Origin of the sequence: Nocardiopsis sinuspersici (assembly GCF_001998325.1) — a bacterium.
GTDB lineage: Bacteria > Actinomycetota > Actinomycetes > Streptosporangiales > Streptosporangiaceae > Nocardiopsis > Nocardiopsis sinuspersici.
Genome location: NZ_MCOK01000001.1, coordinates 4,122,026 through 4,236,144, shown reverse-complemented (window position 1 = coordinate 4,236,144; position 114,119 = coordinate 4,122,026). Strand labels below are relative to the sequence as shown.

Here is a 114,119-nt window from a genome sequence, read left to right as displayed (position 1 = left end):
CTCACCGGCCAGCCGCCGCGGCTCCAGCTCCACGGCCCGCGCGAACGGCTCGGTCTCGAACCCCCGCGCGCTCTCGTGCGCGTGTGCCGAGTAGGCCCGCTCCACCGGGTCGCGCAGCACCACCACCACACGCACGTCCGGCAGGTCGCGGGCGATGCGCTCGGCGGCCAGCGGGTGGAACAGGTAGTACGGGCTGGACTCGACCACCCGCACCCGGGGGCGTCCCCGGCGCGCCCGCAGCGCCACACGCGTCGGGAAGTGCGCCCGGTACCAGTCCAGGCCGTGGCGGTACCCGGTGTCGAAGAAGTGCACCCCCTTGCGCAGCGTGGGGCCGGTGACGGCCGGGTGCAGGCACAGCGACCTGAACAGCGAGGTGGTGCCCGAGCGCTGGGCCCCGCACACGAGGAAGTCGGGCAGCGCCCGGGCGGCGCTGGTCATCCCGCCCAGGCGGTCGGCGAGGGGCAGCAGGGCCCGCCGTGCCGGGACGGCCATGCGGTGGAACAGGACGGGAAGGGTGCTCCGGGGCATCGCGTGGTCCTTCTCTCGGGATCGGTCGTCAGACCCTGTGGAGGGCCTCGTGTGCCGCTCTCTCCTGGAGTCCGTCCAGCGCCGGGAGCAGCCAGTCGTCCACGGCCGCCAGGTGGCCTCCGCTCTCGTCCTGCCGGTCGTGCAGGTACCGGGTGGCCAGGTCGATCAGGTACAGCGCCATCACCGTGGACACCGTGTGCGAGCGCACCCCGGTCTCGGACATCAGCGGGTCGCGCAGCAGCCGGGAACCGCTCTCCAGCCACCGGTGCACGCCCGGGTGGACCCCTGCCTGCACGCACTCGTTGAGGTCGTAGTGCAGGGCGTCGAAGCCCGCGGGCGCGTCCATGGCGAGCCGCTCCCAGTCCCACACGAACGCGCGCCGCGCGGTGCTGGCGATGTTCCACCTGGTCAGGTCGCCGTGCCAGGCGCCGAACGGGATGTGCACGTCCGGCAGGCGGCGCAGCGCCGCGCGCAGCGGCGACGCCTCGGGCCGCGCCCCCAGCCTCAGGATCCGCTCCTCCAGCGTCCGCCGGTAGGGGCTGTCGGACAGCCTGCGCCGCCGCACCCGGGCCAGTCCGACGATCTGGGTCACGCAGCGCAGCAGTTGGCGCCGGGTGGGCCGGTCGGTCTGGTCGCCGACCGGCAGGGCCTCCTGTACCAGCAGCGGGTGGCCGTTCCACTCGCCCTCGTACAGCAGCCGGGGGACGGTCACGTCCCGCAGGCGCGAGTCGGCCAGGTGGCGCAGGGCCCGCGTCTCGGAGCGCACCAGGCGCGAGGTCAGGTCGTTGACGGCCACCTTGGCGTAGCCGATCGTCCGGCCGCCGGGTGTGAGCAGCAGGAGCACAGGCTTGCGGTTGGCCCTGGGCGGGCCCACGTGTATGGCGATGGCCAGTTCGCGGTCCAGGGCCAGCGCGAGCGCGTGCTCTATGCCGGGGCCCGCTCCCACGTACAGCCGGTCGCGCAGCAGCAGCGGGGCCAGCCCGGTGGCGAACGCCCCCGTCAGCAGCAGCGTGCGCATCCTCTCCCGGAACGAGTGCCCCTGGGCGAAGGAGGCGATGCCCCGGGTGGCCGCCGCGCGGTCGTGTGCGGGCAGGATCACACGCGGGTTCCGCGCGTTGGGCACCGGCAGGTACTGGTTGCCCCGGTCGCGGCGGACCAGGTGCCGCATACCGCGGTCGCCGGGGCCGAGCAGCCCGCCGCACGGCCACAGCACCGCGGCGAGGTCGGTCAGGTAGGTCGTCTCGCTGTTCACCAGGGCCTCCCGCGGGTGCGCGCGGTGACCCGCCGCCGGAGCGCCGGCTCCTCACCCCGCCACAGCAGGGCGGTGGCGACCAGGGTGACGGCCAGCGGGGACATCAGCGCGACGTAGAAGAACATGTACCAGAACAGCAGCAGCACGGTCAGCAGGGCGCCCTGGCCCACCGGCGAGGACGCCGACCGGTAGCGCCACACGATCCGCGCGAAGAAGGCGAGCACGAGGGCGGTGCCCACCCATCCGCTGGAGACCAGGGTCATCCACAGCTGTCCGGCGTTGCCGATGACGTGCTGGCCGCAGTCGGGGCACTCGGCGGTGGGGCCGACCGCGATCGAGTCCGAACTGCCCAGGCTCTCCCTGGTGGTGCCCCACCCCACGACCGGTGACAGCCCGGCGGCCTCCACGGCCGCCGCGTTGCTGGCGGCCCGTCCGTCGTCGCTGTGCGGGTTGTTGATCCGTGCCCGCACGACGTCGGCCAGCGGCGACGCGGCCAGGGCCAGCAGAGCGACCAGGACCGCGGCCGTGAAGGTGCCCACCAGGAGCACCCGGCCCCGGCGCAGGGCCATCGCGGCGGTGTAGGCCAGGGACAGCGCCAGCCCCGCCCACATGGCCCGGTTGAGCGAGTACACGGCGGGCACCACGGCCAGCGCGGCGGCGGCCAGCGCGCCCCAGCGCACCCAGCCCGACCCCTGGACCACCCAGCCCACCACCAGCCACACCAGCAGCAGGGAGAGCATGTACCCCCAGATGTTGGTGTACTCCCACGGCGCCTTGGGACGGGCCGTCTCGTACCCGAAGACGTCCATGATCTGCGAGGACGCCGGGTGGACGAGGGCCTGCACGTAGGCGTCGGAGGCCAGGCGGGCGGGCAGCAGGTACTCCAGCGGCGCCGTGAACTCGAACCGGGGAGCGAGCATGCCCAGGTACCCGCCCGCGATCGTGGCCAGGCACAGCACGGCCAGCGCACGCACGACCGCGAGGTCGGGGAGCTCCCGCTCGGACAGGTTGCCGACATAGAGCAGCAGGACGGTCAGCACCAGGTAGCCGGTCATCCGGAGCAGGGCGCCGCCGTACCCGCCGCTGTCGGGCACCGTGCCCGGTACCTCCAGCGGAACCAGGAGGAGGCCCAGCACGGTCCACAGCAGGAACAGGGCCCACAGCCAGAACCCCGGGGGGACCCGGAGCCCGACGGTGCGGTGGCGGCGTACCAGCTCGGCCGCCATCGGCACCGCGAACAGCCAGTACGCGAACTGGCCCATGCCCAGGGCCCACCACAGCGGGTACCCGGCGAGCAGCCAGACCAGGGGCCGTCCGGTGACGGGGGAGCGGCCGACCGCGGGCTCCCCGACGGTCGCACCCTCGGCCGCCCAGGGGGCGGCGGCCCCGGCCGAGGCCGGCCGGGAACCGCGGGCGGACACGCCTCGGGCCATCAGTTCCGGACTCCGGAGACCGCGTCGGCGGACGCGGGCTCCTCCTGCCCGGCGGCTCCGCCGGTGTCCTCGGTCCCGTCGCCGCCCCTGACCGCGTCCTCGGTCGTGCCGGTGTCCTCGTCCGGCCCGGAGGCCCCTTCGGCCCCTGCGGTTCCGAATGTCTCCTCGGCCTTCGCGAGCTCGGGTGCCTCTTCCACCCTCACGGTCAGGGAAGCCCCCTCGACCCCCGCGGTGACGGAGGTGTCCTCCTCGTCCGCGAGCTCGGAGGCCTCTTCCTCTCCTGCGGTCACGGACACTCCTTCGGCCCCTGCGGACGCGGAGGTCTCACCGGCCCCGGAGGGCTCTTCGCTCCCAGCGCTCTTCTCGGCTCCGGCGGTCCCCGCGGCCTCTCCGGCCTCTCCGGCCTCCACGGCCTCGGCGTCCCTGCCCGTCCCCACGGAACCGGGGTCCGCGGAGGCGGACCGGTCCGCGCCGGAGGGCGCGGCGACCGGGGCGGGGCCGGCCAGGGGCTGGCGCGGAAGGACGGCCGTACCCGGTACGGGCACGCCGAACCGGTCGGCGAGGGTGAGCAGCCCGGCCAGCCCGACGCGGCGCGTACGGCCCAGTTCGACCACCGGCAGCAGCGCGTCGGCCGCTCCGGCCAGGGCGTGCACGTCGGCGCGCTCGCCCGCCGGGGCGGCGGTGACCACCACGTACTCGGCGTTCGCGCGCAGCAGCCGCACGAGTTCCGGCATGGCGGTGCCCTGCACCGGCGCGTCCAGTCCCGGCGCCCCGTACCGCAGGACCCGCAGGCGGGGCACCGAACCGGGGCGCACCTCCAGCTCGGCGGGGTCCTCGCCCTCCAGCAGCGCCTCGGCCAGTCCGGGCCCCTCGGGCAGCCCCAGCAGCTCGCCGACGGTGTCGGTGCGCGGGTCCGCGCACACCAGCAGCGTCTCCGACCCCGTGCGCGCCAGGGCCGCGGCCAGGTTCACGGCGGCCGCCGCGCCCGCGCGGCCCGGGGTGGTGGCGGCGACGAGCAGGACGCGGCCGGGAGCGGACTCCTCCTCGACGCCGCCCGGAGGGCCGGACGGCTCGTAGGTGTCCCCGGCCCCTCCGGGAGGTCCGGTGGTCCCCGGCGCCGCGGGAGCGGTACCGGCGCGGAGGCGGGCGCGCACCAGGTGCGCGAACTCGTTGACCCGCTGGCCCGGCACTGAGCCGTCGTCCAGCAGTCCGGGGGAGCGGTCGCCCCGCCCCGCGCGCGCGGACAGGTCGAGCAGCACCGGGAGCGCACTGGTCCGGGCGGTGCTCTCGGCGTCGTGCAGGCGCGGGTCCAGGCGGTCGCGGACCACGGCCGCGAGCAGCCCGGCCAGCAGGCCCAGCGCGGCGCCGCCGGCCAGCCACAGGGCGGGTACCGGACCGTCGGCGTTCTCCGGGAGCCCGGCCGGGGTGATGACCCGCCCGGCCCGGACGGTCTCCCGCAGCGCGCTGAGCGGGCTGATCTCGTTGCCCAGCTCGGTGACCTCCTGCCGCAGCGCCTCGACCCGGGCGCCCGCGCCGGGGGAGGAGCCCTCCTCGGCGGCGGCCTCGGCCAGGGCCTCGTGGCGGTCCTCCCGCTCGCCGCGCAGCGCCTCCAGGCGGCTGTCGATCAGGTCCTCGACCTGGTCCCGGCGCACGGCCAGGTAGGCGTCGGCGTAGGCCTGTGCCCCCGCGCGGGCGTCCTCCGGGCTTCCGGCGGAGTAGCCGACCTCCAGCACGTTGCTGTTGGGGGGCACGCTCACGTCCACGTGCTCGCGCAGGTCGTCGGTGTCGGGCGCGGGCCCCTCCCCGGACAGCTCCTCGGCCACGACGGACGACACCTGGTCCGAGACCAGGACCTGCGCCTCGGTGTCCAGGTTGACGCCCCCGGACAGGCGTCCGGAGCGCTCGCCGGTGAACTCGGCCATCCCGCTGGGCTGGACCTGGACCGCCGTGACGGAGGTGTAGGTGGGAGGCAGAACGAACACCGCGGCGGCGGAGAGGAGCAGACCACCGACCACACCGGCGCCGACCAGCCGCCGGCGGCGACGCAGCAGTGCCGTGTACTCCCTGAGCTCCGGTCCGGACGGACCGGGGGTGTCGGTGTCCATCGAGTCCTCTCCGCGCAGACGAAGGTCACACTTTTAGTAATTGATTGCATACTAAGTGTAGTCCCTTGGGGGACGTTCGACCCTGGGGGAAACGGCCGTTTCCCCGCCTGGGAGACGACCGTGGAACCCGTGCCCCGCCCGCTTCCGCCGCTCCCCGCCCGCGGACACGCCGAAGGGGCGGCGGGAGAACTCCCACCGCCCCTCGCGTGCCTTCGGAGGCCGGGCCCGGCCGGGCCCTCAGCCGGTCAGACGAGGACCACCGTGGGCGGAAGCCCGGTGGTGGACTCCCACTCCTCGTCGCACTCCTCCTGGCTGGACACCGTGTGCGCGCGGGCCGAGCAGTCCCGGTACTGCGCCATCTGGTCCTGGTACACCACGGCCACCGCGACCAGTACCAGCGACATCACGATCCCCAGCACGCCCACGGCCACGCTCAGCAGCGCGCCCGGCGCGTCGGTCCGGTTGGCCCGTGCGGCCCGTCGCGCGCGAAAGCCCTGTACGACGCCGAACACGGACAGCACGACCCCGTACGGAGGGAGCAGCAGGCCGGCCGCGCCGAAGAACAGGCCCCACAGGCCGCCCCGTTCGACTTTGGGCGGCTGGCCGTCGGGTCGCGGCTCCGGGCTGTTGTCGGTCAAGGTTCACTCCTTCGGGGCGCCCCGGCGGGGCGCCGTGGTCCGCTTCCGCCTGCGCGGAGGGTACCCGGTGTCCATCGTCCCGGGGCCGGTGGAGGACCACCGGGGCGCCCGCCGGCGGAGGCCGCCGAGACCCCCGTCACAGGCGGGACAAACCACCACTCCCCGTGGGTAGACGTTACCTGGCCCGATAGGGTGGGAACGCGGACGGGCCGAGCACCCCGTCCGTCACTCGCCCAAGCGACGCCTTTCGGCACGGCCCGGTACGAACCCGGGGCCCGGACCGGGCGTAGGCGAGATCCGGATGCTGCGCCGTCCCCCGGCGCCCCCGGACGCGGGAGAGGTCTCCCGCACCGTTCTCTACACAATGGGAGAAGCATTGTCCGCGCGAGTGGTGGTCCTCATATCGGGCACGGGCAGCAACATGGCCGCCCTTCTGGAGGCGTCCAGGGACCCCGGATACGGGGCGGGCGTCGTCGCCGTCGGCTCCGACCGCAAGGGGACCCGCGGCATCGAACTGGCCGAGGAGGCCGGGGTGCCCACGTTCGTCGTCCCCTTCCGGGACTACACCGACCGCTCCCTGTGGAACGCGGCCATGGCCGAGCGCATCAGCGAGCACCGCCCCGACCTGGTGGTCTCAGCGGGTTTCATGCGCATCCTCGGCCCCGCCGTCATCGGCAGTCACCCCGCGGTCAACATCCACCCGGCACTGCTGCCCTCCTTCCCCGGCGCGCACGCCGTCCGTGACGCGCTCGCCCACGGTGTCCGCATCACCGGCACCACCATCCACTTCCTCGACGAGGGCGTCGACTCCGGGCCGATCATCGACCAGGTGGCGGTCCCCGTCGAGGACGACGATGACGAGTCCAGCCTCCACGAGCGCATCAAGGGCGTGGAGCGGAGGATGCTGGTCGACACGGTCGGCAGGCTCGCCCGCGAGGGCTGGACCATCGACGGCAGGCAGGTGCGGTTCGGCCGCACCGAGCAGAGCGTCGCCGACGCGACCGACACGAAGGAGAACCGGTGACCCAGCAGGCCATCAGGCGTGCGTTGATCAGCGTCTACGACAAGACCGGCCTGGAGGAGCTGGGCATCGGCCTGGCCGAGGCCGGGGTGGAGATCGTCTCCACCGGCTCCACGGCCGCGCGGCTGCGCGCCGCCGACATCCCCGTCACCCCCGTGGAGGACGTCACCGGCTTCCCCGAGATCATGGAGGGCCGGGTCAAGACCCTGCACCCCTCCGTGCACGCCGGGCTCCTCGCCGACCAGGGCAACCCCGAGCACGTCGCCAGGATCAAGGAGCTGGGCATCGCCCCCTTCGACCTGGTCGTGGTCAACCTCTACCCCTTCCGGGACACCGTCGCCTCGGGCGCCTCCGAGGCCGACTGCATCGAGAAGATCGACATCGGCGGCCCCGCCATGGTGCGCGCCTCGGCCAAGAACCACGGCAGCGTCGCGGTCGTGGTCGACCCGGGCGGCTACGACGCCGTCCTGGAGGCCGTCCGCGAAGGCGGGTTCACCCTGGAGCAGCGCAAGCGCCTGGCCGGGCTCGCCTTCCGGCACACCGCCGCCTACGACGCGGCCGTCGCCGGCTGGTTCTCGGCCCTCTACGCCCCCGACGAGGAGGCCGCCGAGTCGGGCTGGCCCGGCTTCATCGGTGTCGCCTACAGCCGCAAGGACGTGCTGCGCTACGGCGAGAACCCGCACCAGAAGGCGGCGCTGTACACCCTGGCGGACGCCCCGGAGACCGGTCTGGCCGGAGCCGAGCAGTTGCACGGCAAGGCCATGTCCTACAACAACTACGTGGACGCCGACGCCGCCCTGCGCGCCGCCCACGACTTCGACGAGCCGTGCGTGGCCATCGTCAAGCACGCCAACCCGTGCGGGATCGCGGTCGGCGCCGACAACGCCGAGGCCCACCGCAGGGCGCACGCCTGCGACCCGGTGTCGGCCTTCGGCGGGGTGATCGCCACCAACCGCCCCGTCGGCGAGGAGCTGGCCGGGCAGATCGCGGAGATCTTCACCGAGGTCGTCGTCGCCCCCGCCTTCGAGCCCGCGGCCGTGGAGGTCCTCAGCCGCAAGAAGAACATCCGCCTGCTCGTGGCCGAGGGCCCCGGTTCCGACACGTGCATGGAGGACCACCAGATCAGCGGCGGCCTGCTGGTGCAGTCGCGCGACGCCATCGACGCCCCCGGCGACGACCCCTCCGCCTGGACCCTGGCCACCGGCGAGGCCGCAGACGAGGCCACCCTGGCCGACCTGGCCTTCGCCTGGAGGGCCGTGCGCGCGGTCAAGTCCAACGCCATCCTGCTGGCCTCCGGCGGCGCCACCGTGGGCGTGGGCATGGGCCAGGTCAACCGGGTCGACTCCGCGCGCCTGGCGGTCACGCGCGCGGGGGAGAGGGTCACCGGCTCCGTGGCGGCCAGCGACGCCTTCTTCCCCTTCCCGGACGGTCTACAGATCCTCACCGACGCGGGGGTGCGCGCCGTCGTCCAGCCCGGCGGCTCGGTCCGCGACGAGGAGGTCATCGCCGCGGCCAAGGCCGCCGGGGTGACCATGTACCTCACCGGCACCCGCCACTTCTTCCACTGAGCGAGGAGCAGAGAATGAGCGCGACCGTTCTGGACGGCAAGGCCGTCGCGAAGTCCATCCGCGAGGAGCTCACCGAGCGGGTGGCGAAACTGCACGACCAGGGGATCACCCCCGGGCTGGGCACGGTGCTGGTCGGCGACGACCCGGGCAGCCACACCTACGTGCGCGGAAAGCACCGCGACTGCGCGCAGGTGGGCATCGCGAGCATCCGCCGCGACCTGCCGGCCGACGCCACACAGGAGGACGTGGAGCTGGCCGTCCGCGAGCTGAACGAGGACCCGGCCTGCACCGGCTACATCGTGCAGCTGCCGCTGCCCAAGGCCCTGGACGAGAACCGGGTGCTGGGCCTGATCGACCCCGGCAAGGACGCCGACGGCCTCCAGCCCTCCAACCTGGGCAGGCTGGTGCTGATGCAGGAGGCGCCGCTGCCGTGCACCCCGCGCGGCATCGTGGAGCTGCTCACCCGCTACGACGTGCCGCTCAAGGGCGCCGAGGTGGTCGTGGTCGGGCGCGGTGTGACCGTGGGCCGCCCCCTCGGCCTGCTGCTGACCCGCCGGTCGGAGAACGCCACCGTCACCCTGTGCCACACGGGCACCCGCGACCTCGCCGAGCACACGCGCCGCGCCGACATCATCGTCGCCGGCGCCGGTGTGCCCGGGCTGGTCACCAAGGACATGGTCAAGCCGGGCGCGGCCGTCCTGGACGTCGGTGTCTCCCGCACCGAGTCCGGACTGGTCGGCGACGTCGTGCCCGACGTGGCCGAGGTGGCCGGTCACCTGTCCCCCAACCCCGGCGGCGTGGGCCCGATGACCCGGGCGATGCTGCTGGTGAACGTGGTGGAGGCCGCCGAGCGCCAGGCCGCCGCCCGCTAGCCCCCACCGGATGATCTTGCTCCTGGTGGCACTCTCGACCGCCGACAGTGCCACTGGAGGCAAGATCATCGCGAGGAGAACCCCCTGGTTCACAGCGGCAACACCCCGGGGCGGCGGACGGTACCGGGGTCGGCACGCTGGGGCATGGCGGCCGGCACGGGAGTCCCGGCGGGGCGTGTTCGCCCCCTTGGGCGGCGGGGCCGCTCGCCCCGCGCCTCGCCCGCTAGCCGGCCTTGCGCTCCGCCCGGGCCCGCCCGGCCCGCCCGCTAGCTGGCCTTGCGGGCCGAGCCGTCCAGCGGCATCGGCCGGACCAGGCCCAGGGCCACGACCTCGTTGGCCAGCCTGGTCCTGCGGTTCTGCCCCTCGGGGATGCGGAACTTCTGGTACAGCCGCAGCAGGTGCTGCTTGACCGCAGCCTCCGTGACCACCAGGGCCTCCGCGATGTCGCGTGCGGTGGCGGGGGCGACGAAGGCCTCCTCCGACAGCGCGGGCCTGCACAGCGCGGTGAGCACGTCCAGCTCCCTGCGGGTGAGCTCGGGCGCGGCGCCGCGGCGCAGCTCGATGTCGGGGCTGATCTGTTCCCGGGGGAGCCCGCCGACCCGGCAGCGCGCGGTGCCGAAGGTCACCACGTCGTCCTCCTCCAGGACCCGGCGGGCGATGGGGCGGCCGTTCACCCGGGTCCCGTTGCGGGACAGCCCCAGGTCGACCACGTAGACGTAGGGGCCGCGGCGGACCAGTTCGGCGTGCAGTTGGGAGACGCTCGGATCGCCGAGCCGGATGTCGGCGCCCTCTCCGCGGCCGATCGTGGTGACCTCACCGGCGAGCTGGCGGATGTCCCCGGTCTCTTCGATCCGGAGGTAGGGCCCGTCCACGGTGGTTCCTCCCGGGCTGGGGTGGCGCTGCCGGTGGGGGTGCGGGCGACGGTGGTGGAGGGACGGCTGTCGGGGGGTGACGGTTCGGTCTACGCGTTGAGTGGGCTTCATGGGGGTGGTCCTCGCTCACCGGTGCACTCATCTCCAGCTTGGTTACCCGGGTGGTACGCGTTCTACGCGCTTACTCCGGAGTTAGGGGGACAAGGCCCGGGAATACGGGTCTGTGACCGAATCGGAAGCGGGAAACGGTCACCAGAGGGAACGGCTGAGGGCAGGGCCGTTTCCGTGAGCCCTGAGGCTTCGGCGACACGGATCACTACAATGGGCGGGTCTCTCCCGGGCGGGAAACGCATGCCTCCCGTACGGCGCCACCGAAGCCCTCAGGACATGAGCCTCCGGAGCGGTGTTCGGTTTCGGACAGCCCGCCTTCGGCGGGTGGCCGGTCTGTGCCATTTCCGGGAGGGACCGTGAACGAGCCGCGAGGCGGCCAAACAATTCGTAACCGAACGGGTCGGGACGCGGTGGACAAGGCGGAGCAGGCTGATTTGGCGGACGCGGACGAGGGCGTGCCGGAGGAGAGGGAGCCCGAGGAGGCGGCCCGCGACGGGCACGGGTCCGGCGGGGGCCGCGACGAGGAGGACAAGGAGCCGGGCGAGGCCGTGGAGGACACGGACACCGGAGAGCACCCGGTGCGGCCGAAGGTGCCGTACTGGCTCTCCCAGGTGCCGTACCTCCTCGTCATGTCGGCGCTCGCGGCGGGGATCGTGGTCGTCGCCGCGGCCCACTTCAAGCGCGGTCCGGCGATCATCGCGGGCGCGCTGCTGCTGGCGGCGGTCTTTCGGGCCTTCCTGCCCGATGACTGGATCGGCATGCTCGCCGTGCGCCGCCGCTGGATCGATCTGCTCACCCTGGTCACCCTCGCGGTCCTGTTGATCGTGCTGGCATGGGTGGCGCCGCAACTCTCCGCCTAGGCGTCGAATAAGCTTGACGTCGAGATATCGCGACACTGACAAGCCACCGCCTCCCCGGGGAGCACGGACCCCGGGAAGGACCAGGTGACTGCCGCGCGTGCGGACCGGCTCCGGCCACGAACCGGCCGCCGGTCTCCATCGCACGAGGCGGCAGCGAAGACTGAAGGGACAGCCACACAGCCATGGCCAAGATCAAGGTCGAGAACCCCGTAGTCGAACTCGACGGTGACGAGATGACCCGGATCATCTGGTCCTTCATCAAGGACCGCCTGATCCTCCCCTACCTCGACATCGACCTGAAGTACTACGACCTGGGCATCGAGGAGCGCGACCGCACCGACGACCAGATCACCGTCGACGCCGCCAACGCCATCAAGGAGTACGGCGTCGGCGTCAAGTGCGCCACCATCACCCCCGACGAGGCCCGGGTCGAGGAGTTCGGCCTCAAGAAGATGTGGCGCTCGCCCAACGGCACCATCCGCAACATCCTCGGCGGTGTCGTCTTCCGCGAGCCCATCATCTGCGAGAACGTGCCCCGTCTGGTCCCCGGGTGGACCAAGCCGGTCATCATCGGCCGTCACGCCCACGGTGACCAGTACAAGGCCACCGACTTCAAGGTGCCCGGCCCGGGCACGGTCACCATGACCTACACCCCGGCCGACGGCAGCGAGCCGGTCGAGTTCGAGGTCGCGAACTTCCCCGAGGAGGGAGGCGTCGCGATGGGCATGTACAACTTCCGCAAGTCCATCGAGGACTTCGCGCGTGCGAGCCTGAACTACGGCCTGGACCGCAACTACCCGGTCTACATGTCCACCAAGAACACGATCCTCAAGTCCTACGACGGCATGTTCAAGGACGTGTTCCAGGAGATCTTCGACAACGAGTTCAAGGAGCGCTTCGACGCCGCCGGCCTGACCTACGAGCACCGCCTCATCGACGACATGGTCGCCGCGGCGCTCAAGTGGGAGGGCGGCTACGTCTGGGCCTGCAAGAACTACGACGGTGACGTGCAGTCCGACACGGTCGCGCAGGGCTACGGCTCCCTGGGCCTGATGACCTCCGTCCTGCGCACCGCCGACGGCAGCACGGTCGAGGCCGAGGCCGCCCACGGCACGGTGACCCGCCACTACCGCCAGCACCAGCAGGGCAAGCCCACCTCGACCAACCCGATCGCCTCCATCTACGCGTGGACCCGCGGTCTGGAGCACCGGGGCAAGCTGGACAACACCCCGAAGGTCGTCGAGTTCGCCAACACCCTGGAGGACGTCGTCGTCAAGACCGTCGAGGGCGGTCAGATGACCAAGGACCTCGCGCTGCTGATCGGCGGCGACCAGGAGTGGCTGACCACCGAGCAGTTCCTCGCCGCCCTGGACGAGAACCTCGCCAAGCGCCTGGCCTGAACGAGGGCCCGGCCCGAGTGAGTGCCGTGACCTGATCCGGGTGGCCCTGGTCACCCTGGGCCGACGGTCCGGTGAGACGTGAGCCACGTCCGGGTGCCTCCTCGCGGAGGTGCCCGGACGTCGTCGTCTCCGGGCCCGACGGAGGCGCGATAAGCCTGGAACGCCTTGTTCGTGGGGTTCTGGGGGGTCACGACACGCGAAGTTTTCCTGGGTGTTCACCGTGTTCGGCGTACATAGGTGGTTCGGTGGTGGGAGGATGGCAGGGCCGGATGACCGGTGCGGTGCGAAGGTGCGACATAGACCACGTGGACTGGATTCGCACCTTAAGAGAACTTTGACCTATTGTGGAGACGTGCCGGTGAGAACCGGCAGGCCAGAGCGGGTTTTCGGCCCCTCTGCCACAAGGACCGACGTGCCGGCCGTGCGCCCGCTGGGGGGTAGGCGCGCACAGTACGGAACGTCACGAAGAAGGGCCCGTCGCTTCGGCGACGGGCCCTTCGCCTTTGTCCGGCCGGGCCGCCTCCTCCCCCTACTCCTGGAAGGCGCTCTCGGGGATCGGCTCCCCGGCGCGCATGGCGGTGAACATCTCCTCGGAGCGGGCCTCGTCCCAGAGCACCACCGAGCCGGCGCCCTCAAGGGTCGGGGTGCTGCCCACGGGGATCGCGGTGGTCCGGGTGCCGCCGCGCATCGCCAGGAGCATGCCGGCCAGGTGCCGCAGGTTGTCGTCCTCGTCCACCATGAACGTGTCGGTGCCCGCGAGCACCAGCGGGACGGACTGGAAGGGGTTGAACAGCGTGGAGGGCGCGCTGGCCTTCTGGACCAGCGCGGAGAAGAACTCGCGCTGGCGGGCGATGCGGTCCAGGTCGGCGCGGGGAGTGGCGCGGGTGCGCACGTAGCCCAGCGCGGTGCTGCCCTCCATCATCTGGCAGCCCGCCTCGATGTCCAGGCCCGCCTTGGGGTCGACCATGGGCTCCTCGGGGCACATCTCGACGCCGCCGACCGCGTTCACGATGTCGACGAAGCCGCCCATGCCGATCTCCACGTAGTGGTCGATGTGCACGCCCGACGCGCGCTCGAAGGTCTCCACGAGGGGGGCGGGACCGCCGCAGACCTCCTCGCCCGCCTCGTTCGTGCCGCACACGGCACCGGCGAAGGAGGCGTTGATCTTGTTCTCACCGAAGCCGGGGACGGCGAGGGGCACGTAGGAGTCGCGGGGGACGCTGACGATGGTGGGGTCGCCCTCGTCGGGGACGTAGAGCACCATGATGGTGTCGGTCCGTCGGCCCTCGGCGTCGCCGGTGGCCATCTCCCGCATCTCCTCCTCGCTCAGGCCCTGGCGGCTGTCGGAGCCGACGACCATGTAGGTCGTGCCGGGCTGCCCGTCCGGGCGCCCCTCGTAGTCCAGCAGGGCGTCCACCCGCTGTAGGCGCGAGTCCGCGTACAGGTAGAACCCGAGGGGGAGCACCAGGAGCAGCACCAGCACGGTCACCACGGTCGTGGTGGCCCGCCTGCGGCGGCGCTCCTGCCTCCTGCGCCGGATACCGCGCCCGTCGTACTCGCGCCCGGCGCCGTGGGTGCGCCGCTGGGGCCCGCGCGGCCGGGACGGGGGCACGTCCCCCGCACTGGGAAGCCGACGTGTCTCACCGACCGTCCGCTGCTCCGACTCACGCGAGCGGTAGAGCTTCTCGAACTCGTCGGGTCTGCCCGGGGCGCCGCCGCGCCGGAACACGCCCTGTCTGTCGTGTTCACCGGTGCGGCCGGTCTTCCCCCGGTTCCGTCGGTCAGCCATCGCATCGCCCATCTGTTCAACGTCGTGGATCGCCTCATCGCTGCTTCCACCCGGTGTGATCGCGAAAAGGGTAGCGAGGTTCAAGGTATGTCCCGGTCTGGACCCCTGAGGCGGCCGGAGGGATGGTCGGAGGGGACGGCCGGCGGAGGCGGGCGGCTCAGCGCAGCCGGTGGGCGCCCGCGGAGGGCACGGCGGCGCGTACCCGCGGCGGTACCCAGCCCATGGCGCCGAACTCCGTGGCGAGGGCCTCACCGATGCCGTCCACCCGCTCCTCGGCGGCCAGCGCCAGCACCGTCCCCGCCCAGCCGGACACCCGCACACCGCGGGCCCCGGCCCGCGAGGCGGTCTCCGCGGCCAGCTCCGCCTCACGTGTGGGCAGCCCGAACCGGCGCAGGGACAGGTGGGACGCGGACAGGATGGGCCCGGTCTCCCCGGCCCGCCCGGCGCGCAGCAGCCCGACCGCCGCGTTGAGCCGGTGCACCTCGGTGACCGCGTACTCCACCCTGCGGCGCAGCACGGGGTCCGGCAGCCTCCGCAGCGACCCGGGCAGGTCCTGGACCGAGCGCAGCGGTCCCAGGACCTCCTGGGCGCGCTCCAGCTCGGCCGAGCGGACCGTGCGCAGGTCGCGCCGGGGCAGGGCGCCGGTGTCCACCACCACCAGCCGCAGCCCCTCCGCGGCGAGGTCGAACGGCAGCACGGTGGTGCGCATGCTCCTCAGGTTCACGCGGACCGCGCATCCGGGCCTGGCCGCCAGGGACACGCGCTGGTCCGCGGTGGCGCCCTCCGGCGGGGGTCCGCCGTCCAGGTCGGTGAGGGCCAGCGCCACCGCGGCCTCCACGGCGGCCGTGTAGCCGAGGGAGGCGTGTTCGGGCAGGTTCGCGTCCAGGGCGACGCGGATCCCCGTGTCGGCCCCCAGGGTGCCCGTCCGGCGCGCCTCGGCCACGGCCCTCGCGACGGCCCGCGCGGCCCCCTCCCGGGGGCGCAGCGGGCCGTCGGGCGCCGCCACGTGCACGCCGGGGTCCGGTGCGGGGCCGACGGCCGCCGTCACGCCCCACGGCAGGGCGACGTACAGTCCGGCGCCTCCACCGACCGCGGTGTGCTCGCCCATGAGCGCCAGCCGCCCGGGCGCGTGCCACACCCCCGCGGGCGGTGCGCCGAACCGCGTCCGGAAGGCCCGGAGCAGTGCGTCGGCGTCCGGTTCCCGCTCGGGCCACGTACCCCGCGGACCCGCCGAACGCACACCCAACACGGCACGTAGCCGCACCCCCGCGCCACCCACCGACGCCCCCTTCCCGGCTGACTCTGCCTCCCCAAGTGTGCCCAAGCCCGGGGCGTGCCCGGGATCACCCCCCGTGTAGGGCTTTGCCCCGGTCCGGGTGGATCCCCGGACGCGCCCGGCGTGGAGGTTTCGTAGTCGGATCGCGGCACCACTAGGGCGTGTGTGGTGGGTGCCGCCCGTCGCTTGGAGGGCGCTGCGCGCGAAGTGCGACCGTTGAGGGCGGTGGGAGGGAGACGGGCGGGCGTATCCGGTGGTGGCCTCGCAAGGCCGGGGAAGGAGTGCCCCTACTGTGCTGCTTCGCGAGCTCGGCGGTGTCGCACGGCGAGGCCCTCCTGGTTCGGCTGTCGACCGATGAGAACGCGGCGAGGGTGCCGCCGGGGCGTCGCGCAGCAGGGTGAGTATCCGCCGTACATGCCCTAGGGTTGCGGTCCACCGACGAGGTCCCGCGGCCACACCGGCGTCCCGCCGGGCGGAGCACATGACAGGCAGGACGGGGGGAGATGCCTTGGCCACCGTGTCGGACCGGGCCAGGGACACGGCCCGGCGCTACCAGAACACGGCCATGGACGTGTACTGGGAACTGCGGCGGCGCAGTCCCTTCGTCGACCACCTGGTGCGCGCCTACGAGCGCTACGCCGACCGCAACGGCACCCAGCTCGCCGGCGCGGTCACCTACTTCACCTTCCTGTCCTTCTTCCCGCTGCTGGCCCTGGCCTTCGCCGCGGTCGGCTACCTCGCGGCCGTGCAGGTCGAGGTCGGCGACTACCTCCAGCGGGCACTGGCCGACGTGCTGCCCGGGCTGGCCGACCAACTGCCCGTCGAGGAGATCTCCCAGGCGCGCGTGGGCGCGAGCGTCCTCGGCGTGCTCGGCCTGTTCTACGCGGGCCTGAACGCGGTGGCGTCTTTGCGCGAGGCCCTGCACTCCATCTGGATGAAGAGCCTTCGCGAGGGTCCCAACATCCTCCTGCGCAAGGCGGTGGACCTGCTGGTCATGCTGGGCCTGGGCACGGCCCTGGTCGTCACCGTCGCCCTCACCAGCGTCGCGCAGGCCGCCACGCAGTGGCTGCTGTCGCTGGTGGGCCTGGACGGCTCCCTCCTGGCCGACCTGTCCCTGCGCGCCCTGGCCCTGGCGATCGGCGTCGGCGTCAACATGGGGATCTTCATGCTGGCGTTCTCGCTGCTGTCGGGCAGCGACCGGCCCAGGCGGCTGATGTGGCGCGGCGCCCTGCTGGGCGCGGTCGGCTTCGAGATCCTCAAGGCCGTGGCGGCGGTACTGCTGTCGGGGACGCTCGCCAACCCCGTCTACGCCTCCTTCGCCGTCCTGGTCGGTCTGCTGGTGTGGATCAACCTGGTGATGCGCCTGGTCGTGTTCAGCGCGGCGTGGTCGGCCACGTGGCTGCCGGTGCCGCCGCCCTACACCGGCTCGATCCCGCTGCCGGAGGAGAACGGCATGGACTGGACCCGGCCTGCGGCGGCCCCGCGCGCCGCGGGGCGGGAGCGGGCCGGGCGCCCGTTGGCCGGGCGCGTACTCGCCGGGTCGTTGTCCCTGCTGGGAGCGGCGGGCGCGGCCGGTGCCGTGGCGTGGGTGCTGCGCCGCCGTACCGGCGACCGCGGATGACCGGTACGGCCGGCGGCGCGTAAACAGAAATTATTTCCAGGGAATTCGCCTTATGCGTGGCGATTGCCCCGTATGTGCGTGGTGCGTGGCGGGTAGTCCTTCCCTGTCCCGGTTGGCCGGTTCTCCGGGGCGCGACGGTGCGTTGGCCACAGCGGTCGGCAAACACCCCTCGGAGGGCAGATGGGAATCGCGTTCAACTCGTCCGAGCGTGCGACGATCGGCGTGGAGTGGGAACTCCAGCTCGTCGACCAGCGCAGTCGGCACCTGAGGCAGGAGGCGCAAAAACTCCTCTCCGAACTGCCCGAACTCAGCTCGGAGGGGTCGGCGCCCCCGCTGCGCCACGAACTCATGCAGTCCCAGGTGGAGGTCGTGACCGGGATCTGCGAGACCGTCGGGGAGGCCAGGAGCGACCTGGGCGGCAGCATCGACCGGATGAGGGACGTCCTGTCCCCGTGGGGGACCACGCTGACCTGTTCCGGGACCCACCCCATGGACGGCTGGCGGGACCAGGAGTTCAGCCCCGGCAAGCGCTACGGCGAGCTGGTCGAGCAGATGCAGTGGGTGGTCCGGCGCATCCTGACCTGCGGCGTCCACGTCCACGTGGGGATACGCGACAGGGACAAGGCCATTCCGATGGTCAACGCGTTGACGAGGTACCTTCCGCACTTTCTCGCCCTGAGCGCGTCCAGTCCCTTCTGGGGCGGACAGGACACCGGGCTGGCCTCCGCGCGGTCGGTCATCTTCGGCACCCTGCCCACCGCCGGGCCGCCGCCGCACCTGCCGCACTGGGCGGCTTTCGAGGAATACCTCGAAACGCTTCTCAGGGCGGGTACCATCGCCTCTATCAAGGAAGTGTGGTGGGACATCCGGCCGCATCCTGATTTCGGCACCATCGAGATCCGGATGTTCGACGGGATTCCCACCCTGCGCGAGGTGGGAATGGCCGCCGCGCTCTCTCAGAGCCTGGTGGAGTTGTTCGATCACCAACTCGACCGCGGGTACGGCTTGCCCAGCCCGCCGTCCTGGGTGGTGAAGGACAACAAGTGGCGTGCCACCCGCTACGGACTCGACGCTCGTGTCATCACGGACTCGCACGGAACCACCGTTCCGCTGCGTGACGACCTGTACGAGCTGGTCCGCGAGCTGGGGCCGGTCGCGGCCCGCCTGGGTTGTGCCGAGGACCTTGACCTGATCTCCGAGATCCTGGACAAGGGCGCCTCCTACGAACGTCAGCGCGCGGTCATCGCCGAGGGCGGTTCCCTCGACGACGTCGTGGACATGCTCGCCGCCGAGCTCCACGGCGGTCCCACCCGCGCACAGGTCGGCGCCGGCGACGGAGCCGGTGCACGGTAGACGTGGAGAAGAGGGGACCCTCGCATGCAGGGACATGACCTGCCGGAGCAGTTGACCGCTTTCCTGGCGCGCCACGGGCGGGATCTGAGCGGCTTCCGCCGGGACCTCCACATGCACCCCGAACTCGCCTTCGCCGAGCACCGCACCACCGGACGGATAGCCGAGCGCCTACGCGACGTCGGCCTCAAACCGCAGGAGCTGCCGCAGGGCACCGGCCTGGTCTGCGACATCGGTTCCGGCACCGGCCCCGTGGTCGCCCTGCGCGCCGACATCGACGCCCTGCCCCTGACCGACGAGAAGGACGTCCCCTACCGCTCCACCGTGCCCGGGGTCGCCCACGCCTGCGGGCACGACGTGCACACCACGGTCCTGCTGGCGACGGGGATCTTCCTCGCCCAACTGGACCGGGCGGGCGCCCTGCCCGGCCGGGTCCGGCTCGTCTTCCAGCCCGCCGAGGAGCTGCCGGGCGGCGCCGTGGAGGTGGTCAACGCGGGAGCCCTGGAGGGGGTGGACCGCATCTTCGCCCTGCACTGCGACCCCCGTCTGATGGTCGGCCGGGTCGGGCTGCGCACGGGCGGCATCACCGCCGCCTGCGACCAGCTCATGGTGCGCCTGTCGGGCCCGGGGGGACACACGGCCCGTCCGCACCTGACCTCCGACCTCGTCTACGCCCTGGGCAAGGTCGTCACCGAACTGCCCGCCGCGCTGTCCCGGCGGATCGACCCCCGGGCCGGGTTCAGCCTGGTGTGGGGGCGCATCAGCGCGGGGTCGGCGCCCAACGTCATCCCCGACGACGCCGTCGCCGAGGGCACCGTGCGCTGCCTGGACGACGAGGCCTGGCACGCGGCCCCCGACATCGTCAAGGGCCTGGTGGAGTCGGTGGCCTCCGCCTACGGGGCCGAGGCCGAGGTGACCTACCGCCGGGGCGTTCCGCCCACCATCAACGAGTCGTCCAGCGTCGACATCATGCGCGAGGCGGTCACCCTGGCCCTGGGCGCGGACGCCGCGGCCTCCACCCCGCAGAGCCTGGGCGGCGAGGACTTCGCCTGGTACCTGGAGCACGTCCCCGGAGCGCTGGCCCGCCTGGGCACGCACTCCCCCGAGTGGAGCGGTCCCATGCTGGACCTGCACCGGGGCACCTTCGACGTGGACGAGCGCGCCATCGGTACGGGCACCCGCTTCATGGCCACCACCGCCCTGACGGCGCTGTGGGAGGACATCCGCCGCGACGGCCGCAGGGACGGCGAGGAGGCCCTGGCCTGAAACGGCCGGGGCACCCACCCCCCCCGAGGCGGGGGAGGCCCACGCCGCCGGCCGTGCGCGCCCCGACCGGCACCTACCGGATTTTCGGCAACTTCGCCCCGGCGCGGCGGAGCTCCTCCCGGGCTGGTGGCATCCTGAATCCATGAACCAGCCACTCACAGCCGAGCAGATCCGGCGGGCGCCGAAGGTGCTCCTACACGACCACCTCGACGGCGGGCTGCGCCCTGCCACCGTCGTGGAACTGGCCAGGGAGACCGGGTACACCGGCCTTCCCACCTACGACCCGGAGGAGTTGGGCCGGTGGTTCCGCGAGGCCTCCGACTCCGGTTCGCTGGAGCGCTACCTGGAGACGTTCGCCCACACCACCGCGGTCATGCAGACCCGTGACGCCCTCGTGCGGGTCGCCGCCGAGGCCGCCGAGGACCTGGCCGCCGACGGCGTGGTCTACGCCGAACAGCGCTACGCCCCCGAGCAGCACCTGGAGGCCGGACTCACCCTGGAGGAGGTCGTCGAGGCCGTCCAGGAGGGCCTGGAGCTGGGTGGCAAGCGTGCGGCCGACCAGGGACACAGCATCCGCACCGGGCAACTGGTCACCGCCATGCGGCACGCCGCGCGCTCGTCGGAGATCGCCGAACTGGCGGTCCGCTACCGCGACGAGGGCGTGTCCGGGTTCGACATCGCGGGCGCCGAGGCGGGCAACCCGCCCACCCGCCACCTGGACGCGTTCGAGTACCTGCGCCGCGAGAACTTCCACTTCACCATCCACGCGGGCGAGGCGTTCGGACTCCCGTCCATCTGGGAGGCCCTCCAGTGGTGCGGGTGCGACCGCCTGGGCCACGGCGTGCGCATCATCGACGACATCACCGTGCGGGAGGACGGCACGCCCCGGCTGGGCCGCCTGGCCCAGTACGTGCGCGACAAGCGGGTGCCGCTGGAGATGTGCCCCAGCTCCAACGTGCAGACCGGTGCCGCCGAGTCGATCGCCGGGCACCCCATCGGGCTCCTGCACGACCTGCGCTTCCGGATCACCGTCAACACCGACAACCGCCTACAGAGCGGCACCAGCATGTCCGAGGAGTTCGCCCGGCTCTCCGAGGCCTTCGGGTACGGCTGGGACGACCTTCAGTGGTTCACGGTCAACGCCATGAAGTCGGCCTTCCTGCCCTTCGACGAGCGCCTGGCGCTGATCAACGGGATCATCAAGCCCGGCTTCGCGCAGTTGAAGTGGGCGACGGCCTGATGGAGGGGCCCAATCCCACGACCCACTACTCCACCACCACGCGGGTGGCGGCGATCGTGTGGATCGTCATCGCGGTCCTGCTCCTGCTGGACGTGGTCCTGCGCGGCGAGGGCCGTCAGGCCTGGATCGCCGGCGCGCTGCTGGCCACGACGGTCTCCGCCACCTACCTCGTGTGGCTGCGCCCGCGTGTGGTCTCCACCGAGCGCGGGCTGAGGGTGGTCAACCCGCTGCGCGAGACGTTCGTGCCGTGGGCCGCGGTGCTCTGGGTGGACGTCACCGACGTCCTGCGGGTGCACACCCCGAACCGCGTCGTGCGCTCCTGGCCGCTGCGCGAGACCAAGCGCCAGAGGGTCCGCGACAACATGCGGCGCGACTCGGGCTACCTCGACCCGGACGCCGGCGACGAGGACCCGGCCGGGATGCGGCCGGTGAACCTGGCCGCCCGGCAACTGCGCCAGGACGCCGAGCGGTACAAGACGCGTCCGCTCAGCGGGCCGATCAGGGACGTGGACGAGGCGGGGCCCGCCGCGCTGGGGGCGGAGGACGAGCCGCAGACCATGGTGCCCCTGGAGGTGATCGTGGTCATCGCCGCGACCGCGGTGCTCCTGGTGGCGGTGTTCCTGCTGGCCTGAGCGTTTCCGCCGGCCTGAGCGCCCCCATCCCGGATCCGACCCGGCCCACCCCTGGTGCGGCCGGGTCCGCTGTTTCCGGGGACGGGGGTTGACGCGCCCCCGGACTTCTGCTTAGGTAAGGCATGCCTAAGGGAAAGGTTCCGGGTGCGGCGGACTTCGCGCGGATGGCCCTCCACCCGGATCCTCTCCCGAGGGCGACGCGCGCGGTCCAACTGAATAACGGAAGAAGCAGGAAGGTGTCCGGGTCGCGAGTCCAACGGGATCTGCGGGGATCCCGCGCGACGTGGGACACCGGGGCAAGCACTGCCTCCGGCCGGACCGCCGTCGGTGCCGTCCACCCCATGGCCTCGGGGTGTACGCTCGCCACGCCGGTACCGGGTGGCCCGGCCGGAGGCGCCCCAACACCGGACACACGGCTCGGGCGACCCCGCCTTCGAGGCGCGGGACACGCGGGAGGCCCGCGCCCGGCGAGCCCCGGACACGGGTTCAGGCCTGTTCGAGCACCCTGTTGAGCAGCTCGCCCAGTCTGCGCGCCCGCTGGGTGACGACCTCCAGGGCGCGCTCGGCCTCGAAGGGCGCGAAGACCGCGCCCACGGCGTCGTTGCTGATGATCGCCAGCCCCAGCACCTCGGCGTCCATCTCCGCGGCCGCGATGGTCTCCAGGGCGATCGACCGCCCCACCAGGTCCGCGCCCGCCTGGCGCAGCATCTTCAGCTCCGAGGGGGTCTGCATCTGCGGACCGACCGTGGACACGTACACGCCCTCGGCCAGTGACACGTCCACCTCGTGGACGACCTGCCGCAGCCTGGAGCTGTAGGCCTCCGTCAGGTCCACGAACAAGGACCCGGTCAGCGGCGACCGGGCGGTCAGGTTGATGTGGTCGCGGATCACCACGGGCTGCCCCGGGGCGAAGTCGGTGCGCAGCGACCCGGCCGACCCCGTCAGCACGGCGGTCGTCGCGCCCGCGGCCACGCCCGTGCGCACCGCGTGGGTGACCTCCATGGGGCCGTAGCCCTCGTAGAGGTGGACGCGCCCCATGAACACGGCCACCCGCTTGTCCCCCACCCACATGCTGCGGACCTTGGGGGAGTGCCCCCTGGCGGCGGGCGCGTGGAAACCGGGCAGCTCGGTCGCGTCGAACTCGATGTCGTACGAGCCCAGCGTGTCCACCGCACCCGCCCAGCCGGAGCCGAGCACCACCAGCGCGTCGAAGCTGTCGGCCCCGGCACGGGACAGCAGCTCCTGCGCGGCGCTGGACGCCAGCTCCTTCGCGTCGTCGGTCGTTCTCGGCCGCTGTTCTCGTTCCATCACACGACGGATGCTACAGCTGGGGGGCCGGAATGCTCCGGAAGCACGGGTGCGTGTGTCCCGCTTCGCGGAACTCGCGTGCGAACTCCCGGATTCAGAGGTCGGAGGGCAGGCATTCCCGGGCGAGCAGGTCCGACACGTACCAGTCGGGCGCCCCGGCCTTCTCCGCGGCCGCCGCCAGCTGGCCGAGCTGTATGGCCGAGGGCATCCCGCCCTCGTAGCCGTCCAGCACGTAGGCCCACGCCGTGACCACGCCCCTGTCGGCCGTCCGGGCGCGCACGGTCATCCTCCTGTACGCCCGCCCGTCGCCCGCCACCGCCCTCAACGGACGCCTGCGGCGCGGCTCCTCTTCCCCGTCGCCCGCCACCGCCCTGCGGCGCGGTCCTTCCTCATCGCCCGCCACCGCCCTCGACCGGCGGTCCCTGCGCGGCTCCTCCCGGACCCCCTCCCAGGAGTCCAGGAGGGGTACGTCCCACTCCATGAGGTCGTACAGCGCCACGAAGACCCGTTGGCCGGAGTCCTCGGCCAGGGTGGTCAGCGCACCCCCGGGCACCGGAAGGCCCTCCCCGAAGGTCAGGCGCCACCCCTCCAGCCAGCCCGTGGTCAACAGGGGCGAACGCGGAGCCCGCCGGGCCATCTGACCGGGGTCGAGATTCGTTCCGTACGCGGCGTAGATGGACACGGGCAACATCGTAGACCGCGCGGCCCGGGGTGCCTGCTATTTCCCCCGGTCGGCATGGCCGACAATGGGAGGAAGCGAGAAAACCAGGTGGTGCCACGCCATGCCCGCATATCGCCGGACCGGCGACGCGCGTGGCGGACCACCCGCAGAGGGAGTTGAGGCAGCGTGACGAAGGTCGTGATCATCGGTGGCGGTCCCGGAGGCTACGAGGCGGCACTGGTCGCAGCGCAGCTCGGCGCGGACGTGACGGTGGTGGAGCGCGACGGCATCGGCGGCGCCTGCGTCCTCACCGACTGCGTCCCCTCCAAGAGCCTGATCGCCACCTCCACCCGCAGCACGTACGTACGCGAGTCACCCAGCCTCGGCGTCCGCATCAACGACACCGACGACAAGGCCGCGGTCGAGGTGGACACCGACCTGATGAACTCCCGGATCAAGCGCCTGGCCCAGGCGCAGTCCGAGGACACCCGCGCCCGCCTGGTCAAGGAGGGGGTGCAGGTGGTCAGCGGAGAGGCCCGCCTGGTCGACCCGCACATCGTCGCCGTCGGCGACCAGCGCCTGCGCGCCGACGTCATCCTCATCGCCACGGGTGCCCACCCCCGTGAGCTGCCCACCGCCAAGCCCGACGGCGAGCGCATCCTCACCTGGCGCCACCTCTACGACATGGAGGAACTGCCGGAGAAGCTGATCGTGGTCGGCTCCGGCGTCACCGGCGCCGAGTTCGCCAGCGCCTACCAGTCCCTCGGCTCCGAGGTCACCCTCGTCTCCTCCCGCGAGCGCGTCATGCCCACCCAGGACGCCGACGCCGCCGAGGTGCTGGAGCAGGTCTTCATGCGCCGCGGCATGACCGTCCTCAGCCAGACCCGCGCCGAGTCGGTGGTGCGCACCGAGAACGGCGTGCTCGTCACCCTCTCCGACGGCCGCACCGTGGAGGGCACCCACTGCCTGATGACGGTCGGCATGATCCCCAACACCGAGGGCCTGGGGCTGGAGGAGGCCGGCGTCCGGCTGGGCCGCGGCGGTTTCGTCGAGGTCGACCGTGTCTCGCGCACCACCGTCTCGGGCGTGTACGCCGCCGGTGACTGCACCGGGGTCAACATGCTCGCCTCCGTGGCCGCCATGCAGGGCCGCATCGCCATGTGGCACGCGCTCGGCGAGGCGGTGGCCCCGCTCAAGCTGTCCACCGTGGCCTCCACCGTGTTCACCCACCCCGAGCTGGCCTCCGTGGGCGCCAGTGAGGACGACGTGCGCAGCGGCCGGATCGACGGCCGGTCGGTCACCCTGCCGCTGAACACCAACCCGCGCGCCAAGATGGACGAGCTCAAGGACGGCTTCGTCAAGCTGATCTGCCGCCAGCACACCGGCATCGTGCTGGGCGGCGTCATCGTCGGTCCGCGCGCCAGCGAGCTCATCCTGGGCGTGTCCATCGCCGTCCAGCAGCGCCTGACCGTGGACGACATCGCGCACACCTTCTCGGTCTACCCGTCGCTGTCGGGCAGCGTCACCGAGGCCGCCCGCTCCCTGATGCTGGCCTCCCCCGAGTAGGGGCGTCCCCTCCCTCCGCCACGGGTTCGCCGCGCGTCCGCCACGGTCGCCGCGGCGGCCCGCGGCGGCCCGGGGCGACCTGCGGCTTTACCCGGCTTTGACCCCGACCGAGTACTGTCTTCATGTGATCTGTCCCAAGTGTCAAAGCACCATGCGTACATTCGACCGACAGGGCGTCCACATCGACCGGTGTGACGGCTGTCAGGGCATCTTCCTGGACCGCGGTGAGCTGGAGCGCGTCGTGGCCGCCGAGCAGCGGCACTACGGCGTCGCGCCGCCCCCGCCCCCGGACCCGCAGGTCCGGTCGCACCCCCATCCCCACCCCCAGGCCCCGCACCAGCCCGCCGCCTACCCCCGCGGCGGATACCCGGACTCCCCGGGCGGCTACCGGGACTCGCCGCGCGGATACAGCGGCTACCGGGACTCGCCCGGCCCCTACCGCGGCCGCCGCAAGAAGAGCTTCCTGGAGGGGCTCTTCGACTGACCCGAACGGTCGAGCGCCCTCCACGAACCGACCAAGGAAATCCGTGCACCCGCTGATCTGCAACCACTGCGGGGAGCTGGACGAGACCCCCGACACCGCTGCGGGGGTCTCCGTGCTGCGCTGTGCCTCCTGCCGGCGCACCCGGCCGTTCCTGCGCCTGCCCCTGTACTGCGTGTCGGGCCCCAGCGGTACCGGCAAGTCCACCATCGCCGGAATGCTGCTGGACGAGCTCCGGGACCGCTTCGTCGTCCTCGAACAGGACCTGCTGTGGGTCGGCGGGCTCCGCGACCCGTCCGACCACCACCGCCTGTTCCGCTCCACCTGGCTGCGCACCGCCGCCATGGTCCAGCAGAACGGGCGCCCGGTCGTGCTGTGCGGGACCGTGGTGCCGCCGGAGTTCGAGCCCCTGCCCGAGCGCGCCCTGTTCAGCGATGTCCACTACCTCGCACTGACCTGCGAGCCCGAGGCGCTGGCCGCACGCCTGCGGGCACGTCCCGCCTGGCGTGAGTGGGACGAGGAACGGATCCGGGAGAACCTGGAGTACGCCGACTGGGTGCGGACCGAGGCCGAGCGCATGCGCCCCCCGGTCACCCTGGTCGACACCACCCGCGCCGAGCCCGCGGACACGGCCGGGTCCGTGTGCCGGTGGATCGAGGACCTGCACGCGGGGGCGGCCGTCGCCTCCTGAGGCGGCGGACGGGCCCGTGCGGAGGCGCGGGCGCACCCCGGCGCCGTGTCCGCGGGCTCAGCCGTGTCCGTGGCGGCCGTGTCCACGACGAGGGGCCCCGAGCTGCTGCCCGGGGCCCCTCGTCGTGCGTGGCGGGGTCAGAAGTCGAAGCCGCCGAAGTCCCCGCCGCCGAAGTCGCCTCCGAAGTCGCCGCCTCCGCCGACGTCACCCCCGGCACCGACGTCCCCGGCGCCCATTCCCATGCCCATCATCGACCCCATCATGGAGCCCATCATCATGCCGGTGAACATGCCCGCCATCATGTTCATGCCGAAGTAGCCGCTGGCGTAGGGCGAGTAGGCCGGACCGGCGTCGTAGTACGGGCGCCGTTCGCCGCCCACCTCCACCAGGCGGACGTCGGGCTGCCCGCCGGTGCGTACCGCCTGGGCGCAGGCCGCGCAGGCGGTGACCTCGCGGGGCGCGCCGCCGGGCGGGGCCCAGGTGACGTCCTCCACGGACGGGCCGTGCTGCGGGTTGAAGAAGCAGGGGCCGCGCCGCTCGGGCACCGGGTCGCCGTTCATGCGGGCCCGGGTCGCGGTCATGTAGTAGCGGCCGTCCTCCAGGGCGCTGGTGACCAGCCGGACCTGCTCGGGCTCCCTGATGGTGTCCAGCAGGGACTTGGCCTGGTCGTAGGCGTCCATGGCCTGGGTGTAGTCCTCGCGGGTGGCCTCGTCGACCTTGGACACGTCGATCTCCAGGCGGGCGACGTCCTCGCCGAGCCGGACGACGTCCTCGGTGGCCATCTGCCTGATCTCCTCAAGCTGCCTGGCCTTCTCCGCCTCGCGCTTCTTGCGGCTGCTGTGGACGAACCAGGCGCCCGCGGCGACGATCACCAGCAGCAGGCCCAGCAGCACGATGGCGGAGACGGCTCCGGCCTCCTCGGCCTCCTGGACCTCGGTCGCGGCCTCGGGGACGGCGACCAGGGTGTCGACCTGGTTGTCGCCGCCCTGCTGGAGGGCCGCGTCGCGGATGGCCTCGGTGTCCTCCACGTTCGGGGACATGACCTGGAAGACCTGGTCGCCGACGACGACCCCGTAGAGCCCGTCGCCGACCTCCTCCATGACCGGGTTCATCAGGGCGTCCATCCCGGTCTGGGAGGCGACGCTGTCGGAGGGCAGGAGTACGTAGTAGACGGGTGTGTCCGCCTCGGCGGCGGACGACTCCAGGGCGTTCTCCTCGGCCTCGGGGATCACGTCGATGCTCGGGTCGATGAAGACGCCGTCGCCCTCGAGCTCCTCGACGATGGCCTGGGACTCCGGTGGCTGGGGCTGCGTGTCGGCCGCGGCGGGCGCCGCGACGGCGCCCACCAACGCAGTCGCGAGTCCGGCGGTCAGCACTGTGGGTGTTACCAAGCGGCGCAACATAATCGTTCCTCTCGCCTCCCTCACCCCAAGGACGAACGGACACCCCCTCGCGGTTCCCGGTGTGCGCGTTCTCACGAGGGCGGAAAGCGGCGCGGCCCGCCGGAGGGGTTCCGGCGGGCCGCGGTGGAGCCGGGGGACGGGGACGTGGGGCGCGGGCCTCAGGCCTGGCCGGAGGCTCCGGCGGGAACCTTCCGCGTGTCCGCGTCCTCCTCGGCCCGCACGTCCGGGTCCTCCTCGGCCGCCTCGGTCCCGGCGTCGGCGTGGGCCTCGTCCAGCGGCACGAAGCCGGAGGCGTCGCGCGGCGCGTTGTAGCGGGCCAGGTCCATGATGCCCTCGCGCTTGGCGACGATGGTGGGGACCAGCGCCTGGCCGGCGACGTTGACCGCCGTACGTCCCATGTCCAGGATCGGGTCGACGGCCAGCAGCAGGCCCACGCCCTCCAGGGGCAGGCCCAGGGTGGACAGGGTCAGGGTCAGCATGACGGTCGCGCCGGTGGTTCCGGCGGTCGCGGCCGAGCCGATCACCGACACGAACACGATCAGCAGGTAGTCGGTGAGGCCGAGGCTGACCCCCGGGAAGAACTGGGCGATGAAGATCGCCGAGATCGCCGGGTAGATGGCGGCGCAGCCGTCCATCTTGGTGGTGGCGCCGAACGGCACGGCGAACGCGGAGTAGTAGCGCGGGACGCCCAGGTTCTGCTCGGTGACCCGCTGGGTGACGGGCATGGTGCCCATCGAGGAGCGGGACACGAAGGCCAGCTGGACCGCGGGCCACACGCCGCTGAAGTACTTCACCGGGGACAGGCCGTTGAGGCGCACGAGCACCGGGTAGACGACGAACAGCACCAGGGCCAGGCCGACGTAGATGGTCAGCGCGAACTTGCCGAGGGCGCCGATGGTGGTCCAGCCGTAGCTGTACACGGCGTTGCCCAGCAGGCCCACGGTGCCGATCGGGGCCAGGCGGATGACCCACCACAGGGCCTTGAGCACGACCTGCAGCGCGGAGTCGGTGAAGGCGATGAACGGCTCGGCGGCCTTGCCGACCTTCACCGCGGCGATGCCCAGGACGATGGCGATGACGATCAGTTGCAGCACGTTGAAGCTCAGCCCGGCGCTGAGGCTCCCGTCGTCGGCGGCGGAGACGTCCGCGCCCAGGCCCAGGAAGTTGGCGGGGACGATGCTCTCGATGAACGCCAGCCAGGAGCCGGTGCCCGAGGGCTCCCCGGCGGTGGTGGCGTCCACGGAGCTGTTGACGCCGGGCCGCAGGACCAGGCCGAGCGTGATGCCGATGGCCACGGCGATCAGGGCGGTGGCGCCGAACCACAGCAGGGTCTTCCAGGCCAGCCGCGCGGCGTTGGTGACGTTGCGCAGGTTGGCGATGGAGGAGATGACGGCGAGGACGATCAGCGGCGGCACGATCGTCCGCAGCAGGGTGACGAAGGTCGAGCCGATGGTGTCGAGGGTGACGGCGAGCCAGTTCGGCTGGTCGTCACCGACCGGGCCGATCTGGAGGGCGGCGACGCCCAAGGCGATGCCCAGGACCAGGCCGGTGAGGACCTGGGCCGCGAACGGGAAGCGAAGCGTTCTGCGCTTGCTGGAAGTGCCTGTGCTCTGTGCGGACACGGGTGGGACTCCAGAGAATGGTGAAGGCAGCCGGAAGCGCACCCGGAGTCGCGGGTGGCGACGCGGGTTCCGACTCGGGGAATGATGGTGATCACCAAGGGGATGGTGACGGGGAAGGGTGTGCGGCGCGCTGCCCGGACGGGCGCGCGTGAACCTAGCTACACGCCTGAGAGCTGCGGCGGCACAGGTCGATGTGCCACCGTCGCGTCAGTCCCCAGATGTTCGTCACAAACAAGGACAATAACGCTCGTTCCTTACCTATTCCATACGCGAACGTGGACAACTTCCTGTCCCTGAGGCCACATCGTCCACTCCACGGGCGTTGCGGTGCGTCTTCCCGGGTGAGGGTGCGGCAAGGATCACCCCGCGGCGGGTGCCAAGACCTTCCGGAAAGCCCACGCACACCACCAGGAGGACGACTACTGTGCGTCGTGTGCCGACACGGTTCCGTCAGGGGGAAGGCGCAGGGTGGAGTATTCGGAGGACGTGACATGGCCGGTTCCGCCGCCCGGGGGATTCACGTCGGGCGACTTGGACCTCATACCGGGCCTGCCCATGCACGTGGAGCTCATCGACGGAGCCCTCGTCTTCCCCGCGCCGCAGAGCCTCTTCCACTCCCGCATGCTGTCGTTGTTGAGCCCTCCCCGGTTCGACGGCCGGGGGAACGAAGGCCTCTTCTCCGCTCAGCGGATGACGGTGTGGTTGACGGAGCGTCAGCGGCCCGAACCGGACATCATGCTCGTGCGCTTCGAGGCGCTCGAAAGCCCCGACCAGACCTGGTTCCCGGCAGAGATGGTCGAACTCGTGGTGGAGGTAGTCTCGCCCGACTCGGAGATCCGCGACCGTGAGCGCAAACCCCGGCTCTACGCGGAGGCGGGCATCCCCCACTTCTGGTTGGTCGAGCGGGAGGGCCAGAGGGGCGCGGCGGTGTACGTGTACGAGCTCGACCCCGTCAACAGGAGGTACACCAACGTCAGCGTCCACCGGGAGCGGCTCAGGGTCAGTGCGCCCTGTGACCTGGACATCGACCTGACCGGCGTCCTGCACCGCTGATCGCGTATGCGTGAGGGGGAGGCACCGGTCGCCGGTACCTCCCCCTCGCCTGCGCGGCGCGGGCGCTAGGCGTCCTTGATCTCGCAGACCACCGCGCCGTTGCCCACGGTCTCGCCCACGGCGACCTTCAGGCCGGTGACCGTGCCCGCCCGGTGCGCGCTCAGCGGCTGCTCCATCTTCATGGCCTCGATGACGACCACCGTGTCGCCCTCGGCGACCGTCGCGCCCTCCTCGGCCACCAGCTTGACCACGGTCCCCTGCATCGGTGAGACCAGGGCGTCACCACTGGCCGCGGCGGCCCCGCCGCCCTTGCGCGAGGCACGCTTCCTCCTGCCGCCGCCCGCCGCCGGTGCGGCGGCCGAGGCGCCCAGGCCCGCGGGCAGCACCACGTCCACGCGCTTGCCGCCCACCTCCACGGTCACCGTCTCCCGCTCGGCCTCCCCGGCCTGGCCGGGGGTGCCCGACCAGGGCTCGATCCGGTTGTCGAACTCGGTCTCGATCCACCGGGTGTGGACCCCGAACTCCTGGCCGGGGTCGGCGGGAGCGAACGCCGGGTCCGACACGACCGCCTGGTGGAAGGGGATGACCGTGGGCATCCCGCCCACCTCGAACTCGGCCAGCGCCCGCCGGGAGCGCTGCAGGGCCTCGGTGCGGGTGCGGCCCGACACGATCAGCTTGGCGACCATGGAGTCGAAGGCCTGGGGGACGGTGAACCCGGCCTCGCAGCCGGTGTCCACGCGCACGCCCGGACCGGTGGGCAGCCTCAGCTCGGTGATGGTGCCCGGGGCGGGCATGAAGCCCCGCCCGGCGTCCTCGGCGTTGATGCGGAACTCGAAGGAGTGCCCGCGCACCTCGGGGTCGGTGTAGCCCAGCTCCTCGCCGTCGGCCACGCGCAGCATCTCGCGCACCAGGTCGATGCCGGTGACCTCCTCGCTCACCGGGTGCTCGACCTGTAGGCGGGTGTTGACCTCCAGGAAGGAGATGGTGCCGTCCACCCCGACCAGGAACTCACACGTGCCCGCGCCCACGTACCCGGCCTCGGCCAGGATGGCCTTGGAGGAGCTGTACAGCCGCTCCATCTGGTCGTCGGACAGGAACGGGGCCGGGGCCTCCTCCACGAGCTTCTGGTGGCGCCTTTGCAACGAGCAGTCGCGGGTGGAGACCACCACGACGTTGCCGTGGGCATCGGCCAGGCACTGGGTCTCCACGTGCCGCGGCCGGTCCAGGTAGCGCTCCACGAAGCACTCCCCGCGCCCGAACGCGGTGACGGCCTCGCGCACCGCGGACTCGTAGGCGTCGGAGACCTCGGCCAGGGTGTGGGCGACCTTCAGCCCGCGTCCGCCGCCGCCGAAGGCGGCCTTGATCGCGATGGGCAGGCCGTGCTCCTCGGCGAAGGCCACGACCTCCTCGGCGCTCTCGACCGGGTCGGGGGTGCCCGCGACCAGCGGGGCGCCGACCCTCTGCGCGATGTGGCGGGCCTGGACCTTGTCGCCCAGGGCGGTGATCGCCGCGGGCGGGGGGCCGATCCAGGTGAGCCCGGCGTCGATGACGGCCTGGGCGAAGTCGGCGTTCTCGGCCAGGAACCCGTACCCGGGGTGGACGGCGTCGGCGCCCGTGCGGTGGGCCACGTCCAGGAGCTTGGCGATGTCCAGGTAGGAGTCGGCCGGGGTGGTCCCGCCCAGGGCGTGGGCCTCGTCGGCGATCTTGACGTGCAGGGCGTCCAGGTCGGGCTCGGCGTAGACGGCGACGCTGGAAAGGCCGGCGTCGCGGCAGGCGCGGGCGATGCGCACGGCGATCTCGCCGCGGTTGGCGATCAGTACTTTACGCACGGTGGTCAATCCTTCTGCTGTGGCGTGGGGCGGACAGCGCGCCGGCCGCGCCGTGAGGAGTCTGGGAACGGGGAGGGCACCGGGTCATCGCGTGCTCATCCGCCAGGCGCCGGGTCCGGGCCGCAGCGGGGCGCGCAGCCCCCGCGAGCGGTCCCGCCACCCGGACGGGCGCTCCGGCTCCGGTTCCTCGGCGGCCCGGCGGGCGGCGGCACGCGCGCTGAGCACCGCGGTGAGGACCGCGATCTCCTCGGCGGTCGGCTCGCCGCGCACCACGGCCAGGTGCGACGGGTTCTTCGGCGCGCTCACAGCGGAATGTTCCCGTGCTTCTTGGGCGGCAGCTGCTTGCGCTTGTTGCGCAGCGCCCTGAGTGCCTTGGCGACCTGGACGCGGGTCTCGGAGGGCATGATGACTCCGTCCACGTACCCCCGCTCGGCGGCGGAGTAGGGGTTGAGGAGGGTGTCCTCGTACTCGCCGACGAGCCGGGTGCGCTCGGCCTCGACGTCGTCGGCCGCGGCCAGGGTGCGCCGGTGCAGGATGTTCACCGCGCCCTGGGCGCCCATGACCGCGATCTGCGCGGTGGGCCAGGCCAGGTTGACGTCGGCGCCCAGGTGCTTGGAGCCCATGACGTCGTAGGCGCCGCCGAAGGCCTTGCGGGTGATCACGGTGATCAGGGGAACCGTGGCCTCGGCGTAGGCGTACAGCAGCTTGGCGCCGCGGCGGATGATGCCGTCCCACTCCTGGTCGGTGCCGGGCAGGAAACCGGGCACGTCCACGAAGGTCAGCACCGGGACGTTGAAGGCGTCGCAGGTGCGCACGAAGCGCGCGGCCTTCTCGGAGGCGGCGATGTCCAGGCAGCCCGCGAAGCTCATGGGCTGGTTGGCCACGACACCGACGGAGCGGCCGTCCACGCGGCCGTAGCCCACCACGATGTTGGTGGCGAACTGGGAGTGGACCTCCAGGAAGTCGCCGTCGTCCAGGACGGTCTCGATGACCGTCCTCATGTCGTAGGGCTGGTTGGCCGAGTCCGGGATGAAGGTGTCCAGGGCCAGGTCGGTCTCGGTGGCCTCGTCGCCCGGGTCGTCCTCGGGCGGCAGGACCGGCGCGTCCTCCAGGTTGTTGTCGGGCAGGTGGGAGAGCAGCGTCTTCACGTACTCGATCGCGTCCTGCTCGTCGGCGCCCATGTAGTGCGCCACACCCGACCTGGTGTTGTGGGTGCGGGCACCGCCCAGCTCCTCCATGGAGACGTCCTCGCCGGTGACGGTCTTGATGACGTCGGGGCCGGTGATGAACATCTGCGAGGTCTCGTCGACCATCACGACGAAGTCGGTGAGGGCGGGGGAGTAGACGTGGCCGCCCGCGGCGGCACCCATGATCAGGGAGATCTGCGGGATGACGCCCGAGGCGTGGGTGTTGCGCTTGAAGATCTCGGCGTACAGGCCCAGCGCGACCACACCCTCCTGGATGCGCGCTCCGCCGCCCTCGTTGATGCCCACGACGGGGCACCCGTTGGTGAGGGCGTGGTCGAGGACCTTGACGATCTTCTCGCCGTAGACCTCGCCCAGCGATCCGCCGAAGACGGTGACGTCCTGGCTGAACACGGCGACGGGGCGCCCGTCGACCGTTCCGTGGCCGGTGACGACGCCGTCGCCGTAGGGGCGGTTGCTCTCCAGCCCGAAGCTGGTGGAGCGGTGCCGGGCCAGGGCGTCGAACTCCACGAACGATCCGGGATCGAGCAGCGCGTCGATCCGCTCGCGGGCGGTCATCTTGCCTTTGGCGTGCTGCTTCTCGACGGCTCGGGCCGATCCGGCGTGCACGGCCTCGTAGCGCCGTCGTCGCAGGTCGGCGAGCTTGCCCGCGGTCGTGTGGATGTCGATCTCGTCCGGGGACAGTGGTTCAGGGGCTTCGGTGGCCATAACTACGCAGGTTAACCGCGTGCCGACCGCGACCGGGAACCGAGCCCTGTGTTACTCGCCAGTAGGTCGGCACGGGCGCGGCCGGCCCCGGGGCCGGCCGCGCCCACGGGTCGAGGGGGCGCGCCCCGGGAAAACGGCGTGAGCTAATGTGCATCCTTTTCTCCGGAGCAACAATTCTTAACGCCCGGGCAAAACATCCGAAAAGTGCCCCCGCGCACCTGGAGGCGGGTGCGATCTCTGTAGGGTCGGGGCCATGACAGCGGTAAGCGCAGAACGTGACAGTGCCCGGCAGGAAGTTCCCGAACAACTCAGGAATGACGTCAAACTGCTCGGCGAGATGCTCGGAACGGTCCTCGCCGAAAGCGGCGGCGAGGACCTGCTCGCCGATGTCGAGAAGCTCAGGCGCGCGGTGATCGGCGCCCGCGACGGCTCCGTCACGGGGGAGGAGATCACCGGGATCGTCGCCGCGTGGCCGTTGGAGAGGGCCAAGCAGGTGGCCCGCGCCTTCACCGTCTACTTCCACCTGGCCAACCTGGCCGAGGAACACCAGCGCATGCGGGCCCTGCGCGAGCGCGACGACGCCGCCAACCCGCCCCGGGAGTCCCTCGCGGCGGCCGTGCGCGCCATCCGCGAGTCCGACGGCGGTGAGGAGCGCCTCGACGAGCTGGTGGCGGGGATGGAGTTCCACCCCGTGCTCACCGCGCACCCCACGGAGGCCCGCCGCCGTGCCGTCTCCACCTCCATCCTGCGCATCAGCGCCCAACTGGACGCCTGGCACGCCTCCCACGAGGGCAGCAGCGCCGCCGCCGAGGCGCACCGACGCCTGCTGGAGGAGGTCGACCTGCTCTGGCGCACCTCCCAACTGCGCTACACCAAGCTCGACCCGCTCGACGAGGTGCGCACCGCGCTGGCCGCCTTCGACGAGACGATCTTCTCCGTCATCCCGCAGGTCTACCGGAGCCTGGACACGGCCATCGACCCCGAGGGCACCGGTGCGCGCCCGCCCCGCGCCAAGCCCTTCGTCCGCTACGGAAGCTGGATCGGCGGCGACCGCGACGGCAACCCCTACGTCACCCACGACGTGACCCGCGAGGCCATGATCATCCAGTCCGAGCACGTGCTGCGCGGCCTGGAGACGGCCTGCGACAAGGTGGCCCGCACCCTGACCGCCTACTCCAACCTCACCCCCGCCAGCCCCGCGCTGCTCGACGCGATCTCCGTGGCCAAGGCCGGCCATCCCGCGCTGACGGCGGAGGTCGAGAAGCGCTCGCCCAACGAGCCGCACCGCCAGATGCTGATGCTGGCCGCCGCGCGCCTGCGCGCCACGCGCGAGCGCGACGCCGACCTGGCCTACCCCGACGCCGACACCTTCCTGGCCGACCTGCGCACCGTGCAGGAGTCCCTGGTCGCCGCCGGCGCCCTCCGCCAGGCCTACGGCGAGTTGCAGCACCTGGTCTGGCAGGCGGAGAGCTTCGGCTTCCACCTCGCCGAACTGGAGATCCGCCAGCACAGCGAGGTGCACGCCGCGGCGCTCGCCGAGCTGCGCGAGGGCAGGGCCCCCTCCGAGCGCACCGAGGAGGTCCTCGCCACCATCCGGGTCATCGCCTGGATCCAGGAGCGCTTCGGTGTGGAGGCCTGCCGCCGCTACGTCGTCAGCTTCACCCGCTCGGCCGAGGACATCGCGGCCGTGTACGAGCTGGCCTCCCACGCGCTGCCGCCCGAGCGCGTGCCCGTCCTCGACGTCATCCCGCTGTTCGAGACCGGCGCCGACCTGGACGCCTCGCCCCACGTGCTCGACGGCATGCTGAAGCTGCCCCCCGTGCAGAAGCGGCTGGAGGAGACCGGGCGCCGCGTCGAGGTCATGCTCGGCTACAGCGACTCGGCCAAGGACGTCGGCCCGGTCAGCGCCACCCTGCGCCTGTACGACGCCCAGGCCCGCCTGGCCGCGTGGGCGCGCGACCACGACGTGCGCCTGACCCTGTTCCACGGCCGCGGCGGCTCGCTCGGCCGCGGCGGCGGACCGGCCAGCCGCGCCCTCCTGGCCCAGGCGCCCGGTTCGGTCGGCGGCCGGTTCAAGGTCACCGAGCAGGGCGAGGTCATCTTCGCCCGCTACGGGCAGCCCGCGATCGCCCGACGCCACATCGAGCAGGTCGGCCACGCGGTGCTGATGGCCTCCACCGACGCCGTCCAGGAGCGCGAGCGCTCCGCCGAGCGCAGGTACCGGAGCTACGCCGACACCATCGCCGCCGCCGCCCAGGAGGCCTACCTGGAGCTGATCAACACCGAGGACTTCGCGGTGTGGTTCTCCCGGGTCAGCCCGCTGGAGGAGCTGGGCGAGCTGCGCCTGGGCTCGCGCCCCGCGCGGCGCGGAGCGGCCCGGGGACTGGGCGACCTGCGCGCGATCCCGTGGGTGTTCGCCTGGACCCAGACCCGGGTCAACCTGCCCGGCTGGTACGGGCTCGGCACGGGCCTGGCCGCGGTGAAGGACGCGGGCGTGCTCCAGGACGCCTACCGCGAGTGGCCCATGTTCTCGTCCCTGCTGGACAACGCCGAGATGAGCCTGGCCAAGACCGACCGCACCATCGCCGAGCGCTACCTGGCCCTGGGCGGACGGCCGGAGCTGACCGAGCGGGTACTCGCCGAGTACGACCGCACCCAGGAGCTGGTGCTGAGGGTGACCGGGCACAGCCGTCTGCTGGAGAACCGCGCGGTGCTCTCCCGCGCGGTCGACCTGCGCAACCCGTACGTGGACGCGCTGTCCCACCTGCAACTGCGCGCCCTCGAAGCCCTGCGGGGCGAGGAGGCCGACGCGCTGTCCGAGCAGGACCAGCAGCACCTGGAGCGGCTGCTGCTGCTCTCGGTCAACGGTGTGGCCGCCGGTCTGCAGAACACCGGCTGACCCCGTCCGCGCGAGGCGCCCCGTACCCGGAAGGGTGCGGGGCGCCGTGCGTCCGGTGCCCCGCCGGTCAGGCCGGGAAGCCGGAGGTGTCGAGCGTGGGGTCGAACGGCCCGGGGAGGTGGACCTCCTTGCCGAACGGCGGTTTCGCCATCCGGGTGTACCTGCCGATCTCCGGACCGGAGTGGCCGGACCGGAGTAGGGGGTGGACTCGCCCTTCGCCGTGTCCGGGTCCCAGCGGTCCACCAGCAGGCAACGTACGATCACCGATGTGCTGGTTTGACCCCGGCCTGCGGGCTTCTCGCGCACACGGGTTTCCGAACGGGGTTTCGGCGCTGCTGTAATGGGAGGTATGGCCAGTACGACCGACCCCTTCCCGCGTCCTCCACTCGACACCGCGGCGCTCGACGCCGCCCTCGTCCGCCCGGGCGGCATGTGGCACCGGATCGAGGTGCTCCCCGAAGCCGGTTCCACCAACACCGAGCTGGCCGGACGTGCCCGCCGGGGCGCCCCCCACGGAAGCGTGCTGGTCACCGAGCACCAGACCTCCGGGCGGGGCCGCCTCGGGCGCGGCTTCTCCACCCCGCCGCGCGCCGCCCTCACCTTCTCCCTCCTGGTCCGGCCCGGGGTGCCCACGGCGAGGCTGGGATGGCTGTCCGCGCTCATGGGCGTGGCCGCCGTCGACGCGGTGCGCCGGGTACCGGGGGTCAAGGCGGCCCTCAAGTGGCCCAACGACGTCATCATCCCAGCGGAGCTGCGGGCCGATCCGGGGCCGGCCGACGGCAAGCTCGCCGGGATCCTGTCCGAGATCGACTTCTCCTCGGGCACGGCGGACGTGGTCGTGGGGATCGGGATCAACGTCTCCCAGGACCGGGCCGAGCTGCCCGTGGACACCGCCGTCTCCCTGCGCGGTGAGGGCTTCGCCGACCTGGACCGGGACGCCCTGCTCGCCGCCGTCCTGGGCGGGTTCGAGGAGCTGTACACGGTGTGGACCGCCGCCGGCGGAGACGCCGAGGCCAGCGGCCTGGCCGCCGTCTACCAGGACATGTGCGCCACCATCGGCCGCCGCGTGCGGGTGCACCTGCCCGGCGAACGGTTCCTGGAGGGCACCGCGACCGGTGTCGACTCCGAGGCCCGGCTCCTGGTGGAGGGGCCCGAGGGGAAACGGGCCCTGAGTGTGGGCGACGTCGTGCACGTGCGTCCCGGCTCCTGACCGGCCCGTACGGGGCGGGGAACCGTCCGGGCCACGGGCGCGGGCCGCCTTCCGACGGCTCCCGGCCCTCCGGGGAAGCGGACGCGGGCGTAAGCTGGAGGGGAACCCAGTGCCGTGCCGCCGGCCGGTGACGAAGTGACTGTTCCCCGTTCCGACGGGGATGGCCCGTGAAAGAGAACGTATGTCGTCGCGTCCCGACCCGAAAGCGATCGAGTCCGCCCTGCTCGGCGGTGAGGCGATCTACACGAGGGAAGAGGCGATCGAACTCGCCGGTGCAGACGCCGAGCTGGCCGGACGGATCTGGCGCGCCCTCGGCTTTCCCAGTCAGGGCGAGGAGACGGTCATCTTCGCCGAGAGCGACGTCGAGTCGCTGCGCATCGCCAACAGCCTGCTCCAGGAGGGCGTCCTGGACGAGGAGGGCGTGGTCCGCTTCGCCCGCGCGATGGGCCAGACCATGGCGCGCCTGGCCGACTGGCAGACCAGCATCCTGAGCACGCTCATCTTCCGGGAGGGCGAGGACTCCGTCAGTCCGCTGATGGGCCGGGTCAAGGAGCTGCTGCCGGACGTCGAGAGGCTCCTGCTGCACATCTGGCGCCGCCAGCTCTCCGCCTCCGCGGCCCGCACCCTCGCGGTGATGTCCAACGGCCAGGACAGCGTGCCCAACTACTACCCGCTGATCGTGGGGTTCGCCGACCTGGTCTCCTTCACCACGCTGAGCCGCGAGCTGGACGAGGTCGAACTGGCCGGGGTGGTCGAGGGCTTCGAGGCCACCGCCGCCGACATCGTCGCCTCCGGGGGCGGCCGCGTCGTCAAGACCCTGGGCGACGAGGTCCTCTACGTGGCCGACTCCCCGGCCGAGGCCGCGGACATCGCGCTGCGCCTGGCCTCGGGCGTCAAGACCCATGTGGAGGTGCCCGACGTCCGGGTGGGCCTGGCCTCCGGCCCGGTCCTGACCCTGCACGGCGACGTGTTCGGCACGACCGTCAACCGCTCCAGCCGCCTGACCTCCTTCGCCCGTCCCGGCACGGTCCTGATCGACGACACCCTCGCCGAGAGCCTCGCCGACGAGGAGGGCCTACAGGTCGTCAGGGTGCGCGCCCGTCACGCGCACGGACTCGGGCTGATCCAGCCCTACGCCCTGCGCCGCAACTTCGAGCCCGGGGGCTGAGCCGCGCCAGCCCCGCGTCCGGCGCACGTGTGCGGCGAGGCCCGGCGGGATAGGCTCGAAGACGTCGGACCAGCCCATGACAGGCCAGGTGGTGAGCCGTGAGCGTTCCTTCCCCCGTCCAGCGCCTGCGTACCTCGGGTGTCGTCAGCCTGGAGGGCGGCGAGTTCGGTGTCGAGAACAACGTGTGGATCGTCGGGGACGAGGACAGCGCGATCGTCGTCGACGCCGCGCACGACCACGAGGCGATCGCCCGCGCCCTGGGCGACCGCGAGCTGATGGCGATCGTGGCCACCCACGGGCACGGCGACCACGTCAACGCGGCCGTCGACCTGGCGGACCTCGCCGACTGCCCGATCCTGCTGCACCCCGACGACGCCGGACTGTGGCACCGCGTGCACCCGTACCAGGAACCCGACGCGCCGCTGCTGCACGGTGAGGCGCTGACGGTCGGCGACGTGGAGCTGGACATCCTGCACACACCGGGGCACACCCCCGGCGGGGTGTGCCTGTACGCGCCCGGGCTCGGGGTGGTCCTCACCGGCGACACCCTCTCCGCCGACGGCCCCGGCGCCACCGGCCGGCACCCCTCGGACCTCCCGACGCTCATCGCCTCGATCCGCGAACACCTCATGGGCCTGCCGGGCGACACGGTCGTCCTTCCCGGCCACGGTGAGCCCACCACCGTCGCCGAGGCCGCCGAGCACCTCGACGACTGGGCCGCGCGCGGGTTCTGACCAGAGCCGCGGACACACGGCGACGGCCCGCCGTCGCGGTTCCGGGGAGGCCGTCGGCGCGTGACCGTGACCGCCGCGGTGCCCGGCCCGGCCGGCCGGGCCCGCTTGGGAAGCTCCATCCGGAACCGTCGGCCACCCCGAAACCGAACACGTTCAGACCGGCGGTAGGTTCGTCACCAGGTGTAGAACACGTTCAGGCTCGCGGTCGATATCTCCAAGAGCCGAAATGGAGATTCACATGCGTTTGCGCCATCGGCTGCGGCGCTTCCGTCTGGTCGTCCTCATCGCGCTGGTCTCGGTCGTGCCCCTCGGTTGCGGAATTCCCTATGAGTTCTTCGCCACTCCGGAAGGGAGGATCCTCCGGGAGGACGTGATAGGCACGTGGGAGAACAGCCGGGGCCAGACCATCGAGTTTCGAGATGACCACACCTACACGGCCTTGGGCGATACCTTCGGGCCGGGTGAGGGCCAGGAGGTCACGGACGGTCGGCTCGACGGCACCTGGGATATCTGCGACGGCATCGAAGAACTGGAAGAGCAGGAGGCCGGCGACCCGACCGGATTCGGGGAGTGCACCGCCAACTCGGCGGGCTACTGGGTCACCATGGATTCCCCTGGGACCTGGCAGGGCTACATGGTCGTCTCCTTCGACGAGGGCATCCGGCTCTACATGTACACGCCCGAGGAAGGCCGTCACGACGACGACTTCTACACGAGGCCTGTCCCGATCGACTGGTGAGCCTTGGGCGGAAGGGCGGCGGCCGTCCGGAATCCGGGCACCGAGAACGGGCCTTCCACCCCGCAGTACCGGGGCCGCTCGGGTCACCCCTGACCGTTCTCCGCTCGTTCGGTGGTGCCCCGCACAAGGGGGAGACCGCAACGCGGGCCGTCCGACCGCACACGTCGTCCCCCGCGGGTCACTGTCGCGCCGAATCGCCCGGAGGCCGTCCCGTTCGCTCCGCCCCGGAGCAGGAGCAGCGTGCCGTGTCGGCGGCCTCGTCGTGGGCGGCGAACGCCTCGGCGCCTGGGCGGCCCGGGGACTCCGGCCCGGCGCCCGCCGGTCCGCGCGGGAAAACCGGTGGCACCCGGCGCGCCCGGCTCTCTAGCCTGGGTCCTCCGGCGACGAGAGGTGGGAGCGGATGACACTGGTACGCAAGGGAACCCGGCGGATCACGGTGGACGGGACCTCCTACCGCTGGCGGACCCGCCGGGGCCTCACCCGGGCCCAGCGGCAGCGGCCCGGCGGCGGACCGATGACCTTCGTCGTCGAAGGGGCCGAGATCCCCGGCAACCCGCTCGTGGTCACTCTGGGCCACGCCCGCCCGCAGGCTGACTGCTGCCCCTTCTGCGCCCCGACCGGTCCGGATCCCGAGCCGGTCACCCCGGCGCGGGTGGCCGCCGCCGTCCGCGACGCGCTGGCCCGGGGCTGGAGCCCCGGTGACGGCGGAGGGCCGTTCCGGCTGGACGGCTCCGCGCTCTGACCGCGCCCCCGCTCCCGGGACTCCTGGAGCGGGGCGCTTCGTCGTGTTCAGGACCCGTGGTCGCGCCGGCGGCGCCAGAAGTCCGAATCGGCCCCGAGGAACACCCTTGGGAGTCCGAAGCCTTCCGGGAGCCACAAAAACAATCAATCCGGACAAGAGGAATACTTTGGATGGGGTCAGTAAATACGGCTGACCCCTTTTGCATGCGCCCTGAGCTGCGAGGAAGTGTCGCCGGCGAACTTTTTTCGGCTGTTTCTGCGAAAGCCGCGCCTGGGCCGTTCGGCTGTGCTCTAATCTGGCTGCGAACACACAACTCAATCCACACGATGACCCCGCGACGGTAGCAACCGCCCGGGGTCGTGGCCAGCAACGTTCACCCTTGAGAGACAGGATTGCCAGCGTGCTCCAGTTTAGCGCTGCGCTTCTCAGCCGTGCCCTCGGCCCGCTGATCGCGCTCTTCTCCTCCCCGTGCGGGCGCCACTCGAACGTGGCCGGCCGCCGTCGCCGCCGCTCCACGCGCGTGCGCCGCCACGCACCCGTTCCGGCCCCGGCTCAGCTTCCGGCTCCCCGCCTGGCTCCGCCCAGCGAGACCGTCCCGGCCGAAGCCGTCGCCCTGGTCAGGCCCTACTACGCCGCCCACGAGCTTCTGCGCGCGTCCGCGAACCCGGCCTCCGCGAACCCCGTTCCCGCACCTTCGCATCACGCGACCCGAGTGCCCGCACCTCCGGTTCCCGCGCCCCGCAGCGCCGAACCCGGGCCCGACGAGGTCCAGCGCGCGTTCGACCGTGTCCAGGAACGCGCCGCCGCCCTGCTCCAGCAGTGGAGGGACGACCCCGGCGGTGACCTGCTCGGCGAACCCGCACCCCGCTTCGGAGCCGTGCGCCCCACCAGCCCCGCCCGGTACGCCGAGTGGGACGAACTGGCCTCCCTGACCCGCGCCTGGATCGAGCAGCGGCGCCTGGGGGTCCCGGCATGAGCAGCCTCCGCCTCCTGTACTGGGAACCCCGCCGCTACCGGGGCGGCCCGGCCGACCTGTCCACCGCCCGCAGGGACCTGGCCGAGGACATGACCGGCTTCGACCCGGACCTGGTCGCCACCGTCCAACTCTGCATGTACGAACTCCAGGCCAACGCCTGCAAGTACGGCCGCGAGAACGGAGGGGTCTCCCGCCAGTTGAACGTGAGCACCGACCACGTACTGACCCTGACCGTGAACAACCACCACGGCACCGGCCCCGACCGAGCCCCCGGCGCGGTCCCGCGCATCCCCACCGAACGCACCGAAGCGGAGTGGGACCGGGCCGAGGGCCGGCGCGGCCTCCTCCTGGTGGAGAACCTCGCCACCGGCTGGCACCACTACGCCTTCCCGCCGTGGTCGGGCCTGGGCACGCTCGTGTGGGCCTCCTTCGCCCTGGACCCCGGCGCGGTCCCCGCCGAGGCCGCGCGCGAGTGAGGGACGAGTGTTACCTGACGACGGTTTCGTTGGTGACCATCACGCCGACGTTCGAGAGATCGATGAACTTCGACTCATCGGGATTGACTTCGGTCCTGTAGTTCTCGGATGCGAAGAAGGAGTCGTGGTCGTCCCACGAGTCGAACCAGATCTCGGTCAATCCGTCGTAGGCCGGATCCGGATATCCATCGGCCGCGATCGGATGCGAGACGGCGTACTTACGCACGTACTCTTCCGCTTCGGGGATGGAAGTGAACAGGGGCGCATGCCTGTCGCGGTGGTAGCGCTGGAAGTCCTCGACCGTCATTTCGGGTAGTCGGTTGATGAGGAAGGCGAACTTGATCATAAGGGTCCTCAGAGGTGACAGGTATTCGAAACGAAGGCGCGGTGGGCGCACCGGTAGGCTAAACGGTGACACCGGTGTCATGGGCAAGAGGAGAGCCGATGCGGATTGGTGAGGTCGCGGAACGGGCGGGTGTCAGTCGGCGGTCGTTGCGGTACTACGAGCAACAGGGGCTCATCGAGGTTCGCCGGTCGCCGAGTGGCCAGCGCCTTTACGAGGAGGATCACGTCCGTCGCGTCCGCCTGATCCAGACCTTCTACGCGGCCAAGCTCACCAGTGCGACGATCGCCGAGTTGATTCCGTGTATGGAGCGCTCCCCTTCGCGCGCGGTGGCTCAGCGCGCACAGGCGGTGATGGAACGCGAGCGCGGCCGGTTGCGTGTCGCCGTGAAGGAGCTGTCGGCGGCCGTGACGGCGCTTGACGAACTCATCGACGCCACAGCCGCACATCGGCCAGGGCCCCGGAGTCCTCGCGATTCAGATCCATACGGGATGGTCACGGGTGGTTCCGTGGAGGGCGAGGACCCTGTCCGGGCTCGTGTGTGCTCTGTGACCTGAGGCAGGACACCGGTTCTCGGGTGGGTCCCACCGGTCCTTCCCGACATCCGACCGGCGGCGGCAGCCCCTGAGCGGGGCCTTGGACACGGACCGAAGGACTCGGGAGCCGTTCGGGGCACCGGCTGACTCCGGAAGCGAAACGGTGGGCGGACGGCCGTCCGCCCACCGGATCAGGTCCGGTCCGAGTGGCTCCCGACGTTGGGCACGGGAGGGGTGTCCTTCGGACGCACGCCGATCTTCGACCCGAGCCACACCAGCGGGTCGTACTTGCGGTCGGCCACCCGCTCCTTCAACGGGATCAGCGCGTTGTCGGTGATGTGGATGTTCTCCGGGCACACGTCCGTACAGCACTTGGTGATGTTGCAGTAGCCCAGCCCGAACTCGTCCTGGGCGATGAGCCTGCGGTCGGCGGTGTCCTCGGGGTGCATCTCCAGCTCCGCCACCCGCATGAGGTAGCGCGGGCCCGAGAAGTGCTCCTTGTTCTCCTCGTGGTCGCGGATCACGTGGCAGACGTTGTTGCACAGGAAGCACTCGATGCACTTGCGGAACTCCTGCTGGCGCTGCACGTCCTCCTGCCACATCCGGAAGTCGCCCGGCGACTTCTCCGGGTCGGGCGTGAAGGAGGGGATCTCCCGCGCCTTCTGGTAGTTGTACGACACGTCGCACACCAGGTCACGGATCACGGGGAAGGTGCGCATCGGCGTCACCGTCACCGTCTCGTCCTCGTCGAACACGCTCATCCGCGTCATGCACGACAGCTTCGGGCGGCCGTTGATCTCCACCGAGCACGAGCCGCACTTGCCCGCCTTGCAGTTCCACCGCACCGCCAGGTCGGGGGTCTGCGTGGCCTGGAGGCGGTGCAGCACGTCGAGCACCACCTCGCCCTCGTTGGCCTCCACCCGGTACTCGGCGAGCTCTCCCTCGCCGGAACCGCGCCACACTCTGAACACACGCTCGCTCATGACTGGTCCTCCTCTGCCGCGTCGTCCGCCGCCCCGGCGTCGGGCAGCTCCTCCTTGGTCAGGTACTTGGCCAGCTCCTCGCGCCCGAAGACGGTGATCAGCTCGGCGGGGATGTCGGCGACCGGGCGCCGGGCCAGCGCCACCCGGTCGGAGGCGTCCGCGCGCACCGCCAGGTTCACCCTGCGCCACTCCGGCGACATGTCGGGGAAGTCGTCCCTGGTGTGCCCGCCGCGCGACTCGGTCCGCTCCAGCGCGGCCGCGGTGACCGCGCGCGAGACCAGGATCATGTTGGGCACGGCCAGCGCCAGGTGCCAGCCCGGGTTGTACACCCGGTCGCCGGGCGCGCTGAGCGTGCGCGCGCGCTCTCCCAGCTCGTCCAGGCGCTCCAGGGCCCGCTCCATCTCCGGGCCGCGCCGGATGATGCCGACCAGGTCGTTCATCGTCTCCTGCAACTCGGTGTGCAGCGTGTACGGGTTCTCCCCGTCGCTCCGCCCCAGGGACTCCAGGGCGCGGGAGGCCTCCTCCCGCGCGACGCGGTCCACGGTCTGCCTCGGGACCGCCCTGTCGCCGGGCCCGTCCAGGTAGGCGGTGGCGCCCACACCGGCCCTGCGCCCGAACACCAGCAGGTCCGACAGCGAGTTGCCGCCCAGGCGGTTGGAGCCGTGCATGCCGCCCGCCACCTCCCCGGCGGCGAACAGCCCCGGCACGTCGGATGCGGCGGTGTCGGCGTCCACCCGCACCCCGCCCATCACGTAGTGGCAGGTCGGGCCCACCTCCATGGGCTCCGCGGTGATGTCCACGTCCGCCAGTTCCTTGAACTGGTGGTGCATGGACGGCAGCCGCCTGCGGATCTCCTCGGCGGGCAGGCGCGAGGACACGTCCAGGAAGACGCCGCCGTGCGGCGAGCCGCGCCCCTCCTTGACCTCGGTGTTGATCGCCCGCGCGACCTCGTCGCGCGGCAGCAGCTCGGGCGGCCTGCGGTGGTTCGCCGGATCGTCGTACCAGCCGTCGGCCTCCTCCTCGCTCTCGGCGTACTGGGAGCGGAAGACGTCCGGCACGTAGTCGAACATGAACCGCCTTCCCCCGGAGTCGCGCAGCACGCCACCGTCGCCGCGCACCGACTCGGTGACGAGGATGCCCTTCACCGACGGGGGCCAGACCATCCCCGTGGGGTGGAACTGGACGAACTCCATGTTGATCAGGGAGGCCCCGGCCCGCAGCGCCAGCGCGTGGCCGTCGCCGGTGTACTCCCAGGAGTTGGAGGTGGTCCGGAAGGCCTTGCCGATGCCTCCGGTGGCCAGGATGACCGCGGGCGCCTCGAAGGCCACGAACCCGCCGTCCACCCGGCGGTAGCCGAACGCGCCGACGATCCGCCCCGGGCCCTCCCCGTCCCCGTCCTCGGTGATCAGCCGGGTGACCGCGGTCTCGGCGAACACCCGGATACGGGCCTCGGGGTCGCCCAGCTCCGCGGCGTCGGCCTGCTGGAGCGCGACGACCCGCTGCTGGAGGGTGCGGATCATCTCCAGGCCGGTGCGGTCGCCCACGTGCGCCAGCCGCGGGTACTCGTGGCCGCCGAAGTTGCGCTGGCTGATCTTCCCCTCCGGCGTCCGGTCGAACAGCGCGCCCCAGTACTCCAGTTCCAGGATGCGCTCGGGCGCCTCCCGGGCGTGCAGCTCGACCATGCGCGGGTCGTTGAGGAACTTGCCGCCGCGCATGGTGTCGCGAAAGTGCACGCGCCACTCGTCTTCGGCGTTGGCGTTGCCCAGGGCGGCGGCCGCGCCGCCCTCGGCCATCACCGTGTGGGCCTTGCCGAACAGCGACTTGGAGATGACCGCGGTGCGCTTGCCCTGTTCACGGGCGGCGATCGCGGCGCGCAGCCCGGCTCCGCCCGCCCCGATCACCACGACGTCGTAGGTGTACCGGGTGATCTCGGGCTCTGCTGTGGGGGGCATGTGGTCGTGCCTTCCTTCCCCTGGGTCAGTTGAGGATGCGCAGGTCTTCGATGGTGCCGCTGGCGATCAGGGCGATGTAGGCGTCCGTGATCATCAGGGTCGCGAGGCTGAGCCAGGCGTAGAGCATGTGCCGGTTGTTCAGCGTGGAGATGCGGCTCCACATCCAGTAGCGGACCGGGTGGGTGCCGAAGCTGCGCAGACGCCCGCCGAAGACGTGGCGGCACGAGTGGCAGCTGAGCGTGTAGGTCCACAGCATGACCACGTTGACGAGCATGATGATGTTGCCGAGCCCGACGCCGAAGCCGCCGCCGGTCCCGTGGAAGAAGGCGATGAGCATGTCCCACGTGTTGACGAGGGAGATGAGGGCGGCGGCGTAGAAGAAGTAGCGGTGGCCGTTCTGGAGCCGCATCAGCGGCCGGGTCTCACCGGTGTAGGCCCGGTGGGGCTCGCGCACGGCGCACGCGGGGGGCGACAGCCAGATCGAGCGGTAGTAGGCCTTGCGGTAGTAGTAGCAGGTCAGCCGGAACAGCAGCAGGATCGGCAGGCTGACCAGGGCGTAGGGGACGAGCGGCGGGAACTCCACGGGCAGCCGCCCGAACAGGGCGGCCTCGGGCGCGCACTGCTGTGCGACGCACGGCGAGTAGAACGGCGTCAGGTAGTGGTACTCCGGGACCCAGTAGTGGTCCTGCTGGAACACCCGCAGGGTCGCGTAGACGACGAAGGTGGCCAGGCCCAGCGTGGTGAGGAGCGGGCCGACCCACCAGCGGTCGGTGCGCAGCGTCCGCCGGGGGATGTGCGCCCGGCCGCCCCCGGTCTGAGTGCTGTCGGTCGAAGCCACCGTGATCTCCCACCTCCTGGAGGGCCCGGCCGCGCGGATCGCTGCCGCATCCGTCAGCCGTGGCCGTGTCTGCGCCTACGGCTGCCCGGAGGAGCCGTGGCGAACCGGTCTGCAACGCAACGTTAGGCCGTTGTGATCACGGTCACGTGCCGGAGCGGGAGGTGAGGCTGAGAAGGGAGTGTGAATTACGCCACTTCTACTCGTTTGCTTGGGAGTTTTGTAGCCAAATAGGGGCTAAAGTCCCTTATGCCTCTTGTGGTCTGTATGAGGCGCGAGTGGCGTGTGGTATATATGTCCGCTCTTTGGGCGGCTCCGTGCGGCTCTGTTCGGCCCGGGGCGTCCGCCGGCCGATCGGTGGGGCCGCCGGCGTGCGCGATCCGCTCTCCCCGTACCGGGAACGGGACTATCCCGCGGCCTCGGAGATCAGTACCTCCAGGTCCGGCCCCAGGTCCTGCGGCGACATCTCCAGCAGGTACTCGTGGAGGTGGCGGCGAAACGCCTCGGCCGAGTGCGAGGGCTCCACGTCCTTGCGCCGGGCCAGCGCCACCGTCCGCAGCAGGCGCGGCCTGGCCAGCGGTGTCCCGCGCAGCCCCGGCCGGTTCTTGAGCACCATGCTCGGCACCACCGCCAGCCCCAGGCCCGCCTCCACGAACCGCAGCACGGCGTCCATCTCGCCGCCCTCCACGGCCAGCTCCGGCTCGAACCCCGACGCCCGGCACGCGCGCAGTGTCGCCTCGCGCACGTCGTAGCCGCGCCGGAACATCACCAGCGGGCGCCCTTCGAGCTCGGTGATGCGGATCGACGCCCTCCCGTTGGGCGAGGGCCCCGACATCGGGCTGGCCACCACCAGGTTCTCCCGCAGGATCGGGGTGGTGGAGAAGTCCGGGTCGCTGCTGTGCAGCGGCAGGATGATCAGGGCCAGGTCCAGCTCGCCCCGCCCCAGGTCGCGGATCAGGTCGCGCGAGCCGCTCTCCTCCACCTGGAGCTCGATCCCCGGGAAGCCGGTGTGGAAGTCGGAGAGCACGTCGGCCAGCAGGCCCGCGCACAGCGACGGGGTCGCGCCGAGGCGCACGCGGCCCCTGCGCACCCCGGCCAGCTCCGCCACCTCGCGGCGGGCCGTCTCCAGGTCGGTGAGCATGCGCTGGGCCAGCGGAAGCAGCGCCTCGCCCGCCGGTGTGAGTGTGATGTTTCCCCTGGCACGACTGAATAACGGCGCACCCAACTCCTGCTCAAGGCTGCGGATCTGTTTGCTCAAGCTCGGCTGGGCGACGCGGGAAAGCTCTGCTGCGCGGGTGAAATGGCGTGTGCGGGCGACTGCGACGAAGTAGGCCAACTGCTGGAACTGCATGGTCCATAGCCTATGGCTATCGACGCTAGCGTCGTGATGACTTGGACGTCGGACTTAACCCGAATTTAAAGTGACAGGCTGTGGCGAACAGTACCTTGACCAAGAAGCGGTCTACGGCCTACGGGTCCACGGTGGCGCTCAAGGCAGCGATGGCGATCACCGGGGCGATCCTTGTGCTGTATTTGATCGCGCACATGTACGGCAACCTCAAGATCTTCTCGGGTCAGGAGGCCTTCGACGGCTATGCCCACAGCCTCCGCGAGCTGGGGTACCCCATGCTGCCCGAGAGCGGATTCCTGTGGATCTTCCGATTCGTCCTGCTGGCGAGCGTCCTGATCCACATCTACGCGGCGGTGTCGCTGTGGGCCCGTGCCCGCAAGGCGCGTCCGGCCGCCCAGCGCTACCAGGTGAAGAAGAGGGTGGCCCGCAGCTACGCCTCCTACACCATGCGCTACGGCGGCGTGCTCATCGCGCTCTTCGTGGTCTTCCACATCCTGCACCTGACCACGAACGACATCGCACCCGGCGGTCGGTCCGACAGCCCCTACGAGCGGCTCGTGAACGGGTTCCAGCCCGAGTTCTGGTACGTGACCCTGTTCTACGTCCTGTCCGTGATCGCGGTGGGCCTGCACCTGCGGCACGGCATCTGGAGCGCCCTGGCGACGCTCGGCGTCAACACGGCACGGCGACAGGGCAAGCTCAACGCCATCGCGGTGGGCATCTCGCTGGTCGTGACCGTCGGCTTCCTGCTCCCGCCCCTGGCGGTCACCTTTGGACTGGTGAGTTAATTGTCTGAGAACGAGTTCTACATCGAGGGCGCCCCGATCCTGGACGAGAAGGCCCCGGAGGGGCCGATCAACGAGCGCTGGGACAAGCGCCGTTTCTCGGCCAAGCTGGTCAACCCGGCGAACCGGCGCAAGCTCTCGGTGATCATGGTCGGCACCGGCCTGGCCGGTGCGTCCGCGGCCGCGACCCTGGGCGAGGCGGGCTACAACGTCACCTCGTTCTGCTACCAGGACAGCCCGCGCCGCGCGCACTCCATCGCGGCGCAGGGCGGCATCAACGCGGCCAAGAACTACCGCAACGACGGCGACAGCATCTACCGGCTGTTCTACGACACCGTCAAGGGCGGTGACTTCCGCTCCCGCGAGTCGAACGTCTACCGCCTGGCCCAGACCAGTGTCGAGATCATCGACCAGTGCGTCGCCCAGGGCGTGCCCTTCGCCCGCGAGTACGGCGGCCTGCTCGACAACCGCTCCTTCGGCGGTGTGCAGGTCTCCCGTACCTTCTACGCGCGCGGCCAGACGGGCCAGCAGCTGCTGATCGGCGCCTACCAGGCCCTGGAGCGCCAGGTCGCGGCGGGCACGGTCAAGATGAACACCCGCCACGAGATGCTCGAAGTCATCGTCGTGGACGGCCGGGCGCGCGGCGTCATCGTCCGCGACATGGTCACCGGAGAGATCGAGACGCACTTCGCCGACGCCGTGGTGCTGGCCACCGGCGGCTACGGCAACGTGTTCTACCTGTCGACCAACGCGATGGGCTCGAACGTCACCGCGACCTGGCGCGCGCACCGCAAGGGGGCGCTCTTCGCCAACCCCTGCTACACGCAGATCCACCCGACCTGCATCCCGGTCAGCGGCGACTACCAGTCCAAGCTGACCCTGATGAGCGAGTCGCTGCGCAACGACGGCCGCATCTGGGTTCCGAAGAAGCACGGGGACACCCGCGACCCGCGCCAGATCCCCGAGGAGGAGCGCGACTACTACCTGGAGCGCATCTACCCGGCCTTCGGCAACCTGGTGCCGCGCGACATCGCCTCCCGCGCCGCCAAGAACGTCTGCGACGAGGGCCGCGGCGTCGGCCCCAGCGGCCTGGGCGTGTACCTGGACTTCGCCGACGCCATCGGGCGCATGGGACAGGAGGCCGTCGAGGCCAAGTACGGCAACCTGTTCGACATGTACCAGCGCATCACCGGCGAGAACCCCTACGAGGTTCCGATGCGTATCTACCCGGCCGTGCACTACACCATGGGCGGGCTGTGGGTCGACTACGACCTGCAGAGCTCCATCCCGGGCCTGTTCGTGACCGGTGAGGCCAACTTCTCCGACCACGGCGCCAACCGCCTGGGCGCCAGCGCGCTGATGCAGGGTCTGGCGGACGGCTACTTCGTCCTGCCGAACACCATCAACGACTACCTGGCCAGCGGCCCGTTCGACGCGGTGGACGAGTCGCACCCGGAGGCCGTCGCCGCCAAGGAGCAGGTCACCTCCCGCATCGACAAGCTGCTCTCCATCCAGGGCTCCCGCACCGTCGACTCCTTCCACAAGGAGCTCGGCCAGATCATGTGGGAGTACTGCGGCATGGAGCGCAGCGAGGAGGGCCTGAGCAAGGCCATCGAGCTCATCCGCGGCCTGCGCGCCGAGTTCTGGCGCGACGTCAAGGTGCTCGGTACCAACGAGGAGCTCAACCAGGCCCTGGAGAAGGCCAACCGCGTGGCCGACTTCCTGGAGCTGGGCGAGCTCATGTGCATCGACGCCCTGCACCGCCGCGAGTCCTGCGGCGGCCACTTCCGCGCTGAGAGCCAGACCGAGGACGGCGAGGCGCTGCGCCACGACGACGAGTTCGCCTACGTCGCGGCCTGGGAGTTCGGCGGCGAGGACAGCAAGCCCGTGCTCCGCAAGGAAGCCCTGGAGTACGAGTACGTCGAGATGAAGCAGCGGAGCTACAAGTGAACATCACCCTGCGCGTATGGCGTCAGAAGGGCCAGGACGACGAGGGCAGGCTGGCCACCTACAAGCTCACCGACGTCTCCCCGGACATGTCGTTCCTGGAGATGCTCGACGTCCTCAACGAGAAGCTCACACTGGAGAACGAGGAGCCGGTCGCGTTCGACCACGACTGCCGTGAGGGCATCTGCGGTGCCTGCGGTGTCGTGATCGACGGTGAGGCGCACGGTCCCGAGCGCACCACGACCTGCCAGCTGCACATGCGCAGCTTCAAGGACGGCGACACCATCACGGTGGAGCCGTGGCGGGCCAAGGCGTTCCCGGTCATCAAGGACCTGGTGGTGGACCGCGGCGCGTTCGACCGCATCATCCAGGCGGGCGGCTACATCAGCGCCCCGACGGGTACCGCGCCGGACGCCCACGCCAACCCGATCCCGAAGCCGGACGCGGAGCGCGCGTTCGACGCCGCGACCTGCATCAGCTGCGGCGCGTGCGTGGCGGCCTGCCCGAACGCCTCCAGCATGCTGTTCACCGCCGCGAAGGTCACCCACCTGGGCATGCTCCCGCAGGGACAGCCCGAGCGGGCCTCGCGCGTGGTGAAGATGATCAACCAGCAGGACGAGGAGGACTTCGGCGGCTGCACCAACATCGGTGAGTGCGCCGCGGTCTGCCCGAAGGGCATCCCGCTGGACACGATCTCCCAGCTCAACCGCGACCTGCTGGGCTCGCTCAGCAAGGGCGTCGGCTAGTCCGGGTTCCTTCGCGCCGCACGGGGCCGTACCCCCTCGGGGGTGCGGCCCCGTGCCGTTCTCCGGGCCCGGTCACTCCGCCGGCCGCCGGAACGGTTCCGACCCCCTAGGGCGTGTGTGGTGGGTGCCGCCCGTGGTTTGGAGGGTGCTGCGCGCGAAGTGCGACCGTTGAGGGCGGTGGGAGGGAGACGGGCGGGCGTATCCGGTGGTGGCCTCGCAAGGCCGAGGAAGGAGTGCCCCTACTGTGCCTGCCTCGCGAGCTCGGCGGTGTCGCACGGCGAGGCCCTCCTGGTTCGGCTGTCGACCGATGAGAACGCGGCGAGGGTGCCGCCGGGGCGTCGCGCAGCAGGGTGAGTATCCGCCATACATGCCCTAGTCCTCGTGGTCGTGCCAGCGGCGGGGCAGGGACTCGTGCTCGACGCCGATCACGACGGCCTCCCCGTCCAGGCGTTCGACGTCCCCCCAGTCCACGTAGCGCTCGTGGCGGCGCATCCATCCCAGCACCCTCTTCCACGGGGTGGGCGGCTCCAGCGGTCCTCCGTAGCCGAAGCGGCCCGCGAGCGCGGAGCGGCCCAGGACCAGGCCGAGAACGGTGTAGGCGTCCCCGTCGCGGCGCACGACCACGTCCTGGACGGTCCCGACCCTTCGCCCGGAACCGTCCACGACCGCACGCCCGAGCAGGTCGCTGGCCTGGAAGGTACTCACCGTCGCGCTCCCGGGATCCGGCCGACGACGTTGTCGCCCAGCCACTTCTCCGCGGCCCGGCTCCCCTCGGGGGCGGGCGTGGACAGGCGGGTCGTGGGGGAGAAGGCCTCGACGTCGCCGATCGGGATCCGGACGGGTTCGTCGTGGTCGAAGGGCCGCAGCCTGGCCAGCACCGCGCGCCACATCCTCCCCAGACGTCCCGTGATCCTCGGGCCCAGGGCGGCGGTGTCGGTGAGCAGCGCCGTCATGGCCGGAGCCTCCCCCTCGTTCCAGGAGAACTCGACGTCGTCGGTCTTGCCCACGTGCTCCCCGTCGTCGGCGACGATCTGGCGGTCCAGCACGGCGAAGCCGATCCGGAACACGGATCCGCGGGCCGGGTCCTTCGGCATCTCACTGCCCCGCTTTCGTGTAGAGCATGAGGGGGATGGCGACGATCGACACCATGAGCAGCAGGACCAGATAGAACGACCCCACGATGTTCGTGAAGCGCGAGTTCACCCGGTCGCCCATGTAGCCGCGGTCGTTGGCGACCACGAAGATCGGCAGGTAGGTGAGCGGCAGCGCCACGGCGGACAGCACGATGCTGTACTCGACCACCTTGATCGGGTCGATCCCGGTGAGGATGAAGAGGGTGCCCGCCATCAGGCTCAACAGGATGACCACATGGAAGTACGGCGCTCCGGCGGGCGACACCACGGTCTTGCCCCACGGCCAGCCGAAGTACTGGGCCACGCTGTAGCCCGCGGCCAGCGCCGACTCCAGGCCGGCGCCGAAGGTGGCCGCGAAGAAGCCCACGATGACCACGACCAGCCCGAGCTTGCCCAGCGCCGCGACCACCGGGAGCGCGACCTGGCCCAGGTCCTCCACCTCGATGTCGGCGGGCATGAGCCAGGTCGCCGCGCAGCCCATGATGGCCAGGGCGAGCAGGCCGCCCAGCGGGAACCCGACGAAGGCGTTGACCCGGGCCGTGACCAGGTCGCGGGGCGTCCACTTCTCCTCCACCCCGCTGGAGGAGAAGAACAGGACCGAGTAGGGCGTCATCGTCGCGCCGAACAGCGCGATCGCGTAGTAGGACCACACCGACCACTCCTCGTCCGGGGGAGGGGAGAAGCGCGTGGCGCTGGACATGAGCTCTCCCCAGTCGGGACCCAGCCGCCACAGGGCGACCCCGAACACGACCAGGGCCAGGCCGAGCAGTCCGTAGGTCTTCTCCATCCACCCGAACGGCATCCGCCATATGACCACCCAGACCAGGAACACGGCCACCGGGACCCACAGCAGGTAGTGGATGCTGCTGGCCAGTTCGAGGGCGAGCGCGATACCGCCGATCTGCGCCGACATGGTCAGCAGGGTGATGATGTAGGACGCCAGCAGGTTGGCCAGGCCCGCCCGGGCGCCGAGCCGTTCGCGGACCAGGTCGAAGACGGCCCGGCCGCTGATCGCCGTGACGCGCGCCGCCATCTCGCTGAACAGCACCATTCCGGTGACGCCGACGACGAGCACCCAGGCCAGCGACATCCCGAAGCGGGAGCCGATCACGGCGGCGGCGACCAGGTCGCCGATGTCCAGGAACCCGCCGATGGCGGTGAGGATGCCCAGGGTGACGGACAGGAGGATCCTCACCGGAGCTCCTTTCGGAGGTCGACCAGCGCGGAGGCGGTCTCGTGGAGCTTCTCGGAGGCCTCGACCACTCCGTCGGCGTTCCCCCGCCTCAGGGCGATGCGCAGGGCGGACAGGTCGTGGACGGTGGCGTCGGACAGGTCCGTCAGCTCGTCCCGCAGCCCGTCGAGTTCCGGCGTGGGCGGCTGGAGGGCGCCGAAGGTGTCGGTGAGGGACCGGGCGGACTCCTCCACGTCCTTGGCGCTGACTTCGAGGTAGGGCTGGAACGCCCGGTCGTCCTCCGCCAGCTCCGCGACCAGTATTCCCGTGCGGGCCGCCGACAGCAGGTCCACGGTGGTCTGCCGCGCGTCGTGGAGGTAGGCGTCCGCGTTCAGCGGCGGAGCGGTGCAGGCGGTGGCCGCCAGCACGAGGGCGGCCAAAATCCCGGCCAGGGCGGTGCGGGCACCCGCCAGGACCGTGCGCTCACCCCGTGCCGGTCGAGGGCCCCGTGCTCCCCGGGACCGTTCCGGCCGTGGTGGATCGCTGGCGTTCATGGCTCAGGATCCTAGCCACGGGAGGATCCGTGGCCCCGTCCATATGGGGCGTGTCCCCACTTCGGCGGCGGCCGGACGCCCTGAGCTCGCCCAGGCATCGGACCAGGTCGGGCAGCCGCTCCAGGCCCACGGGCCGGATCCGGTGCGGCGGCGAACGCAGGAGCGGATCGCCGTAGAGGGCGCGCCCGAGGACCCGCGCCACCCCGGGTACGTCGTCCATGGCCGCGGTGCGTACGGCCTGTGCCGCTACCGCCGTTCGGGTCGCGCGCGGTGCCCCTTCCCCGTCCGGGGACTCCGGATCACCGCTCACAGTAGATCCCGGAAACGTCACGAGTGGGACGTTCTCCGGAAAGGGGGAGGAACGGGTTCAGGACGGGTCGCGCAGCAGGAAGTAGTTGGTCCCCGCGTCCGGGCTCTCCACCTCGCGGAGCACCCGGAAGCCGAACCGCTCGTAGAAGCCGACGGTCTTGTCGTCGAGCGTGTGGGTGAACACCGGGAGCCGCTCGGAGTCGGCCCGGTCCAGCCCGGAGGAGAGCAGGCCGCCCCCGATCCCGGTGCGGGCGACCGCCGGGTCCACGCCCAGCGCGGCCAGGTACAGGTGGGGTTCCTGGGGTGCGGCCAGCTTCCACTCGGCGAACACGCGCACGAACGCGGCCATCCGGGAGCGGCCGATCAGGGACGCCCAGTGCGGCCAGGTGCGCAGCGACACCAACCGGCCCTCGGGATTGGTGTCGGGCGGTGCCCACATCGCAGCGCCGCGCACCACCGGCGCGTCCTCGGAGTCGTCCTGGGTCTCGGTGACCCTCGTCCCACCCGCGGGGACGTAGCCCAAACCCGCGGTCAGGGCGAAGAAGCGGCGGGTCCTGGCCACACGCAGCTCGTCGTCGGGGAACAGCCAGCGGAAGAAGGGGTCCTCGTGCGCCGATCTGCTCAGGACGCGTGCGATGCCGGCCACGTCGTCGATCGTGGCGGGGCGGGCGGCTGCCGTGACGGTCGGACTCATCCTTGGTTCTCTCTGGTCGGGGGCCTTTCGTTCATGGTAGATCACGGAAATGTCACGACGGTGCGGTGGTGGGCACCGGAGCGGCGGAGGTGGCGGAGGGGGCGCCCGGGACCGGTTGGGCGAACACGTGCGCGCGCATCCAGGCGTGCATGGCGATCGCCGCGGCGGCCCCGGCGTTGATCGACCGGGTCGAGCCGAACTGGGCGATCGACAGCACCGCCTGGCACACCTCCCGTACCTCCTCGGACAGGCCGGGCCCCTCCTGGCCGAACACCAGCACCGCGTTCCGGGGCAGGGGATAGGTCTCCAGCGGTACCGCGCCCGGCAGGTTGTCGATCCCGATCAGCGGCAGCCCGCGCTCGCCCGCCCAGGCCACCAGCGCGTCGGTGCCGGGGTGGTGGTGGACGTGCTGGTAGCGGTCGGTCACCATCGCGCCGCGCTTGTTCCAGCGGCGGCGGCCCACGATGTGCACGGCCGCGCACCCGAACGCGTTGGCGGTGCGCACGACCGAGCCGATGTTGAAGTCGTGCGACCAGTTCTCCACGGCGACGTGGAAGGGGTGGCGCATGGTGTCGAGGTCGGCCACGATTGCCTCGCGCCGCCAGTACCGGTAGCGGTCCACGACGTTGCGGCGGTCGCCCCCGGCCAGGAGTTCGGGGTCGTAGTGGTCGCCCTCGGGCCAGGGGCCGGGCCACGGGCCCACGCCCACCTCGCGCGCCTCGTCCTCGCCGTCCGCGGGCGCGCGGGAGACGGGCCCGCCGTCGTCCGTGACGGACGTGGCGTGGGTCGGGGCGGCGGACCGGGGTACGGGATGCTCGGTCATCTGATGTTCGGGTGTGGACACCCCATCCTTCAGGGCGGGAGGAAACACCCTCTCCTTTCCGTCTAAGGCTCACAGAATATTCGTTACGATGTGAGCTATGGCGAGGAGCACCGTGAAGCGGGCGTTCAAGTACCGCTTCTACCCCACGGACGCGCAGGCAGCGGAGCTGTCGCGCACGTTCGGGTGCGTGCGCCTGGTCTACAACAAGGCCTTGGACGAGCGCACCCGGGCCTGGTACGCCGAGCAGCGCCGCCTGTCCTACACCGACACCTCGGCGGCGCTGACCGCGTGGAAGAGGACCGAGGAGCTGGCCTTCCTCAACGAGGTTTCCAGCGTCCCCCTCCAGCAGGGGCTGCGCCACCTACAGACGGCCTTTCGGAACTTCTTCGACAAGCGCGCCAAGTATCCGCGGTTCAAGTCGCGTAAGAAGTCCCGTGCCAGCGCGGAGTACACCGCCAGCGCGTTCCGCTACCGCGAGGGCCAGTTGACTCTAGCCAAGATGGCCCGACCGCTTGACATCGTCTGGTCCCGTCCACTGCCCGAGGAAGCGGTGCCGTCCACGGTGACGGTGTCCCGGGACGCGACCGGGCGCTGGTTCGTGTCCCTGCTGTGCGAGGACGTGATCGATGCCTACCCGGCCACCGGCCAGGCGGTGGGCGTCGATGCCGGAATCACCTCCCTGGTGACGCTGTCCACGGGAGAAAAGATCACCAACCCCCGCCATGAGCGGCGCGACCGGGCGAAGCTGGCCAGGGCCCAGCGGGAGCTGTCGCGCAAGCAGAAGGGGTCGGCCAACCGTGAGAGGGCGCGTAGGAGGGTGGCGCGGGTGCACGCCCGCATCACCGACCGGCGCAGGGATTTTCTGCACAAGCTCACTACTCGACTCGTCCATGAGAACCAAGTGGTCGTGATCGAGGATTTGACCGTGCACACCATGGTCAAGAACCATTCCCTGGCCCGTTCGATCTCGGACGCGGCCTGGCGCGAGCTGCGCACGATGTTGGAGTACAAGTGCGCCTGGTACGGGCGTGAGCTGGTCGTGGTCGACCGGTTCTTTCCCTCCTCCAAGCTGTGTTCGCGGTGCCACACCCTTGCCGGCACGTTGCCGCTGAACGTGCGTGAGTGGACGTGTTCGGTGTGCGGCGTCACTCATGACCGGGATGTGAACTCGGCGAACAACCTCGAAGCCGCCGGGCTGGCGGTGCTGGCCTGTGGAGCTGGTGTGAGACCTCAACGGGAGTCCTCCCGGACGGGGCGGCCGGCCAAGAAGCAGGAAACCCAGCGGGCGACCGCTGGAATCCCCTCTCCCTGAGAGAGGAACAAGTCAACTGTTCCAGCTTACGAATTACGAACGTTCCGGGGTGGGATGGGCGACGGCCCAAACGGAACGGGCCCCTACCGGGCACACCGCTCAGAGGTGGTGCCCCCGTGGAGGTCACCGCCCCGGACGGCCCGCGCGTCACCGCCCACGTCCCCCCGGAGGCCGCCGCCCACGTTCCTCCGGCCGCCGCCCTCCCGGACGAACTCCCGGCGCGGCTCTCCCGTCAGGCCCGGTGCCGTCGCGTCCTGGCGTCCAGGAGGCGGGCCACCGCGCGCCAGCCGAGCATGGTCGCGGCCAGGAACAGGGAGGTGACCAGGACGAAGCTGAGCGGGGCTCCCTCGCCGGTGAGCAGGCGCAGCGCCATCCCCCCGGCCACGGTCACGGCCCACACGAACACACCGGTCGGCCAGATCCGGACGGGGGCGGTCCAGGCGAGGGTGACCACCCAGCCCAAGGCCGTCCCGGCGGCGAACGGCCACGCGGTCGCGGCGACCGACGCCAGGGCCGTGCCGGTCTCGTGGTCGGCCTTGCCGATCAGGACGAAGGCGAGCACGCAGGCCAGGTCGGCCAGCAGGGAGGCGAGGACGCGTGGCACCGTGGAGGAACGCATGGGACCAGGCTATGCCCGGGTCATCGGAGCGCTCCGGCGGACCGGCGGCTCCGGGGCCGGCGGCTCCCCCGACCCCAACGGACCCGTGGAGACCCGGGTCCCGGACGGGTCGGAGGCCGCCGCGTCCGAGGAGGAGGCGCACCCGCGGAACACGGCCGGCCGAGCGGTGTCCCGGGTCCCGGGGCCGTACGCGGCCCCGGGACCCGGTCGGGACTACCCCTCGCCCCGGAGGCTCTCCTTGAGGAACTCCACCTGGAGCAGCATCAGGTTCTCCGCGACCGTCGGGTCCGAGGGCGAGTGCGTCACCCCCGACAGCGGCAGCACCGTGTGCGGACGGCCCGCCGCCATGAGCGCCGACGACATCCGCTGCGTGTGCGCGAACGCCACGTTGTCGTCGGCCAGCCCGTGGATCATCATCAGCGGCCGCTCCAGCTTGGCCGCCTCCGCCAGCAGCGAGCTGCGCTCGTAGGCGCCGGGCTCCCCCTCGGGGGTGCCCAGGTAGCGCTCGGTGTAGTGGGTGTCGTACAGCGTCCAGTCGATGACGGGCGCGCCCGCCACCGCCGCGTGGAACACGTCCGGGCGGCGCAGCACGGCCAGCGCCGACAGGTACCCGCCGAACGACCAGCCGTGGATGCCCACCCGGGACAGGTCCAGGCAGTCGAACCGCTCCGCCGCGTCCTCCAGCGCCGCCACCTGGTCCTCCAGGACCGGCCCGGCCAGGTCGAGGTGGACGCTCTGCTCCCACTCCACGCCGAGGCCCGGTGTGCCGCGGCCGTCCGCGATGAGCACCGCGAACCCCTGCTCGGCGTACCACTGGGCGGTCAGGTACGCGCCGCGCGCGTTCAGCACCCGCTGCGCGTGCGGACCGCCGTAGGGCGCCACCAGCACCGGCAGCGGGTGCTGCTCCCCGCGGTACCAGGACGGCAGCACCAGTGCCGAGGGGATCCGCCGTTCACCGGCGCGCCAGAACTCCACGCGCGGCTCCGGCAGGTCCGGGGCCTCGGCGAGGCTCTCGATCTCGGAGTGGGACCGGCGCGTCTCGGTGCCGGCGCCGCGCAGCACCACCGTGCGCACGCCCGTGAACTCCATCGACCGGTGCTGTACCACCAGGGTGTCGCCGCGCAGCCGTCCCGAGCGCAGGCCGCCGTGCGCGTCCGCGTCGGACCCCGTGCGTCCGTGCCCGGGTACCTCCACCGGCGCGGACAGGCCCGTGTCCAGCTCGACCAGCCACAGCGACACGTCGCCGGGGCGCTCCGGGGGCGACCCCGAGTACAGGACCCGGTCGCCGTCCACGTCCACCACGCCGCGCACGTACACGTCGGCGGGGCTGACCGGGCGGTTGCCCACGTAGACCCGGCGCTCGCCGCCCGCCTCACGGCCGATCCACACCAGCTCGCCCGAGCGGGTGTGGGCGGGCACGCCCGGCATCAGCTCGACCCACACGTCGTCGGTCTCGGTGCGCGCCCCCGCGACCAGGCCCGTGGCGGGGTCGGCGCTGAACAGCTCCAGTGTGCGCTGGTCGCGGCTCTGCGCGGTGAACACCAGGGTCGGCGTGCCGTCGGGGCCGGTCGTCCAGCCGACCGTCGCCAGGTAGGGCAGGGCCTCGCGGTCCCACTCCACCCAGACGGGCTCGGGCCGCTCTCCCGGGCCCCGGCGGCCCGCCGGGCCGACCGGGAACACGGCCAGGCGCACGTCCGCGTTGGTCCCGCCGGCGGGCGGGTAGCGCAGGGAGGCCGGCTCCTGGCCGGGACGGCCGGGGTCGGACACGTACCAGGTGTTCACGTCGGACTCGTCCACACGCGCGGCGGCGAGGGAGGAGCCGTCCGGAGCCCACCAGAAGCCCCGGTAGCGGCCCATCTCCTCGGCGGCCACCAGCTCGGCCAGACCCCAGGTGACGTCGGGGCCGTCCGGCTCGGCGACCACCCGGTCGCCGTGGTCGGGCTCGGCCCCCGAGACGTCGATGACGCGCACGGCACCGCCGCTGACGTAGGCGACGCGGTCACCAGCCGGGCTGATCCTCGGGTCCACGACGGGTGTGGTGGCGGGCAGTTCGCGGGGGGCGGTGTCGTCACCGACGAGGTCCACGTAGAACAGCCGCCCGGACAGGGTGAACACGGCGCGGGTGAACGCCTCGTCCACCGTGTACGACACGATGCCGCCGCCGCTCTCGCGCAGCCTCTCGCGGCGGGCCCGCTCCTCGGGGGGAAGGTCCTCGTCGTCGGCGCCCAGGGTCCTGGGGTCGGCGATCACCGCGGCGGTCCCCGACCCCTCCGCCTCGTGGATCCACAGGCAGGTGGCCGTGTCCGCCCCGTCGCGTCCCCTGAGGAAGGCGACGCGGCGTCCGTCCGGCGAGACCTGGAACGCGCGCGGGACGCCGATCGTGAAGCGTTGGGTGCGGGCCTGTTGGCGAGGAAAACTCATAAGCAGATTGTGTCCCATACCGGGGGCGCCGGGGAGCGCCGCCCGCGCCGGGCGCGGGGGCCGCCGGAAAAAGCGGACAGAACACTCCTCCGTCCGGGCCGGGTACACGATGTGGGGGGTACCGCGCGCATGCGGCCGGTATCGTTCCCCACGTGACTGACAGGCGACTGATGATGGTGCACGCGCATCCGGACGACGAGAGCATCGTCACCGGTGCAACCCTGGCCAAGTACGCGGCGGAGGGAGCGGGCGTCACCCTGGTGACCTGCACGCTGGGGGAGGAGGGAGAGGTCATCCCGCCGGGCCTCGCACACCTGGCCTCCGACCGCGAGGACACCCTCGGCGAGTACCGGGTCGGCGAGCTCGACAAGGCCTGCCTCGCCCTGGGCGTACGCGACCACCGCTTCCTGGGCGGCCAGGGCCGCTACCGGGACTCGGGGATGATGGGCGCACCCTCCAACGACCACCCGAGGGCCTTCTGGGGCGCGGACGCGGAGGAGGCCGCCGCGCGGCTGGCGGAGACCATCCGCGAGGTCCGCCCGCACGTGCTGGTCAGCTACGACGAGCACGGCGGCTACGGGCACCCCGACCACATCCAGGCCCACCGGATCACCCGCCGGGCCTTCACCCGGGCCGCGGACCGCTCCGTGCCCGGCACGCCCTGGCGGGTACGCAAGCTCTACGCCGTGGCCCAGCCGGTCTCGCGCATCGAGGAGTCCATCGCGCGGCTCAACGAGGAGGCGGGCCCCTTCACCCCGCCCGCGCGGGTGTCCGACATCGCCCGGGGCACCCCCGACACCGCGGTGACCACCCGTGTGGACGCCACCGACCACTGGGCGGCCAAGACGCTGGCGATGCGCTCCCACGCCACCCAGATCACGGTGGAGGGCGAGCGCTTCGCCCTGTCCAACGGCATCGCGCAGGAGATCGACGCCGTCGAGTACTTCACCCTGCTGAAGGGGCCGACGCCGCGCGTCCGCCGCGGGGAGTACGAGACGGACCTGTTCGCCGGGCTGTGACCGCGTCCGGTGGGACGGACCGTCTACCCTCGTCTACCGTGACCACACCTGAGACCGCACCGCCCGCGGAGGGCAGGACCTCCCGGGGCATCCTGTCGCCGGTACTGACCGCGGCCACCCTCGTGGTCCTGCTGCCGCTCGGCGCCGCGGCGGGACTGTTCTCCACCACCGGCGCCGGCTGGCTGCTGCTCTACTGGGACGCGGGGCCGTGGCCCCGGACCCTGGCGGTCGCGGGGCTGCTGGCCTTCCTGGCGCTGCTGTACTGCGCCTGCCGCCTGTGCGCGTGGGGTGGACGCCGGCCCTCCGCGTCGGTGGCCTTCGCCGCGGGATTCCTGGCCTCGGTCATCGCCCTGGTCGGCTACATGCCGGGCGGGGACCTGGTGCTCACCAACCACATCACGCACAACGCGTACCTGTTCGGGGCGATGCTGGTGCTGATGCTCGCGATCATCCGCAGCGACGTCTTCGCCTTCCTGACCGGGCCCCGGGCCACAGCGCCCGCCGTGCCCAGGGGATACCAGAGCATGCGCTCCTCCGAGTAGGCGCTGGGCCCCACCCGTTCGGGCGTGCGCGCCCCGTCAGACCCAGAACTGCAGGAGCAGCTCGCCGTAGAAGGCGATCCCGGAGAACACCGGGTTGGGCAGGACCAGCTCGAACAGGGAGTAGACCAGGTTCACCAGGGCGTCGTTGAGGCCGGGGAACCACAGGACCGCGAACACGGCGACCGATCCGAACAGCGCGTTGACCCGTGCGGTCGTGACCCACGTGCCCCGCGTCCAGGCGGCCAGCACCTCGAAGCCGTCCAGGCCCGGGACCGGCAGCAGGTTGACCAGGGCGGCGGTCAGGTTGGAAAAGCACAGGAGCGCCATCGCCGAGATCGCCCAGTTGGTGGTGTCGTTGCCCGGGGGCACCAGGACCGACACGGCGACGGCGAGGGCGGCGGCCAGCAGGAGGCTGGCCAGCGGTCCGGCGAGCGCCACCAGCACGCGGCGGCCCCGGGACGGGATCCGGTCCCAGTCCACGTAGGTGGGGGGGCCGGTCAGGCCGAAGGCGCCGAGGCAGAGGTAGACCGAGGGCAGGACCAGGCCGGCGAAGGCCTGCCGGTACGCGAACGGGTTCAGCCGCAGGTAGGCGCTGCCGCGCAGGGACCGGTCGCCGGCCAGGTAGGCGGCCAGCGCGTGCGCGAACTCGTGGACGGCCAGGGAGGCGATCCAGCCGAGCAGGATGAGCAGCGGCGGGACCAGCGGGGTGACGCTCGTGCCGTCGGCGGCCCACTCCAGTTCGACGGCCTGCCACGACATCCATCCCGCGAAGCCGGTCAGGCCCAGCAGCAGGACGAACAGCGGGCTGGGCAGGAAGTCCGTCCAGCTCTCGGACGGGGCGCGGCCGGGATCCTCCCCGGAGGCCTCGTCCGCGTCGCCCGCGGGGGAGGCCCCGTCCGGCCGCGCCGCACCCCCCGTGTCCGCGCCGGTCCCGGGGGCGCCGTCGTCGGCGCCTTGCAGGTTCGGCCGGTTGAGGGCGTCCTCGGGCATCTGCTCCCACGGATCGGAGCCGACCGCCCCGACCCGCTCGGGCTCGGGCACGTCGGTCGTCTCCGCCTTCTGCGGCGGCTCGGGCGTGGGCATGGTACTCCTGCTGCTCGCGGGTGGTCCGCGTCCAGATTAGGCCCTGTGGAGCACCCCTTCGCAGCGGGTGCCGTACAGGGACTCCCGGGGCTCCACGGGCTGGTGCGGCGACCGCGTGCACGACCGGGGGAGCCTCCTGGTCCACACCCGCGACGTCTTCGGCCGGTCCGTCGGGGCCCGGCCACACCGCCCCGCTACACCACCGCCCGGGGAGCCACCGCCGACTGGTGCAGGCACGCGATCGCGAAGGCCCGTCCCGACACGGTCAGCTCCCGGCGCCCGGACCCGTCGTCGTCGGTGAGCAGGCCCAGGGCCTCCAGCAGCCAGCTGACCGACATCACCAGCGCGCGCACCTGGTCCGAGGCCGCCTCCGCGGTGCGCCGGTGCGCCGCCGCGTGCCTGCCCGCGGTCACCGGCGGCTCCACCGGGACCCACCCCGACTCGGTCAGCGCCCGTTCGGCCGCCTCCACGTCCGTCTCGCCGCGGCGCACGTGGGACCCCGTGCCCTGCGGTGTGCGCGCCAGCAGCATGCCCAGCAGCGTCTCCGCGGCGGCCTGCTCCAGTCCGCCGGTACGGCACAGCGCCTCGGTGGCCGCCTGCCACAGCGCCTCGGGGTCCTCCCGGAGCTGGCGGCCGCGCCGGGTCAGCACCAGGCGGCGGCTCGACCTGCGTACCGCCCGCATCCCCCGCAACGCCTGGTGCAGGGCGATCAGCTGGGTGGCGTCGGTCTCGCTGCGCGGCGGCTCGGGGGAGGTCCGCCATCCGAAGTCCATGCACATCTGCCGCACCACGCTCGGCGAGATGTAGCCGATCTGGGTGAGCGCGATGCCGTCCGCCGCCAGGTCCAGCAGCCGTTGCAGCGGCGCCATCGCCGCGTCCGCGGCGCGCGGCACGTCCGCGCCGGCGATGATCTGGCCCACCAGCGGCCACAGGCGCTGCCGGTGCGGGTGCGCTGACGAGCTCAGCCAGGACCGCACCCGCTCCTCGCGTATGCGGTCCAGGTGGCTCAGTCCCCGGTGGTCCGGCTGGGTGAGGAAGGAGCGGGCGAACCGCTCCTGCGCGGGCCGCCACCCGCGCTTGCCGGGGCGCACGTCACCCAGCGAGATCGCCAGTTCCAGGGCGGAGGCGGTCTCGTGGCGGGCCCGGATCTCGGCGTCGCCGACCGCGGTTCCCCAGGTCAGCTCGGGCAGGTCCGGAGGCTCCACCCCCGACTCCCACATGAGCCGCTCGTACATGGCCAGCCCGGCGGCGTGGTCGTCGGCGTAGACGGCGAGCAGGGTCGAGGTCGCCGGGGCCGAGCAGATCTGCGCGTACCGGTACAGCTGGAGGAGGGAGAAGAGGTTGCCGAGGGAGCGGGCCGCGAACAGCTGGTCCTCGGTGGAGTTCTGGAACCGGACCGGAAGCTCGAACCAACAGAACCGCTGAACGGTGTGCTGGTTGAGTTCTTCGATCCTCTGCTCCGGTGCCAGCGTGTCCAACGCCGACCGGGCCATGTCGGCCGCCCGCTCGTCCCGTCGGGCCAGCTCGGCGAGGGCGGACGCTACTGCTTCGCGCATGATGGGCGCTCACCACCTCCCCGCGTACCGGGCGCCCGCTGCCGCGTGGGTGTGCCGCTGGGGGGCGCGATGCTTCGTTGTCGATCCCGGCGGGCAGACTGGGCCCACCCCCGGGACTGTGCGTCTTCTACCCCGCATAGGAGGAAGAATGCCTCTGTTCAGGCGCGACATGCGCGCCGAGCACCGTCCGCCGGGCGGACGGCGCCTTCGTTTCCGTCACTGTCGTGGACCTGGGGCGACACGGGTCAGGGCGCCTGCGGAGGGCGTCCGCCGCGGCGGCGCGGGGGAACGGGGGGAACGACACGGCTCGCGGCGACGGCCGACTCCACGACCTCCGCCGCGGAGCCGTCGCGTCGGCGCACGGTGAGAACGCCGTCGTCCCAGGACTCCACCACACCGACGATATCGGTGAACCCGCCCTCGGGGAGGCGAATTCGCACGGAGACCCGCCGACCGACGTCCTCCGGGGTGATCCGGTGGACGAGACGTCCTCTCATGTGCATGAAAATGCCCCCCGAATGTGCGCTGGGTGTTCTCCGCCGTCATACTAGGAGTACGACATCTGTGCCAATCGCTTGCAGAGCCCGGGAGCAGGGGCAGGGCGCCCGCACGCCGTCCCCGTCCGGACACTCTGAAAGGTCCCCGCCTCCCCCGTGGGTAAGCGGGGGTGAGACAAGGAGTACGACGTGACCTACGTCATCGCGCAGCCCTGTGTTGATGTGCTGGACAAGGCGTGCATTGACGAGTGCCCTGTGGACTGCATCTACGAGGGCGACCGCATGCTCTATATCCACCCTGACGAGTGTGTCGACTGCGGGGCGTGCGAGCCGGTCTGCCCGGTCGAGGCCATCTACTACGAGGACGACCTGCCCGAGCAGTGGTCCGAGTACTACAAGGCCAACGTCGACTTCTTCGACGACCTGGGTTCCCCGGGCGGTGCGTCCAAGGTCGGCAAGATCGACCGCGACCACCCGCTCGTGGCCAAGCTGCCGCCGCAGGCCGAGTAGGCCGGGACCGCGAGCCGGGCGGGCCGACGGCCCGCCGGGCGGGTTCCGGCGGCCCCTTCGGGCGACGCGCACCCGATGGCGCAGTGGGTGCACGCGCGCGAGGCCCCGAGGCGACGTGCCGCGCCGACCCCGTGTGCCGGGGTCGGCGCGATTCTTGTGGAGACCCGAACTGGATGGAGTGTGTACCGATGGCCGAGCGGCGACCCGTGGCGGACCGGCTCCCGACCTTCCCGTGGGACCGGCTGGCGCCGTACAAGCAGAAGGCCTCCGGGCACCCCGGCGGCATCGCCGACCTGTCCGTCGGCACACCCGTCGACCCGGTGCCCGCCCTCCTCCGGAAGGCCCTCGCCGACGCCGCCGACGCGCCCGGGTACCCGCAGACCTGGGGCACCCCGAAGCTGCGCGCGTCCATCGAGGGGTGGCTGGAGCGCCGCCACGGCGTACGCGTGGCCGAGGGCGCCGTCCTGCCCCTCGTGGGCTCCAAGGAGCTCGTGGCCTGGCTGCCCACCCTCCTGGGGCTGGGCCCGGGCGACACGGTCGTCCACCCCGAACTGGCCTACCCCACCTACGACATCGGTGCGCGCGTCGCCGGGGCGACCCCCGTGGCCTCCGACGGCCTGGCCGCCCTCGGCCCCGCCCCGGTCCCACTGGTGTGGGTGAACTCCCCGAGCAACCCGACCGGGCGGGTGCTGGGTGTGGCGCACCTGCGCAAGGTCGTCCAGTGGGCCCGCGAGCGCGGAGCGATCGTCGCCTCCGACGAGTGCTACCTCGACCTGGGCTGGGACGGCACCGAGCCGGTTTCCATCCTGCACCCGGACGTGTGCGGTGACTCCCACGAGAACCTGCTGGCCGTGCACTCGCTGTCCAAGCGCTCCAACCTGGCCGGGTACCGCGCGGCCTTCGTCGCCGGCGACCCCGCGCTGGTCCGGGAACTGCTGGCGGTGCGCAAGCACGCCGGGATGATCGTCCCGGCGCCCGTCCAGGCCGCCATGGCGGCCGCGTTGGACGACGACGCGCACGCCGCCGAGCAGAAGGAGCGCTACCGGCTCCGCCGCGCCGGGCTCCGTGAGGCCTTCGAGGGCGCGGGCTGGCGCATCGAGCACTCCGAGGCCGGTCTGTACCTGTGGGCGAGCCACCCCGACCACGACGCCTGGGGCGCGGTCGCCCACCTCGCCGAGCGCGGTGTGCTGGTCGCCCCCGGCGACTTCTACGGCCCCGCGGGCGCCGGCCACGTGCGTGTGGCGTTCACCGCCACCGACGAGCGGGTGGCGGCCGCCGCCGAGCGCCTGGCCTGAGCCCGCGGGCCGCCCCGTCCGCCCGACCTACTCGACGACGACGCGGCCTCCGGTGTCGGTGCCCTTGTTCGTGCTCCAGTCCGCGGCGCCGTCCACCCCGTCCGACACGTGCCACTGCTGGTCGCCGTACGCCACCGAGGTCAGCCCGTACTCCTGGGCGTGGGCCACCGCCCACAGGGTCATCGCCCATCCCAGGTCGCCGGTCCGCGGCCCCTGGTCCCCGGCCGCCGGCAGGTCGGCCGGGCCGGTGCCGAACACCCGGGCCATCTCCTCCTCGGCACCGGCGACGTCCGCGTCGCCGGTCCGCAGCTCCTCCACGGTCTCGGCGTCGTACCAGCAGGTCATCGCCGGCCCCAGCTCGCCGGTGAACACCTCGGCCATCTGCTTGGACAGGGGCTCGTGCTGGTCGTAGGCGTAGCCGTCCGCGCTGTGCTGCACGGCCTGGGCCGCCTCGAACACCGGGATGCTCCTCCAGTCGTCGACCTCCACCAGCTTCTCGTAGAACGAACGGCTGGAGTACACCGGATCGAGGATCTCCTCCGGGTCGCCCCACTCCTGCGACGGGCGCTGCTGGAACAGGCCGAGGGAGTCCCGGTCCCCGTACTCCACGTTGTGGAACGCCGACTCCTGCCACACCGTCGCGTAGGCGACGGTCACCGCGTCCCGGGGCAGGTCCCGGCTGAAGGCCACCCCGCTCACGGTGGCCGCGCTCATGGCCTGCGCGCCCTCCATCGTGTACCGGCTGTCGGCCAGGTCCAGGCGGCACCCCGGCTCCGGGGGAGGAGTGGTGTCGATCGGCTCGAACGTGGTCAGCACGTAGTACGACCCGGCGACGAGGAGGCCGCACACGAGGGTCAGGGAGAACAGGATCTTGACGAAGGCGGAGAATCTACGGCGCTTACTGGGCACAGGCGAACCAAAGGTCGGGGACAAGGATGGACGCGCTGCCCGGGAGACGGAACCTCCGTCTCGTGCTTGCCGCGCGAGGGGGCGCACGCGGCGCCATCGCCGCATTGTAGTCGTCGTCGCGGAAAGCGACAGCGCGCCCGAGGCGGAGGCGATCGGCACATACGCGGCGGCGGTTCTCCGTAACCCCGGAGGAGCGGCTAACGTGGGTGCACATGACCAGCTCGTACTCCAGCCCGCTGCCCGACCAGATCGACGAACTCTGGGAGAGGCGCGCCGAACTCACGCCCGACCACACCGAGGCGCGTGAGACCATCACCGGCGCGATCGACCAGATCGACGAGGGCAAGGCCCGTGTGGCCTTCGTCGACCCCTCCACCGACGGGGTCGTGGTCGACGAACGCGCCAAGCGCTCCATCCTCCTCGGCTTCAAGGTCCTGGACATGAAGGAGTCGCAGGTCGGCGACTTCTACTACCACGACCGCATGCCGCTCAAGACCCGCTTCGACGGCGTCCGCGTCGTCGCGGGGGCCGTCGCCCGCTGGGGCTCCTACCTCGCCCCCGGCGTCGTCCTGATGCCGTCCTTCACCAACATCGGCGCCCACGTCGGCTCGGGCACCATGGTCGACACCTGGGCCACGGTCGGCTCCTGCGCCCAGGTCGGCGAGAACGTCCACCTGTCCGGCGGCGTCGGCGTCGGCGGCGTCCTGGAGCCCCCGCAGGCCTCTCCGGTGATCATCGAGGACAACGCGTTCCTCGGCTCCCGCAGCATGGTCGTCGAGGGCGCCCGCGTGCGCACCGGCGCCAAGCTCGGCGCGGGCACCATCCTGACCTCCTCCACACGCGTGTTCGACGCCGAGACCGGCGAGGAGCTCCCGCGCGGCGAGGCCCCGGCCTGGTCGGTGTGCGTCACCGCGAACCGCACCAAGAGCTTCCCCGGCGGCGACTTCGGCATGCCGGTGCTGCTCGTGCTCAAGCGCCTGCGGGAGGGCGAGGAGCACGACAAGCTCGCCCTGAACGACCTGCTCCGCGAGCACGGCGTCAACGCCTGACGGTACGTCGGCCCCGCGGTGCCCGGGGCGTCCTCCGCGCTCGGGGGGCGCCCCGGCCGTCTCGGCGCGGTTTCCGCTCGTACCCCCGGCTGCCCCAGACTGGGGTAGGCCATCGCGCGCCGGGGACACGGACTCCCCGGCGGCCTCCCAACCCACCGAAACGGGGCGACACATGCTGGATCTGACCTCGGACGCGGCGGCCCTGACCGCCTCCCTCGTGGACATCCGCTCCGAGAGCGGTGACGAGAAGGTCCTCGCCGACGCGATCGAGAGCGCCCTGTCGGACCTTCCCCACCTCACCGTCACCCGCGACGGCGACGCCGTCGTCGCCCGCACGGACCTCGGCCGTCCCCGCCGCGTCGTGGTCGCCGGGCACATCGACACCGTCCCCATCGTCGACAACGTCCCCTCCCACACCGCCGACGGCCGCCTCTACGGGTGCGGTACCTCCGACATGAAGGCCGGTGTCGCCGTCCAGCTCAGGATGGCCGGACTGGTCGCCGAGCCGGTGCACGACATCACCTACGTCTTCTACGACAACGAGGAGGTCGACGCCTCCCGCAACGGCCTGCTCCGCCTGGCCGGCAACCACCCCGAGTGGCTGGCCGGGGACTTCGCGATCCTCATGGAGCCCACCGACGGCGTCATCGAGGGCGGCTGCCAGGGCACCATGCGCGTGGAGGTCACGGCCAGGGGCAAGCGCGCCCACAGCGCCCGCTCCTGGATGGGCGAGAACGCGATCCACGGGGCCGGGGCCGTCCTGGACGTCCTGCGCGCCTACATCCCCCGCGAGCCGGAGGTGGAGGGGCTGCGCTTCCACGAGGGCCTCAACGCCGTGTTCATCGAGGGCGGCGTCGCGGGCAACGTCATTCCCGACGAGTGCGTGGTCAAGGTCAACTACCGGTTCGCCCCCGACCTGTCGGTCGCCGACGCCGAGGCGCACCTGCGGGAGGTCTTCGACGGGTTCGAGGTGAGGGTGGTGGACGCGGCCGCCCCCGCCCGCCCCGGGCTGGACGACCCGTCGGCCGCCGCGTTCGTCGCTGCGGTGGGGGAGGGCAACGCCCGCGCCAAGCTCGGCTGGACCGACGTGTCCCGCTTCTCCGAGCTGGGCGTACCCGCCGTCAACTACGGCCCCGGCGACCCGATGCTCGCCCACACCAGGGACGAGTACGCCGAGATCGCCAGGATCCACGAGGCCGAGGAGCGCATGGTCGCCTGGCTGACCGGTGCCCGCTGACCTCTTCGGCCCCGCCCCCGAACCCGGCGGCCCCGTGCTCCGGCCCCGACGGCTCCGCCCGGCGCGGCCGTGGCCGGCTCCGGTGCCGGAGGCCGTGGTGAAGCGGCCTTGTGTGGTCATCACCGCGTTACGCGTGGTTCAGGTGTGAGCCGGTCCCACACGGATAGCTTTACGGCATGACGGAACCAGGAGACATGGAACCAGAAGAGCAGGTGCGCAGGGCCGGTCCCCTCACCTACCGGGGAAGTTCCATCCCCAACACCACCACCGACCAGCGACTCCTCGACCAGCGGGGGCCCACGGACTGGGTGCACACCGACCCCTGGCGCGTGCTGCGCATCCAGTCGGAGTTCGTGGAGGGCTTCGGCCTGCTGTCGGAGCTGCCCTCGGCGGTGAGCGTGTTCGGGTCGGCCAGGATCAGGCCCGGCAACCGCTACTACGACCTCGGCGTCGAGATGGGCGCCAAGCTCGCCCAGGCCGGATACGCCACCATCACCGGCGGCGGGCCCGGGATCATGGAGGCCGCCAACAAGGGTGCCCAGAAGGCGGGAGGGCTGTCCGTCGGGCTCGGGATCGAGCTGCCCTTCGAGCAGACGCTCAACGACTACATCGACATGGGCATGACCTTCCGGTACTTCTTCGTCCGCAAGACGATGTTCGTGAAGTACTCCCAGGCCTTCGTGGTGCTGCCCGGGGGCTTCGGCACCCTGGACGAGCTGTTCGAGTCCTCCACCCTCGTACAGACCAACAAGGTCACCCGGTTCCCCATCGTGCTGGTCGGCACCGAGTTCTGGGGCGGGCTGAGGGACTGGATCCGGGACAGCCTGCTGGAGAACGGGCTCATCAAGCCGCACGACATGGAGCTGGTCCAGGTCGTCGACGACACCGACGAGGTCGTCGACATCATCCGCAAGTCCCACCTGGACATCGCCCGCCAGCACCAGGAGTCCGAGCAGCACCCCGGCCCCGAGCAGTAGGGGAGCGGTACGGCGGGTCGGCGAGCGGGAGCCGCCACGGCTCCGGGCCCGCCGTATCCCGCCGTCCGGACCTCCCGGCCGACCGGATATGGCACGATCGTGTCCGTGCCTGTTCTCATCATGGTCCTCGTTGCCGCCGCCGCACTGGCCGTGCTCGTCGGCGTCGTGTACGTCGTGCTCGGCAAGGGCGGCCAGCTCGCCAGATTCGAGGCCGACTACCCCCCGCTCGCCCTGCCCGACGACCGCCCCGTCCAGGCCTTCGACCTCGGCCGCCTGATGCTGCCCCTCGCCCTGTGGGGCTACCACGTGCGCGCCGTCGACGAGCTGCTGCTGCGCCTGACCGCCACCCTGCGCGAGCGCGAGGAGCGGATCGAGGACCTGGAGTGGCGCCTGTCCCGCCTCGACCCGTCCTACGTTCCCGAGGGGACCGGTCCCCGGCCCGGCTCGCGCCTGCCCGGCGACGCCCACGTCCCCGGGAGGGAGGACGCGGGAGCGGACGCGGAGCACGGCGCGGCGGGCCCGCGGCGGACCGCTGAGAAGCCGGAGGAGGCGCCCGGAGCCACCGGCGGCGGAGTACGTGGGGCCGACGGTGGCACGCGCAAGGCCGACGGCGGTATGCGCGAGGCTGGAGACGCCTCGGCCAGCGGCGGCGGCAACCGCTGACTCCCGCGGCGAACGCCGGCTTCCGTGACCCCCGCGACGCCCGTTTCCGGCCCCGGTCCCCCTTCCGGCGCGGTTCTCCTCCGAGGCGGTCCACCCTGACCTGGAACTTCGCGTTCCCTGTGCCGTGCGTCACACCAGCGGCGTCGTTCTTGTGCGAATCGGTGCGTTCGCGTGCTCTATTCTCAATCGCTGTACTTGTGTACCCCCGTTCCGCCGGAGCGGGCGCAGCATCGTTGAGGATGGCGAGGATGGACACAGCAGCCGAACTGGAGTCGGGAGCTGGGGACAGGCGCGAACAGCCCGCTTCCTCCGCGACGGCCGTTTCCCCCGTGCAGCAGCTGTCCCTGTGGCCGCCGCCCAGATCCAGCCGCCACAACGGCAGGCGCCGCCGCCAGGTCATCGCCTCGGTCGCGATCTCCCTGGCCGTCCTGCTGGCCGGCGGCGGTGCGACCGCCTGGGCCCTGCTCGGCGACGACGCCGGCGAGACTCCGGAGCAGGCCGCGGCGCCGGCCGAGGAGTTCGTCGGCTCCTGGGCCGGCGAGATGGTCCAGGTGGACACCGAGGGCGACCACGTCGCCGACTGGCACGCCGAGGTCCGGATCGAGGAGGGCGCCGAGCGCGGCAGTACCGCCTGGACGACCTTCTCCTGCTCCGGGACGCTCACGCTGTCGGCGGGCGACAACAACCGGCGCGTCTACGTCTACACCGAGACCGCCGATCCCGAGGAGCGCTGTGTGGACGAGGCCGAACTGACCGTGTGGCCCGTGGCGGACCGCGACGGGCTGAGGGCGGAGTGGTCGTCGATCACCAGGGAGGGCACCCGGATGATCTCGACGGGTGACCTGAGCTGAACGGACCGGATCGGATCCGTCGGCCCGGCCGGGTACGGCGCGGGCCGCCCGGGGGCGCTCTCCGCCGGAAAACCCCTCCAGGCCGCCTCCGGCCGAGTTCCCCGGTGTCTCGGCACAAGGAAAGCGCAGGTGGGAGTCGTTGTCGGGTGTCTTCGGGCGGCACGGTTCAACCCGTCGCCCCGGGGCATGAGTCCGTTCGGTCCCTCGCGCTCTGAGCGGGTTTCGGTCAGGACCGATATAACCTTACTGACCAACGATTCCTCGTTGGTGGGTGCTCGTGACGGCGGTTGGCGAGGGTCCGGCCACCGTCTGGCGCACACACGGGGGCGAACCTCCGAGATAATGGTCGAAGAGTGATTCACGTCCCTGAAGCCACACGGGCACGAGTCACACGGAACCGGCCTACGGTTCCGGAGCCGAGACGGACCACGCGGATCGGCGCCGGTGCTGTGGGTCGGCCCCGGTCACCCGCGAGGAACACCTAGAAAGGGGAATGGCATGGCGGCGATGAAGCCGAGGACCAGCGATGGGCCGATGGAGGTCACCAAGGAGGGTCGCGGCATCATCATGCGGGTCCCGCTGGAGGGCGGCGGACGCCTGGTCGTCGAACTGACGCCGGCCGAGGCGACCGAGCTCCGGGACGCGCTCAAGGGCGTCGTCGGCTAGACGCACCCACGTTCTTCCCCCACCGGGCCGAACACCCCGACGACCCCCCGAGGTCGTAGACCCCCACGACAGCGAACGATTGTGAGCGACCTGTGCCATTCGCCACGGAGATCCGTCCCCAGCCGGGGAGCCTCGCCGAATCCACCGCGGACCTGTTGGTCCTTCCCGTGCTGTCGGGAGACGGCGGACCGACAGAGGTGGAGGGGATCGCCGAGGACGGTCTGACACAGGCGCTTCCAGCTCCGCTCACCGACCTGTTCGCGCACTACTCTCTCGCCGGGAAGCCCGGCGAACTGGCTCAGTTCCCGGTGCCCCGGGACCAGGGCCTGGCCCGCCTGGCGCTTCTGGGAGTCGGTTCGGGATCCCCCGACGACCTCCGGAAGGCCGGCGCCGCCCTGTCCCGGGCCGCCCGGGGAAACGAGCGCGTGGCCTTCGCCTGGCCCGGAGCCGGCGGTGACGCCGCCACGGCCTTCGCCGAGGGCGCGCTCCTGGCCTCCTACACCTTCAGCCTCAAGAGCGCCGAGACCCCGGCCGGGAAGCGCCCCGCCCCGGTGATCGACGTGGTCGGCGCCGGGGACCTCGCCGACGCCCTGTCCCGCGGGTCCCGACTGGCCGGGGCCACCGCCCTGGCCCGCGACCTCATCAACACCCCGTCCATGACCAAGGACCCCGAGTGGATGGTCGCCCGCGCCCGCGAGGTCGCGGGGGAGTCCGGCCTGCGGGTGCGGGTCTGGGACGAGGGGGAGCTGGAGGCCGACGGCTTCGGCGCCATCCTCGGTGTCGGCCAGGGCTCCTCTCGCCCCCCGCGGCTGGTCCAGCTCTCCTACACCCCCGAGAACCCCGCCGCGCACGTCGTGCTGGTCGGCAAGGGCATCACGTTCGACACCGGCGGCCTCTCGCTCAAGCCCAACGACAACATGTCGCTGATGAAGACCGACATGAGCGGTTCGGCGATCGTGCTCGCGGTGCTCTCGGCGCTGTCCGCCGTGGGCGCCCCGGTACGGGTGACCGGCCTGCTGGCGCTGGCGGAGAACGCCTTCTCCGGCGACGCCACCCGCATCGGCGACGTGCTCACCACCTACTCCGGCACGACCGTCGAGGTGCTCAACTCCGACGCCGAGGGCCGCCTGGTCCTGGCCGACGCCATGGGCTACGCGGTCGCCGAGCTGGCACCGGACGTGCTGGTGGACGTCGCTACCCTGACCGGCGCGGCGAAGGTCGCGCTCGGTACCGGCGTGGGCGCGCTCTACAGCACCGACGACGCGCTCGCCGCCGAGCTGGAGAGCGCCGGCGAGGCCTCCGGCGAACCCCTGTGGCGGATGCCGCTGACCGAGGAGTACACCGAGACGACCAAGTCCCGGGTGGCGGACCTGGCCAACATCGGGACCCGCTCCGAGTTCGGCCCCGCCGGTGCCACCGACGCGGCCCTGTTCCTGCGCGAGTTCACCGGCGGCGTGTCCTGGGCCCACCTGGACATCGCCGGCCCCGGCCGGTCGATGAAGGAGGACGGCCTGCTCACCAAGGGCGGCACGGCCTTCGCCACGCGCACCCTGCTGCGCTGGCTCGCCGACCGCTAGGGCGTGTTCCCCGGGGCCGCGCCCCGCCTCGTGCCCGGACACCGGGGGTAGGGGAACCCCCCGGCCCCCACGGTGCGCCCGTTCGTATCCCGCGGGCGCACCCGTGGAACCTCCGGCGGCACCGTCGGCGCCCCCCGCCACCCCCGGTGGCGAAGGCGCCGGGCCCACCGAGCGGACCCCGGGACCGCGGTCACCGGATGGCGGCCAGCAGCCCCTCGCCGACGGGCATCAGCATGGGGATGAACTCCTCCTCCTCGCGCACCCGCTGGATCACCTCGCGCACGGCGGTCTCGCGCGGGTCGGGCACGCGCAGCGGCCCGTCCGGCTCCGCGGAGGTGACCATGGCGCCGTTGAACACCGCCATCCCGCCCGGGCGGAGCAGGCGCAGCGCCTCGTCCAGGTACAGGGGATAGGACACCGTGTCGGCGTCCACGAACACCAGGTCGTATCCGCCGTCGGTCAGCCTCGGCAGCACCTCCAGGGCGGTCCCCCGGATCAGCCGGGCGCGTCCCGGGCCAAAACCCGCGCGGGCGAACGCCGAGCGCGCGTAGTCCTGGTAGGCGGCGTTGGTGTCCACCGTGGTCAGGATCCCGTCCGGGGCCATTCCCCGCAGCAGCCAGATCCCCGACGCGCCGCACCCCGTGCCGATCTCCACCACGGACCGCGCGCCGATCGACGCGGCCAGGAAGCGCAGCGCGGTCCCCGTCGCCGCGTCCACGGGCGGCGCCGACGAGCGGCTCCCCGTCTCGTAGGCGTCGGCCAGCGGCTCGTCCTCCATGGCGTTTCGCTCGAACCGGGCCTGTTCGGCGCGGACCCAGGTGATCCGGGCCGCGGTCTCCTCCGGGCTGGCGATGACGGCCTCCACTGCGTGGTCATGTGTCTGGCGGGGTCTGACCAGGAGATGGTCACCCACCGTAGGATGGTGGTCGCGGCCAGGTCATGTCCCTGGCAAAAGACTAGCCTGCTCCGGACCGAACTCCGAGCGTGGCGGCGGGAACTTAATCCACGTCTCCCGGCGTTGAATCGGGATGAACGTACGTTGATCGCCACGAAGCAAACTCCCCCCGACCAGCCTCGCGGCGAATCGACGGGATGAAGGGAGCAGCGGTGCCAGAGTCCGGCCCTGCCGTGGAATTCGAGGCATGGGAACCCCCGAGCTGGGACGAGGTCGTCCGGACCCACTCTCCGCGCGTGTACCGGCTCGCCTACAGGCTGACCGGCAACAAGCACGACGCCGAGGACCTCACCCAGGAGGTCTTCATCCGGGTCTTTCGCTCCCTGGCCAACTACACCCCCGGAACCTTCGAGGGGTGGCTGCACCGCATCACCACCAACCTCTTCCTCGACATGGCCCGCCGCAGGGCCCGCATCCGTTTCGAGGGCCTGGCCGACAACGCCGACGACCGGTTGGAGGGCCGGGAGCCCTCTCCCGCCCAGCGTTACGACGACCGGCACTTCGACGCCGACATCCAGACCGCGCTGGACGCGCTGCCCGCCGAGTTCCGTGCCCCCGTCGTCCTCTGTGACATCGAGGGCCTCTCCTACGAGGAGATCGCGGCGACGCTCGACGTCAAGCTCGGAACCGTCCGCAGCCGCATCCACCGGGGCCGCGCCCAACTGCGCAGGGCCCTGGAGCACCGGCGGTCCCTGACCGCCGACGGCGATGCGCGCAGCGGTGGAAACGTGATCAACGGGGAGGCGGAGTGAGTATGGAACACCTGGGAGAGCGTCTCTCCGCGCTCGTCGACGGGGAACTGGGCCCGGCCGAGCACGAGCGCGCCCTCATCCACCTGGCCAAGTGCGAGCCGTGCCGTTTCGAGGCCGACATGATGCGCCGTCTCAAGCGCAGACTGAACGGCCTGTGCGAGCCCGAGCCCGACATGGACTTCATGGGACGGCTCACCAGCCTGTCCCGCGACCCCGGGCCCGTCGGCCGGGGCCCCTCCGACCCGCCCCCCGGCGGCGCGGGCTTCGGGGCCCGCCCGCCCCTGGGCTCCTCACGCCCCCTCGGCGGCCTTCCCGGAGGCAGCCACCCGGCCGTCGCCCCCGGGGTCCCCCCGACGCCCGGCGGTGCGTCCCAGGCCCCTCCGGGGCGCGTCGAGCGGTCGGACCGCCGGCGCTTCGGCGGCGACCGCCTCGCCCACCTGTTCCCGGGCTTCCCCGGGGGCCGCTACGCCGTCGCTGGCCTCGCCGTGGCCACGGCCCTGATCGGCAGCGCCTTCGCCGCCGGGGGCGACTCCGAGGAGGCTCCCGTGGTCGAGCCCCGCCTGTCCGACTACGCGGTCGAGCACGCGGTGACCAGCCGCCACATGCCGGTGGTCGACGCCTCTCCCACGGCCGCCGACGCCCCGTACGGCTCCTCCGAAACCACCCGGTGAGCGCGGAGGACCCCTCCTCCGCGCACTCCGCCCCGGTCGCACTCCTCGTCGTGGCGCTGCTGTGCGCACTCCTGCTCACCGCCGCCGTGTGCCCCGGGTCCGCCGCGGTTCCCGCCGAGGGGGCGGACGAGGGGATGCCGGTGCTGCGCCGCGCCGCCGAGGCGGAGGACGAGGTCGCCTACTCCGCCGTGCGCGAGATGACCGCGGCGGGGGGCGCGAAGGACCGGAAGGCCCGCGTGCGCGTGGTGAACAGACCCGGAGACGGCCTGGCCCTGGCCCCCGTCGGCGACGGGGACGAGGGGGCTGCCTTCGTGGTGCGCTCCTCCTCCGCGCTGGAGTCGCTGGACGAGCGCCTGCTGGGCATGCTCCAGGACACCTACGCCGTCTCCGACGCGGGCGCCGCCGACCTGGGCGGCAGGGACACCCGCGTGGTGGAGGCCGAGCGCGCCGACGGCACCGTCGCCGGGCGGTTCTGGGTGGACGCCGAAACCGGCCTCCTCCTGGGCCGGACGGTCTACGGGGCCGCCGGAGAGCCCGTGTTCAGCGTCCGCCTCACCGGCCTCGTCCTGGGCGGGGGCCACTGGCCCGACGGCGAGGCCGGCGACGTGCCCTGGGGAGACACCCTGACCGGGGCCGAACGCGCCGGTCTGCGCGAGCGGGGCTGGTCCCTTCCCGAACACCTGACCTGGAACCTGCGGCTGGTCGACGCCCGGTCCACCCGGCACGGCGGACACCGGGTCGTGCACGCGGTCTATTCGGACGGGCTGTCCCAGGTGTCGGTTTTCGCCCAACGTGGGAAGCTGGGTACCGAGCATTCCCCCGCATTTCGGAACGGATACGTCGGAACCGGAACGGGGGGTGGCGACGTCTCAACACAACACGACACGGTCTTCGGCGGCGACACGGGCCAGTACAGGAGCATGTGGCAGGCGGACGGCTTCGTCTACACGGTGCTCGCCGACGCCCCCGCGGGACTGGTCTCATCGGCCGTGACCGCGCTGCCGGACCCCGGGGATTCCGGCTTCTGGGCCAGGGTGCGGCGCGGCCTGTCCCGGCTGGGGTTCCTCTAGGCCCCTCGCCGAACCGCGTGTCGACCGACAGCCAAGCGACATACGGAGCAGGTCTTGAGCGAGGAAAGCGGCCGCCCGGAGCACCACGGGGAGTCCGGCCGGGCGACCCCGCCGGGCGGTGGGACACCCCCTGAGCGTGCCGCGCCGGACGAGGCGCGCGCGCCGGGTCAGGCGCCTGCGGAACACCCCCCGCGGCCCGGGCGGGCCGCCGCACCGCGGCCCGAGGGCTCAGACCCCCCGGCCCCCGGCCCCCCAGGTCCTCCGGGGCCGGTTCCGCCCCCCGGCGGTGGACCCCACGGCGTCCAGGCACCGCCTCCCGCCGGGCAGGTGCCGCCCCCCGGCCCCACGGGGCACACCGGGCAGACGGCCTCCGGCGGCCACGCGACGGCCTTCACGGGTCCTTTCGCCCCGGGGGCCTCCGGAACCCCGGCGTTCCAGCCCCAGCAGGCTCAGCAAGCCCCTCAGGGCCAGTATCCCCAGCAGGCCCAACAAGTCCCTCAGAGCCAACAGCCCCAACAACCCCAACAGGTTCAGTACGGCCGCCCACCGCGGCCCGCCAAGGCCCGGGGGCGCGGCATCCCGGTGTGGATGGCGCTGTCCGGCATGCTCGTCGTCGCGCTCATCGCCGGTGGCGCGGGAGGCGTCGCGGGCACCCTCCTCAGCGGCCTCGACACCGCCGAGGCGCGGCCGGAGGAGGGGCCGGTCATCAACGAGCCGCCGCCGGAGGCCCCCGAGCGCGACCCCGACAGCATCGCGGGCGTGGCCCAGCGGGTGAGCCCGAGCGTGGTGGCGGTCCAGAGCTCCGACCCCCGGGTCCAGGGAGGCGGGTCCGGGTTCGTCATCGACGGCGACCACGTGGTGACCAACGACCACGTCTCCTCCGAACTGGAGGAGGGCGGCATCGTCGTGGAGTACAGCGACGGCAGCCGCTCCGACGCCTCCGTGGTCGGCTCCGACCCCAGCTCCGACCTCGCGGTGCTGTCGCTGAAGGACCCGATCGAGGTCGAACCGCTGGACTTCGGCGACTCCGAGCAGGTCATCGTCGGTGACGAGGTGATCGCCATCGGCGCGCCCCTGGGCCTCAACACGACCGTCACGCAGGGCATCATCAGCGCCGTCAACCGCCCGGTCACCTCCGGGGAGGGCGAGGGCGCCAGCCGCTTCTACGCGTTGCAGACCGACGCCGCCATCAACCCGGGCAACTCCGGCGGTCCGCTGGTGGACCTGCGGGGGCAGGTCATCGGGGTCAACTCGATGATCGTGACCATGGGCTACATGGGTGAGCCCTCGGGCAACATCGGCCTGGGCTTCGCGATCCCGTCGAGCGAGGTCAAACGGGTCGTGGAACGGCTCATCGGGCACGGCGAGGCCGACTACGCCGACATCGGGGCCGACATCGACCTGGACAGCCCGATCGCGGGCGCGGTCATCGCCGAGGGCTCCGACGCGGTGGAGGAGGGCGGTCCGGCCGACGAGGCGGGCCTGCGGTCCGGCGACGTGATCGTCTCCCTGGACGGAGACCGGGTGGACTCGGGCCAGGAGCTGCTCGCGATGCTGCGCGGCCTCAGCCCGGGCGCCGAGGTCGAGGTCGGGTACGAGCGCGACGGAGCGGGGGAGACCGCCGTGGTGACGCTGGGCTCGTCCGGCGAGGACTGACCGGGCGCGCGGACCGACGCACACGCGAGGCCCCGAACCGACGCACGCGCGAGGCCCCCGAGCGGCGCTCGGGGGCCTCGCACACGTTGTCCGGCGCGGGCCGGAGGGAAACGGGTCAGCGGCCCGCCGGGGAGATGCCCAGCTGCATGCCGGCCAGCCCGCGCGGCTTCCCGACCAGCGTGTCGGCGATCGAGACGATCACCTTGCTGGCCTCGGCCTCGGGCTCGGTCAGCACCAGGGGCTTGCCCTCGTCACCGCCCTCGCGAAGGCGGGTGTCCAGCGGCACCTGGCCCAGCAGCGGGATGTTCGTGCCCAGGGTCTTGCCGAGGCCGTCGGCGACCCTGCGGCCACCGCCCTCGCCGAACAGGTGCACCGGCTCCCCGCCGCCCGGGGGCGTGTAGTACGACATGTTCTCGATCACGCCCGTGATCCGCTGGTGGGTCTGGGCGGTGATGGCGCCCGCGCGCTCGGCGACCTCGGCGGCGGCCTGCTGCGGGGTGGTCACCACGAGCAGTTCGGCGCTCGGGAGGAGCTGCGCGGTGGAGATGGCGATGTCACCGGTGCCCGGGGGCAGGTCCATCAGCAGGACGTCCAGGTCGCCCCAGAACACGTCCGACAGGAACTGCTGAAGCGCGCGGTGCAGCATCGGGCCGCGCCAGACCACGGGCTGGTTGCCCTGGGTGAACATGCCGACCGAGATGACCTTGACGCCGTGTGCGGTGGGCGGCAGGATCATGTCCTCGACCTTGGTCGGGAAGTCCGCCGCGCCGAGCATGCGCGGTACCGAGTGGCCGTAGATGTCGGCGTCGACGACACCGACCTTGTGGCCCTGGGCGGCCATGGCCGCGGCCAGGTTCACCGTGATGGACGACTTGCCGACGCCGCCCTTGCCGGAGGCGACGGCGAAGACCCTGGTGAGCGAGTTCGGCTTGGCGAAGGGGATCTCCTTCTCCGCCTGGCCGCCGCGCAGCTTGGTCTGGAGCTCCTTGCGCTGCTCGTCGCTCATCACGTCGAGTTCCACGCGCACGGCGGTGACCCCGGCGACCTTGGTCACCGCTTCGGTCACGTCCTTCTCGATACGGCCCTTCATCGGGCATCCAGCCACCGTGAGGTAGATGCCGACGCTCACGACACCGTCATCGGCGATGTCGACGCTCTTGACCATGCCTAGGTCGGTGATGGGACGGTGGATCTCCGGGTCTTGCACCGTGGTCAGGGCTTCGTGCACCTGCTCGGTGGATGGTGTGGAGGACATGTGCCCAATCGTAGGTCAGCGGGACGGGGTCAACGGCCTGCGGTGTCGCTCCGACGGGCCACTCCGTTCAACGGCGGCGGCACACTCCGCATTCCGGGGAACGGTACGGGCGCGGGTCACGTCCACCGGCTTGTTCGTACCGTGTCCGGGTGGTAACGGCGTGGCCTTAACGCTGGCGATACATGCCCGGATAGTAGTCTCGGCGCACGATGGGAAATGTGCCGCCACCGCCTGGTTCGTCCTGGCCCGCAAAGCCCGAGGGGCCGGCGGGGCGGGCCGCCGGGTCCTACACGCAGGAGCAGACCTGGGCGGGCCCGCCGGGCGGGGGAAGACTGACGCCGCCGGGGGGCCAGCCCGTGCCCGGCGCGGATCCGTCCGTGTGGGCCTGGCCGCCGCCGAGACCGGTGCGCACCAACCAGTTCGCCTGCGCGGAACTCCCCGAGGGTGAGTCCTACCACAGGCTCGGCCGCACCTCCCGCTTCCGCTGGTGGTCCACGCCGCTGACCCTGGCCGTCCTCGCGGTGCTGGTGTTCTTCCTGTGGATGGCGATCATCCTGTCCGTGACGATCGTGGCGATCATCGGCGGCAGCGGTCTGGCCCCGGACTCGGTCACCCTCAGCACGATCGCCGAGATGGCCTTCGGCCTGCTGACGTCGGCGCTGTTCATACCCATAGTCCTCTTCCTCGTGCGCGTGGTGCAGTGGCGCAGGGTCGGCTCCCTGCTGTCGGTGGAGGGCCGTCTGCGCTGGGGCTGGCTGGCCCGCTGCACGGTGGTGGCGATCGTCCCGGTCGCCCTGTGCGCCGCGGCGTTCCTGCCCCTGGCCAAGCTCCTCCAGCCGGGCCTGGTGCCCAGTGAGGCGTCCGGAGGGACCGAGGTGTTCGCCGCGGCGATGACGGTCATCGTGCTGTTGGTGCCGTTCCAGTCGGCGGCCGAGGAACTCACCATGCGCGGTCTGCTCATGCAGATGGTGGGCGCGGTCGGTGCCCGGTCCGGCGAGCGGGGCGGCGCGTCGGCGGTGTCGCGGGTGCTGCGCTCCCCGGGGCCGGCCATCCTGGCCAGCGGCACCCTGTTCGCGGCGCTGTACCTGGCCGCGCACCCGGACAAGGTGTGGACGACCGCGGCCCTCTCGGTCATGGGGCTGGGAGCGGCCTGGCTGACCTGGCGCACCGGCGGCCTGGAGGCCGCGATCGGCCTGCACGTGGTCAACAGCCTCGTGCAGTTCACGCTGTGCGTCTTCGAGGGGCGCATGGAGCAGATCGGCACGGGCCTGGTGGTCGGCTCCGGACTGCCGCTGGGAGCGGGTTCGCCGCTGGTCCTGCTCCTGACGCTGGCCCAGGTGGGGCTGTACACGCTGATGGTGGCGTGGCTGGCGGGCCGCCGCGGAGTGCGTCGCAGGAGCGCCGACGGAGCCTTCGGCCGCACGCCCTAGCGGGCCGGCCGAAGCCGTCGCCGTGTGACGGGGACCGGTTCTCCCCTCCGGCTGGTGGACGCCTCCCGGCGAGCGCCTCCGGCCGCGGCGCCGGGCGGTTACGGGACCGGCTCGCGCGGGGGGCTCTCGGGCTGCTCGGGGAAGACCCACGTCCGGTAGGAGAAGAACCGGAAGAGCGTGCCGAGGCCCACGCCCACCACGTTGCCCGCGATGTTGTGCGCCAGCGGGCCGTCCAGGTCCAGCACGTACACCGAGAAGCCCAGGCAGGCCAGTTGGATCAGCATCCCGACGCCGTTCATGGCCAGGAACAGCACCGTCTCACGGCCGTAGCCGGTACGGGCGCGGTCGCCGAAGGTCCAGAACCGGTTGCCGGCGAAGGCCACCCCGATGGAGCACAGCGTTCCGATCACCTGGCCGGTGAGGGGGCCGGCCCCCGCCGCGCTCCACAGCAGGTTGGTCGTTCCCAACTGCACCACGTAGGCCACGGCCCCCACGGAGCCGAACCTGCCCACCTCGCGCGCGAGCTTCGCGAGTCTGGGATGGCGGACGAGGAAGTCACGCACGGGCCTGTGCCTCCTGGCGGGGGTCGGGGCGGCTCTCGCGTCGGACGGGCCGCCGCCTGGCGGCGCCGACCGGGCGGTGGGGGTTGGGACCGCCACACGCGCACGCCCTAGACTCTAGCCGGGGACTGGAGCAAGGACCCCGGCCGCGGGTTCCGAGCCGAACCGGCCAGGTCCCGCCGTGCGCGGGGCCGTCCCGTCACCGCGGTTGACGAGCAGCATGTGAGTTGAGGAACTGTGAGCGAGCGTAACCGCACCGTCCCCCGCGTGGGAATGGTGGGAGGTGGCCAACTCTCCAGGATGACCCACCAGGCGGGCATCGGACTGGGTGTCGACTTCTCGGTGCTGGCGGCCGGTCCCGCCGAAAGCGCCGCGCTGGTCTGCGGTGACGTCGTCCTGGGCGACGACCGGGGCCTCGACGACGTCCTGGCCTTCGCCAAGGCCAACGACGTGGTCACCTTCGACCACGAGCACGTGCCGGAGCCCGTCCTGCGCGCGGTGGAGGAGGCGGGCGGGCTGCTGCGCCCGGGCCGCGGCGCCCTGCGCTTCGCCCAGGACAAGCTGCGCATGCGCACGCGCATGACCGAGCTGGGCGCCCCCTCGCCGCGCTGGCGGGCCGTCACCACCCTGGACCACGTGGCCGGCTTCGCCGAGGAGGGGGGCGGCTGGCCGGTCGTCCTCAAGGCCGCGCGGGGCGGCTACGACGGCAAGGGCGTGTGGATCGTGGACGGCGCGGAGCAGGCCCGCGAGGTCGTGGACCGCGCCGCCGCCGAGGAGGTGCCGCTCCTGGTGGAGGAGAGGGTCGACTTCTCACGGGAACTGGCCGTGCAGGTCGCCCGGTCCCCGCACGGGCAGGTCGCCGTGTACCCCGTGGTGGAGACCGTGCAGCGCGGGGGCATCTGCCACGAGGTGATCGCCCCCGCCCCGGGACTCTCCGAGACGAAGGCCGTCCGCGCCCAGCAGTTGGCCATCGAGGTCGCCCAGGCGCTGGACGTGACCGGGATGCTGGCGGTGGAGCTGTTCGAGACCGCCGACGACGTGGTCGTCAACGAACTGGCCATGCGCCCGCACAACTCCGGCCACTGGAGCATCGAGGGCGCGCGCACCTCCCAGTTCGAGCAGCACCTGCGGGCCGTGCTGAACCTGCCGCTGGGCTCGCCGCGCACCAACGCCCCCTACACCGTCATGGCCAACGTGCTGGGCGGCGAGGACCCCGAGGTCTACCGCCGCTACCTGCACGTGATGGCCGAGGACCCCGAGGTGAAGGTGCACTTCTACGGCAAGGACGTGCGTCCGGGCCGCAAGATCGGGCACGTCACCGTGATGGGCGAGGACCACCGGAACCTCCTGGAGCGCGCCCGGGACGCCGCCACCTACCTCTCCTCCACGAGAGTGCCACCGGCTTCAGTCGGTGGGTGAACCGCTCCACCTGCCCTCGGGCTGCGGCCCGGGACGCCCCTGGCTTTCGATGTACCGCTGCACGACGGCCAGGGGCGCCCCGCCACACGACCCGGCGAAGTAGGACCCCGACCAGAACCGGCCGTGCATGATGTTGCGGTCCACCTGGTAGGTGAACTCCTGCCTCAGGTAGCGGGAGCTGACCCCTTTGAGGCTGTTGACCAGCTTGGACAGCGCGACCTTGGGCGGGTAGTGCACGAGCAGGTGGACGTAATCGCGCTCCCCGTTGAATTCCTTGAGTTCGGCGTCGAAGTCGGCGCACACTTTGCGCATGATCTCTTCGCACCGCTCCAGCATGGGTTCGGTGAAAACCTCTCCCCGGTGCCTGGTGACGAACACCAAATTTGCATGAAGGTTATAGGCGACATGTGCACCCCTGCGAATGTTGGGATTTCCTTCCCAGCGTGGTGACATGGACCAAATGGTAGGGTAAAGCGCAAGCCAGCCGGGGAGGTGGCATGTGAAGCGTGAACGCGGCCACAAGGTGCGCCTGTACCCTGCCAAGGACCAGCTCCCCGGCCTTGAGGGCCAAGGGCACGCCGCCCGCGCCCTGTGGAACCTATTGCACGCCTGGTGGAGCATGGCCTCGGAGAACCGCAGGGTGTCCCTCACCGCCGCCGACGTGGCCATCCGCGTCGCACGCAAGGACCTTCCCTGGTTGGCGGCGCTACCCGCGCAGGCCGCCCAACAAGTGTTGAAGCAGTACCACCGGGCGTGGCTGAACTGCTGGGCGGGACGGGCAGGGCCGCCCGCCTTCAAGGCCCGGTGGCGCACCCGGATGTCCATCGATATCCCTCAGGGCCGTGACCTGGCCATCCAACGCATCACCCGCACGTGGGGGACCGTGAAGGTCCCCAAGGTTGGCGTGGTCCGTTTCCGGTGGACCAGGGACCTGCCCGTCGGTAAGCACGCCGATGCCGCGAACAGGGTCACCGGGGCGCGGCTGGTGAAGGAGGCCAACGGTTGGCACGTGGTGCTGCGTCTGCACACCGAGGTCAAGGAACCCGCACCTCACGCCGGTCCCGGGGTCGGCGTCGACCGGGGCATTGCCCAACCGCTCGCCCTCTCGGACGGAACCTTCCGCGAACACGGGCCGTGGCTGAAACCGGGTGAGGAAAAGCGTCTGCGTCGGCTGGAGAGGAAGGCCGCACGCCAACGAGGTGCGCACCATCGCGGAACACCGACCAGCAACCGGCTTCGCCGAACCTATGACCAGATTGCCGGGGTGCGCGCGAAAGCCAAGCGTCGTGCCCTGGACTGGCAGCACAAGGTGACGCACTGCCTGGCCGAGGAGTTCGGTGTGGTGGGGGTCGAGGACCTCAACATCACCGGGATGGTCCGCTCGGCTCGGGGGAGTGTGGACATCCCCGGGAAGAACGTCAAGCAAAAGTCCGGTTTGAACCGGGCCATCGCGGGCCAGGCGTGGGGGCGCACGGTCACTTTGTTGGAGTACAAGCTCGCCGACCGGGGTGGGCACCTGGTCCGTGTGCCCGCCCCCAACACCTCGCGGCGCTGCTCGCGGTGCCGTGTGATCGCGGAGGGCAGCCGTGAGTCCCAGGACCGGTTCGTGTGCAAGGCGCCCGGGTGCGGGTACATCGCGAACGCCGACACCAACGCCGCGCGCAACGTCGAGTATCTGACCAAGCAGGAAGCGCCCCAGGACATTGTGGGTGCCAGGACGTGGAGCCCTCGCCGTCGGGCGGGCTGAGAAGCGTCTACCACCAGCGGCGGACGGGTTCCGTTGGCTGGATTCTCCCGCCTTCAGGCGGGAGAGGATGTCAACTTCGAGGAGACGACTAGTGACCGACAACGCCAACGGGCGGGACCAGGAGCAGGGCAGAAGTCCCGCGGGGGACCCCGTGGTGGGCATCGTGATGGGTTCGGACTCCGACTGGCCGGTGATGCGGGAGGCGGCCGAGGTCCTGCGCGAGTTCGGGATCCCGTTCGAGGCCGACGTGGTGTCGGCCCACCGCATGCCGCACGAGATGATCGCCTACGGCACGGAGGCCGCCGGGCGCGGGCTGAAGGCGGTCATCGCCGGCGCCGGGGGCGCCGCCCACCTGCCCGGCATGCTGGCCTCGGTGACGACCCTGCCGGTGGTGGGCGTTCCGGTGCCGCTCAAGTACCTGGACGGCATGGACTCCCTGCTGTCCATCGTCCAGATGCCCGCCGGTGTGCCGGTGGCGACCGTGGCGGTGGGCGCCGCCCGCAACGCCGGCCTGCTGGTGGTGCGGATGCTGGCCGCGGGCGATCCCGGGCTGACCGAGCGCATGGCCCGCTTCCAGGAGGAGCTCGGGGAGCAGGCCCGGGCCAAGGGCGAGCGGCTGCGCCGCGAGGTCGCCGGCGGCGAGAGGCCCACCGGGTTCGGCTTCTAGGAGGTACGGCCCCACGCCCGCCGGGTCCCGGCGGGCCGCGCGACGTACGGCGAGGGGCGGGAGGGTACCGTCACCGGTCCCTCCCCGCCCCTCCCTCCGTTCCTCCGCCCCGACCCCTCACTCCTCCGCCGCGGGGACCAGGACGCGCAGGCCCTCGATCGCCTGGTCGACGCTCGGGAGCGCCTCGGGGTCGACGAGGTACTGCAGGACGTATCCGGTGACGAAGTTGTAGGCCATCGACCCCAGCCCGGCGACGGCGGCGGGGTCGACCTGCTCGGGCTCCACGTCCAGGAGGAGGGCGGCCAGTGCCCGGCGGCCGTCGCCGATGCCCCGGGCGAGGGTGTCGCGGACGCCGTCGTCGAACTGGGCCTGGGCGTAGGCCTGGACGCTGGCGATGAGGAGGTCGCGCTGCGCCGGCAGGCTCTGGAACAGCGAGTGGAGCAGGACGCGCAGCCTGTTCGGGGGGTCCTCGGCGCGGGAGGCGTCGACGGCCGACTCGAAGGCGTCGCCCCAGTCGCTGGTGGCCTCGATCACGGCGGTGTTCATGAGGTGGTCCTTGGACCCGAAGTGGTAGCCGATGGAGGCCAGGTGCGTCCCTGAGGCGGCGACGATGTCGCGCGCGGTCGTGCGGCTGTAGCCCTTCTCCACCAGGCACCTCCTGGCGCCCGCCAGGAGGTCGTCGCGTTGGCTCATGCCCGGGATCCTAGCATTTGGACGTACGTACATATTGACGCCTTATTTTGACGTACGTACGATCAAAGCATGCGAATCCCACCGAAGCCGCCGCCTCCGGCGGGGAGCGAACACGGCACCGTCCGTACCTGGGCGGGGCTGGTACTCCTCCTGATCCCGGCGCTACTGGTGTCCATGGACGTCTCGGTGCTCTTCGTCGCGGCGCCCGCCATCGCCGAGGCACTCGCGCCCACGGCCGCGCAGTGGCTGTGGATGATGGACGTCTACGGCTTCGTGCTGGCCGCGCTGCTCGTCACGATGGGCGGACTGGGCGACCGGGTCGGCCGCAGGCGGCTGCTGCTGACCGGGGCGGTGCTCTTCGGGGCCGCCTCCGCCCTGGTGGCGCTGGCGTCCACGGCGGAACTGTTCATCGCGGGGCGGGTCCTGCTCGGCGTGGCCGGAGCGACGCTGGCGCCCTCCACGCTCTCCCTGATCCGCGGCATGTTCACCGACCTCCGGCAGCGCGGCATGGCGGTCGGGGCGTGGACGGTCGCCTTCACCGGCGGCGCGGTCGCCGGACCCGTCATCGGCGGGCTGCTCCTGGAGTTCTTCTGGTGGGGCTCGGTCTTCCTCGTCAACCTGCCGTTCATGGCCGTGCTGGTGGTCGCCGCGCCCCTCCTGGTCCCGGAGTCGCGGAATCCGGACGCAGAGGGCTTCGACCTGCCGGGCGCGGGCCTCTCGCTGGCCGCGGTGCTCGTCCTGGTCCACGCGGCCAAGCGCGTGGCCGAGCACGGGATCGAGGTCCGGTCCGCCGCCGCCCTGGCGGCCGGGGCGTGCCTCTTGGTGCTGTTCGTGGTCCGGCAGCGCCGCGCCGCGCACCCCCTGGTGGACGTCGCGCTCCTCACCCGGCCCGCTTTCGCCGCCGCGGTCGGCGGCAACACCGTGGTGTCCTTCGCCGCCACAGGGCTGGGGTTGTTGACCTTCACCTTCCTCCAGGTGGTGCACGGACTGAGCCCGCTCCACGCGGCCCTGTGGGCGCTGCCCACGTTCGCCGGTACGGCCCTGGGCGCCACTCTGGCCGGCCGGGCCGCGCCCCGGTGCCGTCCCGGCGCGCTCATGGCGGCTGGCCTGGTACTCGGGGCGGCGGGTTTCACCGTCGTCGGGTTCGTCGGCGCGGACACGCGCCTGGCGGTGTTCGTCGGCGGCTACACCCTGCTGACCTGCGGTGTCGGCGTGGTCGCGACCCTGGCCAACACCCTGGTCCTGGCCACCGCTGCGCGCGAGCGGGCCGGTGCCGCCGCGGGGATCTCCGAGACCAGCACCGAGTTCGGCGCGGCCCTGGGCATCGCGGTCCTGGGCACGACCGCGGCCACCGTCTACCGCACCACCATGGAGCGTGAACTGCCCGGGGCGGGCGGGGCCGCGGCCGAGACCGTCACCGGCGCCCTGGCGGCCGCCCCGCGCTCGGAGGATCCGGACGTCCTGCTCGACACCGCCTTCGCCGCCTACACGGCGGGGGTCAACACCGCGGCCCTGACCGGCGCGTGCGTCTTGGCCGCGGTGGCGCTCCTGGTCGCCGCCGCCCTGCGCGGGCTGCCCGCCGGAACCGGCGAGCCCGTCCCGCGGACGCGGGAACCGGTGCGCGGGGCACCGGACCGGCCGTAGCCCTCCAGCAGCGCGCCGACCGGTCCGTCCTCGGGCAGTTCGGCGGGAAGGACCGAACGGCCGGCCCCCGTGGGGGACCGGCCGTTCGTGAGCGTGTGGGGCTACTGGCGGCCCAGCGCCCGGTAGGTCCACCCGGAGGCGCGCCAGTACGTGGGGTCGAGCGCGTTGCGGCCGTCCACGATGCGCTTGCCGGCCACGACCTCGGCCAGCTCGTCGGGGTTGGCCTCGCGGAACTCCGCCCACTCGGTGAGCAGCAGCATCACGTCGGCACCGCGCGCGGCCGCCAGCATGGAGTCCGCGTAGTTCAGCTCCGGGTGCGCCTCGCGGGCCCGCTCCAGCGCGGCCGGGTCGTACACGGTCACCTGAGCGCCCAGCGAGGCGATGGTGGAGGCCACGTCCAGCGCGGGCGAGTCGCGGATGTCGTCGGAGTTGGGTTTGAACGCCGCGCCCAGCGCGGTCACCGTGCGACCGGCGAAACTGCCGCCGATCAACTGGCGGGCGATGTCGATGGTGCGCGCGCGGCGGCGCTGGTTGATCGCGTCCACCTCGCGCAGGAACGACAGCGCGGGCTCCACGCCCAGCTCGTCGGCGCGCGCCATGAACGCGCGGATGTCCTTGGGCAGGCAGCCGCCGCCGAAGCCCAGGCCCGGCCCGAGGAACTTGCCGCCGATGCGGTCGTCGTAGGAGAGCGCCTCGGCCAGCTGGATGACGTCGGCACCGGCCACCTCCGACACCTCGGCCATGGCGTTGATGAAGGAGATCTTCGTGGCCAGGAAGGCGTTGGCCGCGACCTTGACCAGCTCCGCGGTCTGGAGGTCGGTCACCAGGAAGGGGGCGCCGTCGTCGATCTGCTGCTGCCACAGGGCCCGTACGGCCTTCTCCACCCGGGGGGAGTCGGTGCCGATCACGATCCGGTTCGGGTGCAGCGTGTCCTTCACGCCGAAGCCCTCGCGCAGGAACTCCGGGCTCCACCCCAGCTCGGCCTCCTCGCCGACGGGGGCCAGCGCGGCCAGCCGGGCGGCCAGGGTCGCGGCGGTGCCCACCGGGACGGTGGAGCGGCCCACGACCACGGAGGGCCGGGTCAGGTGCGGGGCCAACTGGTCCACCGCGGAGTTCACATAGCGCAGGTCGGCGGCGCCGGAGTCGTCGCGCTGCGGGGTGCCCACGCAGATCAGGTGCAGGTCGGCGAACTCGGCGGCCTCGGTGAAGGACGTCGTGAAGCGGAGGCGCCCGGTCGCGAGCTTGGCGGTGAGCAGCTCGTCGAGGCCGGGCTCGTAGAAGGGCACCCTGCCGGAGCGGAGCATGTCGATCTTGGCCTCGTCGACGTCGACGCCCAGGACCTCGAACCCCATCTCGGCCAGACAGGCCGCGGTGGTGGCACCCAGGTATCCGGTACCGATGACGGAGACGCGCATACGGTCCGCTTCGATCACTGGCGGTGTCCTTCCTCGCTTTCGTCCGCTCCCGTGTGGGGTTGTGCCCGCTGAAGGCGGTCAACACCCTGTTCCAGGGCAGAAAACGGACATGGTTCGGCCTACGGGTGGTATCCGGGGCGCGAAGCATCACCTTACGCGTCCGGGTGTGGCACATGACCGAACACCGAGTGAACAGTCAGGCGCTCAGGTTACCGGTGGGTCCGCGACCCCCCGGCACGGGGACGCGGCTCAGCGCCGACGGCCCCACGGGGTCCTGGCCTCCTTCTTCCGCCCGTCGTCCAGGGGAGTCCACGTGGCGCCGCTCCCACCGCGGCTGAAGGGCGTGGTGGTCTTGTCCGGGTCGCCCTCGGAGCCGCTGCCCGGGACCGGCGGCGGCACGGGGTCGGGAACCGCCTCCGGAAGGGTGTCGCCGCCCGCGCCGTCCCACGGGGGGTCGGCCGGACCGGCCCCGCGCGCCACAGGGCCGTACTCCTCCCCGCCGGCGCCGACCGCGCCCGGGCCGCCGGGGAGCGTGTCCGCGCCGTGGGCGGCCCGCCACCGGAGGGGTGCCACGGCGGACAGCAGCAGAAGGACCCCCAGCGGCAGGGCCACGGCCAGGCCGGTGCCCGACGGGTACAGGAAGCTGTCCTCCCTCAACCAGGACAGCGCCGCCTCCATGGACGCCGGGTGCACGGCCGGCCACAGGCACAGCGCCGCGAGCAGGGCCCCGGCGGCCCCGGCGACCAGCGGCGAGACCCGGGAGGCCACGAGGTAGGCGCACGCGGCCCCCACCAGGCACAGCACCACCACCGACGACACCGTCGCCACGGTCACGTCGCCCTCGGCGACGCGTGGGACCAGGTCGGCGGACCAGGCGGCGGCGATCCACAGCACGGGGGCCAAGGCAACGCCGACGAGCAGTCCGACCAGGTGGTGGAGCACGGTGAATCCTCCTTGCTCGGGATCATCCGCAGATGTTCTCCCGGGCGGTCGAGACGGCCGTGGAACCCCCGCCGGAGGAGGGCTCCCCCTTCGGCGCGGTGTCCTCGGACTTCGGGGCCTCGAACGCCGTGTAGTTGAATCCGATCACGATCTGCAGCTCACCGTTCAGGGTGCCGTCCTCCACCGTCTCCGCGCCCGGGATCATCTCGGCCAGGTACTCGGCCTCGGCCCGGTCGCCGGACCCGTGCCGCACCTGGGTCGTGGAGACGTTGCTGGAGCTCCAGTTCTGCGCCGGAGCGGTCACCTGGAACCCCGAGGAGGCCAGTGTGCCGTCCAGCCGCGCGCCCAGGCCCGGCGCGCCGCTCCCGTTGAACACCTGGACCCGGATGTCGCCGGGCCGCGGCTCGGACCCCTTCCCGGACTCCTGCGAGGGGTCGGCGATCGGCTTGTCGGCCTGGATCGCGGCGAACAGCTCGCGGGCGGCGGGCTCGTCCCACAGCAGGGCGACGTTCCCGTGCGGTGTCCAGTACTCCGTGTCGGAGAGGGGCACCTGGGTGAAGGTGACCGAGTCCATGCTCAGGTCGCGCATCTGGTAGGCGAGGTCGTTGATCGTGCGGGTGTCCAGCCCCTCGTCCACGGTCACCGATGACAGGGCGCTGTTCACGAAATCGGTCAGTTTGGCCGGGTTGGAGAGGGTCTCGGTGCTCATCGCCTTGTCGAGCATCGCGGACAGGACCTGCTGCTGGCGCTCGATCCGGTCCAGGTCGCCCCGCGAGGTGGCACGGGTACGGGAGAAGGCCAGGGCCTCGGCCCCGTCCACATGGTGCGTGCCCGCCGCCATGTCCAGTTGGGCCTTGGGGTCCCTGATCGGCTCGGGCAGGCACACCTCGATACCGCCCAGCGCGTCCACCACGTTCACGAAGCCCTGGAAGTCCACCTCGACGTAGTGGTCGATGCGGACGTCGGTCAGCGACTCCACGGTCCGCACGGCCAACTGCGGGCCGCCGAGGCCGTAGGCGGCGTTGACCTTGTCCGGGCCGTGGCCGGGGACGTCCACCCACAGGTCCCGGGGGATGCCCACGACGGTGACGCGGTCGCGGTCGTGGTTGAGCCGCACCAGCATCATGCTGTCGGAGCGCTGGCCCGGGGTGTGGCCCACGCTCAGGTCCTCCTGGGCCTCCTGGCTGATCGAGTCACGGCTGTCGGAGCCGATCACCAGGAAGGTCAGCCCGCCGGTCGGCTCGGGGCGGTCCTCCTCGGAGAGCCCGCCGAACACGTCGAACCGGTTCAGGGCCCCCGACATCCAGCCGGTGAGCGCCCACGAGGTTCCCGAGGCGAACAGGACCAGTACCGACAGCGCGCTCACCAGGAGCAGGCCGGTACGGCGGCGCCGGGCGGCGGGACTGGGCACGGTCACCCGCCCGGACCTGGGGGAGCGCTCGGGCGGAAGCGGCTGCGAGCGCTCGCGGTGGAACCCCTCCGTTGGTCCGTGCCGTCCCGCGCTGTCGTCGCTCATCGGCGTCCCCGTCCCACATCAACGGTGTCCTTATCCCTAGGTTGTCACCCGTTGCGCCCAAGAGCGCGAGATGTCAACTCCCGGCGTGTTGTCCTCCCCTTTGGGCGTGCACCCCGTACATGGGACGCGGCGAGCGGTGGAACAGTTCCGCGCGTGATCCGACCTTGAGGCGTATCTGATATTGCTCCGTGACCTAAATTATAGTTTAAACATGAAAGATAGTATGATTCTGTGCGCGCCGAGCGAGAGACCCTGATACCGGGGCCGCATCGGACACCCCGCCGCGTACCGGTATCACCATTCCCTGTTTGATTTCTATTTCCCCCGGAGTCCCAGTGACCTACCAGCAGTCCCACCCCGAGGCCGTCTCCAGCCGAAGCTGGCTCACCGCCCTCCTGCTGTGCTTCTTCCTCGGCGTGGTCGGGGCCCACCGCTTCTACACCGGCAAGACCGGTACGGCCATCCTCATGATCGTCACCTGCGGTGGCGCCGGCGTGTGGACGCTCATCGACCTGATCATGATCATCGTCGGTTCGTTCAAGGACTCGGAGGGCCTGCCCGTCAAGAACCAGGGCTGAGCACCGGCTCGATCCGGCCCGGCGGAACTCCGCCGGGCCGGCGGGCCGTGGTGGTGCAGTACCGTTGACGCGCGCACGGCGAGTCCCTGCGCAGTTCCGACACGTCTTGACCCTGGGAAGTGCCCGTGTCCTGGCCGCCTGTCTCCGTCGTCATGCCCGTACTCAACGAAGAGCGCCACCTCGCCGCCGCGGTGGAGCACGTCCTCGCCCAGGAGTACCCGGGCGAACTGGAGGTCGTGCTCGGGGTCGGCCCCTCCTCGGACCGCACCCGCGAGGTCGCCGACGGGATCGCCGCCGCGGACCCGCGGGTGAAGGTGGTCGACAACCCCACCGGCAGGACCCCCTCCGGGCTCAACGCCGCCATCGCGGCCTCCTCGCACGACATCGTCGCCCGTATCGACGGGCACGCCATGATGCCCTCGGACTACCTGCGGGTGGCCGTCGAGACGCTCCAGGAGACCGGCGCCGACAACGTCGGCGGCATCATGGCCGCCGAGGGCACGACCCCCTGGGAGAAGGCCGTCGCCGCCGCGATGACCTCCCGCGTGGGCGTGGGCAACGCGCGCTTCCACACCGGTGGCGAGGGCGGTCCCGTCGACACCGTCTACCTCGGCGTCTTCCGGCGCTCGGCGCTGGAGCGGGTCGGCGGCTACGACGAGGCGTTCCTGCGCGCCCAGGACTGGGAGATGAACCACCGCATCCGCACCACCGGCGGCACGGTGTGGTTCCAGCCCCGGATGCGGGTCTCCTACCGTCCCCGCCGCAACGTGCGCCTGCTCGCCAAGCAGTACTTCCACTACGGCCGCTGGCGCCGGGTGGTCGCCCGCCAGCACAAGGGGACGATCAACCTTCGCTACCTGGCCCCGCCCGTGGCCCTGGCCGGAGTGGTCGTCGGGCTGGTCGGCGGCTTCCTCCTCTGGCCGCTGTTCCTGGTTCCCGCCGCCTACCTGCTCCTGGTCACGGCCGCCTCGGTGCCGCTCGGCCGCGGCCTGCCCGCCGCCAGCCTGCCGATGATCCCGCTCGCGCTGGCCACCATGCACATGTCGTGGGGCGCCGGGTTCGTCACCAGTCCCCCCGGGCTCGGCTCGGACTCGCGCACCGCGCAGGCCACCCGCACCTGAGGGCCGCCGCAGCGGAACCGCCCCGCCGACCGGTTCCGGCCCCCGTCCGCTCTGGTGACGGGAGCGGTCCTTCTGCTAGGCAGAGGGCAGTGGGAGCGGAAGAGGCGGGAGCCATGGACGAGTTGCGCGGCGACCAGGCCGTCTGGGTGTTCGACGGCGAGTCGGTCGCCATCAGGTACGAGGGCACGGGCTGGTCCAAGGACCCCCTGCTCAGGAGGATCGGCCGACTCGAACTCCCCGTGGCCGCGATCGCCGGGGTCGACTTCCGGCCCGGAGCCGACCGCAGGAGGGGCTGGGTCCTCCGACTGCGCCTGCGCGACCGGATGGACCCCTACACGGCCGTCGGGGCGGCACTGAGGGAGGAGTCCCAGCCCTTCCGGCTCACCGGCCCCGCCAGGAGTGAGCTCGTCGCCGAGTACCTGGCCGACCAGACCCGGTTCGCCGCCGAGCGGCACACCGAACCCCCGGCCCCCGACACGGTTCTCCGCCTGGTGCCCAGGCTCCCCCTCCACATCCAGACCTCCGAGGGCACCGCGACCGTCGACGACTCCGGTGTGCGCCTGGTCTGGTCCGGCGCCCGGGCCGGAGGCCGCAAGCGCAGGGCCCAGCGCCGCGAGTACGACCTCGCCGAGATCACCGGTGTGGAGTGGACGCCCTCCGACGGCTGGGAGTGGGGCTACCTGCGGGTGGCCACCGCGAACAGCGCCAGGGAGGGCTCCACCAGGCTCAGACAGGACCTCAACGTCCTCCTCGCCGACGAGGGAGCGCAGACCTTCGACGCCCTGCTGATGGCCGCCACCATCACCGCGCACATGTGGGCCGGTGCGAGGCCGGGCTCCGGCGGCCGGGAGACCGGGAACCCGGTCGCCGGCCTCAGGGACCCGCGCTGGTGGCTGGACAAGGCCAGGGCCGTCGGCCAGATCGGCGGTGTGGGAGGCGCACGCGCCGAGCCCCCGGCCGCGGAGGGCCCGTCGGTGGACCGCCCGGCGCGGGAGGAGGGCGCCTCCGGCGGGGTACGCGGGGGCGCCGACACCGAGTGGGTCTTCCGGCAGATCGAGCGCCTGGGTGAGCTGCACGCGAGGGGACTGCTCACCGACGAGGAGTTCTCCGCCAAGAAGGCCGAGCTCCTCGGCCGGATCTGAGACGTCCGCGGGGCGTCCGGCGGTCAGGAACCCCCGGCGGCGGCGCGCTCCCGGAGTGCGGACACGGCCCCGGGCACGTCGTCAACCACGACGGCGTCCATCCCCGCCTCGGCGAACCGGGCGGTGTCCACCGGGTCCGGGCACCACGAGACCACCTCGACACCGGCCCGGTGCGCCAGGTCCACGGTGTACTCCACCGAGCGGCGGCCCGGACGGGGCGCGTCCCCGGTCAGTCCGAACGAACGCGCGTCGATCGCCACGACCGGGCACCCCAGGCCGGCGGCGCCCGCCACCGCCTGGTCCAGCGGATTGCGCACGAACGGCATCCACGCCGTCGGGATCCCGGGAGCCCCGTCCCGGACGGCCAGCAGGACACCGGGGTCGAAGGAGCAGACGAACACGCGGCGGCGCCGCGCCTCGCGGCGCAGGTACGGCAGGAGCAGGGACACGGTGCGCCGTGACGGAGCGTCGACCGCGTCCTCCATCACCGACTTGACGTCCACGTCCAGGCCCACCCCCTCCGGAATCGCCTCCAGACCCTCGTCCAGACCGACCAGCCCGGCTCCGGCGCACTCGCGCGCGGTCAGGTCGACGATCATCCGGCCGTCGTCCAGGGCGGCGTTGTGGTGGAGCACCAGCGCCCCGTCCACGGTGCGGCGCACGTCGATCTCGACCCAGTCCGCCCCGGCCAGCGCCGCGGCGGCGTAGGACTCCACCGTGTTCTCCCGGACGCCGTCGACCACGCCGCGGCCCGCGCCGCGGTGGCCGATCACCTCGGTCGCCTCGAACACCCGGCTCACGCGTCCACCTCCGTCGGGGCCGTGCGTGCGCGCGCCCGGCGCAGCAGCGTCTCGGCGATCTCGATGTCGCCCGGGTTCGTCACCTTGATGTTGGCCTCCTCGCCCGGCACGATCCGCACCTCCTCCTCCGGCAGGTAGCGCAGCACCACGCCGCAGTCGTCGGTGGCCACCAGGTCCGGGTCGGCCGCCGCCAGCTCGTAGGCGCGGCGGACCACACCGAGCCGGAAGCCCTGCGGGGTCTGCATCCTGCGCAGCTCGGCGCGCGGCGGCACCTGCGTGACCGCCTCGCCGCCGGACCGGCCCGGGGCCACCCGGACCACGGTGTCGGCACTGGGCACCGCCACCCCGACCGCGCCCGCCTCCCCGAGCGCCGACACGCACGCGCTGATCGTGGCCGGGCGCACGAGCGGACGCGCGGCGTCGTGCAGCAGGACCAGGTCGGTGTCGGCGGCGCGGCCCGCCGCGGCCAGGGCGGCGCGGGAGGTCTCGGTGCGGGTCGCGCCGCCAGGGAGCACCGCGCCGACCTTGGTGAACCCCGCCGCGGCGACGATGTCCCCGACCCGCCCCAGGTACTCCTCCACCATGAGCACGACGATCTCGTCCACGTCCGGGCACGCCTCGAACGCGGCGATCGTGTGCTCGATGACCGGCCGCCCCGCCAGGGTCATGAGCTGCTTGGGGGAGGAGGCGCCCATCCGGGCGCCGACCCCTCCGGCCAGAACCGCCGCGATCACGCGCGGACGCGTCGCCCTGTCTCTTCCGTCGTCCACGGCCCCGTACCCCTCTTCCGTCGCAACCTCGGCCGAGGCTAGCGGAACACCTGGGTCCGCCGTCCCGCGGGCCGTCCCGCGGGTCACCGGGGAGTCCGGCGGGGTCACACCAGGCGAGGGGGCAAAACCACACAATCGTGACGGGTGGGATGGCGCGACCCGTCGTTCGCGGCGGTAACCTATGGACGCCTGTATGGCGTAGCCCGGTACAGAGGCCTCCCAGAGGGAGGTCGTGGAGCCGGGCGCGGTCCGTGACATCCCCCGGTCGCCCGGACACGCTCCCCCGTATCGACACGCATACGGGGTGGACCGCGTATGTCGGCCGGTGCGCACAGGCGAGTACGAGCACGAGCACGCCTGTCCGGCACACCGTGGACCGGACGGGAATCAATCCTTGGAGGTGGCGGTGGCGTCAAGGGCGCTGGCCGTCTGGGAGCACCGGAAGGTCGTCGGCCTCCTGGTCCGGCGCGACCTGAAGGTCAAGTACCAGCAGTCCGTACTGGGGTACGCGTGGACGATGTTGGAGCCCCTGGCTCTGACGATGGTCTACTTCTTCGTCTTCGGCGTCATCCTCAACGCCACCCGGGGCATGCCGGAGGACGCGAAGGTCCAGGGCGGCTTCCTGCTGTTCCTCGTGGCCGGGATCCTGCCGTGGAACACCTTCGGGGCGATCATGTCCGAGGCGCCGCGCGCGATGATCACGCACTCCAAGCTGATCACCACGATGAAGGTGCCCCGGGAGATCTTCCCCACGGCCACCGTGGGCACGAAGCTGATCGAGTACCTGCTCACCTGGCCGGTGCTGATCCTCTTCGTGATCTTCCTCGGCGGCAGGCCCTCGTGGGAGGGCGTGCTCCTCTGGCTGCCGCTGGCCATCGTGCTCCAGTTCACGTTCGGGCTCGGCCTCACCCTGTTCCTGTCCGCGGTCAACGTGCTGCTGCGCGACGTGGAGCGCCTGGTGCGCATCATCTCGCGCCTGCTGTTCTACGGTTCGGCGATCCTCTTCCCGGCCGTGCTGGTGCTCGGCTCCGACGCCGTCCCGGACTGGGCCAAGACGTTGTACCAGATCAACCCGCTGCTGGGTATCTTCGAGATGCACCGTGCCGTGTGGTTCTCGGGCTTCGAGGAACTCACCCCGACCACTCTGGCGTTGACCTCATCGGTGGTCGGTTCGATCCTGATGCTGATCATCGGATACTGGACGTTCCGCCGCCTGGAGATGTCCGTCCTGAAGGAGTTGTGATGGCGCACACGACCTACGGCGCCGGGCTCACCACCGGGCCGGTCATCGAGGCCAAGGGGCTCGGCGTCAAGTTCGCCGTGAACCGCCGCCGCAAGCGCAGCCTGCGCGAGATGTTCATCCACGGCACCAAGCGCGACCCCAACGCCGAGGGCGACGAGTTCTGGCCGCTGCGGGACGTGACGTTCGAGATCGACCGGGGCGAGTGCGTCGGCATCGTCGGCAAGAACGGCACCGGCAAGTCGACCCTGCTCAAGCTGATCGCGGGGGTGCTCCTCCCCGACGAGGGCGAGGTGCACGTCCACGGCAAGGTCGCCCCCCTGCTGGAGCTGCGCGCCGGGTTCAACGACAACCTGACCGGCCGCGAGAACGTGTACCTGGTCGGTTCCCTGCACGGGATGACCGAGAAGCAGATCGACGAGCGCTTCGACGAGATCGTCGACTTCGCCGAGATCAAGGCGAAGTTCGTGGACACCCCGGTGCGCCACTACTCCAGCGGCATGAAGGTGCGGCTCGGCTTCGCGCTGATCTCGCAACTGGAGCACCCGATCATGCTGGTCGACGAGGTGCTCGCGGTCGGTGACAAGGCGTTCAAGCGCAAGTGCTACGAGGCCATCGACCGGATGCTGGCCAACAACCGCACGATGGTCCTGGTGTCGCACAACGAGAAGGACCTGCGCCGGTTCTGCAACCGCGGCCTGTACGTCAAGGACGGCGGTCTCGCCCTGGACACCGACATCGACGCCGCGCTCACCGCCTACAACAACGACACCAAGGCCGAGATCGACGAGCGCGAGAAGCGCGACGCGGAGAAGAAGAAGCGGGCGGCGGAGGCCAAGAAGCAGGCGGAACAGGACCGGAAGGGGACCGACGGCGGCGACGGCGGCCAGGCCGCCTGAACGGTCCCGTCCCGCTCGGACGAGTTCCCGGAGCGCGCACCACCGGAGGACGCGGTGGTGCGCGCTCTCCTGTCCGGCGCCCGTTCGGCAAGGGGCCGCGTCCCCTCCACGAGGGCTCGGCGACGGCGGGGCGTGTCAGTGGTTGAATGACCACACACCGTGAGAAACGGTGTCTCTCAGCAGAGCTGGGGGAGGGGCACGTCCATGGCCGAAGGCGGCACGGTGGCGCGGCTGGTCGCGCGGACGCTGGAACGCGGACACCTCACCCGGGCCGGGGTGACCCGGATCAGTGTCCTGACGGCGGTCGGAGCCGCGGTCTGGTTCTCCCGGGCCGACACGGTCGGCGGCCTGGCGGGATCGGCGTTCCTGGGCGCGGTCCTGTTCTGCGACGCGGTCCGCGACCGCATGCGCGCCCACCGCCGCGACGCGCTCACCCTCTGGCTCACGGCGATGCTCTCGCGGCTGCGCGAGTACACGGTCCACCTCGGGCTGGCGTTCGGCGCCGTGGCCGCCGGGATCGACGGTGCGTGGGGGTGGGCGGCGGGCGCCCTCGTCGCGCTGGCCCTGCGCGACTCGCTCCTGACGGCCGGATCCGCCCCGGCGGCCCCGTGGCCGGGCCAGGAGTCGAAACGGCCCGCCCCCTCCGCCCAGAGGCGAACTGGCGGCCTCCTGAGTGATCTCGCGCCACGGCCGCCCCAGGGATCACGTGTCAGCGACCCCGTGCTGACCTCACGCCTGTTCGGCACCACCGTGGTCACGGCCTCCGAGGAAGCGAGGACGCGGTCCGCCGGGAACGGGGGAAACAGACCCGGAGGGAGCCCCGGGCACCCCGCCGCGGCCACGCCCGCGCCGGTCCGCCGCCTCCTCTCCTTCCCCCAGCCCGCGCGCTTCCTGACCGTCGCGGTCACCGCCACGCTGTGGGACGCGCGCGTCACCTTCGTCACCCTCGTCGTCGGCTGCGCCGTCGCGGTCACCGCCCGGTTCGCCGATCCGGCCGACCACGGGGCGCGCCGGTGAACGCGGGAGGCGGGGGACACGGGGAGGCGCGGTACCGGGGGGAGGTCGACCCGGTCAGCCCCGACCTGCGGATCCTCCGTGACGACAGCCGCCTCTCCCGCCTGCTCGGCGGGATCGCCCCGGGGGCCGTGCCGCCCCTGCTCTCCGCGCTCACCGGGGCCCTGGTCGTCGGAACGCTCCTCGCGGCGGACCAAGGACGGCTGGCAGGCATTACCCTGTTCGCACCGGTCGCCGCCCTGCTACTGTCCGGACTGGCCTCGGGCCATCCCCACGACGGACGGTTCGACCGGCTCGTGCCACCCGTCCTGCGCCTCACCGAGTACGGGTACCTGTCGGTCCTGGGCCTGGCGTCCGGCGTACCGGGTCCCCTGGTGTTCGTACTCTTGGTGGTGGTCGTCTGCCATCACCGCGACGAAGCGGCACGTCCCGCGGCCGGAACGGTCCGGCCGGAGAGCGTGCGCGCCGCGGCTCTGGGCTGGGACGGCCGCATGCTCGTCACAGCGGTCGGGGGTGCGTTTCACACGCTCACCCCCGTTTACGGCATACTCGCCGGATACCTGGCAGTGCTGCTCGTCCGCGAGGCCGTGCGCACCTGGAGTGCGACACCCGTGGCCGACGTGCGCGCCGGCGCCGCCCCCGGTGACGGAGGTGCCGGCCGGTCGGGTTCCGAGACCACCAGGACAGGCCACGCAGACGGAGGCCAACCGGCCGCCGGAACGAACGGGGAGGCGTGAGAGCCTTCCCGACCTAAGGAGGAACACACCCTCATGCTCGGAATGGTTCTCGCCGCAGGCGCGGGGCGCCGTCTACGCCCCTACACCGACACCCTTCCCAAGGCCCTGGTGCCCGTCGACGGCGAGACGACCATCATGGACATCTCGCTGCGCAACCTGGCGGCGGCCGGGCTCACCGACGTCGTCGTCGTGGTCGGCTACCGCGCCGAGGCGGTCGAGGAGCGCAAGGAGGCCCTGGAGGAGCGCCACGGCGTCCGCCTCACCCTCAGCTACAACGACAAGGCGGAGGAGTGGAACAACGCCTACTCCCTGTGGACCGCGCGCGAGTTCTTCTCCGAGGGCGTCCTCCTCGTCAACGGTGACACCGTCCACCCCGTGAGCGTCGAGGAAACGCTACTCGCCGCACGGGGTCCGGAACTGCTCCTCGCGGTGGACAACGTGAAAAGCCTCGCCGAAGAGGAGATGAAGGTGACCCTGGACGAGGGGGGCCACCTGCGCAGCATCACCAAGCTCATGGACCCGGCCACCGCCGCGGGCGAGTACATCGGCGCCACCCTCATCGAGGGCTCCCTCGGCTCCCGTCTCGCCGACGCCCTCAAGGCCACCTGGGAGCGCGACCCGCAGCTGTACTACGAGGACGGCTACCAGGAGCTGGTCAACCGCGGGGAGAAGGTCTCCGTGGCGCCCATCGGCAAGGTGGACTGGGTCGAGGTCGACGACCACGACGACCTGGCCAAGGCGAGGGAGATCGCATGCCGCTACTAGCCCGTATGCTCCCCTCCCCGCTGGCGATCGACGTCCGGCGGGGAGCCGTCGCCTCCCTGGGCACGGTGCTGGCCGACCGGCGGATCGCCACCGAGGGCCGCATCGCCGTGGCCGTGGGCCCCGGTCAGGGCGCGCAGATCGCCGCGGAGCTGGACCTGCCCAACAGCGAGGTCTTCCAGGTCGAGGAGGGCACCGTCGACGCCGCCACCGAGCTGGGCAAGAAGCTCCGCTCCGGCGCCTACGAGGCGGTCGCCGGGATCGGCGGCGGCAAGACCATCGACGTCACCAAGTTCGCCGCGACCATGGCGGGCATCCCCATGGTGGCCGTGGCCACGAACCTGGCGCACGACGGCATCGCCTCCCCCGTCAGCTCGCTGGAGCACGAGGGCGGCAAGCCGTCCATCGGCGTGACCATGCCCATCGCCGTGGTCATCGACGTGGACTACGTCCGTGCGGCCCCACCCCACCTGGTCCGCTCCGGGGTCGGCGACGTGATCAGCAACATCTCCGCCATCGAGGACTGGGAGCTGGCGGGCCGTGTGAACGGCGAGCCGGTGGACGGCATGGCCGTCACCTTCGCCAGGGTCGCGGCCGAGGCCGTGCTGCACCGGCCCGACTCGGTGGACTCCGACGCCTTCCTCACGGTGCTCGCCGAGGGGCTGGTGCTCTCGGGCATGGCCATGTCGGTGGCCGGGTCCAGCCGCCCGGCCAGCGGCGCGTGCCACGAGATCCTGCACGCGGTCACCCAGCTCTACCCGGGTACCAGCAACCACGGCGAGCTCGCCGGGCTGGGCGCGCTGTACGCGTCCTTCCTGCGGGTGCGGCACATGGGCTGGTCGGAGGCGCGGATGCACGAGATCCGCGACTGCCTGGTCCGCCACGGCCTGCCCATCGTGCCCTCCGACGTCGGACTCGACGACGCGGCGTTCGCGCAGGCGGTGTTCCACGCGCCGGGCACCCGTCCGGGCCGGTTCACCATCCTGGAACACCTGGAGCTCTCCAGGGACGAGATCGGACGGAGCGTCAAGGACTATGTCGAAGCCGTCGGTCGCTGAGGTCCGCGCGGGCGGGCAGCCCGTCGGCATCAAGGAGAGAACGAACGAGGAGCACTGGGCGGGCCGCCTCTACATGCGCGACCTCTCCCCGTACCTGACCACGTTCTTCGTCCGGCTCGGTGTCCCGCCCAACCCGATCACCTACCTGATGATGGCGTTCGGGGTGCTGGCCGGGGTCGTGGTCGCCTTCGGCGGCCTGTGGTCGGCGATCGTGGCGGCGCTGTTCGTGCAGGTGTACCTGCTGCTGGACTGCTCCGACGGCGAGGTGGCCCGCTACACCGGCCGTACCAGCGTGGCCGGGATCTACCTGGACCGGATCGGCCACTACGTGTCCGAGATCGCGCTCCTGATCGGGCTGGGCGTGCGCGCCCAGGGCGAGTGGGAGGCGGGCGGCTGGGTCATCCTGGGCATGGCCGCCGCGATCGGTGTCGCGCTGATCAAGGCCGAGACCGACAACGTCGTGGTGGCACGCGCCAAGGCGGGCCTGCCGGAGAAGGTCTCGGACGAGGCGATGCGTCCGCGCTCGTCCGGTCTGAGCCTGGCCCGCCGCGCGGCCTCGGCGCTCATGGTGCACCGCCTCATCCAGGCGGTGGAGCTGTCCCTGATCATCGTGGTGGCGGCCGTCGTGGACGCCCTCCTCGGCGACCTGGCGGCCACCCGGTTCCTCGTGGCGGCGTGTGCCGCCGTGGGGGCGCTGATGAGCTTCGCGCACTTCGTGAGCGTGCTCGCCTCACGCCGCCTCGAATAGCTCCCGGTGACACGGATAACGCGCCAGTGACGGTGACGTCATGTACGGGGCCGGGCAGGTTACCCTGTTCACGGCCCCGTACACCTTCTGTTTATGCTTTCGTTAGTCTGTCCCTGCGAGCGTTGGCGTGTGTCAACCTTCCCGCAACATGTCGTCCACTGAACGGTCGCAAGCATGGCCACACCCGTGACTCCGTCCTCGTCGAGCTCCGGAAACCCCGGTGCCGAGGCCTCCTCCCGTGTGCCCGGGGACGAGCGCTCCCGAGCACCCCGAGCCGAACGGAGCCACCCCCAGGTGTCCGTGCCAACCCTGTCCTGCGTCCTGCTCACGATGGGCAACCGCCCCGCGGAACTGCGCCGGGCGATCACCAGTGTGTTCGAGCAGGAGGACGCGGACGTCGAGGTCGTCGTGGTCGGCAACGGCGCGGACCTGCCGGACCTGCCCGAGGGCGTCACCCGGGTGCGCCTGCCGGAGAACGTGGGTATTCCCGAGGGGCGCAACCACGGTGTGCGGGCGACCAGGGGCGACATCATCCTGTTCCTGGACGACGACGGCTGGTACCGCTCCACGGACCTGGCCCGCCACGTGCGCGAGCGCTTCGCCGCCGACCCGTCACTGGGCGCCCTGTCCTTCCGGATCGCCGACCCCGACGGCGGCCCCGACCAGCGCCGCCACGTGCCGCGCCTGCGTGTGGGGGATCCACGCAGGTCGAGCGCGGTGACCACGTTCCTGGGCGGGGCGTGCGCGATCCGCCGCACCGCCTTCGAGGCGGGGGGCGGCCTGCCCGGCGACTTCTTCTACGCCCACGAGGAGACCGACCTCGCCTGGCGGATCATGGACGCGGGCTACTGGATCGAGTACGACGCCGAAGCGGTGATGTACCACCCGGCGGTGGCGCCGACCCGGCACGAGAACTTCTACCGGCTCAACGCCCGCAACCGGGTGTGGCTGGCCCGGCGCAACCTGCCGTGGCTCCTCGCCCTGGTCTACCTGGCGACCTGGATGGGGCTGACAGTGCTGCGCGAGCGAAGCCGGCCCGCCCTGCGCTCCTGGTTCGCGGGCTTTCGCGAGGGCTGGCGTGAGAACGCAGGTCCGCGCACCCCGATCAGTTGGGCGACGGCCTGGCGGATGGCCCGCGCCGGGCGCCCCCCGATCATCTGACCGGGGCCGCCGCACCCGGTCCCAACGGCACGGAGGGGCCGGACACCCAGGAACGGTGTCCGGCCCCTCCCCGCGTGTGCGGGGTGGACGCAGGGCACCGTCCTGCTACGGGTAAACTGTTGTCGCTTGACAACAATTGCTCTTGTCGGCATTGTTTGCGCTAGGGAGGGCCGCCCCGGTGGCGGTCGCAGTCCCGGGCAGCGGGGGGCGGAGGCCTCATACGCGAGCGCGGTACCGGGTCGCCCGTCCGGCCCGCGTGCCGGCGAACTCAGGCCGTACGGAAGTTCGGCCGCTCGGAGCCGCCGGAGCGTGTGTCGGAGCGGCCCGCCGCCTCGCTGAAGGACACGAGTCCTTCCAGGAGCATCGCCCGCTTACGCGGGGGCATGCGGGCGATGACCTCGTGGAGCTCCGCCTCCCTGCGCGCCCTGAGGTCACGCAGGAAGGAGCGGCCGCTCTCGTTCAGCCAGAGCCTCAGCTCCCGCCGGCTGTTGGGACTCGCAGTCCGACTGACGAAGCCGACCGCCTGGAGGCGGTCGCACAACCTGCTCACGGATGGAGGGGTGGAACCCAGGCGCTCGGTCACGGTCCGCAGGTTCACGCCGTCCTCCTCCTCCAGGACGAAGAGGACCTTGAGTTGCGAGGGAGAGACCGGTGAGGAGGCCACCTCCCGACCACGCCCCCAGAGCACTTCCACCAGCTCGGTGAGGGCGGAAGCGGCGCGGGCGGCCTCGGCTGTCTGTTCCTGCGATTCAGGACTCACTTCCCACTCTCACACATCACGTCTGTGAGTCGCACCCCGTCCCGGGATCGGTAAGCGGGTATCTCTACGACCATAACGGAACACCCTGTCCCATGCCCGCCGACCGTACCCGTGCTGGCGTGCGGGCACTCCCATCCGGCACAGAAAACACAGGTCGACACAGTGAACAGATCCGAGACGGTAGCGAGGGCCCTGCGCGGGGCCGCGCCCCACGGACTCCTGACGGTTCTGCGCGAGGCGCTCGCGGAGGAGTACGGGGCGGCGTCCGCCGAACTCTTCCTCGCCGACTACGGGCTCAAGGCACTCTGCCACGTCTCCGAGCCAGGGGAGTGCACCGAGGACCTCTCCGTCTTCAACAGTGTCGTGGGAAGGGTCTTCGGCTCCCAGGTGAGCTTCGTCGAAAGCGACCCCGAGTCCGCCGTCACGGCCGTCCACCTCCCGGTGAGCGCGCGCGGTGACCGGCTGGGCGTCCTCACCGTCGAGCTGAAGGAGGGCGACCTCCCCAAGGAGCTGATCGACGACCTGGCACACGCCGCCAACGCCCTCGGGCACGAGATCCTCGTGGCCGAGCGCGACACCGACCTCTACCGGTCGGTCCGCCGCAGGGACCGCCTCACCCTGGCCGCCGAGATCCAGTGGGACCTGCTGCCCGGACGCGCCTACGAGTGCCCCGAGTACAGTCTCGGTGCCCAACTCGAACCCGCCTACGCGGTACGCGGCGACAACTTCGACTGGTCCGCCGAGCCGGACCGGCTCAACCTCAGCATCACCAACGGCATGGGCGAGGGCATCAACGCCTCGCTCCTCTCCAACCTCGCGGTCAACGCGCTGCGCAACGCGCGCCGCGGGGGCCTGTCGCTCGCCGATCAGGTCGCCCTCGCCGACAAGGCCGTCTACGCCCAGCACCAGGGCGAGTGCTACCTGGACGTCCTCTCCCTCGGCCTCGACCTCGACACGGGCGCCGTGGAGGCGGTCGACGCCGGCTCGCCCCGCCTCTACGTCCTGCGGGAGGACCAGGTGAGCCTGGTCCCCTTCGAGGCGCAGCTTCCCCTGGGCATGGCCGAGGACACGGTGTACACCGTGCAGAGCTTCGGGGTCGAACCCGGCGACCGGCTGGTCTTCGTCAGCGACGGGGTGTTCGACGCCCGGGGCAACTCGGGGGAGGCCTTCGGGGACAGGGCGCTGGCCCGGGCCGTCCTGGCCACCAGGCTGCTGTCCGCGGCCTCCGTCCCCCAGGAGGTCCTGCGCCACCTGTCCACGTACCAGGACGGGCGGGAGGCGACCGACGACGCGCTCGTGGTCTGCCTCGACTGGCGGGGGCGAAAGCACCGGGAGTAGGCGGCGGGGGCTCCGTCCCACCGGCCGTGCTCCAGCCGAGGCCGTTTTCCCCACCCGCTACGGCTGGTCACGGCCGCTCGTGCCCGTCTGGTAAATAGTTGTCAGGAAGCAAGCGACGTGTGCGACGTGCCCGTCCGGTGCCACCCAGGGATGACAGGAGACGTATGACTGACGGAGCCACCAGCCCCGCGGAGGCGGGCGCCGCGGCCGTGGCGGACCTTCTCAGGCGCCACGGCGAGCAGATCGCCCAGCGGTGGGCGGACCTTCCCTTCTTCCAGACCGTGTTCACGATCACACGGGACGAGGCCGTCGAGGCCTGCCACGCGGTCGTCGACTCCCTCGCGGCCGTCGCCGAGAGCGGACGCGTCGACGACCTGGAGGCCGTCGGCTTCCGGTCCATCCGGGAGCAGATCGTCGCGATGACCGCCTCGCGCGCGAGGTCGGGCCTGTCCACGGCCCAGGTGGACCGCGAGGTCGGCGCACTCCGAGAGGCCGCGTCGGAGCTGTTGGCCGCGGACGCCTCCGCACCCGGGGCCGAGGAAGCCGCCGAGACCCGCGTTCAGCTCCTCACGCTGTTCGCGACCCTGCGGGTCCTGGTCGTCGACACCATGCTCCAGGAGAACCAGGAGATCGTCCTCCGCCAGCGCCAGCAACTGCTGGAGATGGCGACCCCGGTCATCAAGCTCTGGGACCGCCTCGTCGCGGTGCCGCTCATCGGCATGCTCGACAGCGCGCGCAGCCAGGTGGTGATGGAGAACCTCCTGGAGGCCATCGTCGAGCACAAGGCCACCATCGCCATCCTCGACATCACCGGCGTGTCGACGGTGGACTCGCTCGTCGCGCACCACCTCATGAAGACCGTCGCCTCGGCACGGCTCATGGGGGCCGAGTGCGTGATCTCCGGCATCCGCCCCGCCATCGCCCAGACCATCGTCCAGCTCGGGCTCGACCTCGGACCGGTCACCACCCGCGCCAGCCTCGCCGACGCGCTGGAGTGGGCTCTGGAGCGCCGGGAGTACAAGGAGCTGCCCTCGCGAGGAAATCCCTGAGAGCTGATTGGACAAGCACGTGACCAGCCCCTCCACCATTCCCGTCCTCGACCTCGGCGGACTGCTGCTCGTCAGCATCCAGGGTGAGCTTCCCGACGAGTCGGCCATCGCCCTCCAGGAGGACGTCACGGCCGCAGTGGCGAACACCGGTTCGCGCGGGCTCATCATCGACATCAGCACGCTCGACGTGGTCGACTCCTTCCTCGCGCGCGTCCTCGCCGAGGTCGCGGCGTCCTCACGCCTCCTCGCGGCCAGGACCGTGCTGGTCGGCATGCGCCCGTCGGTGGCCATCACCCTGGTCGAGCTGGGCCTCACCCTGCCGGGCATGGACACGGCCCGCACGGTCACCGAGGCGGCGGCCAGCTTCGGGGTCACCATCGAGCAGGCGGACCGGACGGGACGGGGCACGCCGTGAGCCAGGCCGAGCGGGAGCCGATACGCGTGCCCATCCGCAAGGACACGGACCTGACGGCGGTCCGCCAGCACGTGCGCGCCCTGGCGCAGCGGACCGGGTTCGGCCTGGTCCAGCAGACCAAGCTGGTGACCGCCGCCAGCGAACTCGCCCGCAACACGCTCCTGCACGGGGGCGGGGGAGCCGCGGAGATCAGTGTCGTCCACGGCAGTACGGGTCCGGGGCTGTCGGTGAGCTTCGTCGACTCCGGTCCGGGCATCCCGGACGTGGAACTCGCGCTGAGCGACGGCTACTCCACCGCGGGCGGGCTGGGCATGGGGCTGAGCGGCTCCAAACGCCTGGTGCAGGAGTTCGCGATCGAGAGCGTCCCCGACGGCGGGACGAGGGTCACGGTCATCTCCTGGGCCGACCCGTACTCCGCGAGGCAAGGGCTCCGATGACCAGGGTCTGGGACGTGGAGGTCGGCGACGCCACGCGTGTGCCCGAGGCGGCCCGGGCCGCGGGAGAGGCCGCGCGCGGCCTCGGCCTCGACGGGGCCAGGACGGACGCCGCGGTCCTCACCGCGTCCGAGCTGGCGACCAACATGTGCAGGTACGCCGGGGGAGGCCGCTTCGTGGCCGAGGCGGCCCAGGAGCCCTGGGGGAGGGCCCGGGCGTTGCAGATACTCACACTGGACCACGGGCCGGGCATCCCCGACGTCCCCCGGGCCATGGAGGACGGCTTCTCCACCGCCGACTCCCTGGGCACCGGGCTGGGGGCCTGTGCGCGGGCCGCCGACTTCTTCGAGCTCCAGAGCAGCCCGGGGAGGGGCACGGTCGCCGTGGCCCGGTTCGCCCGGCCCGAGGACCGCTCCCACTTCGGCGCCCAGGCCTCGACCGGCGGGGTGCACGTGCCGCTGAGCGGACACAGGCGCTCCGGGGACGCCCTGGCCTTCCGCAGCGGCGCCGGCCGCCGCACGGTCATGCTGGCGGACGGACTCGGGCACGGGGACGCCGCCGCGGAGGCCTCCACCCTGGCAACACGTTTCGTCCTGCACGGAGGGGGAGGGACCCCCGAGGCGCTGCTGAGGGGACTGCACGAGGCCCTGCGCCGTACACGGGGCGCGGCCGTCGCGATCGCCGAGATCGACGAGCCCAGGCACCGCCTCACCTTCTGCGGTGTCGGCAACGTCGGCGCACGCCTGTACCGCGGGGGGCGCTGGGAGACGCTGCTCTCCCGGCCCGGGATCGTGGGGGCCTTCGGCCTGCGCACACCGCTTCCGACCCGGTACGAGTGGTTGCCGGGGGACATGCTCGTGTTGCACAGTGACGGACTGCCCAGCCGGTGGACGCCCGCGGGCATCGAACGCCTGCGCGACCGCGACGCGGCGGTCGTCGCCGGAGCGGTGTTCCGGGACTCCGGCAGCGCCGCCCGCCTGATGCGGGACGACACCAGTATCGCGGTGGCCACGCACACCGTACGCACCGACAGGGAGGGACGATGAGGGAACCGCTGTTGGACCTCTCCTGCCACGGCATGGTCGACGTGGCGCTGGCCCGGGCGGCCATGGCCCGTGTGCTCGACCCGGAGTGCGTCCCGGGCGAAGCCGAACTGGAGTTCCTCGACGGCGCCTCCTCGCGCGCGCTGCGGGAGGTCGGTGAGACGGGAGCGGCCTCGCTGGTGGTGGAGCTGGCCGAGGACGGGCTCGCCCTGCGGGCCACGGTCCGCGACGGCTCCGGCGTGAGCCGCTGGTCCTCCACCCTCGGCCTCTCCAAGCCCCTGCCGGAGGCGGTGGAGGGTCCCGAGGCGCCGCGTTCGGACCTCGAACTGCTCTCGGCGGAGCTCCTGCGCACCTCCCAGCGGGCCGGGGCGGTGGCCGCGGTGTCGGGCGAGCGCGCACGCGACCTGGAGTGGCACCAGCAGGAACTGGAGGAGACCAACCTGGGCGTGCTCGCGCTGCACGCCGAGCTCGCCGAGGCCAGTGACGAGCAGAGGAGGCTCCTGGCGGCCGAACGGGAGGCCCGGGACGAGGTGGAGGCCTCGCGCAACAGGCTGACGTTCCTCTCCACGGCCAGCGCCGGGCTGATGACCTCCCTGAGCCAGACGGAGATCTTCTCCCGGCTCCGGGACCTCCTCGTGCCCCGGTACGCCGACTCGGTCGAGGTGTGGCTCCTCGGGGAGAACGGGGAGCTGTGCTCCGCCGACGCGCCCGGGACCGGGCCGTCCGGGGCCGAGCCGCCTGAGGAGGTGCTCCTGTCCGCGGCCCGGCGGAGGCCGGCGGACGCCGTGGCGGAGCAGGGCCGACTGGCCCTGCCGCTGCTCACGGGTACCGACCTCCTCGGCGTGATGCTGCTGCGGCGCGGGAGCGCGGTGGACCCCGACGACGGGGTCGTGCTGGTCGAGTTCTCCCACAGGGTGGCGGTGTCGCTGGACAACGCGCGCCGCTTCGAGCGCGAGCGCGACACGGCCGCCGCGCTGCAACGGGCGATGCTCACCGAACTGCCCGGCACCCCGGGGATGGAGCTGACCGCCCGCTACCTCCCGGCCACACGGGGCATGAACGTGGGCGGCGACTGGTACGACGTCTTCCCCCTGGAAGACGGCGAGTTCATCGGCGTGGTGGGAGACGTCACCGGGCACGGCGTCCACGCCGCGGTGATGATGGGCCAGTTGCGGACGGCCCTGCGCGCGTACGCCATGGAGGAGCGGAGCCCGGCCGCGCTGATGGAACGCCTGCACCGGCTCCTGGGCCGCCTCGAACCCGACCTGTTCGCGACCGCCGTCATCGTGCGCTTCCGCCCCGGGGACCCGGAGATGGTGATGGCCGGCGCGGGCCACCCGCCGCCGCTGTGGCGGGACGGCGGGGGCGGGGCCCGGGCGGTGGAGCTTCCTTCCGGCGGGATGCTGGGCCTGCCGGTGGAACCGTCCTACACCGACCACACGGTCGAGCTGCCGCCGGGTTCGGCCCTGCTGCTGTACACCGACGGCCTCGTGGAGCGGCGCGGGGAGTCCATCGACGACGGGATCGCCCGGCTGCTGGAGGGTTTCGGCGGGCCGCCCTACTGGGAGAGCGGCCCGGAGAAGGCGGCGGACGACCTGCTGGACGCGATGGTCAAGCACCAGGACTGCGACGACGACGTGTGCCTGCTGGTCTTCCTCGCCGGAGAGGCGCCGGACACGGCCGTGTGAGGACCGGAGGGGTCCTCCCTCCCGGGCGGAGGGGTCCCGCGGAGGCCGGACGCACCGGGGTCGGACGCACAGGGGGCCGGGCACCCGATGGTGCCCGGCCCCCTGTGCCTCGGGTCCCCGGCGGGCCGGGTCCCCGGTGGATCAGATCTCGGTGAAGACCTCGTCGTGCTCCAGGCGCGGCAGGCGGTCGAACCACGCGTCCGGGCCCGGCCTGCCCACGTTCATGACCACGAGCGGCCGCAGCGCGGAGTCCTCGCCGAAGAACTCCCGGCGCACCCCCTCGGCGTCGAAGCCGCTCATCGGCCCGGCGGCCAGCCCGGCGGCGCGCACGCCCACGATCAGGTAGGCGATCTGCAGGAGCGCGTTCTGGTCGGCCATGCTCCGGCGGGCCTCGACGGGCATCCCGGCGAAGTTGTCCCGGGCGTCGGGCACGACGGGGAAGGTCTTCGGGAAGTTCTCGTGGAAGTCGGAGTCCGAGGACAGGATCAGCGTCAGCGGAGCCGTCAGGGTCTTAGGGGCGTTGTTGCCCGCCATGTGCGGCACGAGGCGCTCGCGGGCCTGGCGGGACCGCACCACGGTGACACGCAGGGGCTGGTTGTTCATGGCGGTGGGCCCGTACCTGACCAGGTCGTGGATGGCACGCACCTGTTCGTCGGTCACCGGCTCGTCGGTGAAGCTGTTGGCGCTGCGGGCGTCACGGAACAGGAGGTCCTGAGCCAC

108 protein-coding genes (2 of these 108 running past the window's edge) are annotated in these 114,119 nt (G+C 71.9%); 64 read left to right on the top strand and 44 right to left on the bottom strand.

What is annotated here, in order from left to right; genetic code table 11:
• From NOSIN_RS18315 to NOSIN_RS18295, 5 genes are all read right to left on the bottom strand, one after another.
• Positions 1-528, bottom strand: the 5' portion of a protein-coding gene (locus NOSIN_RS18315) for a sulfotransferase domain-containing protein (protein WP_077691925.1). Its footprint begins 354 nt before the window's first position; only the first 528 of its 882 coding nucleotides appear in the window; its start codon is at positions 526-528; the stop codon falls past the left edge of the window.
• Positions 529-556: 28 nt separating this feature from the next.
• The gene (locus NOSIN_RS18310; RefSeq protein WP_077691924.1) at positions 557-1,780 is read right to left on the bottom strand and encodes an aminoglycoside phosphotransferase family protein; all 1,224 of its coding nucleotides are present in this window, start codon (positions 1,778-1,780) and stop codon (positions 557-559) included.
• Positions 1,777-3,213: a ligase gene (locus tag NOSIN_RS18305; RefSeq protein ID WP_077691923.1), complete on the bottom strand. Its 1,437-nt coding sequence runs from the start codon at positions 3,211-3,213 to the stop codon at positions 1,777-1,779. Before NOSIN_RS18305 ends, NOSIN_RS18310 begins: the two co-directional genes overlap by 4 nt.
• Positions 3,213-5,318 carry a Wzz/FepE/Etk N-terminal domain-containing protein gene (locus tag NOSIN_RS18300; protein WP_077691922.1) on the bottom strand — a complete coding sequence of 702 codons (2,106 nt, stop codon included), beginning with the start codon at positions 5,316-5,318 and terminating at the stop codon, positions 3,213-3,215. Before NOSIN_RS18300 ends, NOSIN_RS18305 begins: the two co-directional genes overlap by 1 nt.
• A 245-nt stretch (positions 5,319-5,563) precedes the next feature.
• On the bottom strand, positions 5,564-5,956 hold the full coding sequence (locus tag NOSIN_RS18295; protein ID WP_077691921.1) for a hypothetical protein: 393 nt from the start codon (positions 5,954-5,956) through the stop codon (positions 5,564-5,566).
• A gap of 388 nt (positions 5,957-6,344) precedes the next feature.
• Here NOSIN_RS18295 and purN point away from each other — a divergent pair, with 388 nt between their 5' ends.
• The 3 genes from purN to NOSIN_RS18280 are packed head-to-tail and all read left to right on the top strand — an operon-like array spanning position 6,345 to position 9,417.
• On the top strand, positions 6,345-6,980 hold the full coding sequence (purN, locus tag NOSIN_RS18290) for a phosphoribosylglycinamide formyltransferase (RefSeq protein WP_077691920.1): 636 nt from the start codon (positions 6,345-6,347) through the stop codon (positions 6,978-6,980).
• Complete coding sequence (gene purH, locus NOSIN_RS18285) at positions 6,977-8,545, top strand: bifunctional phosphoribosylaminoimidazolecarboxamide formyltransferase/IMP cyclohydrolase (RefSeq protein ID WP_077691919.1); 1,569 nt, start codon at positions 6,977-6,979, stop codon at positions 8,543-8,545. Before purN ends, purH begins: the two co-directional genes overlap by 4 nt.
• A gap of 14 nt (positions 8,546-8,559) precedes the next feature.
• Entirely contained in the window at positions 8,560-9,417 is an 858-nt protein-coding gene (locus NOSIN_RS18280) for a bifunctional methylenetetrahydrofolate dehydrogenase/methenyltetrahydrofolate cyclohydrolase (RefSeq protein WP_077691918.1), read from the top strand.
• Positions 9,418-9,683: 266 nt separating this feature from the next.
• Here the strand turns inward: NOSIN_RS18280 and NOSIN_RS18275 are convergent, their stop codons facing one another.
• Positions 9,684-10,289, bottom strand: a complete 606-nt coding sequence (locus NOSIN_RS18275; RefSeq protein WP_077691917.1) for an FHA domain-containing protein — start codon at positions 10,287-10,289, stop codon at positions 9,684-9,686.
• A gap of 521 nt (positions 10,290-10,810) precedes the next feature.
• Here NOSIN_RS18275 and NOSIN_RS18270 point away from each other — a divergent pair.
• Together NOSIN_RS18270 and NOSIN_RS18265 are read left to right on the top strand one after the other, a co-directional pair.
• Positions 10,811-11,260, top strand: a complete 450-nt coding sequence (locus tag NOSIN_RS18270) for a DUF3017 domain-containing protein (RefSeq protein ID WP_077691916.1) — start codon at positions 10,811-10,813, stop codon at positions 11,258-11,260.
• 182 nt (positions 11,261-11,442) lie between these two features.
• A complete protein-coding gene (locus NOSIN_RS18265) occupies positions 11,443-12,660 on the top strand; it encodes an NADP-dependent isocitrate dehydrogenase (RefSeq protein ID WP_077691915.1) in 1,218 nt (405 codons plus the stop codon).
• 529 nt (positions 12,661-13,189) lie between these two features.
• Here the strand turns inward: NOSIN_RS18265 and NOSIN_RS18260 are convergent.
• Together NOSIN_RS18260 and NOSIN_RS18255 are read right to left on the bottom strand one after the other, a co-directional pair.
• Positions 13,190-14,449: an LCP family protein gene (locus NOSIN_RS18260; protein WP_077691914.1), complete on the bottom strand. Its 1,260-nt coding sequence runs from the start codon at positions 14,447-14,449 to the stop codon at positions 13,190-13,192.
• Positions 14,450-14,606: 157 nt separating this feature from the next.
• Positions 14,607-15,728, bottom strand: a complete 1,122-nt coding sequence (locus tag NOSIN_RS18255; RefSeq protein ID WP_077691913.1) for a galactokinase family protein — start codon at positions 15,726-15,728, stop codon at positions 14,607-14,609.
• Between the two features lie 514 nt (positions 15,729-16,242).
• On the opposite strand from NOSIN_RS18255, the gene NOSIN_RS18250 reads away from it, so the two are divergent.
• The 5 genes from NOSIN_RS18250 to NOSIN_RS18230 all read left to right on the top strand — a co-directional run bounded on the left by NOSIN_RS18250 (position 16,243) and on the right by NOSIN_RS18230 (position 21,834).
• A complete protein-coding gene (locus NOSIN_RS18250) occupies positions 16,243-17,346 on the top strand; it encodes a YihY/virulence factor BrkB family protein (RefSeq protein ID WP_236743479.1) in 1,104 nt (367 codons plus the stop codon).
• A 180-nt stretch (positions 17,347-17,526) separates the two neighbouring features.
• Entirely contained in the window at positions 17,527-18,699 is a 1,173-nt protein-coding gene (locus tag NOSIN_RS18245) for a glutamate--cysteine ligase (protein ID WP_077691911.1), read from the top strand.
• A gap of 24 nt (positions 18,700-18,723) precedes the next feature.
• Positions 18,724-19,962 carry a M20 family metallopeptidase gene (locus NOSIN_RS18240; protein ID WP_077691910.1) on the top strand — a complete coding sequence of 413 codons (1,239 nt, stop codon included), beginning with the start codon at positions 18,724-18,726 and terminating at the stop codon, positions 19,960-19,962.
• Positions 19,963-20,104: 142 nt separating this feature from the next.
• Complete coding sequence (locus NOSIN_RS18235; protein ID WP_077691909.1) at positions 20,105-21,202, top strand: adenosine deaminase; 1,098 nt, start codon at positions 20,105-20,107, stop codon at positions 21,200-21,202.
• Positions 21,187-21,834, top strand: coding sequence for a PH domain-containing protein (locus tag NOSIN_RS18230; protein WP_077691908.1), 648 nt, complete (start codon positions 21,187-21,189; stop codon positions 21,832-21,834). Before NOSIN_RS18235 ends, NOSIN_RS18230 begins: the two co-directional genes overlap by 16 nt.
• 486 nt (positions 21,835-22,320) lie before the next feature.
• Here the strand turns inward: NOSIN_RS18230 and NOSIN_RS18225 are convergent, their stop codons facing one another.
• On the bottom strand, positions 22,321-23,142 hold the full coding sequence (locus NOSIN_RS18225; RefSeq protein ID WP_227014686.1) for a purine-nucleoside phosphorylase: 822 nt from the start codon (positions 23,140-23,142) through the stop codon (positions 22,321-22,323).
• Between the two features lie 94 nt (positions 23,143-23,236).
• A complete protein-coding gene (locus NOSIN_RS18220; protein ID WP_269087595.1) occupies positions 23,237-23,833 on the bottom strand; it encodes a gamma-glutamylcyclotransferase family protein in 597 nt (198 codons plus the stop codon).
• Between the two features lie 156 nt (positions 23,834-23,989).
• Between NOSIN_RS18220 and NOSIN_RS18215 the strand changes: the two genes are divergently transcribed.
• The 3 genes from NOSIN_RS18215 (at position 23,990) to NOSIN_RS18205 (ending at position 26,541) form a co-directional block, all read left to right on the top strand.
• On the top strand, positions 23,990-25,369 hold the full coding sequence (locus NOSIN_RS18215) for an NAD(P)H-quinone dehydrogenase (RefSeq protein ID WP_077691906.1): 1,380 nt from the start codon (positions 23,990-23,992) through the stop codon (positions 25,367-25,369).
• Between the two features lie 151 nt (positions 25,370-25,520).
• The gene (locus tag NOSIN_RS18210) at positions 25,521-25,853 is read left to right on the top strand and encodes a TFIIB-type zinc ribbon-containing protein (protein WP_218908668.1); all 333 of its coding nucleotides are present in this window, start codon (positions 25,521-25,523) and stop codon (positions 25,851-25,853) included.
• Between the two features lie 43 nt (positions 25,854-25,896).
• Complete coding sequence (locus tag NOSIN_RS18205; protein WP_077691904.1) at positions 25,897-26,541, top strand: AAA family ATPase; 645 nt, start codon at positions 25,897-25,899, stop codon at positions 26,539-26,541.
• Positions 26,542-26,678: 137 nt separating this feature from the next.
• Here NOSIN_RS18205 and NOSIN_RS18200 read toward each other — a convergent pair whose 3' ends face one another.
• Together NOSIN_RS18200 and NOSIN_RS18195 are read right to left on the bottom strand one after the other, a co-directional pair.
• Complete coding sequence (locus NOSIN_RS18200) at positions 26,679-27,917, bottom strand: chemotaxis protein CheA (RefSeq protein WP_077691903.1); 1,239 nt, start codon at positions 27,915-27,917, stop codon at positions 26,679-26,681.
• 185 nt (positions 27,918-28,102) lie between these two features.
• Positions 28,103-29,566: a dicarboxylate/amino acid:cation symporter gene (locus tag NOSIN_RS18195; RefSeq protein WP_077691902.1), complete on the bottom strand. Its 1,464-nt coding sequence runs from the start codon at positions 29,564-29,566 to the stop codon at positions 28,103-28,105.
• A 531-nt stretch (positions 29,567-30,097) separates the two neighbouring features.
• On the opposite strand from NOSIN_RS18195, the gene NOSIN_RS18190 reads away from it, so the two are divergent.
• Positions 30,098-30,619, top strand: a complete 522-nt coding sequence (locus NOSIN_RS18190; RefSeq protein ID WP_227014663.1) for a Uma2 family endonuclease — start codon at positions 30,098-30,100, stop codon at positions 30,617-30,619.
• 65 nt (positions 30,620-30,684) lie between these two features.
• Here NOSIN_RS18190 and NOSIN_RS18185 read toward each other — a convergent pair whose 3' ends face one another.
• The 3 genes from NOSIN_RS18185 to NOSIN_RS18175 all read right to left on the bottom strand — a co-directional run bounded on the left by NOSIN_RS18185 (position 30,685) and on the right by NOSIN_RS18175 (position 34,361).
• Entirely contained in the window at positions 30,685-32,448 is a 1,764-nt protein-coding gene (locus tag NOSIN_RS18185; protein WP_077691901.1) for an acetyl/propionyl/methylcrotonyl-CoA carboxylase subunit alpha, read from the bottom strand.
• Between the two features lie 84 nt (positions 32,449-32,532).
• The gene (locus tag NOSIN_RS18180; RefSeq protein ID WP_077691900.1) at positions 32,533-32,754 is read right to left on the bottom strand and encodes an acyl-CoA carboxylase subunit epsilon; all 222 of its coding nucleotides are present in this window, start codon (positions 32,752-32,754) and stop codon (positions 32,533-32,535) included.
• On the bottom strand, positions 32,751-34,361 hold the full coding sequence (locus NOSIN_RS18175; RefSeq protein WP_077691899.1) for an acyl-CoA carboxylase subunit beta: 1,611 nt from the start codon (positions 34,359-34,361) through the stop codon (positions 32,751-32,753). The genes NOSIN_RS18180 and NOSIN_RS18175 overlap by 4 nt, the downstream gene beginning before the upstream one ends.
• 337 nt (positions 34,362-34,698) lie before the next feature.
• Here NOSIN_RS18175 and NOSIN_RS18170 point away from each other — a divergent pair, with 337 nt between their 5' ends.
• The 8 genes from NOSIN_RS18170 (at position 34,699) to NOSIN_RS18135 (ending at position 43,305) form a co-directional block, all read left to right on the top strand.
• Positions 34,699-37,260: a phosphoenolpyruvate carboxylase gene (locus NOSIN_RS18170; RefSeq protein WP_077691898.1), complete on the top strand. Its 2,562-nt coding sequence runs from the start codon at positions 34,699-34,701 to the stop codon at positions 37,258-37,260.
• Positions 37,261-37,609: 349 nt separating this feature from the next.
• Complete coding sequence (locus NOSIN_RS18165; RefSeq protein WP_077691897.1) at positions 37,610-38,470, top strand: biotin--[acetyl-CoA-carboxylase] ligase; 861 nt, start codon at positions 37,610-37,612, stop codon at positions 38,468-38,470.
• Between the two features lie 181 nt (positions 38,471-38,651).
• Complete coding sequence (locus NOSIN_RS18160) at positions 38,652-39,638, top strand: adenylate/guanylate cyclase domain-containing protein (RefSeq protein WP_077691896.1); 987 nt, start codon at positions 38,652-38,654, stop codon at positions 39,636-39,638.
• Positions 39,639-39,736: 98 nt separating this feature from the next.
• Positions 39,737-40,372: an MBL fold metallo-hydrolase gene (locus tag NOSIN_RS18155; protein WP_077691895.1), complete on the top strand. Its 636-nt coding sequence runs from the start codon at positions 39,737-39,739 to the stop codon at positions 40,370-40,372.
• A 226-nt stretch (positions 40,373-40,598) separates the two neighbouring features.
• On the top strand, positions 40,599-41,111 hold the full coding sequence (locus tag NOSIN_RS18150; protein ID WP_227014665.1) for a hypothetical protein: 513 nt from the start codon (positions 40,599-40,601) through the stop codon (positions 41,109-41,111).
• A 400-nt stretch (positions 41,112-41,511) separates the two neighbouring features.
• A complete protein-coding gene (locus NOSIN_RS18145; protein WP_077691893.1) occupies positions 41,512-41,853 on the top strand; it encodes a hypothetical protein in 342 nt (113 codons plus the stop codon).
• A gap of 400 nt (positions 41,854-42,253) precedes the next feature.
• Positions 42,254-42,829: a hypothetical protein gene (locus NOSIN_RS18140; protein ID WP_077691892.1), complete on the top strand. Its 576-nt coding sequence runs from the start codon at positions 42,254-42,256 to the stop codon at positions 42,827-42,829.
• Entirely contained in the window at positions 42,826-43,305 is a 480-nt protein-coding gene (locus NOSIN_RS18135) for an ATP-binding protein (protein WP_077691891.1), read from the top strand. Before NOSIN_RS18140 ends, NOSIN_RS18135 begins: the two co-directional genes overlap by 4 nt.
• 10 nt (positions 43,306-43,315) lie before the next feature.
• On the opposite strand, the gene NOSIN_RS18130 is transcribed toward NOSIN_RS18135, so the two are convergent.
• Positions 43,316-43,651: an EthD domain-containing protein gene (locus NOSIN_RS18130; protein WP_077691890.1), complete on the bottom strand. Its 336-nt coding sequence runs from the start codon at positions 43,649-43,651 to the stop codon at positions 43,316-43,318.
• 98 nt (positions 43,652-43,749) lie between these two features.
• Here NOSIN_RS18130 and NOSIN_RS18125 point away from each other — a divergent pair, with 98 nt between their 5' ends.
• Complete coding sequence (locus NOSIN_RS18125; protein WP_077691889.1) at positions 43,750-44,205, top strand: MerR family transcriptional regulator; 456 nt, start codon at positions 43,750-43,752, stop codon at positions 44,203-44,205.
• Between the two features lie 170 nt (positions 44,206-44,375).
• On the opposite strand, the gene NOSIN_RS18120 is transcribed toward NOSIN_RS18125, so the two are convergent.
• From NOSIN_RS18120 to NOSIN_RS18105, 4 genes are all read right to left on the bottom strand, one after another.
• A complete protein-coding gene (locus NOSIN_RS18120; RefSeq protein WP_077691888.1) occupies positions 44,376-45,167 on the bottom strand; it encodes a succinate dehydrogenase/fumarate reductase iron-sulfur subunit in 792 nt (263 codons plus the stop codon).
• Positions 45,164-47,119: a fumarate reductase/succinate dehydrogenase flavoprotein subunit gene (locus NOSIN_RS18115; RefSeq protein WP_077691887.1), complete on the bottom strand. Its 1,956-nt coding sequence runs from the start codon at positions 47,117-47,119 to the stop codon at positions 45,164-45,166. The genes NOSIN_RS18120 and NOSIN_RS18115 overlap by 4 nt, the downstream gene beginning before the upstream one ends.
• Before the next feature lie 25 nt (positions 47,120-47,144).
• On the bottom strand, positions 47,145-47,957 hold the full coding sequence (locus NOSIN_RS18110) for a hypothetical protein (RefSeq protein ID WP_077691886.1): 813 nt from the start codon (positions 47,955-47,957) through the stop codon (positions 47,145-47,147).
• Between the two features lie 403 nt (positions 47,958-48,360).
• Positions 48,361-49,305: a LysR family transcriptional regulator gene (locus tag NOSIN_RS18105; protein ID WP_077691885.1), complete on the bottom strand. Its 945-nt coding sequence runs from the start codon at positions 49,303-49,305 to the stop codon at positions 48,361-48,363.
• Positions 49,306-49,436: 131 nt separating this feature from the next.
• Here NOSIN_RS18105 and NOSIN_RS18100 point away from each other — a divergent pair, with 131 nt between their 5' ends.
• The 3 genes from NOSIN_RS18100 to NOSIN_RS18090 are packed head-to-tail and all read left to right on the top strand — an operon-like array spanning position 49,437 to position 52,783.
• Positions 49,437-50,093: a succinate dehydrogenase cytochrome b subunit gene (locus tag NOSIN_RS18100; RefSeq protein WP_077691884.1), complete on the top strand. Its 657-nt coding sequence runs from the start codon at positions 49,437-49,439 to the stop codon at positions 50,091-50,093.
• Positions 50,094-52,040 (top strand): fumarate reductase/succinate dehydrogenase flavoprotein subunit, encoded by a 1,947-nt coding sequence (locus NOSIN_RS18095; RefSeq protein ID WP_077691883.1) that lies wholly within the window; start codon positions 50,094-50,096, stop codon positions 52,038-52,040.
• Positions 52,037-52,783: a succinate dehydrogenase/fumarate reductase iron-sulfur subunit gene (locus NOSIN_RS18090; RefSeq protein ID WP_077691882.1), complete on the top strand. Its 747-nt coding sequence runs from the start codon at positions 52,037-52,039 to the stop codon at positions 52,781-52,783. The genes NOSIN_RS18095 and NOSIN_RS18090 overlap by 4 nt, the downstream gene beginning before the upstream one ends.
• 372 nt (positions 52,784-53,155) lie before the next feature.
• Here NOSIN_RS18090 and NOSIN_RS18085 read toward each other — a convergent pair whose 3' ends face one another.
• The 6 genes from NOSIN_RS18085 to NOSIN_RS18055 form a co-directional block, all read right to left on the bottom strand.
• A complete protein-coding gene (locus NOSIN_RS18085) occupies positions 53,156-53,488 on the bottom strand; it encodes a PRC-barrel domain-containing protein (protein ID WP_077691881.1) in 333 nt (110 codons plus the stop codon).
• A complete protein-coding gene (locus NOSIN_RS18080; RefSeq protein WP_077691880.1) occupies positions 53,485-53,877 on the bottom strand; it encodes a hypothetical protein in 393 nt (130 codons plus the stop codon). Before NOSIN_RS18080 ends, NOSIN_RS18085 begins: the two co-directional genes overlap by 4 nt.
• A gap of 1 nt (position 53,878) precedes the next feature.
• Positions 53,879-55,111, bottom strand: a complete 1,233-nt coding sequence (locus NOSIN_RS18075; RefSeq protein WP_077691879.1) for an NRAMP family divalent metal transporter — start codon at positions 55,109-55,111, stop codon at positions 53,879-53,881.
• Positions 55,108-55,641, bottom strand: coding sequence for a hypothetical protein (locus tag NOSIN_RS18070; RefSeq protein WP_077691878.1), 534 nt, complete (start codon positions 55,639-55,641; stop codon positions 55,108-55,110). The genes NOSIN_RS18075 and NOSIN_RS18070 overlap by 4 nt, the downstream gene beginning before the upstream one ends.
• A gap of 367 nt (positions 55,642-56,008) precedes the next feature.
• Positions 56,009-56,644 (bottom strand): GNAT family N-acetyltransferase, encoded by a 636-nt coding sequence (locus NOSIN_RS18060; RefSeq protein WP_077691876.1) that lies wholly within the window; start codon positions 56,642-56,644, stop codon positions 56,009-56,011.
• A 52-nt stretch (positions 56,645-56,696) separates the two neighbouring features.
• Positions 56,697-57,467: a TrmH family RNA methyltransferase gene (locus NOSIN_RS18055; protein ID WP_077691875.1), complete on the bottom strand. Its 771-nt coding sequence runs from the start codon at positions 57,465-57,467 to the stop codon at positions 56,697-56,699.
• A gap of 97 nt (positions 57,468-57,564) precedes the next feature.
• Here NOSIN_RS18055 and NOSIN_RS18050 point away from each other — a divergent pair, with 97 nt between their 5' ends.
• Entirely contained in the window at positions 57,565-58,779 is a 1,215-nt protein-coding gene (locus NOSIN_RS18050) for an RNA-guided endonuclease InsQ/TnpB family protein (protein ID WP_077691874.1), read from the top strand.
• 232 nt (positions 58,780-59,011) lie between these two features.
• On the opposite strand, the gene NOSIN_RS18045 is transcribed toward NOSIN_RS18050, so the two are convergent.
• Both NOSIN_RS18045 and NOSIN_RS18040 read right to left on the bottom strand, forming a co-directional pair.
• Entirely contained in the window at positions 59,012-59,398 is a 387-nt protein-coding gene (locus NOSIN_RS18045; protein WP_077691873.1) for a DUF3054 domain-containing protein, read from the bottom strand.
• A 213-nt stretch (positions 59,399-59,611) separates the two neighbouring features.
• A complete protein-coding gene (locus NOSIN_RS18040; protein ID WP_077691872.1) occupies positions 59,612-61,819 on the bottom strand; it encodes a S9 family peptidase in 2,208 nt (735 codons plus the stop codon).
• A 152-nt stretch (positions 61,820-61,971) separates the two neighbouring features.
• On the opposite strand from NOSIN_RS18040, the gene mshB reads away from it, so the two are divergent.
• Positions 61,972-62,838, top strand: coding sequence for an N-acetyl-1-D-myo-inositol-2-amino-2-deoxy-alpha-D-glucopyranoside deacetylase (gene mshB, locus NOSIN_RS18035; protein WP_193371918.1), 867 nt, complete (start codon positions 61,972-61,974; stop codon positions 62,836-62,838).
• 38 nt (positions 62,839-62,876) lie between these two features.
• Positions 62,877-63,380, top strand: a complete 504-nt coding sequence (locus tag NOSIN_RS18030; RefSeq protein ID WP_077691870.1) for a hypothetical protein — start codon at positions 62,877-62,879, stop codon at positions 63,378-63,380.
• Between the two features lie 36 nt (positions 63,381-63,416).
• Here the strand turns inward: NOSIN_RS18030 and NOSIN_RS18025 are convergent, their stop codons facing one another.
• From NOSIN_RS18025 to NOSIN_RS18015, 3 genes are all read right to left on the bottom strand, one after another.
• The gene (locus tag NOSIN_RS18025; RefSeq protein WP_077691869.1) at positions 63,417-64,463 is read right to left on the bottom strand and encodes a site-2 protease family protein; all 1,047 of its coding nucleotides are present in this window, start codon (positions 64,461-64,463) and stop codon (positions 63,417-63,419) included.
• 194 nt (positions 64,464-64,657) lie between these two features.
• Positions 64,658-66,019, bottom strand: coding sequence for a hypothetical protein (locus NOSIN_RS18020; protein ID WP_077691868.1), 1,362 nt, complete (start codon positions 66,017-66,019; stop codon positions 64,658-64,660).
• Positions 66,020-66,264: 245 nt separating this feature from the next.
• Positions 66,265-66,522, bottom strand: a complete 258-nt coding sequence (locus NOSIN_RS18015) for a putative acetyltransferase (RefSeq protein WP_077691867.1) — start codon at positions 66,520-66,522, stop codon at positions 66,265-66,267.
• Between the two features lie 183 nt (positions 66,523-66,705).
• Between NOSIN_RS18015 and fdxA the strand changes: the two genes are divergently transcribed.
• Both fdxA and dapC read left to right on the top strand, forming a co-directional pair.
• The gene (gene fdxA / locus NOSIN_RS18010; RefSeq protein ID WP_077691866.1) at positions 66,706-67,026 is read left to right on the top strand and encodes a ferredoxin; all 321 of its coding nucleotides are present in this window, start codon (positions 66,706-66,708) and stop codon (positions 67,024-67,026) included.
• A gap of 188 nt (positions 67,027-67,214) precedes the next feature.
• Entirely contained in the window at positions 67,215-68,321 is a 1,107-nt protein-coding gene (gene dapC, locus NOSIN_RS18005) for a succinyldiaminopimelate transaminase (protein WP_077691865.1), read from the top strand.
• A 27-nt stretch (positions 68,322-68,348) separates the two neighbouring features.
• On the opposite strand, the gene NOSIN_RS18000 is transcribed toward dapC, so the two are convergent.
• Positions 68,349-69,230, bottom strand: a complete 882-nt coding sequence (locus tag NOSIN_RS18000; protein WP_077691864.1) for a hypothetical protein — start codon at positions 69,228-69,230, stop codon at positions 68,349-68,351.
• A gap of 212 nt (positions 69,231-69,442) precedes the next feature.
• On the opposite strand from NOSIN_RS18000, the gene NOSIN_RS17995 reads away from it, so the two are divergent.
• The 7 genes from NOSIN_RS17995 (at position 69,443) to NOSIN_RS17965 (ending at position 76,250) form a co-directional block, all read left to right on the top strand.
• The gene (locus NOSIN_RS17995) at positions 69,443-70,279 is read left to right on the top strand and encodes a 2,3,4,5-tetrahydropyridine-2,6-dicarboxylate N-succinyltransferase (protein ID WP_077691863.1); all 837 of its coding nucleotides are present in this window, start codon (positions 69,443-69,445) and stop codon (positions 70,277-70,279) included.
• 172 nt (positions 70,280-70,451) lie between these two features.
• On the top strand, positions 70,452-71,516 hold the full coding sequence (gene dapE / locus NOSIN_RS17990) for a succinyl-diaminopimelate desuccinylase (protein ID WP_077691862.1): 1,065 nt from the start codon (positions 70,452-70,454) through the stop codon (positions 71,514-71,516).
• 194 nt (positions 71,517-71,710) lie between these two features.
• Positions 71,711-72,493: an LOG family protein gene (locus NOSIN_RS17985; RefSeq protein WP_171986673.1), complete on the top strand. Its 783-nt coding sequence runs from the start codon at positions 71,711-71,713 to the stop codon at positions 72,491-72,493.
• A 105-nt stretch (positions 72,494-72,598) separates the two neighbouring features.
• Complete coding sequence (locus NOSIN_RS27835) at positions 72,599-73,156, top strand: hypothetical protein (protein ID WP_236743392.1); 558 nt, start codon at positions 72,599-72,601, stop codon at positions 73,154-73,156.
• A 248-nt stretch (positions 73,157-73,404) separates the two neighbouring features.
• On the top strand, positions 73,405-74,007 hold the full coding sequence (locus tag NOSIN_RS17975; RefSeq protein WP_077691861.1) for a hypothetical protein: 603 nt from the start codon (positions 73,405-73,407) through the stop codon (positions 74,005-74,007).
• 498 nt (positions 74,008-74,505) lie between these two features.
• On the top strand, positions 74,506-74,673 hold the full coding sequence (locus NOSIN_RS17970; RefSeq protein ID WP_013154899.1) for a DUF3117 domain-containing protein: 168 nt from the start codon (positions 74,506-74,508) through the stop codon (positions 74,671-74,673).
• A 92-nt stretch (positions 74,674-74,765) separates the two neighbouring features.
• A complete protein-coding gene (locus NOSIN_RS17965; protein WP_077691860.1) occupies positions 74,766-76,250 on the top strand; it encodes a leucyl aminopeptidase in 1,485 nt (494 codons plus the stop codon).
• A gap of 190 nt (positions 76,251-76,440) precedes the next feature.
• Here NOSIN_RS17965 and NOSIN_RS17960 read toward each other — a convergent pair whose 3' ends face one another.
• Positions 76,441-77,028: an O-methyltransferase gene (locus NOSIN_RS17960; RefSeq protein ID WP_077693644.1), complete on the bottom strand. Its 588-nt coding sequence runs from the start codon at positions 77,026-77,028 to the stop codon at positions 76,441-76,443.
• 314 nt (positions 77,029-77,342) lie between these two features.
• On the opposite strand from NOSIN_RS17960, the gene sigE reads away from it, so the two are divergent.
• The 4 genes from sigE to NOSIN_RS17940 all read left to right on the top strand — a co-directional run bounded on the left by sigE (position 77,343) and on the right by NOSIN_RS17940 (position 81,354).
• Positions 77,343-77,957: an RNA polymerase sigma factor SigE gene (gene sigE / locus NOSIN_RS17955; protein WP_170293627.1), complete on the top strand. Its 615-nt coding sequence runs from the start codon at positions 77,343-77,345 to the stop codon at positions 77,955-77,957.
• Positions 77,958-77,959: 2 nt separating this feature from the next.
• Positions 77,960-78,628: a zf-HC2 domain-containing protein gene (locus tag NOSIN_RS17950; protein WP_077691858.1), complete on the top strand. Its 669-nt coding sequence runs from the start codon at positions 77,960-77,962 to the stop codon at positions 78,626-78,628.
• On the top strand, positions 78,625-79,698 hold the full coding sequence (locus tag NOSIN_RS17945; RefSeq protein WP_077691857.1) for a LolA-like protein: 1,074 nt from the start codon (positions 78,625-78,627) through the stop codon (positions 79,696-79,698). Before NOSIN_RS17950 ends, NOSIN_RS17945 begins: the two co-directional genes overlap by 4 nt.
• Before the next feature lie 588 nt (positions 79,699-80,286).
• The gene (locus NOSIN_RS17940) at positions 80,287-81,354 is read left to right on the top strand and encodes a S1C family serine protease (RefSeq protein WP_077691856.1); all 1,068 of its coding nucleotides are present in this window, start codon (positions 80,287-80,289) and stop codon (positions 81,352-81,354) included.
• Positions 81,355-81,469: 115 nt separating this feature from the next.
• On the opposite strand, the gene NOSIN_RS17935 is transcribed toward NOSIN_RS17940, so the two are convergent.
• Positions 81,470-82,609, bottom strand: a complete 1,140-nt coding sequence (locus tag NOSIN_RS17935; protein WP_077691855.1) for an Mrp/NBP35 family ATP-binding protein — start codon at positions 82,607-82,609, stop codon at positions 81,470-81,472.
• Positions 82,610-83,013: 404 nt separating this feature from the next.
• Between NOSIN_RS17935 and NOSIN_RS17930 the strand changes: the two genes are divergently transcribed.
• Positions 83,014-84,039 carry a CPBP family intramembrane glutamic endopeptidase gene (locus NOSIN_RS17930; protein WP_077691854.1) on the top strand — a complete coding sequence of 342 codons (1,026 nt, stop codon included), beginning with the start codon at positions 83,014-83,016 and terminating at the stop codon, positions 84,037-84,039.
• Between the two features lie 98 nt (positions 84,040-84,137).
• On the opposite strand, the gene NOSIN_RS17925 is transcribed toward NOSIN_RS17930, so the two are convergent.
• Entirely contained in the window at positions 84,138-84,602 is a 465-nt protein-coding gene (locus NOSIN_RS17925) for a GtrA family protein (protein WP_077691853.1), read from the bottom strand.
• Between the two features lie 234 nt (positions 84,603-84,836).
• Here NOSIN_RS17925 and NOSIN_RS17920 point away from each other — a divergent pair, with 234 nt between their 5' ends.
• A complete protein-coding gene (locus NOSIN_RS17920) occupies positions 84,837-86,018 on the top strand; it encodes a 5-(carboxyamino)imidazole ribonucleotide synthase (protein WP_077691852.1) in 1,182 nt (393 codons plus the stop codon).
• Here NOSIN_RS17920 and tnpA read toward each other — a convergent pair.
• The gene (gene tnpA / locus NOSIN_RS17915) at positions 86,004-86,471 is read right to left on the bottom strand and encodes an IS200/IS605 family transposase (protein ID WP_077693643.1); all 468 of its coding nucleotides are present in this window, start codon (positions 86,469-86,471) and stop codon (positions 86,004-86,006) included. The two genes, NOSIN_RS17920 and tnpA, sit on opposite strands and share 15 nt — an antisense overlap.
• Positions 86,472-86,517: 46 nt before the next feature.
• Here tnpA and NOSIN_RS27495 point away from each other — a divergent pair, with 46 nt between their 5' ends.
• Together NOSIN_RS27495 and purE are read left to right on the top strand one after the other, a co-directional pair.
• Entirely contained in the window at positions 86,518-87,765 is a 1,248-nt protein-coding gene (locus NOSIN_RS27495; RefSeq protein ID WP_236743391.1) for an RNA-guided endonuclease InsQ/TnpB family protein, read from the top strand.
• A gap of 91 nt (positions 87,766-87,856) precedes the next feature.
• Positions 87,857-88,432, top strand: a complete 576-nt coding sequence (gene purE / locus NOSIN_RS17905; RefSeq protein ID WP_171986605.1) for a 5-(carboxyamino)imidazole ribonucleotide mutase — start codon at positions 87,857-87,859, stop codon at positions 88,430-88,432.
• A 117-nt stretch (positions 88,433-88,549) separates the two neighbouring features.
• On the opposite strand, the gene NOSIN_RS17900 is transcribed toward purE, so the two are convergent.
• The gene (locus NOSIN_RS17900; RefSeq protein WP_077691851.1) at positions 88,550-89,125 is read right to left on the bottom strand and encodes a TetR/AcrR family transcriptional regulator; all 576 of its coding nucleotides are present in this window, start codon (positions 89,123-89,125) and stop codon (positions 88,550-88,552) included.
• A 69-nt stretch (positions 89,126-89,194) separates the two neighbouring features.
• On the opposite strand from NOSIN_RS17900, the gene NOSIN_RS17895 reads away from it, so the two are divergent.
• Positions 89,195-90,769: an MFS transporter gene (locus tag NOSIN_RS17895; protein ID WP_077691850.1), complete on the top strand. Its 1,575-nt coding sequence runs from the start codon at positions 89,195-89,197 to the stop codon at positions 90,767-90,769.
• Between the two features lie 101 nt (positions 90,770-90,870).
• On the opposite strand, the gene NOSIN_RS17890 is transcribed toward NOSIN_RS17895, so the two are convergent.
• The 3 genes from NOSIN_RS17890 to NOSIN_RS17880 form a co-directional block, all read right to left on the bottom strand.
• A complete protein-coding gene (locus NOSIN_RS17890; protein ID WP_077691849.1) occupies positions 90,871-92,202 on the bottom strand; it encodes a UDP-glucose dehydrogenase family protein in 1,332 nt (443 codons plus the stop codon).
• A gap of 231 nt (positions 92,203-92,433) precedes the next feature.
• The gene (locus NOSIN_RS17885) at positions 92,434-93,126 is read right to left on the bottom strand and encodes a YIP1 family protein (RefSeq protein ID WP_077691848.1); all 693 of its coding nucleotides are present in this window, start codon (positions 93,124-93,126) and stop codon (positions 92,434-92,436) included.
• Between the two features lie 22 nt (positions 93,127-93,148).
• Positions 93,149-94,642 (bottom strand): LCP family protein, encoded by a 1,494-nt coding sequence (locus tag NOSIN_RS17880; RefSeq protein ID WP_077691847.1) that lies wholly within the window; start codon positions 94,640-94,642, stop codon positions 93,149-93,151.
• 335 nt (positions 94,643-94,977) lie between these two features.
• Here NOSIN_RS17880 and NOSIN_RS17875 point away from each other — a divergent pair, with 335 nt between their 5' ends.
• From NOSIN_RS17875 to NOSIN_RS17865, 3 genes are all read left to right on the top strand, one after another.
• A complete protein-coding gene (locus NOSIN_RS17875) occupies positions 94,978-95,220 on the top strand; it encodes a TM2 domain-containing protein (protein ID WP_077691846.1) in 243 nt (80 codons plus the stop codon).
• A 125-nt stretch (positions 95,221-95,345) separates the two neighbouring features.
• Positions 95,346-96,341, top strand: a complete 996-nt coding sequence (locus NOSIN_RS17870; RefSeq protein WP_077691845.1) for a glycosyltransferase family 2 protein — start codon at positions 95,346-95,348, stop codon at positions 96,339-96,341.
• Positions 96,342-96,454: 113 nt separating this feature from the next.
• Entirely contained in the window at positions 96,455-97,483 is a 1,029-nt protein-coding gene (locus tag NOSIN_RS17865) for a DUF4429 domain-containing protein (protein WP_077691844.1), read from the top strand.
• 23 nt (positions 97,484-97,506) lie between these two features.
• Here NOSIN_RS17865 and NOSIN_RS17860 read toward each other — a convergent pair whose 3' ends face one another.
• Positions 97,507-98,283 (bottom strand): glycerophosphodiester phosphodiesterase, encoded by a 777-nt coding sequence (locus NOSIN_RS17860; protein ID WP_077691843.1) that lies wholly within the window; start codon positions 98,281-98,283, stop codon positions 97,507-97,509.
• Positions 98,280-99,053 carry an IspD/TarI family cytidylyltransferase gene (locus NOSIN_RS17855; RefSeq protein ID WP_269087594.1) on the bottom strand — a complete coding sequence of 258 codons (774 nt, stop codon included), beginning with the start codon at positions 99,051-99,053 and terminating at the stop codon, positions 98,280-98,282. The genes NOSIN_RS17860 and NOSIN_RS17855 overlap by 4 nt, the downstream gene beginning before the upstream one ends.
• A 394-nt stretch (positions 99,054-99,447) precedes the next feature.
• Between NOSIN_RS17855 and NOSIN_RS17850 the strand changes: the two genes are divergently transcribed.
• The 8 genes from NOSIN_RS17850 (at position 99,448) to NOSIN_RS17815 (ending at position 106,672) form a co-directional block, all read left to right on the top strand.
• Entirely contained in the window at positions 99,448-100,296 is an 849-nt protein-coding gene (locus NOSIN_RS17850) for an ABC transporter permease (protein WP_077691841.1), read from the top strand.
• Positions 100,296-101,192, top strand: coding sequence for an ABC transporter ATP-binding protein (locus tag NOSIN_RS17845; RefSeq protein WP_077691840.1), 897 nt, complete (start codon positions 100,296-100,298; stop codon positions 101,190-101,192). The genes NOSIN_RS17850 and NOSIN_RS17845 overlap by 1 nt, the downstream gene beginning before the upstream one ends.
• 204 nt (positions 101,193-101,396) lie before the next feature.
• Positions 101,397-102,209 (top strand): hypothetical protein, encoded by an 813-nt coding sequence (locus tag NOSIN_RS17840; RefSeq protein WP_077691839.1) that lies wholly within the window; start codon positions 101,397-101,399, stop codon positions 102,207-102,209.
• Positions 102,206-102,943 carry a DUF5941 domain-containing protein gene (locus tag NOSIN_RS17835; protein WP_143832952.1) on the top strand — a complete coding sequence of 246 codons (738 nt, stop codon included), beginning with the start codon at positions 102,206-102,208 and terminating at the stop codon, positions 102,941-102,943. The genes NOSIN_RS17840 and NOSIN_RS17835 overlap by 4 nt, the downstream gene beginning before the upstream one ends.
• A 33-nt stretch (positions 102,944-102,976) precedes the next feature.
• A complete protein-coding gene (locus tag NOSIN_RS17830; protein WP_077691838.1) occupies positions 102,977-103,708 on the top strand; it encodes a phosphocholine cytidylyltransferase family protein in 732 nt (243 codons plus the stop codon).
• A 5-nt stretch (positions 103,709-103,713) separates the two neighbouring features.
• Complete coding sequence (locus NOSIN_RS17825) at positions 103,714-104,763, top strand: iron-containing alcohol dehydrogenase family protein (protein ID WP_077691837.1); 1,050 nt, start codon at positions 103,714-103,716, stop codon at positions 104,761-104,763.
• Positions 104,741-105,511: a CDP-alcohol phosphatidyltransferase family protein gene (locus NOSIN_RS17820; RefSeq protein WP_077691836.1), complete on the top strand. Its 771-nt coding sequence runs from the start codon at positions 104,741-104,743 to the stop codon at positions 105,509-105,511. The genes NOSIN_RS17825 and NOSIN_RS17820 overlap by 23 nt, the downstream gene beginning before the upstream one ends.
• Before the next feature lie 294 nt (positions 105,512-105,805).
• A complete protein-coding gene (locus NOSIN_RS17815; protein WP_077691835.1) occupies positions 105,806-106,672 on the top strand; it encodes a glycosyltransferase family 2 protein in 867 nt (288 codons plus the stop codon).
• A 268-nt stretch (positions 106,673-106,940) separates the two neighbouring features.
• Here the strand turns inward: NOSIN_RS17815 and NOSIN_RS17810 are convergent, their stop codons facing one another.
• Positions 106,941-107,432, bottom strand: a complete 492-nt coding sequence (locus tag NOSIN_RS17810; RefSeq protein WP_171986604.1) for a MarR family winged helix-turn-helix transcriptional regulator — start codon at positions 107,430-107,432, stop codon at positions 106,941-106,943.
• A gap of 162 nt (positions 107,433-107,594) precedes the next feature.
• Between NOSIN_RS17810 and NOSIN_RS17805 the strand changes: the two genes are divergently transcribed.
• The 6 genes from NOSIN_RS17805 (at position 107,595) to NOSIN_RS17780 (ending at position 113,399) form a co-directional block, all read left to right on the top strand.
• Positions 107,595-108,770 (top strand): PP2C family protein-serine/threonine phosphatase, encoded by a 1,176-nt coding sequence (locus tag NOSIN_RS17805; protein WP_170293628.1) that lies wholly within the window; start codon positions 107,595-107,597, stop codon positions 108,768-108,770.
• A gap of 164 nt (positions 108,771-108,934) precedes the next feature.
• Positions 108,935-109,819, top strand: a complete 885-nt coding sequence (locus NOSIN_RS17800) for an STAS domain-containing protein (protein ID WP_077691834.1) — start codon at positions 108,935-108,937, stop codon at positions 109,817-109,819.
• A 19-nt stretch (positions 109,820-109,838) separates the two neighbouring features.
• Positions 109,839-110,234: an STAS domain-containing protein gene (locus NOSIN_RS17795; protein ID WP_077693637.1), complete on the top strand. Its 396-nt coding sequence runs from the start codon at positions 109,839-109,841 to the stop codon at positions 110,232-110,234.
• Entirely contained in the window at positions 110,231-110,671 is a 441-nt protein-coding gene (locus NOSIN_RS17790) for an anti-sigma regulatory factor (RefSeq protein ID WP_077691833.1), read from the top strand. Before NOSIN_RS17795 ends, NOSIN_RS17790 begins: the two co-directional genes overlap by 4 nt.
• Entirely contained in the window at positions 110,668-111,714 is a 1,047-nt protein-coding gene (locus NOSIN_RS17785; protein WP_077691832.1) for a SpoIIE family protein phosphatase, read from the top strand. Before NOSIN_RS17790 ends, NOSIN_RS17785 begins: the two co-directional genes overlap by 4 nt.
• Positions 111,711-113,399, top strand: coding sequence for a PP2C family protein-serine/threonine phosphatase (locus NOSIN_RS17780; RefSeq protein ID WP_077691831.1), 1,689 nt, complete (start codon positions 111,711-111,713; stop codon positions 113,397-113,399). The genes NOSIN_RS17785 and NOSIN_RS17780 overlap by 4 nt, the downstream gene beginning before the upstream one ends.
• A 141-nt stretch (positions 113,400-113,540) precedes the next feature.
• Here NOSIN_RS17780 and NOSIN_RS17775 read toward each other — a convergent pair whose 3' ends face one another.
• Positions 113,541-114,119, bottom strand: the 3' portion of a protein-coding gene (locus tag NOSIN_RS17775) for a malonic semialdehyde reductase (protein WP_077691830.1). The gene runs 27 nt beyond the window's last position; 579 of the gene's 606 nt are visible here — the last part of the coding sequence; its start codon lies beyond the right edge, outside the window; its stop codon occupies positions 113,541-113,543.

Excerpts from the sequence above, each read along its gene's own strand:
- NOSIN_RS18305 (WP_077691923.1), bottom strand. The coding sequence starts at position 3,213 with ATGGCCCGAGGCGTGTCCGCCCGCGGTTCCCGGCCGGCCTCGGCCGGG.
- NOSIN_RS18300 (WP_077691922.1), bottom strand. The coding sequence starts at position 5,318 with ATGGACACCGACACCCCCGGTCCGTCCGGACCGGAGCTCAGGGAGTAC.
- NOSIN_RS18280 (WP_077691918.1), top strand. The coding sequence starts at position 8,560 with ATGAGCGCGACCGTTCTGGACGGCAAGGCCGTCGCGAAGTCCATCCGC.
- NOSIN_RS18265 (WP_077691915.1), top strand. The coding sequence starts at position 11,443 with ATGGCCAAGATCAAGGTCGAGAACCCCGTAGTCGAACTCGACGGTGAC.
- NOSIN_RS18260 (WP_077691914.1), bottom strand. The coding sequence starts at position 14,449 with ATGGCTGACCGACGGAACCGGGGGAAGACCGGCCGCACCGGTGAACAC.
- NOSIN_RS18245 (WP_077691911.1), top strand. The coding sequence starts at position 17,527 with ATGGGAATCGCGTTCAACTCGTCCGAGCGTGCGACGATCGGCGTGGAG.
- NOSIN_RS18240 (WP_077691910.1), top strand. The coding sequence starts at position 18,724 with ATGCAGGGACATGACCTGCCGGAGCAGTTGACCGCTTTCCTGGCGCGC.
- NOSIN_RS18235 (WP_077691909.1), top strand. The coding sequence starts at position 20,105 with ATGAACCAGCCACTCACAGCCGAGCAGATCCGGCGGGCGCCGAAGGTG.
- NOSIN_RS18225 (WP_227014686.1), bottom strand. The coding sequence starts at position 23,142 with ATGGAACGAGAACAGCGGCCGAGAACGACCGACGACGCGAAGGAGCTG.
- NOSIN_RS18220 (WP_269087595.1), bottom strand. The coding sequence starts at position 23,833 with ATGTTGCCCGTGTCCATCTACGCCGCGTACGGAACGAATCTCGACCCC.
- NOSIN_RS18210 (WP_218908668.1), top strand. The coding sequence starts at position 25,521 with ATGCGTACATTCGACCGACAGGGCGTCCACATCGACCGGTGTGACGGC.
- NOSIN_RS18175 (WP_077691899.1), bottom strand. The coding sequence starts at position 34,361 with ATGGCCACCGAAGCCCCTGAACCACTGTCCCCGGACGAGATCGACATC.
- NOSIN_RS18170 (WP_077691898.1), top strand. The coding sequence starts at position 34,699 with ATGCTCGGAACGGTCCTCGCCGAAAGCGGCGGCGAGGACCTGCTCGCC.
- NOSIN_RS18165 (WP_077691897.1), top strand. The coding sequence starts at position 37,610 with ATGGCCAGTACGACCGACCCCTTCCCGCGTCCTCCACTCGACACCGCG.
- NOSIN_RS18160 (WP_077691896.1), top strand. The coding sequence starts at position 38,652 with ATGTCGTCGCGTCCCGACCCGAAAGCGATCGAGTCCGCCCTGCTCGGC.
- NOSIN_RS18150 (WP_227014665.1), top strand. The coding sequence starts at position 40,599 with ATGGAGATTCACATGCGTTTGCGCCATCGGCTGCGGCGCTTCCGTCTG.
- NOSIN_RS18145 (WP_077691893.1), top strand. The coding sequence starts at position 41,512 with ATGACACTGGTACGCAAGGGAACCCGGCGGATCACGGTGGACGGGACC.
- NOSIN_RS18135 (WP_077691891.1), top strand. The coding sequence starts at position 42,826 with ATGAGCAGCCTCCGCCTCCTGTACTGGGAACCCCGCCGCTACCGGGGC.
- NOSIN_RS18130 (WP_077691890.1), bottom strand. The coding sequence starts at position 43,651 with ATGATCAAGTTCGCCTTCCTCATCAACCGACTACCCGAAATGACGGTC.
- NOSIN_RS18125 (WP_077691889.1), top strand. The coding sequence starts at position 43,750 with ATGCGGATTGGTGAGGTCGCGGAACGGGCGGGTGTCAGTCGGCGGTCG.
- NOSIN_RS18120 (WP_077691888.1), bottom strand. The coding sequence starts at position 45,167 with ATGAGCGAGCGTGTGTTCAGAGTGTGGCGCGGTTCCGGCGAGGGAGAG.
- NOSIN_RS18115 (WP_077691887.1), bottom strand. The coding sequence starts at position 47,119 with ATGCCCCCCACAGCAGAGCCCGAGATCACCCGGTACACCTACGACGTC.
- NOSIN_RS18105 (WP_077691885.1), bottom strand. The coding sequence starts at position 49,305 with ATGCAGTTCCAGCAGTTGGCCTACTTCGTCGCAGTCGCCCGCACACGC.
- NOSIN_RS18080 (WP_077691880.1), bottom strand. The coding sequence starts at position 53,877 with ATGCCGAAGGACCCGGCCCGCGGATCCGTGTTCCGGATCGGCTTCGCC.
- NOSIN_RS18070 (WP_077691878.1), bottom strand. The coding sequence starts at position 55,641 with ATGAACGCCAGCGATCCACCACGGCCGGAACGGTCCCGGGGAGCACGG.
- NOSIN_RS18060 (WP_077691876.1), bottom strand. The coding sequence starts at position 56,644 with ATGAGTCCGACCGTCACGGCAGCCGCCCGCCCCGCCACGATCGACGAC.
- NOSIN_RS18055 (WP_077691875.1), bottom strand. The coding sequence starts at position 57,467 with ATGACCGAGCATCCCGTACCCCGGTCCGCCGCCCCGACCCACGCCACG.
- NOSIN_RS18050 (WP_077691874.1), top strand. The coding sequence starts at position 57,565 with ATGGCGAGGAGCACCGTGAAGCGGGCGTTCAAGTACCGCTTCTACCCC.
- NOSIN_RS18045 (WP_077691873.1), bottom strand. The coding sequence starts at position 59,398 with ATGCGTTCCTCCACGGTGCCACGCGTCCTCGCCTCCCTGCTGGCCGAC.
- NOSIN_RS18040 (WP_077691872.1), bottom strand. The coding sequence starts at position 61,819 with ATGAGTTTTCCTCGCCAACAGGCCCGCACCCAACGCTTCACGATCGGC.
- NOSIN_RS18025 (WP_077691869.1), bottom strand. The coding sequence starts at position 64,463 with ATGCCCACGCCCGAGCCGCCGCAGAAGGCGGAGACGACCGACGTGCCC.
- NOSIN_RS18020 (WP_077691868.1), bottom strand. The coding sequence starts at position 66,019 with ATGCGCGAAGCAGTAGCGTCCGCCCTCGCCGAGCTGGCCCGACGGGAC.
- NOSIN_RS18015 (WP_077691867.1), bottom strand. The coding sequence starts at position 66,522 with ATGCACATGAGAGGACGTCTCGTCCACCGGATCACCCCGGAGGACGTC.
- dapC (WP_077691865.1), top strand. The coding sequence starts at position 67,215 with ATGGCCGAGCGGCGACCCGTGGCGGACCGGCTCCCGACCTTCCCGTGG.
- NOSIN_RS17995 (WP_077691863.1), top strand. The coding sequence starts at position 69,443 with ATGACCAGCTCGTACTCCAGCCCGCTGCCCGACCAGATCGACGAACTC.
- dapE (WP_077691862.1), top strand. The coding sequence starts at position 70,452 with ATGCTGGATCTGACCTCGGACGCGGCGGCCCTGACCGCCTCCCTCGTG.
- NOSIN_RS17985 (WP_171986673.1), top strand. The coding sequence starts at position 71,711 with ATGGAACCAGAAGAGCAGGTGCGCAGGGCCGGTCCCCTCACCTACCGG.
- NOSIN_RS17975 (WP_077691861.1), top strand. The coding sequence starts at position 73,405 with ATGGACACAGCAGCCGAACTGGAGTCGGGAGCTGGGGACAGGCGCGAA.
- NOSIN_RS17970 (WP_013154899.1), top strand. The coding sequence starts at position 74,506 with ATGGCGGCGATGAAGCCGAGGACCAGCGATGGGCCGATGGAGGTCACC.
- NOSIN_RS17960 (WP_077693644.1), bottom strand. The coding sequence starts at position 77,028 with ATGGAGGACGAGCCGCTGGCCGACGCCTACGAGACGGGGAGCCGCTCG.
- sigE (WP_170293627.1), top strand. The coding sequence starts at position 77,343 with ATGAAGGGAGCAGCGGTGCCAGAGTCCGGCCCTGCCGTGGAATTCGAG.
- NOSIN_RS17950 (WP_077691858.1), top strand. The coding sequence starts at position 77,960 with ATGGAACACCTGGGAGAGCGTCTCTCCGCGCTCGTCGACGGGGAACTG.
- NOSIN_RS17940 (WP_077691856.1), top strand. The coding sequence starts at position 80,287 with ATGGCGCTGTCCGGCATGCTCGTCGTCGCGCTCATCGCCGGTGGCGCG.
- NOSIN_RS17935 (WP_077691855.1), bottom strand. The coding sequence starts at position 82,609 with ATGTCCTCCACACCATCCACCGAGCAGGTGCACGAAGCCCTGACCACG.
- tnpA (WP_077693643.1), bottom strand. The coding sequence starts at position 86,471 with ATGTCACCACGCTGGGAAGGAAATCCCAACATTCGCAGGGGTGCACAT.
- NOSIN_RS17900 (WP_077691851.1), bottom strand. The coding sequence starts at position 89,125 with ATGAGCCAACGCGACGACCTCCTGGCGGGCGCCAGGAGGTGCCTGGTG.
- NOSIN_RS17895 (WP_077691850.1), top strand. The coding sequence starts at position 89,195 with ATGCGAATCCCACCGAAGCCGCCGCCTCCGGCGGGGAGCGAACACGGC.
- NOSIN_RS17880 (WP_077691847.1), bottom strand. The coding sequence starts at position 94,642 with ATGAGCGACGACAGCGCGGGACGGCACGGACCAACGGAGGGGTTCCAC.
- NOSIN_RS17865 (WP_077691844.1), top strand. The coding sequence starts at position 96,455 with ATGGACGAGTTGCGCGGCGACCAGGCCGTCTGGGTGTTCGACGGCGAG.
- NOSIN_RS17845 (WP_077691840.1), top strand. The coding sequence starts at position 100,296 with ATGGCGCACACGACCTACGGCGCCGGGCTCACCACCGGGCCGGTCATC.
- NOSIN_RS17840 (WP_077691839.1), top strand. The coding sequence starts at position 101,397 with ATGGCCGAAGGCGGCACGGTGGCGCGGCTGGTCGCGCGGACGCTGGAA.
- NOSIN_RS17830 (WP_077691838.1), top strand. The coding sequence starts at position 102,977 with ATGCTCGGAATGGTTCTCGCCGCAGGCGCGGGGCGCCGTCTACGCCCC.
- NOSIN_RS17825 (WP_077691837.1), top strand. The coding sequence starts at position 103,714 with ATGCTCCCCTCCCCGCTGGCGATCGACGTCCGGCGGGGAGCCGTCGCC.
- NOSIN_RS17820 (WP_077691836.1), top strand. The coding sequence starts at position 104,741 with ATGTCGAAGCCGTCGGTCGCTGAGGTCCGCGCGGGCGGGCAGCCCGTC.
- NOSIN_RS17800 (WP_077691834.1), top strand. The coding sequence starts at position 108,935 with ATGACTGACGGAGCCACCAGCCCCGCGGAGGCGGGCGCCGCGGCCGTG.
- NOSIN_RS17785 (WP_077691832.1), top strand. The coding sequence starts at position 110,668 with ATGACCAGGGTCTGGGACGTGGAGGTCGGCGACGCCACGCGTGTGCCC.
- NOSIN_RS17780 (WP_077691831.1), top strand. The coding sequence starts at position 111,711 with ATGAGGGAACCGCTGTTGGACCTCTCCTGCCACGGCATGGTCGACGTG.